The organism is Streptomyces kronopolitis (assembly GCF_050953795.1).
In the GTDB taxonomy this organism is placed as follows: Bacteria; Actinomycetota; Actinomycetes; order Streptomycetales; family Streptomycetaceae; genus Streptomyces; species Streptomyces kronopolitis_A.
On sequence record NZ_CP191850.1, the window covers coordinates 6,557,772 to 6,671,939 of the forward strand.

A 114,168-nucleotide genomic window follows, 5' to 3' on the forward strand; every position below is an offset into this window, starting at 1 on the left:
CCAGCCGGCGGCCAGGCCCACCGCGAGGGCCACGGCCGCGGTGGTCAGGAGCTGCAGGGTGTCGTCCATGGCCGGGGAGCGTAGCGGCAGTCCGGGTGGGTGTTCGAGGGCGGGAGGGCCGCCGGGGCGGCTTGTCCCGGTCCGTGCGGGCCTACCGGGATCCGTACGCAAACGGGCAGCCGAGGCGTACGTCATCGTGGCGGCCGGGCCGTACGGCCATGGGCGTACCGCCCCCGCCGCACCCCTGTCGGGGCGGGGTGCGCACGAGTAGGCTCCGGCCGCTTGCCGCCCCTCACAGGCCCCTGGAGGAACCCGGTATGACCAGAGTCCGACGCCTGACCGTCCTGGGAGCGGCCGCCGCGCTGGCCGGCTCCCTGGTGGCGATACCGGCCGCGGCCGGGTCAGCAGCGGCCCCGCACCCCGGCCGCGCGGCCCCGGACCCCGCCACCGCACCGCGGAAGGCCCCGGTCGCCGTCGGCTACGGCGGCGCCGTCTCCAGCGTCGACGCGGACGCCTCCGCCGCCGGCATCGCGGTGCTCAGGGCGGGCGGCAACGCCGTGGACGCCGCGGTCGCCACCGCCGCCGCCCTCGGGGTCACCGAGCCCTACTCCGCCGGCATCGGTGGCGGCGGCTACCTCGTGTCCTACGACGCCCGGTCGCACGCGATACGCACCCTCGACGGCCGCGAGAGGGCCCCGCGCTCGGCCGGCCCGGACCTCTTCCTGGAGAACGGCGCACCGCTCCCCTTCGACCAGGCCGTCACCAGCGGGCTGGGCGTCGGCACCCCGGGCACCCCCGCCACCTGGGCCACCGCCCTGCGCGCCTGGGGCACCCGGTCCCTGGGCCAGGTGCTGGGCCCGGCCCGCAAGCTGGCCACCGACGGGTTCACCGTCGATGCGACCTTCCGCCGGCAGACCGCCGACAACGAGGCGCGCTTCCGGGACTTCCCGGCGACCGCCCGCCTCTTCCTGCCCGGCGGCAAGCTGCCGGCCGTGGGCTCGACCCTGAAGAACCCGGATCTGGCGCGCACCTACGGGGAGTTGGCGGCCAAGGGCGTCGGCGCGCTCTACGACGGTGCACTGGGCCGCGACCTCGTCCGGACCGTACGGACACCGCCGGTCCGCCCCGGCTCCACCCGCAGGGTGCGGCCCGGCCGGCTGACCACCGCCGATCTGCGCGCCTACCGGGCCCTGCAGCAGGCGCCGACCCACACCCGCTACCGCGGCCTCGACGTCTACGGCATGGCGCCGTCCTCCTCCGGCGGCACCACCGTCGCCGAGGCGCTCAACATCCTGGAGCGGAGCGACCTCTCCCACCTGAGCGAGCGGCAGTTTCTGCACCGGTACCTGGAGGCGAGCCGGATCGCCTTCGCCGACCGCGGCCGCTGGGTCGGCGACCCGGCGCAGGTGGACGTACCGACCAGGGGCCTCACCTCGCAGCGGTTCGCCGACTCCCGGGCCTGCCTGATCCGCGACGACAAGGCCCTGACCAGCCCGCTGGCGCCCGGCGACCCGCGCCACCCGACGCCCTGCGGCAGCGCGGGCCAGGCCGCCCCGACGACGTACGAGGGGCAGAACACCACCCATCTGACCGTCGCCGACAAGTGGGGCGATGTCGTCGCCTACACCCTGACCATCGAACAGACCGGCGGCAGCGGCATCGTCGTCCCCGGCCGCGGCTTCCTGCTCAACAACGAACTCACCGATTTCTCCTTCGCGCCCGCCGACCCGGCGGTCCGTGACCCCAACCTTCCCGGCCCCGGCAAGCGGCCGCGCTCGTCCATCTCGCCGACGATCGTGCTGCGGCACGGCCGGCCGGTGGTGGCGCTCGGCTCGCCCGGCGGCGCGACCATCATCACCACCGTGCTGCAGACCCTGGTCAACCACTTCGACCGGGGGATGCCCCTGGCCGAGGCCATCGCCGCGCCGCGCGCCAGCCAGCGCAACGCGGCACGCACCGACCTCGAACCCGCCCTGTGGAACAGCCCGCTGCGCACCCAACTCGAAGCGCTCGGCCACGCCTTCACGCAGAACCCGGAGATCGGGGCGGCCACCGGCGTCCAGCGGCTGCCGGACGGCCGCTGGCTGGCCGCGGCCGAGAAGGTACGGCGCGGCGGCGGGGCGGCCATGGTCGTCGACCCGCGGTGACGGCGCCGGCGTCCGGTCCACGGTCCCGAGCGGCGTATTCCGGACGACACACCGCAGGTACAGCCGGCCGCTGTGTGCCGTCCGTGTGTCGTCGATGTGCCGCCCCGCGCGGCACCGTTGATGGTGATCGAGGTGGCGATTAGCCTCCTGGGACCGTTCGTTCGAATGAGCGGTCCCAGGGAGGGCACGCAGCGTGAGCGTTGACGAGAGCCAGGACAGCGAGACCGGGACGGCCCCGGCCCGGCACACCGGCGCACCGGCCGGGGAGTTGGAGGGCCTCGCCGAACAGGCGCGGGCGCTGGCCGAGGGGCGGGTGACCTCGACCGCGCTGGTCCGGCGCGCGCTGGAGCGCATCGCGGCCACCCAGGGCACGGTCAACGCCTTCCGGCGGGTGCGCGGGGAGGCGGCGCAGGCCGAGGCCGCGGAGGCCGACCGCAGGCTGGCGGCCGGGGAGCGGCTGCCGCTGCTCGGGGTGCCGGTCGCGGTCAAGGACGACACCGATGTGGCGGGCGAGCCGACCGCCTTCGGCTGCGCCGGTGAGTTCCCGCCCAAGGAGCAGGACGCCGAGGTCGTCCGGCGGCTGCGCGCGGCCGGCGCGATCATCGTCGGCAAGACCAACGCCTGCGAACTGGGGCAGTGGCCGTTCACCGAGGGCCCGGCCTTCGGCAACACCTGCAACCCCTGGAACCTCGCCCACACCCCGGGCGGCTCGTCGGGCGGCTCGGCCGCGGCGGTCGCGGCCGGGCTGGTGCCCGCGGCCCTCGGCACCGACGGCGCCGGCTCGGTCCGCATCCCCGCCGCCTGGTCCCATCTGGTCGGCATCAAACCCCAGCGCGGCCGCATCTCCACCTGGCCCGACCCCGAGTCCTTCCAGGGCATCACCGGCATCGGACCGCTGGCCCGTACGGTCGGGGACGCGGCGCTGCTGCTGGACGTGGCCAGCGGCAACCACGAGGGCGATCTGCACCGGCCGCCCGCCATCGCGGCCCGTGAGGCGGCCGGCCGCGACCCGGGCCGGCTGCGGATCGCACTGTCCTGGAAGGCGCCCCTCACCTTCACCCGCAAGCCGCTGCACCCCGACGTGCGGGCCGCGGTCACCGGGCTCGCCCACACCCTGTCGGGCCTGGGGCACCTCGTCGAGGAGGCCGAACCGGACTACGGGCTGGTCGGGCTCGCCTTCGTGCCGCGCGCCACGGCCGGTGTGGGGGAGTGGGCGGACCGGGTCCCCGACCGCGCCCTGCTGGACCGCCGGACGCGGGGGGCGGCGCGGATGGGCCGGCTGCTGGGCGGCCCCGTGCTGCGCCGGGCGCGCGCCGCCGAACGGCGCCAACAGACCCGCATCGGCGCGCTGTTCGGCCCCTACGACGTCCTGCTGACGCCGACCACCGCCACTCCGCCCCCGCGCATCGGCACCCTCGCCAAGCTCAGCGGCTGGCGTACGGATCAGGCCATGATCGCTGCCTGCCCGTACGCCTGGCCGTGGAACGTCCTGGGCTGGCCCGGTGTGAGCGTGCCCGCGGGATTCAGCGCCGGCGGTCTGCCGCTGGGGGCCCAGCTGCTCGGCCCGGCCCACGCGGAGCCCCTGCTGATCTCGCTGGCCGCCCAGCTGGAGGACGCGCTGCGCTGGCACGAGCGGCGCCCGCCCGGCCACCCGGCGCCGCTCGACGGCCTGCCGCGCTGAGCCTCAGCCGAGCAGCGCCCGGATCGCCTCGGCCGTGTCGGTCTCGCCGAGCCGCGGGAAGATCCGCTCCAGGCTGTTGCGGTGCGCCTCGGGGTCCAGGTCGGTCACCGCGTCGGTGGCGATGGTGACGTGGTAGCCGTGCTCGTGCGCGGCCCGGGCGGTGGACTCGACGCCGATGCTGGTCGCGATGCCGGCGAGCACGACGTGGGTGACCCCGCGCCGGCGCAGCTCCAGGTCCAGGTTCGTGCCGTGGAAGGCGCCCCACTGCTGCTTGGTGACGAGGATGTCGCCGTCCTGCCGGTCGAGTTCGGGGACCAGCTCGGCCCAGTCGGCGGGCGGCGTGCCGCCCGGCCGCGGGGACTGGGTGCGGCCCGGCGCCCCGCCGGTGACGTTCACCAGGACGACGGGCAGCCGGCGGGCCCGGAAGGCGGCGGCCAGCCGGGCGCCGCGCCCGATGACCTCGGCGGCGGGCACCGGGACGCAGGGCAGGCCGGCGATGCCCCGCTGGAGGTCGACCAGTATCAGGGCGGACGTGGCATCGAGGGTGGTGGCGGGCACGGGTGCTCCTTGGGTGGTGACGGATGGTGACGCTATGACGTGTTTGGCGGAGGTGGTTGTGGTGGCCGTTGTGGCCGGGGGACCGATGGCCGGATTCAGCCGCCGGTCCCGGTCCGGGAGGTGCCGGGCCGCAGGCCGCGGTCGGCGAGGGTCAGGGCGAGCAGCAGCAGGCCGAGCACGACGCCGATCAGGGCGATCTCGTGCAGTCCGGAGTCCGTCGCACGCTGCCCGTACAGCACCCCGATGAGGCCGGACGCGGTGATCGCGCCGATGTACTGGGCGGTGCGCTGGAGCCCGGCGGCCGCACCCACGCCGTCGGCCGGTGCCTGGGCGTAGACGGCGGCCTGGTTGCCCGTCGAGGACAGGCCCTGCGGTATGCCGAAGAGCACCCCGGCGCCGAGCAGGACGATCAGCGGGCTGGCGCCGTGCAGCAGGAGCAGGACCCCGCCGCCCAGGGCGAGGGAGAGCGCGGCGAAGGCCAGCGGGCCGCGGATGCCCCGCGTCCGGGCGCCCACGAGGGAGAAGGCCGCGGCGGCCAGCGACAGCGGCAGCATGATCAGCCCGGCCTGGAAGGACGACGCGCCGTGCGCCTGCTCCAGCCACTGGCTGAAGCCGTACAGCACGCTGTACATGACGAGGTAGGCCAGGCCGTGGCGCAGATAGGTGCGCACCAGCGCGCCGTTGCGGGCGAGCATCCGCAGGTCGATGAAGGGCGCCGGATGGCGCAGCTGCCACCACACCAGGACGCCCGAGAGCAGCCCGGCCGGCGCCAGCAGCAGCCACTGCGGGTCCTGCAGCCGCAGCAGGAAGACCATGGCGCAGGTCAGCGCCGCGGCGAACAGGAGCATGCCCAGCGGGTCGAGGGAGGAGGAGCCGGCCCGGCCGCCTCCCGGCCGGGCCTCCTTCCGGTCGGCCGGGAGCCAGCGGAGGGCGCCGAGCAGGGCGAGCAGCGCGAGCGGCACGTTCACCGCGAACACCGCGCGCCACCCCGCCGTCGCGGCCAGCAGTCCGCCCAGGGTGGGGCCGATGGCCGCGCTGCTCATCGCGGCGAGGGAGAGCCGGCCGAGCACCCGGCGGGGGGTGGGCAGGCCGGTCCGCGCCGACTCGGCGCGCAGCACCGCCATCGCGGCGGGGTAGGCCGCCGCGGTACCGATCCCGAGCACCACCCGTGAGACGACCAGCAGCGCGAAGCCGGGCGCGCACGCCCCGATGACGCCCCCCACGCAGACGGTCACCGCACCGGCCAGGAACACCCGGCGCGGCCCGACGCGGTCGGCGAGCCGCCCCATCCACGGCTGTCCCACCGCGCTGGCGAGGTACATCGCGGAGATCAGCCAGGCGGTGTCGGCGGCGCCGACGTGGAAGTCCCGGCCGATGGCCACCAGCGCGGTGGCGATCATCGTCGAGTTGATGGGGTTCAGCAGCGAGCCGAGCAGCAGGGGCGCCAGCAGCCGGGCGCCGAAGGCGGGACCGGAGCCGGCGGGCGGCGCGCCGGTCTCCCGGGGCGGGGCGACGCGCGCGGACGGCAGGGCCGCTCCCGCTGCCACGCCGCTCCGTGCGGGGGCGGGGACCTCGTTCATTCCGGCATCAGCCGCCGCATCAGCACGGTGGCCGTCGCCAGGGTCCGCTGTTCCTCGGGCGTCAGCCGGTCGGCGATGGCCACCGCCAGCCAGTTGTGCTTGGCCTGCCGGACGAGGGCGAGAATCCGGCGGCCCTCCTCGGTGAGCGAGAAGACGACCTGGCGGCCGTCCGTCGGATGGGGGCGGCGGGCGAGGATCCCGCGTTCCTCCAGTGATCCGACGGTCAGCCGCATGGACTGCGGACGGACCCGCTCGGCACGGGCCAGGGCGGCGATGGTGGTCTCGCCGTCGGCATCGATGCGGCCGATCGCCGCGCGCTGGGTGGGGCTGAGCTCGCCGTGCGGCGAGGCGATGCGCATCTGCCGCATGAGCAGGGCGACGGCGGCGCCCAGCTCCGTCGCGAGGTGTTCGTGGTCCTTTTCCGGCATGCCTCCACCGTAGGATATCGACAGCCAAACTTGCAAGCTTGCCTGTCGATATTCCGGGGAGGCGCACGGGCGCGCCACAGGGGAGATGGTCTTGCCACGGTGCGTGACGGGGCTTACGGTCGCCTCCACACGCGTAGATCCCCGCGCGGGCTGCAGGCTGACGCATCGACAAAGGAGCAGCTCATGGCCGATGTTGTGCGTGCCGCACTGGTCCAGGCCACCTGGACCGGCGACACCGAATCGATGATCGCGAAGCATGAGGAGTACGCCAGGGCGGCGGCCGCGCAGGGCGCGAAGGTGATCGGCTTCCAGGAGGTCTTCAACGCTCCGTACTTCTGCCAGGTGCAGGAGCCCGAGCACTACCGCTGGGCCGAGCCGGTGCCCGACGGCCCGACCGTCCGGCGGATGCAGGACCTGGCCCGCGAGACCGGCATGGTCGTCGTCGTCCCCGTCTTCGAGGTCGAACAGTCCGGCTTCTACTACAACACCGCCGCCGTCATCGACGCCGACGGCACCTTCCTGGGCGCCTATCGCAAGCACCACATCCCGCAGGTCAAGGGCTTCTGGGAGAAGTACTACTTCAAGCCGGGCAACATCGGCTGGCCGGTCTTCGACACCGCCGTCGGCAAGGTCGGCGTCTACATCTGCTACGACCGCCACTTCCCGGAGGGCTGGCGGCAGCTGGGCCTCAACGGCGCCCAGCTGGTGTACAACCCCTCCGCCACATCCCGCGGCCTGTCCGCCTACCTGTGGCAGCTGGAACAGCCCGCGGCGGCGGTCGCCAACGAGTACTTCATCGCGGCCATCAACCGGGTCGGCGTCGAGGAGTACGGCGACAACGACTTCTACGGCACCAGCTACTTCGTCGACCCCCGGGGACAGTTCGTCGGTGAACCCGCCAGCGACACCAAGGAGGAACTGGTCGTCCGCGACCTCGACTTCTCCCTGATCGACGAGGTCCGCCAGCAGTGGGCCTTCTACCGCGACCGCCGCCCCGACGCCTATGACGGGCTGGTGCAGCCGTGACCCGGCAGCCCCACGAGCCGGCCGGCCTGCACGCCCGCCACCAGGCCGTCCTGCCCTCTTGGCTCAGCCTCTACTACGAGCGGCCGCTCGAACTCACCCACGGCGAGGGCCGGCACGTCTGGGACGCCGACGGCAACCGCTACCTCGATTTCTTCGGCGGCATCCTCACCACGATGACGGCCCATGCGCTGCCCGAGGTGACCAAGGCCGTCAGCGAGCAGGCCGGCCGCATCATCCACACCTCGACGCTCTACCTCTCGCGCCCCATGGTCGATCTGGCCGAGCGGATCGTGGCGCTGTCCGGCATCCCCGACGCCCGGGTCTTCTTCACCACCTCCGGCACCGAGGCCAACGACGCGGCGCTGCTGCTGGCCACCACGCACCGCCGCTCCAACCAGATCCTGGCGATGCGCAACAGTTACCACGGCCGCTCCTTCTCCACCGTCGGCATCACCGGCAACCAGAGCTGGTCGCCGACCAGCCTCTCGCCGCTCCAGGCCCTCTATGTGCACGGCGGGGTGCGCAGCCGCGGCCCGTACGCCGCGCTGAGCGACACCGAGTACACCGCGGCCTGCGTCGCCGACCTGGAGGACATGCTCCAGCAGACCGCGGGCGGCGTCGCCGCACTGATCGCCGAACCGGTCCAGGGCGTCGGCGGGTTCACCATGCCGCCGGACGGCCTCTACGCCGCCTTCCGCGAGGTGCTCGCCCGGCACGGAATCCTCTGGATCAGCGACGAGGTGCAGACCGGCTGGGGCCGCACCGGCGACCACTTCTGGGGCTGGCAGGCGCACGCCGAGAACGGCCCGCCGGACCTGCTCACCTTCGCCAAGGGCATCGGCAACGGCATGGCCATCGGCGGCGTGGTGGCCCGGGCCGAGGTGATGAACTCGCTCGGCGCGAACTCCATCTCCACCTTCGGCGGCAGCCCCGTCACCATGGCCGCGGGCCTCGCCAACCTCAACTACCTCCTCGAACACGACCTCCAGGGCAACGCGCGGCGGGTCGGCGGGCTGCTCATCGAACGGCTGCGGGCGGTGACCGCGGGCCTCGGCGTCGTACGGGAGGTGCGCGGTCGCGGCCTGATGATCGGCATCGAACTCGTCCGCCCCGGCACCGACGAGCGCGCGCCCGAGGCCGCGTCACTCGTCGTCGAGGCCGCCCGGGAGCGCGGTCTGCTGGTCGGCAAGGGCGGCCAGGGCGGCGCCTCGCTGCGCATCGCGCCCCCGATGACGCTGACCGTCGCCGAGGCGGAAGAGGGCGCGGCACTGCTCGCGGACGCCCTCCAGGCGGCGCAGGGGATGCTGACGCCGTCCTAGGGCGTGCTTCCGGCGGACGCGGCCGGGGCGGGACTCCCCGCTCCGGCGCCGGCCGTCGAGCCGGGGCGCGGCAGCTGCCACCGCCGTGCGCGCGGCCGCGCGCACGGACTATGCCCGGGTCGCCGCCTCCCGGACCGTCTCGGCCACCAGGGTGAAGAAGCGGGTGTGCGCCCGCCGGCTGCACGGGGCCTCCGGGTTCCACGGCAGCAGCCGGGCCCGGGCCTCGATCGCGCGCCAGTGCTCGTCGGTCCGCAGCTCCCCGGGCCGGGCCGCGTTGCCCCGCACGTCCATCAGCACGACGTCCGGCGCCATCGCCGCGGCGTCCGCCCACCCGACCGTGGACCAGTTCAGCCCGGGCCCGGCCGCCGGCTCCAGCAGCCCCACACCGTGTTCGGCCAGCGCCCGCAGCTCCGGCCACGAGCCGGGCCGCGCCAGATGCACCCGCTCGGGTCCGGCGGGCGACAGCGCCAGCACCCGCGGCCGTACCGCGCCGCCGGCCGCCTGCCGCAGGGCGTCCTCCGCCGCGTCCAACTCGCGTGCCGCGCCCAGGGGTTCGCCCCGTCCGAGCGAGCCGGCGAGCGCCGCGAACCGTGCGCGCACCTCGGCAAGGCTGCGGCCGGGGCCCACCGCGACCGTGGCGAGCGGGACCTGCGCCTCCAGCTCCAGCGCCGTCTTCTGCTCCAGCCCGTAGACCTGCTCGCCGTCGTAGGTCACCGCCACCACCAGATCCGGCTCGGCCGCCAGCAGGGCGTCCGGGTGCAGTGCGTCGCCCGCGCCGAGGTAGTCGATCTCGCCGAGCGGCAGCTCCCCGCTCTTGGCGGGGTCGGGGGCGGCGCCGTCGTGCGGGGACCCGAACAGCCCCACGGGCCGTATCCCGTGGTCCCACAGCGTCGCCCCCGCCTGTATGTACGCCACGATCCGGTACGGACGCTCCCCGGCCACCGCGAGGCGCCCCCGGTCGTCGGAGAACTCCCACGGTGTGCTCCGGTCCATGACCTGCCGCCTTCCGCGTCGTCCGCCGGGTGCCGCAGCGCCCGCCCGCGAGGGTCCCCGCCCGCGTCGGCGGATATCTGCCCACCGGGCCACCCCCGCACCCCTCCGGCCCCGCCGTGCGCACCCCCGCCCCGGCCCGCGTTCAACCGTCCAGCTGATCGTGGGCGCAACACGACGGGTCTCCACTGATTCACGGTCACGGTATTGCCACCGTGGGTGACATGCTTCTACGGTCTCCCTCTCGGCCGGAATCTACGGGTGTAGACCGGTGGTGACGTGGCGTCAGCGGAGCGGACCTGCCGAGGGGACGGTGCGCGTCGGGCTCCGCCTTCCGGTGCCACACGGATGTCGCTGATGCGAAGGGAGCAGGGATGGTGGGACGTACGCTCATCCGGGGCGGTCTGGTGATCACCGCCGCCGATGAGATCCACGCCGATGTCCTGGTGGAGGAGGGCCGGATCGCGGCCCTCGCCGCACACGGCTGCCCCGGCGCGGAGAGCTGGGCGGGGGCGGCGGACCGGGTCCTCGACGCCACCGGCAAATATGTCATTCCGGGCGGCGTCGACGCCCACACCCACCTGGACTTCCCCTTCGGCGGGACCTTCTCCTCCGACACCTTCGAGACCGGCACCCGCGCCGCGGCCTGGGGCGGCACCACCACCCTCATCGACTTCGCGGTGCAGTCGCGCGGCAAGTCCCTGCGCGACGGCCTGGACACCTGGCACGCCAAGTCCGACGCACAATGCGCCATCGACTACGCGTTCCACATGATCCTCTCGGACGTCAACGAGCACACCCTCAAGGAGCTGGACCTCCTGGTCGCGGAGGGCGTCACCTCCTTCAAGCTGTTCACCGCCTACCCCGGTGTCTTCTACAGCGACGACGGGCAGATCCTGCGGGCCATGCAGCGCTCGGCCGACAACGGCGGGCTGGTGATGATGCACGCCGAGAACGGCATCGCCATCGACGTCCTGGTCGAACAGGCGCTGGCCGAGGGGAAGACCGACCCGCGCTACCACGGCGAGGTCCGCCGGGTCCTCCTGGAGGCCGAGGCCACCCACCGCACCATCCAGCTGGCGCGGGTGGCCGGCGCCCCGCTCTATGTCGTCCACGTCTCCGCCGAGGAGGCCCTCGCCGAGATCGCCCAGGCCCGCGACAAGGGGCTGAACGTCTTCGGCGAGACCTGCCCGCAGTATCTGTTCCTGTCCACCGACAACCTCGCCGAGCCGGACTTCGAGGGCGCCAAATACGTCTGCTCCACGCCCCTGCGGCCCCGTGAGCACCAGGCGGCGCTGTGGCGCGGGCTGCGCACCAACGACCTCCAGGTGGTCTCCACCGACCACTGCCCCTTCTGCTTCCAGGGGCAGAAGGAGCTGGGCCGCGGCGACTTCTCCAAGATCCCCAACGGGATGCCCGGGGTGGAGAACCGGATGGACCTCCTCCACCAGGGTGTCGTGGAGGGCCGGATCAGCCGCCGGCGCTGGATCGAGATCGCCTGCGCCACCCCGGCGCGGATGTTCGGCCTGTACCCGAAGAAGGGCACCATCGCCCCCGGCGCCGACGCCGACATCGTCCTCTACGACCCCACCGCCGAGCAGACCCTCTCCGCCGAGACCCACCACATGAACGTCGACTACTCGCCGTACGAGGGCAAGCGGCTCACCGGCCGTGTCGAGACGGTCCTCTCCCGGGGCGAACTCGTCATCGAACGCCGCGAGTTCACCGGGCACGCGGGGCACGGCCAGTACATCCCGCGCGGCACCTGCCAGTACCTCATCTAAGGAGCCCGCCGTGGATTTCGGACTCGTTCTGCAGGCCGACCCGCCCGCTTCCGCCGTCGTCTCCCTGATGCGCCGGGCCGAGCGCAACGGCTTCCGCTACGGCTGGACCTTCGACTCCGCCGTCCTGTGGCAGGAGCCGTTCGTCATCTACAGCCGCATCCTGGACCACACCGAGCGGCTGATCGTCGGCCCGATGGTCACCAACCCCTCCACCCGCACCCCCGAGGTCACCGCCTCCACCTTCGCCACCCTCAACGAGATGTACGGCAACCGCACCGTCTGCGGCATCGGCCGCGGCGACTCCGCGATGCGGGTGGCCGGGCGGCCGCCCAACACCCTGGCCCGGCTGGGCGAGGCGATCGGCGTCATCCGCGATCTCGCCGAGGGCCGGGCGGCGGACGTCGGCGGCCACCGGGTCCAGATCCCCTGGGTCCGCGACGGCAAGCTGCCGGTCTGGATGGGCGCCTACGGCCCCAAGGCCCTGGCGATGGCGGGCGAACTGGCCGACGGCTTCATCCTCCAGCTCGCCGACCCCTTCCTCACCGAGTGGATGGTCAAGGCCGTCCGGCAGGCCGCGGCGGACGCCGGACGCGACCCGGCCGAGGTCACCATCTGCGTCGCCGCCCCCGCCTACGTGGGCGACGACCTCGACCACGCCCGCGCGCAGTGCCGCTGGTTCGGCGGCATGGTCGGCAACCACGTCGCCGACCTCGTCGCACGCTACGGCGACCGCTCCGGCCTGGTCCCGGAGGAGCTGACCGAGTACATCAAGGCCCGTGAGGGCTACGACTACGCCCAGCACGGCCGGGCCGGCAGCCCACACGCCGACTTCGTCCCGGACGCCGTCATCGACCGCTTCTGCCTGCTCGGCCCGGTCGCCGCGCACCGTGAGCGGCTGGAGCAGCTCAAGGCGCTGGGCGTCGACCAGTTCGCGCTCTACGCCATGCACGACGCCAAGGAATCCACCATCGACGCCTACGGAACAGAGCTGATCCCCGCGTTCGCCTGAACGGGCGCCGGGGCGCGGCATCGTGCGGCGGGGCCGGGGCCCGCGGGACCATCCCCCGCGGGCCGCCGCCCCGTCCCACCGCCCGGCAGCCGGCGGCCCGTACCCGGACGAAAGGCCCCCGTATGCCCGCGACCCCCGCACCCGTGCCGCCGGACCTCCCCCTGGCGCCGCCCGGGCAGCGCACCGCCCCGGACGGCCGGGTCGAACCGGCACCGGGCGCCATCGCCCCGCACGGCCGCTACGTCAACGACGACCTGCGGCCCGTCCCCCTGGCCGAACGCCGCTGGACCACCTACAACTTCACCGCCCTGTGGGTCGGCATGGCCCACAACATCCCCTCCTGGACGCTCGCCTCCGGTCTGGTCGCACTCGGCATGGACTGGCTCCAGGCGGTCCTGACCATCGCCCTGGCCAATGTCGTCGTCCTGGTCCCGATGCTGCTCACCGGGCACGCGGGACCCAAGTACGGCATCCCGTTCCCCGTCCTGGCCCGGGCCTCGTTCGGGCTGCGCGGCGCCAACCTGCCCGCGCTGGTGCGCGCCGCCGTGGCCTGCTGCTGGTTCGGCATCCAGACCTGGATCGGCGGCCAGGGCATCTACGTCCTGCTGGGCAAGATCTTCGGCGGCGGCTGGGCGGAGGCGGCCACCATCGGCGGCTACCCCTGGACCCTGTGGCTCTGCTTCCTGGCCTTCTGGGCCGTCGAACTCGCCATCATCCACCGGGGCATGGAGACCCTGCGCCGCTTCGAGAACTGGGCCGCGCCCTTCGTCCTCGTCGGCGCGCTGGCACTGCTGGGCTGGGTGGCGTACCAGGCGGGCGGCTTCGGTCCGCTCCTGGACCAGCCGAGCGCACTGGGCTGGGGCCACGACTTCTGGAAGGTCTTCTTCCCCGCCCTCATGGGCATGATCGGTTTCTGGGCCACCCTGTCCCTCAACATCCCCGACTTCACCCGCTTCGGCGCCGGCCAGCGGGCCCAGGTCTGGGGACAGTCCCTGGGCCTGCCGACCACGATGACGGCGTTCGCCCTGCTCTCCGTCCTGGTCACCTCCGGCTCACAGGCGGTGTACGGGGCGCCGATCTGGGACCCGGTCGCCCTGGCCGGGAAGTCCGACAGCGTCTTCGGCCTGCTCTTCGCGCTGGTCACGGTCCTGATCGCGACGATCTCCGTCAACATCGCCGCCAACGTGGTCTCGCCCGCCTACGACCTGGCTCATCTGGCGCCGAAGCTCATCACCTTCCGCCGGGGCGCGCTGATCACCGGCGTGGTCGGCGTGGTCATCCTGCCGTGGAAGCTCACCGCCACGCCCGAGCTGTACATCTTCACCTGGCTCGGCGTGGTCGGCGGACTGCTCGGCACGGTCGCCGGCATCCTCATCGCCGACTACTGGATCATCCGCCGCACCGTCCTCGACCTCACCGACCTCTACCGCCCCGGCGGCCGCTACTGGTACGCCGCCGGCTGGAACTGGCGCGCCGTCCTCGCCTTCACCGCCGGCGGCCTGCTCGCCATCGGCGGCTCCTACTCCCACCCCGGCAAGGGCCCTTTCCCCACCGACGGCCTGATCCCCCTCCTCAAACCCCTGGCCGACTACGGCTGGGCGGTCGGCCTGTGCACCGCCTTGGCCCTCTACACGCTGCTCATGACTACGGCGTCCGGGCGCGGGGGCCGGGCGCTCTGACCCTGTCCCACCGGGCGCACGGAGGCCTCCTCCTGGGCATCCAGGAGGAGGCCGTTCCCATGTCGGCGTACGCGCCTACGCGGTGAAGTTCCCCGCCCGTACGTCAGTGATGAACGCTGACCATGCGTTCGGCTGGAAGGTCAGGGCCGGTCCGTTGGGGTCCTTGCTGTCCCGGATGGGAACGGTGCCGTGGGCGTCTGCGTGCGCCGGGGACCACTCCACGCAGTTACCGCCGTCTTGGCTGCTGTAGCTGGACTTGACCCACGGGTGTAGCAGGGGGGTCACGATGCCTCCATAGCTGTCGGATCATCCAGGTACGCGCCTACGCGGTGAAGTTCCCCGCCCGTACGTCAGTGATGAACGCTGACCATGCGTTCGGCTGGAAGGTCAGGGCCGGTCCGTTGGGGTCCTTGCTGTCCCGGATGGGAACGGTGCCGTGGGCGTCTGCGTGCGCCGGGGACCACTCCACGCAGTCGCCGCCGTCTTGGCTGCTGTGGCTGGACTTGACCCACGGGTGTATCAGGGGGGTCACGATGCCTCCATAAGCTGTCGGATCATCCGGGCTGACGCGTCACGCGAGAGGGCTGAAGCGGTGAGTACATCGTAAGACCGGGAGAGCAGCCGCACCGTGGAGGGATCATCGATGATCGTTCCTGATCTGACGCCCTCGGTGTAGATCACGGGCGGGTCGTCCGGGGTGGTCAGAATGGACATGGAACCGTCCATGAGCCCGTGGGTCTCCCCAGATAAAGGCATCACCTGTAGCACGGTGGTCCGCCGGGTGCCGTGGGCGAGCAACGCGGAGAGCTGTTCCCGCATCACGTTCGGGCCGCCGACGTTCCGTCGAAGCACCGACTCGCAGATGACCACGGAGAAGTCCGGCGGGGAAGTGCCCTTCAGTACTTCCTGTCTCGCCATTCGCGCTCGGACCAGAGTGGCCACCTCGTCGTCACTGGCGCGCGGGTCGCCCTCCCGGAGAAGAGCCCGCGCGTATGGCGCCGTTTGAAGGAGTCCCGGCACCACCGTGGGTGACCATGCGGAGATGCTGACCGCCTTTGGCTCCAGCTCGATTCGCCTTCGGGAATGCACCGGGAACGACTGGGCGGTGATTTCCTCGTACAGCCGCTTGAACAATCCGTCTGTCGAGAAGACCTGGTCCAGCCGGGCCGGGAGGTCCGGAGGGATCGGCCCCAGGCATGTTTCCACGCGGCTGATGGTGCTCTTCGACGTGCGGACCAGTTTCGCCAGTTGTGTCTGGTTCAGCGGCCCGTCCGGGTGCAACTCCCTCGCGCTCCGGCACTCCTCGGCGAACTGTCGACGTGGGTCGTATGCGCCTCCGGCGTCTCCTGGTTCCTCTCCATTGGAGCCCATAACTCCCCCTGACCATTGACGTGGTCACTCGTGGTGGCGCCGGCATCCAAGCCGGTCAACGGCATGCGCATGTGCCAGCCTGCCCAATGCCCAGGTTGGGCGCTGGTTCTCTCCCACCGTAGCGATTTTTACCCCACTCTGGTCACCAACCAGACGCACAGAGTGAGGAGTTCGGATGGCTGAGCGAACAGTTGGGGCTTCGCCCGGTGACCTGGCGGAGGGTGTGCGATGAGTGCCCGTGAGCGCGGGGAACCGGCCGCCGTGTGGGCCGGCTCGGCGCTGGAGCCCGTGCCGGTTCCCGGGTGCACCGTGTGCGAGTCCTGCGGCCGGCAGCGGGAGGTGGCCCGGCGGGCGGGCCGTTCGCTGGAGGTCCGGAGCCTTGACGGGGTGATCGCGGGTCACCCGCACGGCAGGGGGGTGAGGTGAGCTGCCCGAAGTGCCATGCCCTGGAACAGGAGTTGGCGGCGGCCGAGGAGACCGGGGACCGGAGCCGTGCCGTGGACTGTCGCGTGCTGCTCCGGCGCCACCCCCGACACGACGGCGTACCCGTGGAGGCGGGCGCGCGGTCCCCAGCACGGACAACCATCGATGAGAGCACACCGGAGGAATCGTGAACATGGTCCTTTCGCACGACGGTGGCGACAAGCTCCCGGGGGAGCCGTACCCGGGCCCGCATCAGCCGCCGTCCCCCGACGGCGGACCCGGCGCCCCCAACCCGCCGAAGGCCGCCTGAACCGATGACCACCAACGCACCGAAGGAGCGCCCCGCCCTTGACGGGCCGGGGCGTGCCCTCATGTCTTCCGGGGCTCTTTCCTCCGACTGGGCTCCCTCGTACGCGGCCGTGCCGCGTTCCACCGTCCTGCCGGAACTCATGTGGCCGTTCGACATGGCGGCGGGCCGGAGCGTGGCCGTTTCCAGAGCGGACGACCCCGCCAAGTGGCAGGAGTTCGCGGACTCCGACGTGCCGATCGTCACGCAGTGGGACGACGGCAAGCACACCGGCACCGCACCGGGCCGCGTTCCGACCAGCTCCGCGTCCATGCCGTCGGTCGTGTTCCGGATGCTCCAGGACCTGGCCCTTCAGCCCGGCCACAAGGTGCTGGAAATCGGTACCGCCACGGCCTGGAACGCGTTGCTCATGGCCCACCGTGCGGGGCCGGGCTACGTGACCACGATGGAGGTGGACCGGGCGGTGGCCACGTCCGCGACGGCGACCGTCGAGCGCTGGGGAGTACCCCTGCGCGTCGTCCACGGTGACGGGTTCCAGGGGCATCCGGACGGGGCGCCGTATGACCGGGTCATCGCCACGTGCGGGCTCCGTTCCCTCCCGTTCGCGTGGGTGGAGCAGTGCCGGCCGGGCGGCGTCCTCGTCGCCCCCTGGGGGACGCATTACAGCAACGCCGACGCGGTGGCCCGGCTGGTGGTCGCGCCCGACGGCGCCAGTGCGTCCGGCAGGTTCACCGGCCCCGTGGAGTTCATGAAGCTCCGGTCCCAACGGTTCGTCCCCCGGCCCCACTCCGAGTACGTCACGGGGAGCGTGGCGGACGGCGTCGAGTCCGCCACGACGCTCACCGAAGCGGACTTCGTCGGGGCACAATTCGGGCCGGAGCGGTTCGCCATGGGCCTCCGCATCCGCCGGTGCTCGTACCTCGTGGCGACCAAGCGCGAGGGCGCGCTGCCGGTCTGGTTCTACAGCCTCAGTGACCGGTCCTGGGCATGCTGCATGTTCCGCGACGGGGACAGCGCGCGCGTCTGGCAGTCCGGCCCCCGCCGGCTGTGGGATGAAGCGGAGGCGGCGTTCCGGTGGTGGGACAGTCATGGCCGTCCGGGCCATTCGCGGTTCGGTCTGACCGTGACCGCCGACGGCGAAAGGGTGTGGCTGGACGATCCGGCCGACTCCTGGGCCCTGTGAGACCGCAGGGGCCTCAACGGCCCGCCGTCAGCCCCGCCAGCAGTCTCGGCAGGGCCGTGCCGATCGGTTCCCGGACGACCTCGTCGGCGCGGTCGTCGTAGGGGGTCGGCTCGGCGTTGACGATGATCAGCCGGGCGCCGTGGTCGGCCGCCACCCCGGCGAGCGCGGCGGCGGGCTGGACCTGGAGCGTGCTGCCGACGGCGAGGAAGACGTCGGCCGCCTTCGCCACGCTCAGGGCCGTACCGAGCACCTGCGGATCCAGCCGCTGGCCGAACATCACCGTCGCCGACTTCAGGATCCCGCCGCACACCCGACACGCCGGATCGGGCTCACCCGCGGCCACCCGGTCCAGGGCCTCCGCCATGGACGACCGCGCATCGCAGCCGGTGCAGACCACCGCCCGTACGGTGCCGTGCAGTTCGAGGACCTTGCGCGCGGGCACGCCCGCGAGCTGGTGCAGGCCGTCCACGTTCTGCGTGATCACCCGCACCGGCGTCCCGGACCGCTCCAGCCGGGCCACCGCCTCGTGCCCGGCGTTCGGCCGCGCCCGGAACGCCGGGCTCTCCTGCCGCATCCGCCACGACCGCCGCCGGATCTCCGGATCGCCCATGTACGCGTCGTAGGTGACGAGCTTCTCCGCCTCCGGGTCCCGCCGCCACAGCCCGTTCGGCCCGCGGTAGTCGGGGATCCCGGAGTCGGTCGAGATCCCCGCCCCGGTGAGGAGGGCGACGAGGGGGCGGCGGGGCGACTGGTCGGGGGACACATCGGTGCCGGTCATGGGGCCGAGGGTACGCAGCGGGTGCGGGTGGGGCGAGTGGGTTCGCAGGAGGTGGGCGAGGCGTTCTGGAAGCCCGGGGCGGCAGGGCCGGTGCGCAGTGCTGCCGTGTCGCCGTACGGTGATGGCGTCCCACCCACACCGGAGGAGTCACCGTGTTCACCACCCGTCCGACCCTCCAAGGCACCTTCGGGATGGCCTCCACCACGCACTGGCTGGCGTCGCAGTCCGCGATGGCCGTTCTGGAGGACGGCGGCAACGCGTTCGACGCGGCGGTGGCCGCGGGGTTCGTGCTGCACGTCGTGGAGCCGCATCTGAACGGGCCGGCGGGCGAGGTGCCGATCCTCCTGGCGCCCGCCGGCGGGCCGGTGCGGGTGCTGTGCGGGCAGGGCCCGGCGCCGGCCGGTGCGAGCGTGGCGCACTACACCGCCCTCGGCCTCGACCTGGTCCCCGGCACCGGGCCGCTGGCCGCCGCGGTCCCCGGCGCCTTCGACGCGTGGATGCTGCTGCTGCGCGACCACGGCACCAAGTCCCTCGCCGAGGTGCTGCGGTACGCCATCGGGTACGCCGAACACGGCCATCCCGCCGTCGAGCGGATCGGCGCGGCCGTGGAGACGGTCCGTGCGCTCTTCGAGACGGAGTGGACCTCCTCCGCCGAGATCTACCTCCCCGGTGGGAGGTCCGTCGCACCCGGCCGGCTGCTCAGGAACCGTCCGCTGGCGGCCACCTGGCGGCGGCTGATCGCGGAGGCGGAGGCCGCGTCGGCCGGCCGCGAGGCGCAGCTCGACGCCGCCCGCCGCATCTGGCGTGAGGGGTTCATCGGCGAGGCACTCGCCGGCTTCGCGGCCCACCCGGCCATGGACACCTCCGGGGAACGCCACGCGGGCACCCTCACCGGCGACGACCTGGCCGCCTTCGCCGCCACCTACGAAGCACCGGTCACCCACGACTGGAACGGCTGGACCGTCGCCAAGGCGGGCGGCTGGTCCCAGGGCCCCGTCTTCCTCCAGCAACTCGCGCTGCTGCCACCGGAGTTGCCCGCCTACGGCAGCCCCGAGTACGTCCATCTGCTCATCGAGGGCGGCAAGCTGGCGATGGCCGACCGCGAGGCCTGGTACGGCGATGCCCACGACGTGCCGCTCGACACCCTCCTCGGCGAGGACTACAACGCCGCGCGCCGGGCCCTCGTCGGCGAGCGGGCCTCGTACGAGCTGCGGCCCGGCAGTCCGGACGGCCGCACCCCGCGGCTGAGCCGGCACGCGGTGGCGGCCGCGGCGGGCACGGACGGCCTCGGCGCGGCGCACGGCGGCAGCGGAGCGGGCGAGCCGACCGTCGGGGGCGACGGGACCGGCGGGGGGTCCACGGGGGCCGCGGCCGGCCCGGTGCCCGCGGATGGCGCCCCGGAGATCGACCGGAACGGCGCCACGCGCGGCGACACCTGCCACCTCGACGTCGTCGACCGCTGGGGCAACCTCGTCTCCGCCACCCCCTCCGGCGGCTGGCTCCAGTCCAACCCCGTCGTCCCGGGGCTCGGCTTCCCGCTCGGCACCCGGCTCCAGATGGCCTGGCTGGAGGAGGGCCTGCCGAACTCCCTCACCCCCGGCCGCCGCCCCCGCACCACCCTCACCCCGTCCCTGGCGCTGCGCGACGGGGTCCCGGTGATGGCGTTCGGGACGCCCGGGGGCGATCAGCAGGACCAGTGGCAGGTCCACTTCTTCCTGGCGGTGGCGTTGCGCGGGGCGGTCCGCGGCGGCCTCGATCTGCAGGGCGCCATCGACGCCCCGAACTGGCACCAGGACTCCTTCCCCGGCTCCTTCTTCCCCCGCGGGATGCGGCCGGGGAGCGTGACCGTGGAGTCCCGGATCGGCCGGGAGACCCTCGACGAGCTGCGGCGGCGCGGTCACCGCGTCACGGTGGGTGACGACTGGTCCGAGGGGCGGCTGTGCGCCGTGGCCCGGGATCCGGAGAGCGGGGTGCTGTCCGCGGGGGCGAATCCGCGGGGGATGCAGGGGTACGCGGCCGGGCGCTGAGGCGGCCCGCGGCCGCGGCCGGGCGCTGAGGCGGCCGGCGGGGAGCGGGGGCAGGGGCGGAGTCCGGGGCCCGATGCCTGGACGTGCCCTCCACGGCATCCGGAGTTCACCTGCAGTCCGGCGGCTGTGTCAGTGGGCCGTGGTTCGATGGACGCATGATCGAGCAAATTCGTACTCATGATGCGGGAGCTGCCACGGATATCACCGACGCCGCTGCCGTGACCCTGTCGCCGGACCTCTCGGGGCTGGACCTGGCCGCCGTCGAGGCCGCCGTCCGCCGTGCCGCCGCCGACGAGATCATGCCGCGCTTCCGGCAGCTCGCCGCCGAGGACATCGTCGAGAAGAACGGCCCGCACGACCTCGTCACGGTCGCCGACCGACGCGCCGAGGAGCAGCTCACCGCCGCCCTGACCGAGCTGCTGCCCGGCTCCCGGGTGGTCGGCGAGGAGGCGGTGCACGCCGACCCCACCGTGCTCGACGCGCTGCACGGCGAGGCCCCCGTCTGGATCGTCGACCCGGTCGACGGCACCCGCCAATTCGTGCACGGCGACCCCGGCTTCGCCACGCTCGTCGCGCTCGCCCACCGCGGCGAGGTGCTCGCGTCGTGGACGTATGCCCCGGCCCTCGGCCTGCTGGCCGTCGCCCGCCGCGGCGCCGGCGCCGAGCTGAACGGCGTACCGCTGCACACCGGCAGCCCCGCGCCGGACGCCGTCCTCGATGTCGCCACCTCCCACTACGACTTCACCGACGACGACCAGAAGCGCGTCCTCGCCACCCTGGACACCGCCGGTATCGCCCCGCGGCCCTGCGGCTCGGCGGGCCTGGAGTATCTGTACATAGCCCGCGGCGACCTCGACGCCATCGCCTTCAGCTGGGAGAACGCCTGGGATCACGCCGCCGGACTGCTGCTGGTCCAGGAGGCGGGCGGCACCAGCGGCACGGTCGCCGGCCGGCCCTTCCGGATCGAGGGCGGCAACGCACTGCCCTTCACCGCGGCGCGGGACGCCGAAACGGCGCGGCGTATCCTCGGACTGCTGGCAGCCGCCAACTGATCCTCGCCGAGGATCGGACGTGAGGGGAGTGGCGCAGGTGCCGAGGATGCTTGATGCCGTGGTGATCGGAGCGGGCCCCAACGGCCTGACGGCCGCGGCCGAACTCGCCCGCCGGGGCATGTCGGTGGAGGTCTTCGAGGCCCGCGACACCATCGGCGGCGGCGCCCGCACCGAGGAGCTGACCCTCCCCGGCTTCCGCCACGACCCCTGCTCGGCGGTGCACCCCACGGGCGCGGGCTCACCCGCCTTCGCCGCCATGCCGCTGGCCCGCCACGGCCTGGAGTGGCTGCACCCCGACATCCCCATGGCGCACCCCTTCCCGGACGGCACCGCCGCCGTGCTCGCCCACTCCGTCGGCGAGACCGCCATGTCCTTCGGACCGCGCGACGCCGGCACCTACCGCAGGCTCGTCGCGCCGTTCACCGGCAAATGGGCCGCCATGGCCCACGACTTCCTGCGCACCCAGTGGCTGGGCCTGCCCCAGGACCCGGTGACGTACGCCCGCTTCGGCCTGGTCGCGATGCAGCCGGTCACCCTGCTCAACCGCCGTTTCCAGGACCCGAAGGCCCGCGCGCTGCTGGCCGGCCTCGCGGCGCACGCCAACGCCCCGCTCAGCGGCTTCGGGACCTCCGGCATGGCCCTGATGTTCGCCCTCGCCGCGCACGCCCACGGCTGGCCGGTGGCCCGCGGCGGCTCCCAGGCCATCTCCGACGCCCTCGCCGGGCTGCTGCGCGCCCACGGCGGGGCGGTGCACACCGACTTCGAGGTCAAACGGCTGGACGACCTGCCGCCGGCCCGGGCGTACGTCTTCGACACCTCCCCGACCGCGCTCGCCCGCATCGCCGGCCTGGGCAACGCCTACCGCGATGTGAAGTACGGCCCCAGCGTCTTCAAGGTCGACTACGCCCTCTCCGGCCCGGTGCCGTGGACGGCCGCCGTGGCCCGCTGCGCCGGCACCGTCCACATCGGCCCCACCAGCGAGGACATCGTCACTGCGCTGAACGCCGCCACCCACGGCCGGGACCCCTCCCGCCCCTTCCTGATCACCGCTCAGCCCAGCCTGATCGACCCCACCCGAGCCCCCGAGGGCAAGCACACGTTCTGGGCGTACGGCCATGTCCCCCACGGCTGGGAGGGCGACGCCACCGAGGTCGTCGAGCGGCAGATCGAGCGCTTCGCCCCCGGCTTCCGCGATCTGGTCCTGGCGCGCGCGGTGGCCGGCCCGCCTCAACTCGCCGCGCGCAACGCCAATTACGTGGGCGGCGACACCGCCACCGGCTCCGCGGCCGGCCTGCGGCTGCTCATCCGCCCCAAGCTCGCCCGCGTCCCGTACGAGACCGCGCACCCCGCCGTCTACCTCTGCTCGCAGGCCACCCCGCCCGGCCCCGGCGTCCACGGCATGTCCGGCCACTACGCCGCGAAGGCGGTCTGGCGGCGGCTGCGCGGATACCGCCGCTGACCGCCCCCACGCACCGGCGGACACCGCCGCTGACCGGCCGCGCATAACCGCCCGCCCACCGTGGCCACACCGTAGGGTCGTACGCCATGAGCGCTTCCCGCACCCACCTCACCGTCGTCCAGGGCGACCTCACCGAACAGGCCGTGGACGCCGTGGTCAACGCGGCCAACTCCTCGCTCCTCGGGGGCGGGGGAGTGGACGGCGCGATCCACCGGCGCGGCGGCCCCGAGATCCTGGCCGGGTGCCGCGTCCTGCGTAACGGCCACTACGGCCGCGGGCTGCCCACCGGCCAGGCCGTCGCCACCACCGCCGGCCGGCTGCCGGCGCGCTGGGTCATCCACACGGTCGGCCCGGTGCACTCGGCCGGCACGGACCGCGGCGACCTGCTCGCCTCCTGCTACCGCGAGTCCCTGCGGGTGGCCGGTGAGCTGGGCGCGCGGACGGTCGCCTTCCCGGCGATCTCCACCGGCGCCTACGGCTGGCCGCTCGCCGACGGCGCACGCACCGCCTTCACCACCGTGCGCGCCGCGCTCGCCGAGGCCCCCGACGCCTTCGACGAGATCCGCTTCGTGGTGTTCGACGACCGGGCGCGGGAGGTCTACGAGGCGGCCCTGACGGAGAACGGCGGCTGACCCGCGGTGCGCACCGCGGGCCCGGGCGCCGACCTCGATGTCGGATTCTCGCCAGCCGAAGGGCGCCGGCTGCGGAATCCTTGAGGGCATGCACACCGACACCGAGCGCTGCGTGCGCGCCGTGCAGTCCAAGGACGCCCGCTTCGACGGGTGGTTCTACACGGCGGTGCTCACCACCCGTATCTACTGCCGCCCCAGCTGTCCGGTGGTGCCGCCCAAGCCGGAGAACATGCGCTTCTACCCCAGCGCGGCCGCCGCCCAGCAGGCCGGATTCCGGGCCTGCAAGCGGTGCCGGCCGGATGCCAGCCCGGGGTCCCCGCAGTGGGACGAGCGGGCCGACCTGGTCGCCCGCGCCATGCGGCTGATCGCCGACGGCATCGTCGACCGTGAGGGTGTCCCCGGCCTCGCCGCCCGGCTCGGCTACAGCACCCGGCAGATCGAGCGCCAGCTGCTCGCCGAGCTGGGCGCCGGACCGCTGGCCCTGGCCCGCGCCCAGCGCGCGCAGACCGCCCGGCTGCTGGTGGAGACCACCGCGCTGCCGATGGCCGAGGCCGCCTTCGCCGCCGGATTCGCCAGCATCCGCACCTTCAACGAGACCGTGCGCGAGGTCTTCGCGCTGTCCCCGAGCGAGCTCCGGCAGCGCGCGCGGCCCGGCCCCCGTGCGGCGGCGCCCGGCACCCTGGCGCTGCGGCTGCCCTTCCGGCAGCCGCTGAACCCCGACAACCTCTTCGGGCACCTCGCGGCCACCGCAGTCCCCGGCGTCGAGGAGTGGCGGGACGGTGCCTACCGCCGCACCCTGCGCCTGCCCTACGGACACGGCATCGTGGCCCTTGCGCCCCGCCCCGACCACATCGACTGCCGGCTGTCCCTCACCGACCTGCGCGATCTGGCCGGGGCCATCGCCCGCTGCCGCCGGATGCTCGACCTCGACGCGGACCCGGAGGCCGTCGACGGGCTGCTGCACGAGGACCCGCGACTGGCGCCGCTCGTCGACAAGGCGCCCGGCCGCAGGGTCCCGCGCACCGTCGACGCCGACGAGTTCGCCCTCCGCGCGGTCCTGGGCCAGCAGGTCTCCACCGCGGCCGCCCGCACCCACGCCGGACGGCTGGTCCGGGCGCACGGCGAGCGCGTCGACGACCCGGGCGGCGGCCTCAGCCACCTCTTCCCGTCGCCCGCCGAACTCGCCGCACTGGACCCGGAGTCGCTGGCCATGCCCCGCACCCGCCGGGCCACCCTCACCGGCCTCATCGCCGCCCTCGGCTCCGGCACCCTGCAACTGGACGTCGGCAGCGACCGCGACGCGGCCCGCGCGCAGCTCGCGGCGCTCCCGGGCATCGGCCCCTGGACCGTCGAATGCATCGCCATGCGGGCGCTCGGCGACCCCGACGCCTTCACCCCCACCGACCTCGGGCTGCGCCGCGCGGCCGCCGGCCTCGGCCTGCCGGCCACCCCCGCGGCCCTGGTGCGGCACGCCGCGCGCTGGCGCCCCTGGCGCGCCTACGCCGTCCAGTACCTCTGGGCGACCGACGACCACCCCATCAACCGCCTCCCCGCGAACTGAGTTACCCGCCCCCGCCCCGCGCCCCACCGAGCCCACCGCTCCCGACGATCCGAGTCCCGCCATGACCGTGCACCCCGCCGACCCCGGCACCCCCGTCACCCACACCGTCCTGGACGACACCCCGGTGGGTCCGCTCACCCTGGTCGCCGCCGGGACCGCCCTCACCGGCCTCTACATGACCGACCAGCGCCACCGCCCGCCCCAGGAGAGCTTCGGCGGTCCGGCGGACCCCGGTGCGGCGCCGTTCGCCGCCGTCATCGCCCAGCTACAGGCCTATTTCCGGGGCGAGTCGACCACCTTCGAGCTGCCGCTCGCGCTGCGCGGCACCCCCTTCCAGCGCCGCGTCTGGGCGGCGCTGTGCACCATCCCGTACGGCGAGACCCGCTCCTACGGGCAACTCGCCGAGTCCCTCGGCATCCCCACGGCGGCCCGCGCGGTCGGCCTGGCCAACGGGCGCAACCCGGTCGGCATCATCGTCCCCTGCCATCGCGTCGTCGGCGCCGACGGCAGCCTCACCGGCTACGGCGGCGGCCTGGACCGCAAGCGCCGGCTGCTCGCCTTCGAGCGCACGGACGAGGCCCTGTTCCCGGCCACGCTCTAGGGAACCGCCCGGACGGTGACCCGTCCCCCCGCTCCCCGTCCGATCCGGCGGCCGGCACCTCGGCGGGCCCCGCCGCCCCCACGGCCTCCCGCACCTCGGCCACCAGCCGCTCCGCCTCCCGCAGGGAATGCGCCAGCTCCTCCTCGGTGCCGCCGAGGCGGGCCAGCAGGCCGGTGGCGCGGGCGCCGAAGCCGGGCGGTGTGCACGGCAGCGCCGCGGCCGCCGCGAGGGCGCCCTTCTCGTTCAGGCACCGGACGCCGTGGTGGGCGTGCAGGGCCTGAACGAGGCCGCCGACGGCACGGGAGAGGCACAGCGCGGCATGCAGCACGTCCCCGGCCGGGGACGACTTGGCCGCCATCGCCGCGGAGAAGCCCGCGTCCCAGACGGCGGCGCCGGTCAGCGCCGTGCGCAGGGCGTCCGGATACTGCCGGGTCTCCCGCCGCAGCCGGGCCGGCTCGCCGCCGGTGTCGGCGAGGACCCGGCCCAGCGCGGCCTCACCCGCATCCAGGAACCGGGCGGGTGGATCTCGACGGGACCGCCGGTCAGCTCCGCGGCCGGCGCCGCCGGCGCGGACAAGTCCGGCGCGCCGCGGTAGTGGACGCCCAGATCCCAGTCGGAGTCCGCCCGGTGGGTGCCGCGGGCCCGGCTTCCCCCGAGCATCACCCCGACGACCCCCGGCACCTGCGCGAGCCCGGCGGCGATCTCGTCCATGGCGGCACGGTACGGGCACCACGGGCCCGGCTTCACCTCATTTCGCGGGGCCGCCGATCACGGCCGGCGGCACCCCGTCCTCCAGTTCCGCCGGGCCGCGGCCGTCCGCCAGCGCCTTCAGGGCGGCGCCGATGCGCAGCGCCAGCTCCCGGTTCACCAGCGTCTGGGCCTCGTCCCAGTGCACCAGGCGCCAGGACAGCAGCTCCTCCTGCTGCAGCCGGATCGCGGAGAGGCGGCGGGCGTCCAGCACCCCGCCGTCGTAGAGGTACGACACCAGCGGCGGCCGGCCCGTGCCGCGCACCCAGTCGACGGCGAGCAGCGCGCCCGGCTCGACGTCCAGGCCGATCTCCTCGGCGGTCTCCCGGCGGGCGGCTTGGCGGGGGGATTCGCCCCGGTCCGACTCGACGGTGCCGCCCGGCAGGATCCAGGTGTCGCGGTAGTTGGGCTCCACCAGCAGGAGGCGGTCCTCCGCGTCACGGAAGATGACGGCCGCGCCCGCGAGGACACGGGGCAGGCCGGCGAGGTAGGAGGCGTAGTCCATGGTCGTCACGGCGTGAGCCTACGGCCTGGCCGGCGCTCCCCGGAGACCGTGGGGCCGAGCGCGTGCGGCACCGTGATCGGCGGACCCTGTTCGCCGGACGGCCCGGCGGATAAGGTCACAGCGGCGCGACTGCCGGCTCGAATGCAAGGGGAAACACGGTGGCGGACGCAGCAAGGACAGGATCGGCACGGGTGCTGATCGCCGCGGACAAATTCAAGGGCTCGCTCACGGCCGTCGAGGTCGCCGCCCACGTCACGGCCGGTCTCCGGCGCGTGCTCCCCGGCCTGGACGTGGTCGCCGTCCCGGTCGCGGACGGCGGCGACGGCACGGTGGCGGCCGCCCTCGCGGCCGGCTTCACCCGGCACGAGGCCCGGGTCACCGGTCCGACCGGCAGCCCGGTGACGGCCACCTTCGCGCTGCGGGCGGGGGCATCCCCGGCAGCCGGGGGAGGCACCGCCGTGGTGGAGATGGCCGAGGCCTCCGGGCTCCAGCACCTCCCCGACGGCGTCTTCGCGCCCCTGACGGCGAGCACGTACGGCACCGGCGAGCTGCTGCGCGCGGCGCTCGACGCGGGCGCGACCACGCTCGTCTTCGGCGTCGGCGGCAGCGCCACGACCGATGGCGGCGCGGGGATGCTCACGGCGCTGGGCGCCCGCCTGCTGGACGCGGACGGCGCGCCGCTCGCCCCCGGCGGCGGCCCGCTGCGCGAGCTGGCCACCGTCGATCTGTCCGGTCTGGACCCCCGGCTGGCCGCCACCCGGATCGTGCTGGCCGGCGACGTCGACAACCCGCTCACCGGTCCGAAGGGCGCCTCGGCGGTCTACGGCCCGCAGAAGGGAGCGAGCGAGGCCGACGTCGCCGCGCTGGACGCCGCGCTGGCGCACTATGCCGAGGTGCTGGGCCGCTCGGTCGGCCCGAGCGCCGCGGAAGCGGCCCTGGCACCGGGCGCGGGCGCCGCGGGCGGGCTCGGCTACGGGGCGCTGGTCGGTCTGGGCGCCGAGTTCCGGCCGGGCATCGAGGTGATGTTCGACGTCCTGGGCTTCGCCCCGGCGCTGGCCGGCGCCGACTTCGTGATCACGGGCGAGGGCTCGCTCGACGCCCAGACGCTGCACGGCAAGGCGCCGGCCGGGGTCGCCGCGGCGGCCCGTGCGGCGGGTGTGGACGTGGCCGCGGTCTGCGGCCGGCTCCGGCTGCCGCCCGAGGACCTGCGGGCGGCCGGCATCCTGCGGGCCTACGCGCTGACGGACCTGGAGCCCGATCCGGCCCGCTGCATGGCCGGGGCGGGACCGCTGCTGGAGCGGGCTGCCGAGTGCCTGGCGCGCGACTTCCTGGTCTGAGACGGCCGCCGCACACGACGGGAGCCCCGGGCGATTCCTTCGCCCGGGGCTCCCGTGTGTCGTTCGGTGCTCCGTTACGGGAGCTGTGCGGCGCGCGACTCGGCGCGCGACTCGCGGCGGTTGTCGCGGAAGGTGTTCACCCTCCGGGCCGTCGCGAACAGCGGGATCATCGCGCCCATGACCACCTGGAGGGCGCAGCCGGTCTGCAGCAGCAGCTGGCCGCCGGGGGCGTCCAGCGCCCACGCCGCGAGCATGCCCATGCTGAGCACGATCCAGCTGAGCATCGCCACCGCGAGCCGGCCCTGCGGCTTGGGGTACTCCACCCGGCTCACCATCAGCCAGGCCACCCCGATGATCGCCAGCAGCGTCGGCACGAACGGCAGCTCCAGCAGCACGATGGCGACGACGGTCAGGGCGCCGAACGGGCTCGGCATGCCCTGGAAGATGCCGTCCCGCAGCGTCACGCAGGAGAACCGCGCAAGCCGGAGCACCACCGCCAGCAGCACCACGACCGCGGCCACCACCGACACCCGCTGGTGCGCGTCCTGGGCGACCATGCCCCAGGTCACGACGAAGTACGCGGGTGCCAGCCCGAAGCTGATCAGGTCGGAGAGGTTGTCGAGCTCGGCCCCCATCGCCGAGGCCCGCAGCTTGCGCGCCACCAGCCCGTCGAAGAGGTCGAAGACCGAGGCGAACAGCATCAGGATCACGGCCATCGCCGCGCTGTGCCGGGCCATCCCGCCGTCCTCGGTGCCCGTCAGGTGCGGGATGAGGACGCCGGTGGTCGTGAAGTACACGGCCATGAAGCCGCAGATGGCGTTGCCGAGGGTGAGCGTGTCCGCTATCGACAGCCGCGTGGACAGCGGCATGTCGTCGGTCTCGTCGGTCTCGGGCGCCCAGCCCGCCTGTGTCTCGGGATCAATCACGGTCAAGGCGAGTCACCCCCGCGGTGGTGGCCTGGCCGACCTCGACCGCGGCCTCGACGCCTTCCGGGAGGTAGACGTCGACGCGCGAGCCGAAGCGGATCAGGCCGATCCGCTCACCCTGCTCGACCTTGGTGCCCTCGGGCACGTACGGGACGATGCGGCGGGCCACCGCGCCGGCGATCTGCACCATCTCGATGTCGCCGAGCTCGGTGTCGAAGTGCCAGACGACCCGCTCGTTGTTCTCGCTCTCCTTGTTGAACGCCGGGACGAACCCGCCGGGGATGTGCTCCACGGACGTCACCGTGCCGGCCAGCGGCGCGCGGTTGACGTGGACGTTCAGCGGGCTCATGAAGATCGCGACACGGGTGCGCCCGTCCTTCCACGGCATGATGCTCTGCACCACGCCGTCGGCCGGGGAGATGACACGTCCCTGAGCGATCTCCCGCTCGGGGTCGCGGAAGAACCACAGCATGCCCGCCGCCAGCGCGGTGGTGGGCACGGCAACAGCGGCCCAGCGACCCGACCGGCGGGACCGGGCGAGGCTGACCGCTGCCGTGGCAACGGTCGGCAGGAGCCACGGCGACGCTCCGCGCGCGAGGCGGACGCGACCGCGTGGTGCAGAGGATTGGCTGTGGGGCATGGATGACCTTCGTAGCGGAGGATGCCGCGTAGGGATACGGGGGACGGCGGCTTTCCGGGGATGCTATCGGTTACGAGCGGCAACTGGCCAAGAGCCAGAGCCAATCCGTGGCCGAAGAACGATGACGGGGTGTGATCTTCGTCTAGGCCAAAGCGCTCCAAACGGGACGTTCACCCCTGGATCCGGTACTCCTCGAGTAGCCGTCGGCCAATGATCATTTTCTGGATCTCGGCGGTACCTTCACCGATCAGGAGCATCGGGGCCTCGCGGTAGAGGCGCTCGATCTCGTACTCCTTCGAGAAGCCGTAGCCGCCGTGGATACGGAACGCGTCTTCCACCACCTCCTTGCAGTACTCGGAGGCCAGGTACTTCGCCATGCCCGCCTCGAGGTCGTTTCGCTGCCCCGAGTCCTTTTTGCGAGCGGCATTCACCATCATTGCATGGGCCGCTTCGACCTTTGTTGCCATTTCCGCCAGTTTGAACTGAATGGCCTGGTGCTGGGCGATCGGCTTGCCGAAGGTGTGTCGCTGCTGGGCGTAGGAGACACCCAGTTCGAACGCGCGCTGGGCGACGCCGCATCCGCGGGCGGCCACATTGACCCGGCCGACCTCGACGCCGTCCATCATGTGATAGAAGCCACGTCCGGTCTCGCCGCCGAGCACCCGATCGGCCGGGATCCGCAGCCCGTCCATGATCAGCTCGGTGGTGTCGACGCCCTTGTAGCCCATCTTGTCGATCTTGCCCGGGATGGTCAGGCCCGGCCGCACCTCGCCGAAGCCGGCCTCCTTCTCCACGAGGAAGGTCGTCATCGACTTGTGCGGGGCGGTGCCCTCCGGGTGGCCCTCGTCCGTCCGGCACAGCACCGCGACCAGCGTCGAGGAACCGCCGTTGGTGAGCCACATCTTCTGGCCGTTGAGGACGTACTCGTCGCCCTCCCGGGTGCCCTTGGAGGAAATGGCCGAAACGTCGGACCCCAGCGCCGGCTCGGACATCGAGAAGGCGCCCCGGATTTCACCGGCCGCCATCTTCGGCAGGAAGTAGTCCTTCTGCTCCTGCGTGCCGTGCTGCTTGAGCATGTACGCCACGATGAAGTGCGTGTTGATGATGCCCGAGACGCTCATCCAGCCGCGGGCGATTTCCTCGACGGTCAGCGCGTAGCTGAGCAGGGACTCGCCCAGCCCGCCGTACTCCTCGGGAATCATCAGGCCGAACACGCCGAGTTCCTTCAGGCCCTCGACGATCTGCGTCGGGTATTCGTCGCGGTGTTCCAGCTCGGTGGCGACCGGAATGATCTCCTTGTCCACGAAGTCGCGGACGGTGGAGAGGATTTCCCGCTGGATGTCGGTCAGGCCCTCGGTCTGCGCGAGACGGGTCATGGCTACTTCTCCTTCTTGGCCGTCGGGGCCTGCAGCTCCGGGCGGCCGGGCTGCTCGCCGCCGCGCTCCTCGATGTAGGTCGCCGTGGGGACCATGACCTTGCGCCGGAAGACGCAGACCAGGGTGCCGTCCTGCTTGTAGCCCTTGGTCTCGACGTGCACGATGCCGCGGTCGGACTTGGACTTCGACGGGGTCTTGTCGAGCACCGTCGTCTCGCCGTAGAGCGTGTCGCCGTGGAAGGTGGGCGCCACGTGCTTCAGCGACTCGATCTCCAGGTTGGCGATGGCCTTTCCGGAGACATCGGGCACCGACATGCCCAGCAGCAGGGAGTAGATGTAGTTGCCGACGACGACGTTCTTGCCGAAGTCGGTCGTCCGCTCCGCATAGTTGCTGTCCATGTGCAGCGGGTGGTGATTCATGGTGAGCAGACAGAAGAGGTGGTCGTCGTATTCGGTGACGGTTTTTCCGGGCCAGTGCTTGTACACATCGCCGACGGTGAACTCTTCATAGGTACGGCCGAACTGCATGGTGCTTATGCCTCCGGGGCCTCGAACTTGGACGTGCGGATCATGCCGGCGGCCCGGCCCTTGCCGGAGACGACCAGCGCCATCTTCCGGCTCGCCTCGTCGATCATCTCGTCGCCGAGCATCGCGGAGCCCTTGGCTCCGCCCGCCTCCGATGTGTGCCACTCGTAGGCGTCCAGGATCAGCTCGGCGTGGTCGTAGTCCTCCTGCGACGGGGAGAACACCTCGTTGGCGGCCTCGACCTGACCGGGGTGCAGCACCCACTTGCCGTCGAACCCGAGGGCTGCGGCCCGGCCGGCGACCTCGCGATACCCGTCAACATTCTTGATCTGAAGGTACGGCCCGTCGATCGCCTGGAGATCGTAGGTGCGAGCCGCCATCAGAATGCGCATCAGAATGTAGTGATAGGCGTCCGCCCCATAGCCGGGCGGCTGCTCGCCGACCACCAGCGACTTCATGTTGATGGATGCCATGAAGTCGGCCGGGCCGAAGATGATGGTCTCCAGCCGGGGCGAGGCGCCGGCGATGGCGTCGACGTTCACCAGGCCCTTGGCGTTCTCGATCTGGGCCTCGATGCCGATCCGGCCGACCTCGAAGCCCATGGTCTTCTCGATCTGCGTCAGCAGCAGGTCCAGCGCCACGATCTGCTGGGCGTCCTGGACCTTCGGCAGCATGATGCAGTCGAGATTCCGGCCCGCGCCCTCGACGACCGTGATGACGTCCCGGTACGTCCAGTGGGTGGTCCAGTCGTTGACCCGTACGACCCGTGTCTTGCCGGTCCAGTCGCCCTCGTTCAGCGCCTCGACGATGTGGTGCCGGGCGCCCTCCTTGGCCAGCGGCGCGCAGGCGTCCTCCAGGTCCAGGAAGACCTGGTCGGCCGGGAGCCCCTGGGCCTTCTCCAGGAAGCGCGGGTTGCTGCCGGGCACCGCCAGGCAGGAGCGGCGCGGCCGGCCGCCGGGCGGGCGGTTCGCCAGGGTCATGCGGGGACCTCCAGTGGGTCGAGCCGGTTCGCTTTCCGGATCTCGTCGACGATACGGCCGATGATCTCCGTAATACCGAAGTCCTTGGGGGTGAAGACCGCCGCCACTCCGGCCTCCCGCAGCGCGGTTGCGTCGGCGGAGGGAATGATGCCGCCGACGATGACCGGTATGGGAGGGCCGCCGGGCCCGGGAGTGGTGTCGACGCCGGTGCGGCGCAGCCGGGCCAGCACGTCCGGCACCAGCTCGGCGTGCGAGCCGGACAGGATCGACAGGCCGACGCAGTGCACGTCCTCGGCGACCGCGGCCGCGACGATCTGCTCCGGGGTGAGCCGGATGCCCTGGTAGATCACCTCGAAGCCGGCGTCCCGGGCCCGTACGGCGATCTGCTCGGCGCCGTTGCTGTGCCCGTCCAGGCCGGGCTTGCCGACCAGCAGCCGCAGCTTGCCGCTGCCGAGTTCGGCGGCGGTCTTGGCGACCTTCTCGCGGACCGTCGCGAGCGGGCTGCCCTCCTCGGCGGCGACCGCCAGCGGGGCGCTGGAGACGCCCGTGGGGGCCCGGAACTCGCCGAAGACGTCCCGCAGGGCCCAGGCCCACTCGCCGGTCGTCACCCCGGCGCGGGCGCACTCCAGGGTGGCCGCGAAGAGGTTGCCGTCACCGGCCGCGGTCTTCTTCAGGACCGACAGCGACTCCTGGGCGCGCCCCTCGTCGCGGTTGTCCCGCCAGTCGTGCAGGGCCTGGACGACCCGTGCCTCGTTGGCCGGGTCGACGGTCATGATGGCCGTGTCGAGATCGGCGGTGAGCGGGTTGGGCTCGGTGCCCTCGTAGCAGTTGACGCCGACGATCTTCTCCTCGCCGGCCTCGATCCGGGCCCGCCGCTCGGCGTGCGCGGAGACCAGCTGCGACTTGAGGTAGCCGGACTCCACGGCGGCCATCGCGCCGCCCATCTCCTGGATCCGCTCGATCTCCGCGAGACAGTCGGCGACCAGGGCGTCCACCTTGGCCTCGATGACGTGCGAGCCGGCGAAGATGTCCTCGTACTCCAGCAGATCGCTCTCGTGCGCGAGGACCTGCTGGATGCGCAGCGACCACTGCTGGTCCCAGGGCCGCGGCAGCCCCAGCGCCTCGTTCCAGGCCGGGAGCTGGACGGCCCGGGCGCGGGCGTCCTTGGAGAGCGTGACGGCCAGCATCTCCAGCACGATCCGCTGGACGTTGTTCTCCGGCTGCGCCTCGGTCAGTCCCAGCGAGTTGACCTGGACGCCGTAGCGGAACCGGCGCTGCTTGTCGTTCTCGATGCCGTAGCGCTCACGGGTGATCTTGTCCCAGATACGGCCGAAGGCGCGCATCTTGCACATCTCCTCGACGAACCGGACGCCGGCGTTCACGAAGAACGAGATACGGGCCACGACCTCGCCGAACCGCTCCGGCGGCACCTGCCCGGAGTCGCGCACCGCGTCCAGCACCGCGATGGCGGTGGACATCGCGTAGGCGATCTCCTGGACCGGCGTGGCGCCCGCTTCCTGCAGGTGGTAGCTGCAGATGTTGATCGGGTTCCACTTGGGGAGGTGCGCCACCGTGTACGTGATCATGTCGGTGGTCAGCCGCAGGGAGGGCCCCGGCGGGAAGACGTGCGTCCCGCGCGAGAGGTACTCCTTGACGATGTCGTTCTGCGTCGTCCCCGACAGCTTGGCGATGCCCTCTTTGTCAAGGCCTTGCTCCTCGGCGACCACTTCGTACAGCGCCAGCAGCCACATGGCCGTGGCGTTGATGGTCATCGAGGTGTTCATCTGGTCCAGGGGGATGTCCTGGAACAGTCGGCGCATGTCACCGAGGTGGGACACCGGGACCCCGACCCGGCCGACCTCGCCGCGGGCGAGGATGTGGTCGGGGTCGTATCCGGTCTGCGTCGGGAGGTCGAACGCGACCGACAGGCCGGTCTGGCCCTTGGCCAGGTTGCGCCGGTACAGCTCGTTGGACGCCTCGGCGGTGGAGTGGCCGGCGTAGGTCCGCATCAGCCACGGACGATCCTTCTGACGCTCAGTCATATCAGGCCCGTATCCTCGTGGTTCCGGTAATCCGAGCGGTCTCAGATGTTCCGGAACCGGTTGATGGCGTCGAGGTGCTTGGCGCGCATCTCCTCATCGCGCACGCCCATGCCCTCCTCGGGGGCCAGCGCCAGCACGCCGACCTTGCCCTGGTGGAGGTTGCGGTGCACGTCGTACGCCGCCTGGCCGGTCTCTTCGAGGGTGTACGTCTTGGACAGGGTCGGGTGGATCTTGCCCTTGGCGATCAGGCGGTTGGCCTCCCACGCCTCGCGGTAGTTGGCGAAGTGCGAGCCGACGATCCGCTTCAGCGACATCCACAGGTAGCGGTTGTCGTACTGGTGGTTGTAGCCGGAGGTCGAGGCGCAGGTGACGATGGTGCCGCCCTTGCGCGTCACGTAGACGGAGGCGCCGAAGGTCTCGCGGCCGGGGTGCTCGAAGACGATGTCCACGTCCTCACCGCCGGTCAGCTCGCGGATGCGCTTGCCGAAGCGCTTCCACTCCTTGGGGTCCTGGGTGTGCTCGTCCTTCCAGAACCGGTAGTCCTCGGCGTTGCGGTCGATGATCGCCTCGGCGCCCATGGCGCGGCAGATCTCGGCCTTCTTGTCGCTGGAGACCACGCAGATCGGGTTGGCGCCGCCGGCCAGCGCGAACTGGGTGGCGTAGCTGCCCAGGCCGCCGCTGGCGCCCCAGATCAGGACGTTGTCGCCCTGCTTCATGCCGGCGCCGTTCTGCGAGACGAGCTGGCGGTAGGCGGTCGAGTTGACCAGACCGGGCGCCGCCGCCTCCTCCCAGCTCAGGTGCTTCGGCTTGGGCATCAGCTGGTTGGACTTGACCAGCGCGATCTCCGCCAGGCCACCGAAGTTGGTCTCGAAGCCCCAGATGCGCTGCTCGGGGTCGAGCATGGTGTCGTTGTGGCCGTCGGAGGACTCCAGCTCCACGGACAGGCAGTGCGCGACGACCTCGTCACCGGGGCCCCAGGCGTTGACGCCGGGGCCGGTGCGCAGGACCACACCGGCCAGGTCCGAGCCGATGACGTGGTACGGCAGGTCGTGCCGCTTGGTGAGCGGGGAGAGCCGGCCGTAGCGCTCCAGGAAGCCGAACGTCGACACCGGCTCGAAGATCGAGGTCCACACGGAGTTGTAGTTGACGGAGGAGGCCATCACGGCCACCAGCGCCTCACCGGGGCCCAGTTCGGGCGCGGCCACGTCCTCGACGTGCAGGGACTTGCGGGGGTCCTTCTCCTTGGTGCTCAGACCGGCGAACATCTCCGCCTCGTCCTTGTGCACGGTCACCGCGCGGTAGGACTCGGGGATCTTCAGCGCGGCGAAGTCGGCGCTGGTGGTGTCAGGCGCGAGGATTGCGTCCAGGATTTCGTTCACGGGGTGCCTCCGGCGGTTGGGCCTCCCCTGCTCGCACCGGAGTGGAGAGCCTGGGGAACCGTTGAGGGAACGGTTTTTTGGGGAACGTCGGGGTGATGCGGAGGTGGTGCCGTCGGTTCGGCCGGGTCGGCGCCGCTTCCGCCGTCTCTGCTGAGGTCGCAGAGCCGTCGGGCGCGGTGCCTGGCAGCGCTGTGGTGAGCGCGGTTCCCAGTGGTGCTGGGGGTGCCTGTGACGCAGGCGTCCGGGCGGGCAGCCACGTAGGGCTGGTGGGACAGCCGGCGTGCGAGGGTTCGCTGCACGCCGGCCGCCCGGACAACCTCAACGTATGACACCGCGTGCCAGTCGACAAGACACTGAGTGCCAAGAATTTCTCTCAGATGTCATCCGGACGGCACGCATGAGCGAAAGAGGGCCGATGGGAGGCCTGGGAGTGACACGGAGAAAGCAAAAAACTGCGCAGAGTGCGCAGCTGAGGGGTTAGGCCATCCGGGTCGCGGCCCGGCCGGGCCAAGGCCGCCGCCGGACCGCCCTCCGCCCGCGCGCCGCTCGCGCCGGGCGGAGAACCGTTGCCGCTGTTACTTCCGCTCGGTCAGTGCCTTGCGGATGGTGCGCATGACCTCGTCCAGCGGGGCGTCCGTGCGCGCCACCGCCACCAGCACCTCGCCCTCGCGCGAGACGGCCGCCGGGGGCTGCTCGGTGCCATTGCGCCCGGCGCCGATGCCGGCGCCGAAGGTCTCCCGGACGATCGCGAAGGCGTGGTCCAGCTGGGCCTCGACATCGCCCTGGGCGTCGGCCCGCAGCCAGCGCCGCAGTACGTGGTTGTGCGCGGTGACCACGGCGGACGCGGCGACCTCGGCGAGCAGCGGGTCGTCGTCGCCCTCGCGGTGGGCGCCCTCGTCGAAGTGGCCCAGCAGGTAGCGGGTGAACAGCCGCTCGTAGCGGGCCACCGAGGCGATCTCCGCCTCCCGCAGGGTGGGTACCTCGCGGGTCAGGTGGTAGCGAGCCACCGACACGGCCGGGGAGGCCGCGTACATCCGCATGACCTCCTTGATGCCACGGCAGACCGTGTCGAGGGGGTTCTCGTGCGGGGGAGCGGCGTCGAGGACGGCCTCCGCGCGGACGAGGGTGACGTCGTGGTCGGGGAAGATCGCCTCTTCCTTGGAGCGGAAGTGGCGGAAGAAGGTGCGCCGGGCGACGCCCGCGGCGGCCGCGATCTCGTCGACCGTCGTCGCCTCGTAGCCCTTGGTCGCGAACAGCTCCATCGCCGCCGCCGACAATTCACGGCGCATCTTGAGCCGTTGTGCCGCTGCGCGGCGGGTGCCGGGAGCGACGGTCTCGGGCGTGTCGGACTGCTGCGGGCGAGCGGGCTGGGACATGTGGGGACGGTACTGCATATTTACGCGGCCTGCGGCATGAGGTGGTGCCTTCGCCCCGGTGAGCGGGGGTGGACCGCCGTCCGGTTCCAGCAGTCCACCCCACCCTCCCCCGGCGTCGCCGGGGTGCCGCCAGGCGTCAGCGCCGGGCGTACTCACGAAAGCCGCGGCCGGTCTTGCGGCCGAGGCAGCCGGCCGCGACGAGGTGCTCCAGCAGCGGCGACGGGGCCAGCCCCGGGTCGCGGAACTCGGCGTGCAGCACCTTCTCGATGGCCAGGGACACGTCCAGGCCGACCACGTCGAGGAGTTCGAAGGGACCCATCGGGTAGCCGCCGCCGAGCTTCATGGCGGCGTCGATGTCGTCCAGCGACGCGTAGTGCTCCTCGACCATCTTGATCGCGTTGTTCAGGTACGGGAACAGCAGCGCGTTCACGATGAATCCGGCCCGGTCGCCGCAGTCCACGGGGTGCTTGCGGACCTTGGCGCAGACCGCCCGCACGGTGGCGTGGACGTCGTCGGCCGTCAGGACCGTACGGACCACCTCCACCAGCTTCATGGCCGGCGCCGGGTTGAAGAAGTGCATCCCGATGACGTCCTCGGGGCGCGAGGTGGCGCGGGCGCAGGCCACGACCGGAAGCGAGGAGGTGGTGGTCGCCAGGACGGCACCCGGCTTGCAGACCTTGTCCAGCGTCCGGAACAGCTCCTGCTTGACCGCCAGGTCCTCGGCCACCGCCTCGACCGCCAGATCGACGTCCGCGAACGCGTCGAGCGACCCGGCCGGGGTGATCGCGGCCAGGGTGGTGTCCCGGGCCTCGGCGCTCATCCGGCCCTTGTCCACGGAACGGCCCAGGGACTTGGCGATCCTGGCCTTCGCCGTCTCCGCCTTCGCCAGGCTGCGGGCGGCCAGCACGACCTTGAAGCCCGCCTTGGCGAAGACCTCGGCGATACCGCTGGCCATCGTCCCGGATCCGGCCACGCCGACGCTGCTGACCGTGCGTCCGGCGGACTGCTCGTCGGCGGACGAGGGGCTCTCCGCGTCCGGCACGACGGTGGCGCTGCCCGGGGCCTCGTACGTGTAGAACCCGCGGCCCGCCTTGCGGCCGGTCAGCCCCGCCTCGGCCAGCTGGCCCAGGATGGGCGCCGGGGCGTGCAGCCGGTCCCGGGAGTCGGCGTACATCGCCTCCAGGACCGTGCGGGCGGTGTCCACGCCGATGAGGTCGAGCAGGGCCAGCGGGCCCATGGGCAGGCCGCAGCCCAGCCGCATCGCGGCGTCGATGTCCTCGCGGGTGGCGTAGCGGGCCTCGTACATCGCCGCGGCCTGGTTCAGATAGCCGAACAGCAGGCCGTCGGCGACGAAGCCGGGGCGGTCGCCCACCGCGATCGGGTCCTTGCCCAGGTCGTGGGCGAGTGCGGTGACGGCCGCGACCGCGGTCGGCGCGGTGAGGACCGAGGAGACCACCTCGACCAGCTTCATGGCCGGCGCGGGGTTGAAGAAGTGCACACCGAGCACCCGCTCGGGGCGCTGCGAGTCGGCGGCCAGCCGGGTCACCGAGAGTGCGTTGGTGCCGGTGGCCAGGATGGTGTCGGCGCGCACCACGGCGTCCAGCCCGGCGAAGACCTGCCGCTTGAGCTCGTAGTCCTCGGGCACGACCTCGATGACGAGATCGGCGTCCGCGGCGGCCTGCAGATCGGTGAAGGTGCGGAAGCGGGCCAGGATGTCCTGGCGCTCCCGCTCCGTGATCCGCTCACGGGCCACCGCGCGGGCGGTGGTGCCTTCGAGGGTGGCCACGGCCTGCCGGGCGGCGGCCTCGTCGGTGTCGATCCCGATGACCTCGCGGCCGGCGCGGGCCAGGACCTCGGCGATGCCGGTGCCCATGGTGCCCAGACCGACGACGGCGACGGTGGAAAGGGGCAGGGAGGAGGCGGGAGTTGAGAGATCAGGGGTGGACTGAGGGTCCATCGCGAGACTCCTGATGAGGGTGTTCCCCTGAGCGCAGGGGAGAAGTGACGACTGAGGGTTTTCCGCGCGGCCCCGCTGCCTGGCGGTGCGCGGCGGCAGAAGGCGGCGGTGAGCCGCGAGGAGCCGCAGCGCTGCGGGCAGCGCCGGCGGTGTGGGAGAGCGGCGGACCCTGTCCCGGGGCCGTGCCGTGTTCTCCGTGCTGTTGTCGTGCTGTGCCGAACCGACTTCACTCTGTGGCGGCTGCGTCACCAGGCCGCCCGAGCAGGGGTACTGCTCGTTCCAGCAGGTTAACCCGTGAGTAACCAGAGCGCCAGGGCTGGCGCGGGTCATTAGTCTGTGGTCCAGGTCACGCCGCGAGAACCGGGGCGGACCGGCGGGAGGGGAGCGGCAAATGGAAGACGAATTCCACGAGTTGACGGACCGGGTGCGGGCCGAACTCCGCTCCCCGCAGGATCTGGTCGCCTATGAACGGCTGCTGGGGCTGGCCCGCAAGAACACCCCGGCCGGCCGCGAGGAACTGGCCCGGATGCTGGTCGCCGTCGAACGTCCGCTGTGGGCCAGGGAGATCGCCGCCTTCCTCCTGGGCTGCGCCGGCGACAGGCGGGCCTTCGAGACGCTCGTGCTGTTGCTGAACTACCGCGACCCGGTGCGCTGCGCCACCGCCGCCCACGCACTGGCCCGGCTCGGCGACCCCCGTACCGCCCGCGCCGCGGCCGCGCTGGCGACCAACCCGCTGCGCACCGCCTACGCCCTGCACCCGGTCCGGCTGCTCGCCGAACTCCGCGCGCCGCAGTCCGTGCCGGCGCTGATCGCGACCCTGGAGCGGCTGCTGACCCCGCACAACCCCTACTGGCGGGTGGCGCTCGCCTGTGTCGAGGGCCTCGGCGCGCTCGGCGACCGGCGCGCCGTCCCCGCCCTCACCGCCGCCGTCGGCCACCCGCGACTGGCGGCCGCCGCCGCGGCGTCACTGGCGCGGCTGGGGGTGCACGAGGACCCGGCGGGCCGGGCCGGGCCGGACGGCGGGCCCGACGGGGGTGCGGACGGCGGGCCGGACCGGGGTCAGGAGCCGGGGCGGGCGGACGGGCCGGGCGCCGGCCGCGCGGAATCGGGCCGGGTGGACTCCGGCGGCACGGAGGCGGGCCGGGCGGACCCCGGTGCCGAGGGGAGCGGCGCGGACTCCGGGGTGAGCGGGCGCCGGTAGCGCAGCTCCGGGACGCTGCGGCCGCCCACCTCGTCGGCTCCCTCCGCGCCGTCCGGCACGAAATCGGCCCGCTCGTAGAAGCGGCGGGCGAGGGTGTTGCCGCGCACCACCCACAGGTACAGCGCGGGAGCGCCCTTCGCCCGCGCGTCGGCGATGCCGGCGGCCAGCAGGGCGCGCCCGACGCCGGTGCCGATCAGCTCCGGCGTCACGTAGAGCGCGAGCAACTCCCCGGCGCCCGGGGTGACATCGGGATCGCGGGCCGGACCGACCGAGGCCCAGCCGATGACCTCGCCGGCGCGCTCTGCCACCAGATCCGACACCTCCGGTGCCCTGCGGCCGCACCACGCCCGGCGCCGCTCGGCATCCGCCGCCACGCTCATCGCGTCCAGATACGCCTGCGGCATCAGGCCCCGGTACGCGTGCTGCCAGCCGCGGACCCGCACCGCCGAGACCGCCTCGACGTCGGCCGCGGTCATCTCGCGTATCCGCACGGCCCTCCGCGCGCCGTTGCCGAGCGGATCCGCCGTCGCCTCACCAGACCTGTCCATGCCGACAGACCCTAGAAGCCCCGTCAAGAACTTTTCCGGCGCACCGCGCCGCGGCCCGCCCGGCCGCTCACAGCAGCGTCAGCTGGGTCGGCTCCGGCGGGGTGTCGGCGTCCGGCGCCGGTCCGGGGTCCGGAGGCTGGGGCGGGCGGCGGGTCCGGCCGGGGCCGATGCCGTACTCCGTGGCGAGGTCGTGGACCTGACGGGTGATCCGGCGCTGGTACCACGTCGGGGCGTAGGCGCCGTCGGCGTACATCGCCTCGTAGCGCCGTACGAGATGCGGGTGGTGCCGGGCCAGCCAGGCCATGAACCACTCGCGGGCGCCGGGCCGCAGATGCAGCACGAGGGGGGTCACGGAGCCGGCGCCGGCCTCCGCGACGGCGCGCACCGTGGCCCGCAGCTGGTCCGGCGCGTCCCCGAGGAACGGGATCACCGGCGCCATCAGCACCCCGCAGGGGATGCCGTGCGCGGTGAGGGTCCGCACCACCTCCAGGCGGCGCTCCGGGGCGGGGGTGCCCGGCTCGACCGTGCGCCACAGCTCGCGGTCGAGGAAGCCGACGGAGACGGAGATGCCGATGTCGGTGACCGCGGCGGCCTGCTGGAGCAGCGCCAGATCGCGGAGGATGAGCGTGCCCTTGGTGAGGATCGAGAACGGGTTGGCGCGGTCGCGCAACGCCTCGAGGATGCCGGGCATCAGGGCGTAGCGGCCCTCCGCACGCTGGTAGCAGTCGACGTTGGTGCCCATCGCTATGTGCTCGCCGCGCCAGCGGCGGGCGGCCAGCTCGCGCCGCAGCAGCGCGGGCGCGTTGACCTTCACCACGATCTGGGAGTCGAAGCCCTGCCCGGTGTCCAGGTCGAGGTAGCTGTGCGTCTTGCGCGCGAAGCAGTAGACACACGCGTGGCTGCAGCCGCGGTAGGGATTCACGGTCCATTCGAACGGCATCCGGGAGGCGCCCGGGACGCGGTTCACCAGCGAGCGGGCGTGTACCTCGTGGAAGGTGATCCCGCGGAATTCGGGGGTGTCGACGGTTCGGCTCACGACCTCCGTGCCGAACAGCGCGGACGGGCTGTCGCCGAGGTTCTCCCAGCGCATCGGGCCTCCTTCTGGATCCTGCCGAACCCCCCGGGGCAATAATAGAACAAACGTTCCCACGCCGAGGGTCAACCCTGGATTTGGGCGGGTCACCCGGGGGTGGTTGGCTTGGCGGTGCACCGCAGGGCGGGCAGCCGACTACCGGAGGGAAACGCACATGGGGCAGGTCGAGGCCACGACGCAGCGCGAGATCGCGGCGGACCCGGAGAGCGTGTTCGACGCGCTCGCCGACTACAGCGGCACGCGCCAGAAGCTGCTGCCCGAGCACTTCAGCGAGTACGAGGTCCGCGAGGGCGGCGACGGCAAGGGCACCCTCGTCCACTGGAAGCTCCAGGCCACGAGCAAGCGGGTGCGTGACTGCCTGCTGGAGGTCGACGAGCCGACCGAGGGCCAGCTCGTGGAGAAGGACCGCAATTCCTCGATGGTGACCACCTGGGTCGTCACCCCGGCGGGCGAGAAGCGCACCAAGGTCGTCGTCACCACCACCTGGACGGGCGCCGGCGGCATCGGCGGCTTCTTCGAGAAGACCTTCGCCCCCAAGGGGCTCGGCCGGATCTACGACGCGCTCCTGGACAACCTCGCCCGCGAGACGGAGAAGTGATCGGTCCGGTCGCCGCGTCACCCCGCGGGCCCGCCGTCACACTCACCGGTTCGGGTGGTTTCCCGTGAGCCGAAGTGTGCGGCCCGCCGGCTCGCCTCCTCGCGGAAAGCCCTGATGGGAGCCCAAGAGGCCCGCTGCGCACCGCACTTGACGTCCGTTCCCGCCCCGCACGCCCCCATTCGCCGCGCTTGATCGGTGTTGTCGCCCAATGCGAGAAATTGGGCGGCAACAGGCGTGACGAGGGGAGCAGCACGTGGGCGGGACCACCCTGGGCGAACGGGTCGAGCGAACCGGTCCGCCCGCAGCGGACACCCCGGCATCTGTGGCGCGGCCGGCCGTCCCCCACCGGCCCGGCGGCCCGGACCCCGGCCCCGCCACGGTGGAGCTGCCCGGCCCCGGCCGGGTGCGCCTGGTCTTCGCCGGGCTGATGGCGGCGCTGCTGCTCGCCGCCCTCGACCAGACCATCGTGGCCACCGCGCTCCCGAAGATCGTCGGCGAGCTGCACGGTGTGGACTCGATGTCCTGGGCGATCACGTCCTACCTTCTGGCCTCCACCATCGGGCTGCCGCTCTACGGCAAGCTCGGTGACCTCTTCGGCCGCAAGCCCGTCTTCCTCTTCGCGCTCCTCGTCTTCACCGCGGGCTCGGCGCTGGCGGGCTGGTCGCGGACGATGGACGAACTCATCGCCTTCCGCGCCGTCCAGGGCGCCGGCGGCGGCGGGCTCATGATCGGCGTCCAGGCGATCATCGCCGACCTCGTACCGCCCCGGGCCCGCGGCCGCTACATGGGCGTGATCGGCGCCGCCTTCGGGCTCGCCTCGGTGGCCGGCCCGCTGATCGGCGGCTTCTGCACCGACCACGCCTCCTGGCGCTGGTGCTTCTCCCTCAACGTCCCCCTCGGGGTGTTGACGCTGCTGCTCATCGCCTGTGTGCTGAAACTGCCCCGGCCGGCCCGCCGCGCGCGGCTGGACCTGCCCGGCGCCCTGCTGCTCGCCGCGTTCTCCACCTGCGTGATCCTGCTGACCAGTTGGGGCGGCACCACGTACGCCTGGGACTCCCGGGTCGTGCTCGGTCTCGGCGCCGGGGCGCTGGGCACCGCCCTGCTGTTCGTCGCCGTCGAGTACTTCGCCGCCGAACCGCTGATCCCGCTGCGGCTGTTCCGCGACTCGGTCTTCAATCTCACCGGGCTGATCGGCGCCGCCGTCGGCATCGCGCTCTTCGGGGCCGCCAGCTATCTGCCGACTTTCCTCCAGATGGTCGACGGCGCCACCGCCACCGCCACCGCGTCCGGGCTGCTGATGCTGCCGATGATGGGCGGCATCGTCCTCGCCTCCCTGGTCTCCGGCCGGCTCATCAGCCGCACCGGGCGCTACCGCGTCTTCCCCCTCCTGGGCTGCGCGACGGCCGCGGTGGGGATGTGGCTGCTGTCGCGCTGGCAGCAGGACACCCCGCGCGAGGTCTACAGCGTCTGGATGGGGGTCCTCGGCCTCGGCATCGGCCTCGTCCTGCCGGTGCTGGTGCTCGCCGTGCAGAACTCCGTACGCCCCGCCGACCTCGGCACGGCCACCAGCGCCACCCACTACTTCCGGCAGATCGGCGGCAGCGCCGGTGCGGCCCTCTTCGGCACCCTCTTCGCCGACCGGCTGGCCCGCCGGCTCGGCGGCCGGCTGCCGCGGTCGGCGAAGCTGCCCGATCCGGAGTCGATCACCCCGCAACTGGTGCGGGCGCTGCCCGCCCCGCTGCGCGACAGCTATGTCGCCGCGTACGCGCACGCCATGCCGGGGATCTTCTTCTACTTCGTGCCGGTCCTCCTCCTGGGCTTCCTGCTCGCCTTCTTCCTGAAAGAGAAACCCCTGGTGTCCCACGCCCCGCAGACCTCCACGACCCCGCAGACGCCCTACGGCGAACCGGCCGACCCCGCCGCCGTCCCGCAGGCCCGTACCGCCACGGCCGCCGACGCCGTCAACTCCCCTGACGCCGGGCCGGCTTACCCCCGCACCCACCGGCATCCCGGCGGGCCGCGCCCGGCCCCGGCCGGCGTCCCGGTGTGCGGCACCGTCCAGCACCACGACGGCAGCATCGTGCCGCGTGCCGCACTGACCCTGATCGATGTCTCCGGCCGGCAGATCGGTCGCGGCGCCACCGGCGAGGACGGCCGGTACGCGCTGAGCACGCCGGGTGCCGGGTCCTATGTGCTGATCGCGGCGGCGGGCGGGCACCAGCCGCAGGCGGTCACCGTCACCGTCGGCGAGCGGCCGGTCGATCTGGACGTGGTGCTCGGCGGCGCGGGACGCCTGGCCGGCACCGTCACCACCGCCGACGGCACCCCCGTGCGCGATGCCATGGTCACCCTCACCGACGTCCGCGGCGAGGTGGTCGCCACCACCCGCAGCGGGCGCGAAGGCGGCTATGTCATCGGGGACTTGGTGGCCGGCGAGTACACCCTCGCCTCCAGCGCCCCCGCGTTCCGGCCGGCCGCGCTGCCGGTGAGCGTCCAGGCGTCCCGGGAGACCCGCCAGGACATCGAGCTGGCCGGCGGCGCGGTGCTGCGCGGGACCGTACGGGCCGGTGGCGGCCGGACCGTCGAGGACGCCCGGGTCACGCTGCTCGACGCCGCGGGCAATGTCGTCGACACCGCGATCACCGGCGCCGACGGGCTGTTCCGCTTCGTCGACCTGTCGGCCGGTGAGTACACCGTCATCGCCGCCGGATATCCGCCGGTGGCCACCGTCCTCCAGGTGGCGGGCGGCGGCCGCACCGAACGCGACCTCCAGCTGGGGCACGAGGACTGAGCCGGCCGCGGCGGGCGGCTCGTGCGCGGGTGCGCGGGCCGCCCGCCACGCTCAGCCGGACCGCCGGGACTGGCCCGGTACGGTGGCGGGCGCCGGATCGAAGCGCAGCCGGGTGAGCAGCGGGCAGTCGTTGCGCACCACCGGCACGGCCGTGAGGCGGGGCGCGAGACGGCCGAGGAGGCCGCGGCCCGCCGGGAGCGCGAGGGCCGCCACCTCGCCGATGGCCGGATGGATCTCGCGCAGCTGCGGCCGCTCTGCGGCGTCCATGCCCCAGGGCATCGGGGGCATCCGGCGGCCGACGAGCCCCTTCGCGCCGCGCCGGGTGCGGGCGCTGAACCGGCGCGAGACGGTGTCGAAGACCATGGTGCCGCCGGGGAACGCCGCGGCGCAGACGCCGATGAGCCGGGTCGCCGCCGCCGGCTCCAGATACATCAGCAGGCCCTGGGCGGTCACCAGCACGCCGCGCGCGGTGTCGATCCCCGCCGTCCAGCGGCTGTCGCGCGCGTCGCAGGCGACCAGACGCTGCCGGGCGCCGTGCGGCAGCACCCGGCCGCGCAGCGCCAGCGGCTCGGGGAGGTCGACGGTCACCCAGCGGACCCGGCCGTTGTCCACCCGCCAGAACTGGGTCTCCAGGCCCTCGCCGAGCGCGACCACGGTGCCGTCCGGGTGGTCGGCGAGAAACCCGCGCACCACCTCGTCGAAGGCCAGGGCGCGCAGGGCGATGCCCTGTGCCAGCCAGGGCCGTACGGGGCCCTGGTCGGGGAAGTCGAGTGCGGCCGCCAGCCGGACGGCGCGGGGATCGGACAGCACCGTGTCCGGGCGGGCGGCCTCGGCGGCCCGGTGCCGAAGCGTCCACAGCGCCGTCTCGGGCACCCCCGTGAGGTCCGCCGTGACCCGCCGTGGCGCGGGGCTCTCCCCGTCGGGGGCCGCGGGGCGGGGGACGGACGGAGCGGTCGGTTCGTGGCCCGTGGTGCGCGCTGCCTCGATCATGTGGCGTTGATATCGCCGGGCGTGCCCCCGCCGGGGCCGATCGGGGCGGCGGTCACCCGGGGGAGTGCAAAGTCGTACCGCACGGGCCGCCTCGCGGCGTGCACCAAGGGCCCGGGCAGCGGTGCCGCCCGGGCCCTGCACGTGTGAACTGCGGCCGGTGGCGGGCGGGTTCAGCCGCGCCCGGTCCCGCCGGTGCGGTCAGCGCGCCAGATCGCGGTGGACGACCCGGGCGGCGTTCTCGATGGTGTCGACGCCGTAGTCCATGGTGTGGCTGCCGGTGGACAGCACGGCCATGCCGTAGTCGCGGCCGCTGCCGGTGAAGGCGCCGACGCTGTGCACCCGCCAGCCGCCCTTGTCGCGCGGCAGCCAGCCGTTCTTGACGTGCACGTCGGTGCCGGCCGGGGCACCGGCGGGCGCTCCCCACCGCTGGTCGGCCTCGACCCGGTGCATCAGGTCGAGCGCGTAGCCCCGGGAGTGCGCGCTGAGCACCGCGGTGTCCGTGGTGAGCAGCCGCATCAGCGTCAGCTGGTCGTGGGCGGTGATCTGGGTCAGGCCCCAGGCGCCGTCCTTGCCGGGGACGGTGTCCCGCATGGCGGCCAGCGACAGGAAGTGCTGGATGCCGGAGGGGTGGATCTGGCGCCAGAGCGCGGTGGTGGCGTCGTTGTCCGACTTGGTGATCATGTCGGTGGTCAGATCGACCTCGTGCGGCGTGAGCCTGCGGTGCGCCTCCTCGGCCTGCCGCAGCAGGGCGCCGAGCACGGTGACCTTCACCACACTCGCCGAGTCGAAGTGGGTGCCGCCCTTGAATTCGCAGCGGGTCGCGGAGGGCCGGTCGTAGACCGCCAGGGCGGAGGCGCCCCGCCGTCCGTCGAGGGCGCCGGCGAGGTCCCGGGACAGCGCCGGGGCCAGGCCCGGCTTCTTCGATGTGCAGACGACCTTGGAGCCGCCCACCGGAGCGTCGGCGGTGGCGGCGGTGGCAGGGGTCGCCGTGGTGAGCACCGTGAGCAGTGACCCGGCGGCCACGACGGCGGCCAGCCCGCGCCGTGTGCAGGTCGATATGCGTGATCCGTGCATGGAGGTGATGTTCCGCTCCCGCTGTGTATCGAAGGCGCAGCTCTCGGGCGGCCGGCCTCGCGCATCCGGCTCCGCTGCGGGTCGGTGCCGCCGCGCGCCGGCCGGCCTCCCGGGCATGGGTCACGGTGACGATACGTGGCGGGCGTCCGGACGCATTAGGGGATTGGGGCGGATTGTCCGTATTCGGCTGGGGTGCCGGGGTGTGACGTTCGCCAAATCGTGGGGATATGCGGGGGTGGGGCTCCTAGGGGCGTGGCAGCGGGGTACGGGGGCGGGGGATGGCGCGCGGGCGGCGGCGGTTGACCGCGGCGCGGCGCCGGCGGGCCCCGGCGATCAGCTGGCGGCTGCGCAGGGCCAGCTCGATCTCGAAACGGGTGTGCGGATCGCGCAGGCGGGCGCCGAACAGCTTCTCCAGCTGGCGCATCCGGTAGCGCACCGTCTGCGGGTGGATGCTCAGCGCCTTGGCCACCTCGGGGGCACCCATGCCGCTGAGCCAGGCCAGCAGGGTCGCCTCCAGCCGCTCGCACCGCTCCGGCGTCAGCCCGGCGAGCGGGCTGAGACGGCGGGCGATCAGCGCGTGGGCCAGCGACTCGTCCTGGAGCAGCAGCAGGGAGGAGAGGTGGTCGTCGACGAACACCACGCCGGCCTCCGGACCGTCGTACGCGCAGGCCAGATCCAGCAGCCGGGACGCGGCGCGCACGGAGGCGGTCGCCTCCTGCGGCGTCACCGCATGGCCGACGACGGCCGCGCGGTGGCGCAGCACGCCCTTCAGCCGGGCCCGCCCCTCCTTGCCGTCGGCGAGCGCGGCGGGTATCAGCAGACCCGGCGCCTCGCCCGGCGCGCTGACGAGGCAGTCGCCGAGCGCGGACGCCACGAGGTGGATGTCCGTGTCGCTGCGCAGCATGACCGCGCGCACCTTGTCGGGCAACGGGTCGCCGTTCCGGAGCACGTTCTCGATCAGCCGGGTGACCTGCTGGTGACCGCCGCGCTCCAGGACTTCCTTGAAGTCAGGGTTGCGATCGCAAAGGTTTTGCGCGATCAGTTCGGTCAGGATCGCGAGTTGGTCGTCCTCGCTGTCGGCCCGGCCGTCACCGCGTTGCGGTAAACGGATGCCGTTCAGTACTTCGCTCACCGTTCTGCCTCTGTCTCATCGCCTGGGAAGCTGGTCCGGCCTTTTTCTACCCCACCTGGCACGTGCCGTCGGCAGTTGACAGGACTCGTTCAGAAGTCCTTTCGGATTCCGTTCGAAGTCCTTGCACTTTGCGACAGGAACTGTTTGAGATGCGGCGCGACATGAGCGTACCTCCACATCCGCTTCACAGGAATCCCTTCTTCCGCTACGCCGGGATCACGCTGCGTGGCCAACGGGCCGCCTCCGGAGGGGGCCGGACGGGGCGTCAGCGCCCAACGGCCCTGGCCGCACTGGCAAATCCGTGCGGCGGCTTCGACACTGTGGGGGGATCGTGCGTACCGACTCATGGCTGCGATAGGACTGGTGACTGTGAAGATCCTCATCTCCGCGGACATGGAGGGCGCCACCGGCGTGACCTGGCCCGCCGATGTGCTGCCCGGAACGCCTCAGTGGGAGCGCTGCCGCGCCATGTTCACCTCCGACGTCAACGCGGCGATCGCCGGCTTCTTCGACGGCGGCGCCGACGAGGTGCTCGTCAACGAGGCGCACTGGACGATGCGCAACCTGCTGCTGGAACGGCTCGACGAGCGCGCCGAGATGCTCACCGGCCGGCACAAGTCGCTGAGCATGGTCGAAGGGGTGCAGCACGGCGATGTCGACGGGATCGCCTTCGTCGGCTACCACACCGGTGCCGGCACCGAGGGCGTCCTCGCGCACACCTACCTCGCCAACACCCTCACCGGTGTCTGGGTCGACGGCGTCCGGGCCAGCGAGGGGTACCTCAACTCCCTCGTGGTCGCGGAGTACGGCGTGCCGGTGGTGCTGGTGACCGGCGACGACCGCACCTGCCAGGACGCGCTGGGGTACGCGGCGCAGGCCCCCGCGGTGGCGGTCAAGGACTATGTGTCGCGCTACGCGGCGGTCTGCCGGCCGCCGGCCCGCACCGCGGCCGACATCCGGTCCGCGGCCGCCAAGGGCGCCTCGCTGGCGGTGCGCCATGAACGCGTCCACAACGGGCCGTTCCGCTTCGAGCTGGAATTCGACGCCGAGCACCTGGTGGGCGCGGCCACCTGTGTGCCCGGGGTGGAGCGCGCGGGGGAGCGCCGGGTCGCGTACACCGGGCAGGACATGTACGAGGCCATCCGGTGCTTCAAGGCGGTCACCACCGTCGTCTCGTCCGCGGTGGAGGAGCAGTATGGCTGAGCGGCACGAGGGGGCGGGGCGGCCGGCGGCCGGCCACGCCTCCGGTGTGGACCTGCGGGCGCTCGACGAGGTCGTGGAGTTCACCTCCGAGCTGATCCGGATCGACACCGGCAATGCCGGGGACGGCAGCTGCCGGGAGCGGCCGGCCGCCGAGTACGCGGCCGAGCGGCTGGCCGGGGCCGGGCTGACGCCGACCCTGCTGGAGCGCAGTCCGGGGCGGACGAACGTGGTCGCCCGGATCGAGGGCACCGACCCGGCGGCCGACGCGCTGCTGGTGCACGGTCATCTGGACGTGGTGCCCGCCGAGCCCGCCGACTGGCAGGTGCACCCCTTCTCCGGGGAGGTCCGCGACGGAGTCGTCTGGGGCCGCGGGGCCATCGACATGAAGAACATGAACGCGATGATGCTGGCCGTGGTCCGCCGGTGGGCCCGCAGCGGGGTGCGGCCGCGGCGGGACATCGTGCTGGCCTTCACCGCCGACGAGGAGGCCAGCGCCGAGGACGGCTCGGGCTTCCTCGCCGACCGGCACCCCGCGCTCTTCGAGGGCTGCACCGAGGGCATCAGCGAGTCCGGGGCCTTCACCTTCCACGCGGGCGGCGGCAGGCAGCTGTATCCGGTCGCGGCGGGGGAGCGCGGCACGGCCTGGTTGAAGCTGACCGCGCACGGCCGGGCGGGACACGGCTCGAAGGTCAACCGCGAGAACGCCGTCAGCCGGCTGGCCGCGGCCGTGACCCGCATCGGCGCGCACGAGTGGCCCGTCCGGCTCACCCCGACCGTACGGGCCGCGCTGCGCGAACTCGCCGCGCTGTACGGCGTCGACACCGACACCGAGGCGGCCGGCCTGGACGTCGACGGGCTGCTGGACGCGCTCGGGCCGGCCGCCCGGCTGGTCGAGTCGACCGTGCGCAACAGCGCCAACCCGACGATGCTGGCGGCCGGTTACAAGGTCAATGTGATCCCGGGATCCGCCGTGGCACATGTCGACGGGCGGGTGGTGCCCGGCGGCGAGGCGGAGTTCGAGACCACCATGGACGCGCTGACCGGGCTGGACGTCGACTGGGAGTACCACCACCGCGAGGTCGCGCTGCAGGCCCCCGTCGACTCGCCGACGTTCACCGCGATGCGCGCCGCGATCGAGCGCTTCGACCCCGAGGGCCGGGTCGTGCCGTACTGCATGTCCGGCGGCACGGACGCCAAGCAGTTCTCCCGGCTGGGCATCACCGGCTACGGCTTCTCACCGCTGAAACTGCCCGAGGGCTTCGACTATCAGGCACTCTTCCACGGGGTGGACGAGCGGGTGCCGGTCGAGGGGCTGCACTTCGGCGTCCGGGTGCTCGATCATTTCCTGCGCACGGTCTGACCCCCGGCCGCGCGCTGCCCGACGGTGGAGAGGAACCCCAGCATGGTGACGACGGCTCCGTACGGCTCCTGGACGTCCCCGGTGGACGCCCGGACGGTCGCCGCGCACGACGGCCGGCCGGCGTTCGTCGGCGTGGTCGGCGACGAGGTGTGGTGGACGGAGCCGCGGCCCGCCGAGGGCGGCCGCCGCACGCTGGTGCGCCGGCGCCCGGGGGGCGAGGAGGAAACGGTGCTGCCCGCGCCCTGGAACGTCCGCAGCCGGGTGCTGGAGTACGGCGGCCAGCCCTGGACCGGCACGGACACCGCGGACGGCCCGCTGCTCGTCTTCAGCAACTTCGACGACCAGCGGCTCTACGCCTGTACCCCGGACGGCGACGCCGTCCCGCGCCCGCTCACCCCGCACTCCGCGGTCGGCGGCGGACTGCGCTGGGTCGACCCGGTGCTGCGCCCCGGACTCGGCGAGGTGTGGTGCGTCCTGGAGGAGTTCACCGGCGAGCGGCCGACCGACGTGCGCCGGGTGCTCGCCGCGGTGCCGCTGGACGGCTCGGCGGCCCAGGACCGCTCCCGGGTAAGGGAGTTGACCGATGACCGGCACCGCTTCGTGACCGGTCCGCGGCTCTCGCCCGACGGCCGGCGGGCCGCCTGGATCGCCTGGGACCACCCCCGCATGCCCTGGGACGGCACCCTGGTCATGGTGGCCACGGTCGGCGACACGGGCACCTTCACCGACGTCCGGGCGGTCGCCGGCGACCTGGGGTCCGTCGGGCCCGGCGGCGCGGGCGGGGACGGGGAGTCCGTCGCGCAGATCGAGTGGGCGCCCGACGGCTCGCTGCTGATCGTCTCGGACCCCGACGGCTGGTGGGAACTCCAGCGCCTCGACCTCGACGCGGCACCCGGCGATCCGGCGGCGCGCCGGGCGCTGTGCCCCGCCCGGCAGGAGGAGTTCGGCGGCCCGCTGTGGAACGTGGGACAGCGCTGGTTCCTGCCGCTGGAGGACGGCACCCTCGCGGTGATCCACGGCCGCGGCGCCGCCGCCCTGGGCATCCTCGACCCGGTGACCGGCGAACTCGTCGACGCCGCCGGGCCGTGGACGGAATGGGCGCCCACCCTCGCCGTGCACGGCAGCCGCGTGCTGGGGATCGCCGCCGGCCCGCACAGCTCCTACGAACTCGTCGAGCTGGACACCCGCACCGGCCGCGCCCGGGTCCTGGCCTGCCCGCACGTCGATGTGCTCGACCCCGCCTACCACTCCCGGCCGCGGAGCCGCACCTTCACCGGGCCCGGCGGCCGGGACGTCCACGCGCACATCCATCCGCCGCACCACCCCGACCACGTCGCCCCGGACGGCGAACTGCCGCCCTTCGTGGTGTGGGCGCACGGCGGCCCCACCGGCCGCGCCCCGCTGGTGCTCGACCTGGAGATCGCCTACTTCACCTCCCGCGGCATCGGCGTCGCCGAGGTCAACTACGGCGGCTCGACCGGCTACGGCCGCGAGTACCGCGAGCGGCTGCGCGGCCGCTGGGGGGTGGTCGACGTCGAGGACTGCGCGGCCGTCGCCCGGGCCCTGGCCGACGAGGGCAGCGCCGACCGCGACCGGCTGGCCATCCGCGGCGGCAGCGCCGGCGGCTGGACCGCCGCCGCCTCGCTGACCGGCACCGACCTCTACGCCTGCGGCACCATCAGCTATCCGGTCCTGGACCTGGCCGGCTGGGCGACCGGCGGCACCCACGACTTCGAGTCGCAGTATCTGGAGTCGCTGGTCGGGCCGTTCGCCGAGGTGCCCGACCGCTACCGCGAGCGCTCGCCGCTGCACCGCGCCGACAAGATCGCCGCGCCGTTCCTGCTGCTCCAGGGCCTGGACGACGTGATCTGCCCGCCCGCGCAGTGCGAGCGGTTCCTCGCCGAGGTCGCCGGGCGCGGGGTGCCGCACGCCTATCTGCCGTTCGCCGGCGAGGGGCACGGCTTCCGCCGGGCCGAGACCATCGTGCGCGCCGTGGAGGCCGAACTCGCCCTCTACGTCACGACCTTCGGCCTCACCCGCAGCGATGTCCCGGCGCTGGAGCTGCGCGGATGACGGGGGCACCGCTCCTGCGCCCGCCGCGGCTGCGGCCCGGCGACCGGGTGGCCGTGGTGGCGCCCAGCGGCCCCCTCTCGCCGGAGCGGCTGGACCGCGGGCTGGACGTGCTGCGCGGCTGGGACCTCGATCCGGTGCCCGCACCCCACGTCCGCGGCACCCACGCCACCCTGGGCTACCTCGCCGCGACCGACGAGGAGCGGGCCCACGACCTCCAGAGGGCATGGTGCGACCCGTCGGTCAAGGCGGTGTTCGCGGCGCGCGGCGGCTACGGCGCCCAGCGGATGGTCGACCTGCTGGACTGGGACGCCGTCCGGGCCGCCGCCCCCAAGCCGCTGGTCGGCTTCAGCGATGTGACGGTGCTGCACGAGGCGTTCGCGGTGCGCGCCGGGGTGTCCACGCTGCACGGACCGGCCGTGGCCGGCGAGGTCTTCCTGAAGGACGAGGCCACCCGCGCGCATCTGTGGCGCACGCTCTTCGCGCCGGAGACCGTCCGCACCCTGGCCGCGCCGGCCGCCCGGCCGCTGGTGCCCGGGCGGGCCCACGGGGTCACCCTCGGCGGCTGTCTGACCCTGCTCGCCACCGAGTTGGGCGCGCCGCACGCCCGGCCCGGCGCGGCGGGCGGGCTGTTGCTGCTGGAGGACGTGGGGGAGCCGCCGTACCGCATCGACCGGGCGCTCACCCAACTCCTGCGGGCCGGCTGGCTGGCGGGGGTGGCCGGGATCGCCCTCGGCTCCTGGGCCCGCTGCGGCCCCTACGACCGGGTGCGGGAGGTGCTGGCGGACCGGCTGGGCGGACTGGGGGTGCCGGTGGCCGAGGAGTGCGGTTTCGGGCACGGCGACACGGCGCTGACCGTGCCGCTGGGCGTGCCCGCCGTCCTGGACGCGACGGCCGGCACGCTCGTCCTGGACGCCCCGGCGACCGTGTGACCGCCGAGGGGTCCGGTGGCGCGGCGGGCCCGCCCCGCACCGGCGCGGGCGGGGCTGAACTGACGTCCTAGCGGCGACGCGGGCCGGGTGCCTTGCCTCGCCCCCGGCCGTGCCCCAGCATGAGCGCGCCCGCCGCCGACCGGTCGGCGGCGGCGTGTGGAGGTCCTCGTGCCCAGCGTGTCCCCGGCGGTGGTCCGCCCCGTGCGGCGCATGTCCCTCGCCCTGCTGGCCGGCTGTGCGCTGCTCACGCCGTTCGCGCTGTCGCCGCCCGCGCCGGTGGCCGCCGCCGGCCCGTACACCGTCACCGCGCTCAAGGTCACCGTCCGGGCCGGCGACCGCACCTGCGCCCTGGACACCGACCTCTACCGCCCGGCCGGTGCCGACGCCGCCCATCCGGCGCCCGCCGTGCTGACCACCAACGGCTTCGGCGGCAGCAAGTCGGACGGCTCCACCGCCGGCCTGGCCAAGGCCCTCGCCGCCCGCGGCTATGTGACGCTGGCCTACTCCGGCCTCGGCTTCGGCCGGTCCGGCTGCCCGATCTCCCTCGACGACCCGGCGATCGACGGCCGGGCGGCGAGCGGACTGGTGGACCTGCTGGCCGGCACCCGCACGGCCGACAACGGGACCCGGCTCGACTACGTCACCCGGGACGGCGCCGGCGATCCGCGGGTCGGCATGATCGGCGCGTCCTACGGCGGGGCGGTCCAGCTCGCCACCGCCGCCGTCGACCGCCGCGTCGACGCGCTGGTCCCGCTCATCACCTGGAACGACCTCTCCTACTCCCTCGCGCCCAACAACGCGGGCCGCGGCGGTGCGCTGCCCGGTGCGTACAAGTGGCAGTGGACGAACGGGTTCTTCCTGATCGGCGAGGCGCAGGGGCTGCTCCATCCGGACCTCGACCCGTCGCGCACCGGCGGCGCCGGCTGTCTGCACTTCGCCGCCCGGGCCTGTGACACCAAGCGGCTGCTGGACTCCGGCAGTTATCCGGCCGCGCGGACCCGGGCAGCGCTCCGCTTTACCCGCAGCGTCTCCCCGGTGTCCTACCTGGCGGCGGTCACGGCACCGACACTGCTGGTCCAGGGCCAGGCCGACACCCTGTTCAACCTCAACGAGGCCGCCGCCACCTACCGGACGCTGCGCTCCCACGGCACCCCGGCCCGGATGATCTGGCAGGCCTGGGGCCACAGCGGCGGGATGCGGAAGCCGGCGGACGGGGAACTCGACCTCGCCCGCGGCAACCTGGACACCAGCTATGTCGGGCGGCGGATCCTGGCCTGGTTCGACCGCTATCTGCACCACCGCACGGCGGCCGCCACCGGCCCGGCGTTCGCGTACCACCGGGACTGGGCGGGCGACGGGCCCGCCTACGGGACCGCACGCTCCTTCCCGGCCGGCGCCGTCCGCCGCCTCTACCTCTCCGGCGACGGCCGGCTCGTCGGCCGCCGCGGCGCGGTGGTGCCCGGCAGCCGGACGTACCGCAACCTGCGCGCCCCCACCAGCCATTCGGAGAGCTCGCTGGCCGGTCTGCTCGGGCTGCCGGACGTGCCGCCGTACGACGCCCGCGGCACCTTCGCCGACTGGACGTCGCCGCCGGTCACCGGCGGGCCGCTGGACGTGGTGGGCGCGCCCGCGGTCACGCTGCGGGTCCTCGCGCCGCAGGCCGCGCGGCAGCAGGGCACCCCGGACGGTGCGGACCGGCTGGTGCTGTTCGCCAAGCTCTACGACGTCGCGCCCGATGGCGGGGCGACGCTCGTGCACCGCCTGGTGGCCCCGGCCCGGGTGGCCGATGCGACCCGGCGGTTCACCGTGGAACTGCCGGGCATCGTGCACCGTTTCGCGCCGGGGCACCGACTGCGCCTGGTCATCGCCGCGAGCGACGACGCCTATACGGGCAATCGAGGGGTGCGGCCGGTGACCGTCAAGGCCGCGCCCGGGAACACCGGAATCCTCGAACTGCCCGTCGTGCGAGGGGTGTTGCCGTAGTGGGCGGATCGGTGTCGTGGGGAGAAGATCGTAGGGACAAGGAGGGTGGAGCCGGACGCGGCGGGTGCGCCGCGGGGCCCGGACGGCAGGGGCCGCGCGCCTGCGCCGGTCGTCCGCGAGGCCGCCGGCTCAGTCGTCCGCGAGCGTGATGGCCTGCACCGGGCAGGCACGGACGGCCTCCCGCAGCAGCGGGTCGCCCGCGCCGTCCTCACGGCCGGGCAGCAGCTCGCTGAAGCCGTCGTCGTCCTGGGTGAACACCCCGGGCGCGGTCAGCGCGCACTGGCCGGCGCCGACGCAGACGTCGGTGTCGATGGTGATCCGCATTCCAAAACCCTTCGTTCGGCTGCGTGCGCCGCGGCTACCAGGCCAGCGGCAGTTCGATCATTCCTTGCAGAGTGTCCCCCGCCTTGAAGGGGATCTCGGCAGCCGGCACGGCGAGTCGCAGATCCGGGATCCTGGCGAACAGCGAGCGCAGCGCGATCTCCATTTCCGCCCGGGCGAGGTTCTGCCCCAGGCACTGGTGGATGCCGAACCCGAACGCCACGTGATGACGGGCGGACCGGCCCACGTCCAGCTCGTCCGGTGCCGGGTAGGTGCTGTCGTCCCGGTTGATCAGCGAGACGGGGAACAGCACGCCGTCGTCGGCACGGATCACCTGCCCGCCGATCTCGATGTCCGCAGACGCCACCCGCAGCAGGCCGTCCGCGATGGACAGGAACCGCAGCAGCTCCTCGACGGCGGCCGGCAACAGCCCCTCCTCGGCCTTCAGCCGGGCCAGCTGTCCGGGGTGCTCCAGCAGGGTGAAGGTGCCGAGCGAGATCATGTTGGCGGTGGTCTCGTGGCCGGCCACCAGCAGGATCATGGCGAGCCGGACCAGATCCTCGCGGTCCAGGGCGCCGGTGCGCAGCTCGTCGTGGACCAGCTCGTCGAGCAGGCCCTCGCCCGGGGCCTTCTCCTTGTGGGCGACCAGGTGGTCGAAGTAGTCCTCCAGCCCGAGCCGGGCGGCCTCCGCCTCCTCGGCCGTACGGCTGCGCAGGAGCCGGCGGGACTCCTCCTCGAAGAACTCGTGGTCGGTGTACGGGACGCCGAGCAGCGAGCAGATCACCATCGAGGGCACCGGCAGCGCGAACGCGGAGACCAGCTCGGCGGGCGGCCCCTGCGCCAGCATCCGGTCGAGCAGCCCGTCGACGATCTGCTGGATCTGCGGCCGCAGCGCCGCGATCCGCTTGACGCTGAAGCTGGGGATCAGCATCCGGCGCTGGGTGTTGTGCTCGGGGTCGTCCACCCCGATCAGCGGCGACCTGACCTGCTGGATCGCCGCGAAGCGCGCGAACGGCGCAGGGAAGGCCGGGTTCTGCCGGTCGGAGGACAGCCGCGGGTCGCTCAGCAGCGCCCGCGCCTCGGTGTGGCCGGTCACCGCCCACACCTTGCGGCCGTCGTAGAGGGTGACATGGCCCAGCGGGCCGGCGTCGCGCAGCGGCTGATAGCCGGCCGGCGGGTGGTAGGGACAGGTGCGGTCCTGGAAATAGGCGATGCCTTCGGTCACGCGTTCCTCCCGTACGAGCGGCTCGGGCCCGCTCGCCCTGTGAGATGTGCCTGCGGAAGCGCGCCGTGGCGGCCGCGCCGATCTCACCTCATGCCTCGGACGGCGGGCACGTCTACGCGCAGACCGGCCAACTTCGTGTGCCGTCGTGCGCCGGAGTCACCCCGTCAGGGCCCCACGAGGGTGCGTCACACCGCCCCTCGACCGGCACTCGCCGCGCCGCGCGGGGGAGGGAAGGCGGCCACCCGGGCGACCCCGCCCGGCCACTGCGCCGCGGACGCGCCGGTGTGGCGCTGAGACCCGCACCACGTGCCGCGCGGACACCCGCACCATGCGCTGGCCCACCACCACCGCCCCTTCGTACGATCTGCCGATGACGACGAACGACCGCTACCTGGCGCGCGCCCGCCGGGTGGGCATCCGGCCCTTCACCGCCGCCGACCGGGACGAGTTCACCGCGCGGGCGCGGGAGAGCGCGGAGCTGCACCACCCGTGGCTCGCCCCGCCGGTCACGGGCCCCGCCTACGACGCCTATCTGGGCCGGCTGCAGGAGCCGCTGCGCGAGGGGTTCTTGATCTGCGAACGCACCGGCGGCGGGATCGCCGGCTACCTCACGATCAACAACATCGTGCACGGCGCGTTCCGCTCCGGGGCGATCGGCTACGGCGCCTTCGCGCACGCCGCCGGGCGCGGGCTGATGAGCGAGGGGCTGCGGCTGGTGCTCACCCACGCCTTCGGGCCGATGGGGCTGCACCGCCTGGAGGCCAACGTCCAGCCGGCCAACCACCCCTCGATCGGCCTGGTGCGCCGCGCCGGTTTCCGGCTGGAGGGCTTCTCGCCGGACTTCCTCTTCCTCGACGGGGCCTGGCGTGACCACGAACGCTGGGCGATCACCGCCGAGATGGTCCCGCAGGAGCCGGTGTGATGTCCTGCCGGACATGGACATCGTCTTCCACCGCACCGTCCCGGTCTTCCGGATCTTCGACGTCGCCAAGGCCCATGAGTTCTACCTCGGCTACCTCGGCTGCACCGTCGACTGGGAGCACCGCTTCGAGCCCGGCATGCCGCTCTACACCCAGGTCTCCCGCGGCGCCCTCGTCCTGCATCTGTCCGAACACCACGGCGACGCGACGCCCGGCTCCACCGTCTGCACCGAGCTGACCGGGGTGCACGCGCTGCACGCCGAGCTGGCCGGCAAGGGCTATCCGTACCTGCGGCCCGGCCTGGAGCGGGACGGACGGGGCACCACCCTCACGCTGACCGACCCCTTCGGCAACCGGCTGCGGCTGACCGAGCCGGACGCCCCCGACCGGCCGGGCGAGGGCGTGGCCGCCGGGTGAGCGGTGGCCGGGCCGCGGCTCCGTTGCCCGGTGCGCGCACGCAGCCGAAGTCCGTTCCCACGCACGGGAGTTCGCCGGGACCGGCCCCTCTCCCGCCGACCTGTGGAACGATCACGTCATGCGCCGTACCGTACTGATCGATGCGCCCTCCAACCTGGGTCTGCGCCCGCCCGCGTCCGGCGTCGTCCCCGGCTGCTACAAGCTGGCGGGCGCGCTGCGCGACCAGGGGCTGCCGCGGCGGCTCGGTGCGCGGGAGGGCGGCGTGGTGGTGCCGCCGCGGTACGACCTGGGGGAGTGGAAGGAGGGCGACGGCGACTTCCACGCCGGGCCCCTCGCCGCCTACACCCGCACGCTCGCGGCCCGCGTCGAGGGGCACGTCCGCGGCGGTGACTTCCCGGTGGTGCTGGGCGGCGACTGCAGCATCCTGCTCGGGGCGGTGCTGGCACTGCGGCGGCTGGGGCGCTACGGCGTCGTCCACCTCGACGGGCACAGCGACTTCCGGCACCCGGGCAACACCGAGGTCTGCGGTCCCCTCGGTGCCGCCGCCGGGGAGGGCCTGGCGCAGATCACCGGACGCGGACAGCCCGACCTCACCGACCTCGACGGCCTGGGCCCCTACGTCCGCGACGAGGACCTGAGCGTACTGGGCCTGCGCGAAGCGGACCAGAGTCAAACCGAGTTGACCGGCCTGGGCATCGCCCACACCCCGGTCGGCGGGATCCGGCGGCGCGGCCCGGAGCGGGTGGCCCGCGACGTCCTCACCCGTTTCCACCGCGCCCCGCTCGACGGCTTCTGGATCCACCTCGACGCGGACGTCCTCGACCCGTCCGTGATGCCGGCCGTCGACAGCCCCGACCCCGGTGGTCTGCTCCCCGGCGAACTCCGCGCGCTGCTCCGCCCGCTGGCCGCCTCGCCCCGCTGCGCCGGCGTCGACGTCACCGTCTACGACCCGGACCGCGACCCGGAAGGGGCCGGCGCGGTGCTGCTCGCCGGTCTCCTTGAGGACGTCTTTGCGCAACCCTGACCCGCCCCGGCCGCGAGTAGCCCTGTGCGCACCGGCGAGGACGCGGTTCGATGGTCAACAAGAGGCCGCCGCAACCGGGGTGGCCCGGTCCAGCATTGCGAGGCAGTCGTGGCCACGAGTGTGCGACACACCACCCTGACCCTTCCCGCCGCCCCCCTCGGCCCGGACAACCCCCTCCCCGCCCTGCACGCCACCGACGACCCGCACCGCATCGCCCTCGGGCCGGACACCCGGCTGCCCGCCGGCATGGCACGCCGGATCGGCTACGCACCGCTGCGCTCGATCCTGCCGACCCGGATGCGCGACGGCTACGGCCGCGACCTGCGCAGCGCGGACGTCGAGGCGCTGGTCCTGGAGAACGACCGGCTGCGCGCCACCGTCCTGCCCGGCCTCGGCGGCCGGGTGTACTCCCTGCACCACAAGCCCACCGATCGTGAACTGCTCTACCGCAACCCGGTGTTGCAGCCCGCGGCCTTCGCGCTCAACGGCGCCTGGTTCTCCGGCGGCATCGAATGGAACATCGGCGCCACCGGACACACCACCCTTTCCTGCGCCCCGCTGCACGCCGCCCGTGTCCCGGCGCCCGACGGCGGGGAGATGCTGCGGCTGTGGGAGTGGGAGCGGCTGCGCGACCTGCCCTTCCAGGTGGACCTGTGGCTGCCGGACGGCTCCGACTTCCTGCACGTCGGCGTGCGGATCCGCAATCCGCACCCGCGCACCGTGCCCGTCTATTGGTGGTCCAACACCGCCGTGCCCGAGGACGAGGGCACCCGCGTCCTGGCGCCCGCCGACGAGGCCTGGCACCTCGGCTACGCACGGACCCTGCGCCGCGTCCCGGTGCCCGACTCCGAGGGCTGCGACCGCAGTTACCCGCTGCGCAGCGAGTACCCCGCCGACTACTTCTACGAGGTGCCCGACGGCGCCCGCGGCTGGATCACCTCCCTCGGCGCGGACGGCCACGGCCTGGTGCAGACCTCCACCGGCGCACTGCGCGGCCGCAAGCTCTTCCTGTGGGGCGCGGGCCGGGCCGGGCGCCGCTGGCAGGAGTGGCTCACCGCGCCGGGCACCGGCGGCTACGCCGAGATCCAGGCGGGTCTGGCCCGCACCCAGCTGGAGCACGTACCGCTGGAAGCGGGCGCCGAGTTCGCCTGGCTGGAGGCGTACGGACCGCTGGCGGCCGACGCCGCGACGGTGCACGGCGCGGACTGGGGCGCGGCCCGCACCGAGGTCGAGACCCGGCTGGAGGCCGCCCTGCCGCGGGCGGACGTCGATGCCGCCTTCGCCGCCTGGCGCCCGTACGCCGACCACGAGCCGAAGGAGTCGCTGGCCACCGGCTCCGGCTGGGGCGCGCTGGAGGTGTCCCGCGCCGGGCTGACCCTGCCGGGGACGCCGTTCGAGGCGGACACGCTGGGCGCGGAGCAGCAGCCCTGGCTGACCCTGCTCACCACCGGGGAATTGCCGGCCGCCGGCCCGCTGCCCGGCCCCGCGCTGGTCGCGCCGGCCTGGCGGGAGCTGCTGGAGTCCGCGGCGCCGGGGCAGGCCACCGACTACCACCTGGGCCTCGCGCAGTGGCACGCCGGCGACCGGGCCCAGGCCGTCCGCAGCTGGGAGCGGGCGCTCGCGCGGGGAGCCGGCTGTCTGCCGCTGTACTGCCTGGCCGTCGCCGAGTCCGTGGCGGGCGAGCCGGCCCGCGCCGCCGACCGCTACGCCCAGGCCTGCGAGGAGGCGGCCCGAGCGGCCTCGCAGGAGGGGCCGCCGGCCCGTGCCTGGCAGGCGGTGCTGCCCGCGCTCGCCCGGGAGGCGGTGCCCGCGCTGCTCGCGGCCGGCCGGACGGAGGCGGCCGCGCAGCTGCTGGCGGGCCTGCGGCGGACCGGCCCGGCCGACGGCCGCCTCCAGCTGCTGACCGCCCGGGTGCTGCTGGCCCAGGGGCAGCCGGCCGCGGCACGGGAGATCTTCGACGCCGGATTCGAGATCGCCGCGCTGCGGGAGGGCGACGAGTCGCTCGGCGACACCTGGTACGCCATCGCCGAGCGGCTGGTCGCGGCCGGCGGACCGGTCACCGAGGACGTCCGCGCCACGGCCCGCGCCGGGCACCCGCTCCCGGAGCGGTACGACTACCGCATGCGGCCGTAGTCCGCCCCCGACGCCCTCGCGGTCCGTACGCCCGCCGTGGAATGATCCCGCGCCGTCGCGTGTTGTGACGGATCATGAAGGCAATCAGCACGCAGCGCTATGGCGACCCCGAAGTCCTCACCTACGCCGACCTGCCCGACCCCAAGGTGGCGCCGGACTCGGTCCTGATCCGGGTCCGGGCGGCCGGGGTCAATCCGGTGGACTGGAAGATCCTCGCCGGCTATCTCGACCCGATGATGGACACGCACTTCCCGCTCATCCCCGGATGGGACGTGTCGGGCGTGGTGGAGGCCGTCGGCGCGGACGCCACCGAGTACGCGATCGGTGACGAGGTCATCGGCTATGTCCGCAAGGACGCCGTGCAGCAGGGGACCTACGCCGAGCTGGTCGCCGCGCCGGTGCGGACCCTGGCGCGCAAGCCCGCCTCGCTCGACTGGCAGCAGGCCGCCGGGCTGCCGCTGGCCGGCCTGACGGCCTATCAGTCGCTGGCGCGGGTGGACGCGAAGAAGGGCGAGACGGTCCTGGTGCACGCCGCCGCGGGCGGTGTCGGCTCGCTCGCCGTCCAGATCGCGGTGGCCCGGGGCGCCCGGGTCATCGGCACGGCCAGCGAGGGCAACCACGACTTCCTGCGGTCCCTGGGCGCCGAGCCGGTCACCTACGGCGAGGGGCTCGCCGACCGGGTGCGGGCGCTGGCCCCCGAGGGCATCGACGCGGCCGTGGACTTCGTCGGCGGGGGCGCCGTGGACGTCTCGCAGGAGCTGCTGAAGGACCGCGGCCGGGTGGCCTCCGTCGCTGACGGCGAGGCCGTGGGCAAGGGCGGCCACACGGTGTGGGTGCGCCCGGACGCCGCCGATCTGACCGCGCTCGGCGCGCTCGCGGACGCCGGGAGGCTGACCGTGCCGGTCGCCGCCGTCTTCCCGCTGTCCCGGGCTGCCGAGGCGCTGCGGCAGAGCATGGCCGGGCGGACCCGCGGCAAGATCGTCCTTGAGGTGTCCTGACGGCGGACCGTCGTTCGCCCGCCGCCGGGAGGCCGGGGCCGCTCAGGCCCCGGCGTCCTGCTTGCGGTCGACGTACTCGAAGATCGAACCGTCCGGGTGGCGGGCGACCAGGTTGCGCCCGATCGGCGTCGGCAGCGGACCGGCGATGATGTCGGCGCCGACCGCGGTGAGGTCGGCGACCGCGTCGTCCACGTCCTTGACGGCGAGGGTCGCGGTGATCTTCCGCAGGACCGACAACTCCGCCTCGGGGCCGCTCATCAGGAAGAAGCACCCGACGGCCGCGACCGCCACCCCGCCGCGCCGGAAGCGGATCGCCTCGGCGCCGGTCAGCCGTTCGTAGACGCCGATCGAGGCATCGAGATCGCTGACGCACACCCGCAATGAGGTCCCCAGAATGTCCATGGGGCAACCCTAGTTGGGACCCCCGCGGGTCCGCGATCACTTGCCCATGATCAGACCGTTCCGGGCGGCGCCGCGGGACAGCACGATCGTGCGTATGGCGTCCCGGGCCCGGAGGTAGTCGCCGCGACCGGGCTGCCGGGCGAGCGCCGCGTTGAGGTTCACCACCCGGAACCCGTCGGATATGTCGGTGAGTTGGGGGAGGAACTCCGCCTTGCGGACCGTCCAGCGCCCGCCGGGTGCGGACGGCCCGGCGAAGGTGAAGCGGGCCATCGAACTCTGGTTGCCGCGGCCGTCCTGCTGATCGCTGTGGTTGAACATCCGGCCCGCCAGCTGATCACCCATCCCGTAGACGACCCAGGTGCCGTTGACCTTCTCGTAGGCCTGCGGGACGTGCGCGTGGGTGCCCAGGATCAGGTCGACGTCGGGCCGTCCCGCCGTGCGCGAGGCGGTCAGCGTACGGGCCAGGGTGCGCTGTTGCTCATCCGGCTCCGGCTGCCATTCGGTGCCCCAGTGGATGCTGACGACGACCACGTCCGCGCCCGCCCGCCGGGCCGCGCGGGCATCGGCGATGATCTTTTCGGAGTTGATGAGGTTGACCGTCCAGGGCGCCTTGCCGGGCAGCGGGATGCCGTTGGTGCCGTAGGTGTACGAGAGTTGGGCGACCTTCGCGGGGCCGGCGCGCAGCAGCGCGGGCCGGCCGGCCTCGGCGGCGGAGCGGGCCGAGCCGGCGTGGCGCAGGCCCACCGTGTCCATGGCCCCCAGGGTGCGCCGCACGCCGTCGGCGCCGTCGTCGAGGGTGTGGTTGGAGGCCGTGGAGCAGGAGTCGTATCCGGCGTCCTTCAGGGCGGCGGCGACCTCGGGCGGGGACTTGAAGCTGGGGTAGCCGGTGAACGGCCCGCCGTCCCTGCCGTAGATGGTCTCCATGTGGCAGATCGCCAGGTCCGCGCCGGAGACCACCGGCTTGACCCCGGCGAACATGGCGCGGAAGTCGTGGCCGTGGCCGTGGGCGTCGCCGCCGGACCGCTGGATGATCTCGTTGTGCGGCAGGACGTCGCCGGTGGCGAGCAGGGTGAAGGTGGCGGCGGAGGCCCGGGCGGCGCCCGGCGTGGCGGGCGCCGGGGGGCGGGCGGGGCCGGCGGAGTGCGGGGTGCCGCAGCCCGCCGCCAGGACGGCGAGCGTGGCGAGGGCGGCCAGGCGCTGTATTCGGGTCACGCTCCCATCCCTACCGGCACCGGGAGGATTTCTCCGCCGGAGGAGGGGTGCGGCTGGGCCGTCGGGGGCAATCACGGGGCCATCCGCGTCAGCGCCGGGCCCAGGGGGTGTCGTTCACCCGGACCGGCGCCGACGTGGTCACACGCGGCACAGCAGTTCGCCGTGCAGGACGGCGAACCAGCCGTCCTCCTCGGCGCCCCAGGCCCGCCAGGTCCGGGCGACGCGGTCCAGCTCCGACGCCGTGGCGTGCCCGCCGTCCACCGCGGTCCGCGCGAACGAGGAGCTGACCGTGCGCTCCGCCCACAGCTCGCTCCACCAGGAGCGCTCCTCGGGGGTGCGGTAGCACCAGGTGCCGGCGGTGGCGGTGAGCGCGTCCGGGGCGAAGCCGGCCTGTCGTGCCCAGGCGTGCAGTCGCCGTCCGGCGTCCGGTTCGCCGCCGTTGGCGCGGGCCACCCGCCGGTAGAGCCGCAGCCAGTCGTCCATCCCCTCGGTCTGCGGGTACCAGGCCATGGCCGCGAAGTCCGCGTCGCGGACGGCGACGATCCCGCCGGGCGCGGCGACCCGGCGCATCTCGCGCAGCGCCTGGACGGGGTCGCCCACGTGCTGGAGGACCTGATGGGCGTGCACGACGTCGAAGCTGTCGTCGGGGAAGTCCAGTGCGTGGACGTCGCCGACCGTGAAGCCGACGTTGGTCAGGCCGCGTCCGGCGGCCGTGGCGCGTGCCCGGTCCAGCACCTCCGGGGCCCGCTCCAGGCCGGTGACGTGGCCGTCCGGCACCAGGGCGGCCAGATCGGCGGTGATGGTGCCCGGGCCGCAGCCGATGTCGAGGATCCGCAGGTGCGGCCGCAGCGCCTCCAGCAGGTAGCCGGCCGAGTTGGCGGCGGTGCGCCAGGTGTGGGAGCGCAGTACGGACTCGTGGTGGCCGTGGGTGTAGACGGCGGATTCGTGCGGCATGGTCGGCTCCTTGCGCGGGCGGGGTGGGTGACCGCCGGCGCGCGGGCGCCGCCGGTCACCGCCCGGGCGGCCCGCACCACGGCGCGGCCGCCCTGCGGCGTGGTGCACCCACCGTACGCCGCCATCTCGCATCGCGAGAGTGCCATCTCATCATTCGGGCAGCAGTCGGTAGACCCGCAGCGCCTCGTTCTGCTTCTCCAGCGTCAACTCACTCGACGCGGGCGCCACTTCACCGTCGAAGGCCAGCCGGGTGTTCTGCGGGATCTCACTGATCTGCAGCCGCGACAGACGCGCCTCACCGAGCACCGGAGAGCTGCTCGGGGTCCCCATCAGCGCCGCGACGAGCAGCCGGGTACGGGCCAGCCGGCCACCGTGCACCACCCGGACGTCGAGCACCCCGTCCGCCAGATCGTGCCGCCGCACCGGCGCGAACCCCAGCCCCCGGTACTGGCAGTTGCCGACGAACAGCAGCCACACCGCCCGCCGCTCCCCGTTGATCCGCAGGGACAGCGGCTCGGCCGTGCGCAGCACCTCCCACGCCGCCAGGATCCCGGCCGGCCAGGCGCCGATCCGGCCCGCCCACCGCTCGCGGATCCGCACCAGCTCCGGATAGGCGCCGATGGAGAAGGTGTTGAGGAACTGGTGCCCCTCCAGATGCGGCCCGGCCCGGAAGCGCGCCACGTCCACCGCCACGGCCTCACCGCTCTCCACCGCGCGCGCCGCCTCCGCGTAGGTCTCGATCCCCAGGTCGTAGGCGAAGTGGTTCAGGGTGCCGCCGGGCAGCACCGCGAGCGGCAGCCCGTGCCGTGCCGCGACCGCCGCCGCCGCGTTGACGGTGCCGTCGCCGCCGACCACCCCCAGCGCCCCGCCGAGCGCGAGGGCCCGCTCGGCGGCGTCCTCCAGGGCCTTGTCCAGAGGCTCCCCGTCCTCCCCGCCGCACTCGATGACCTCGGCCTCCGGCAGCACACCGTGCACCTCGGCGGCGCGGTCGGGCACCGGGCCGCCGCGCTGGCCCGAACTCCGGTTGGCCACCACGACCAGTCCGCGGCCGGCCGGCAGCGCCGGGGCCTCCGCACGCGGTCTGGCGGGCGGCGCGAGCTGGGCGCGGGTCGGTGCGAGACCGCGGACCGCGAACGCCGCCCCCGCCCCCAGCGCGGCCCCCGCCAGCACATCACCCGGATAGTGCACGCCCGTATAGACGCGGGAGAACGCGACCGAGGCGGCGACCGGCGCCAGCGCCAGCCCCCACCACTTGTTCTCGAAGGCGACACCGGTCGCGAACGCCACCGCCGAGGCCGCGTGCCCGGAGGGGAAGGAGGAGGTGACCGGCTGGCGCTGCAACTGCCGTATGACCGGCACCGTGTCCAGCATCGGGCGGGCCCGCCGCACGGAGCCCTTGCCGAGGGTGTTCACCGTCGCCGACGCCACCGCCAGCGAGGCCACGCCGCGCAGCGCGGCCCGGCGCACCGGTCTCCCGCCCAGCGCGGCCGCGCCCGCCGCCAGTCCCAGCCACAGCAGCCCGTGGTTGGCGCTTCGGGTCAGCCGGGGCAGCACCCGCTGGGCGCCCGGCCAGTCGCGCGTGGCAATCAGGTCGAAGGTCCGGCGGTCGAGGTGGCTCAGGAGCGATCGCATGGGCCACCTTGTACCCCGAAGCGGGCAGAACAGGCACGGACCCGGGGCATGTGCCCACGACGTCACGGCGGCCCCGCGGGCTTCCCGGCCTGCACGGATCGTGGTTCCATGCCCGGATGATCAGGCCACGGCACGACACCGACCTCGGCGCCTGCGCGGCCGTCCTGGCCGCCGTGCACACCCACAGCGGCTACCCGCACCACTGGCCGGACAACCCCACGCGCTGGCTGACCCCCGACGGACTGAGCGCCGCCTGGGTCGCCGAGGCGGACGGCGGCATCGTCGGTCATGCCGCGCTGTGCGGGCCGGAGATCAGCCGGCTCTACGTCGCCCCCGCCGCCCGCGGCGCGGGTCTCGGCCGGCGCCTGCTGCACACCGCCGCGGCCGCGGCGACCGCCCGCGGGCTGCGGCCCGTACTGGAGGTGAAGACCACCGACACCGCGGCCGTCGCCCTCTACGAGCGGCTGGGCTGGCTCCGCCACCGCACCGAGCGGCAGGAATGGGGAGCGGGCGAGGTGGTGTGGGTGCACCACTACGCGGCCCCGGCACGGGACACGCCCCCCTCCTGAACGCCGGTCCTCCCCGCTGCCGTGTCGCCCCGCCGCCACCCCCGTGATCTGCCAAGGTGGACGCGCCGCCCGTCGGGTGACGGGCCCACGATCGACCCGCCGTCGCGGAGTGGAGGCAGGGATGCAGCGGACCGCCCCGGATCCGCGGCCGGAACCGGAACCGGACCCACCGGTGGGCCTGCCCGTCCTCCCGGACCTCGTCGCCCACCTCTCCGCGGCCGCCGACCGCACCGAGGCCGACCCCCCGGGCGGCGCCGCACCCCTGCGCGCCGCCGCCTGCGGCTACTGGGCACGCCGCGGCCTGCCCACCGCCCCCGACCGGGTCCTCGCCGCGCCCGGCGGGCCCGCCCTGCTGCTCGCGCTGTACGCCGCGGCCGACGGCGCGGTGGTGCTGCCGCGGCCCTGCGCCGAGTGGTACGCGCCGCCCGCCCGGCTGCTCGGACGGCCGGTGCACCTCGCGCCCGCACCGGCCGAGTCGGGCGGGGTGCCCGACCCGTTCGCGCTGCTGGAGACCGTGCGCCGGGCCCGTATGCACGGTGACTCCCCGCGCGTGCTGGTGCTGTCCGTCGCCGACGATCCGACCGGTACCTGCCCCGCCCCCGAGCAGCTCCACGAGGTCTGTGAGGCGGCGGCGGAGGAGGGCCTGTGGATCATCAGCGACGAGACCCGCCGCGATCTGCTGCACGATCCGCACGACACCGTGCTGCTCAGCCCCGCCGAGATGCTGCCCGGCGCGGTCGTCGTCCTCACCGACCTGCGCGCCACACTGGTGCCGGCCTCCTGGCCCGCCGCGCTCGCCCGCTTCCCCGACACCGACCGGGGCACCGTCCTGCGGGCCGCCGCCCTGGATGCGCTCGGCGCGGTCGGGGCCCCGCTGCCGGGGCCGGTCGGCTGCGCCGTCACCCACGCCCTCGGCGAACCCGACGCGCTGCGCGCAAGGACGGCCACCGTCGCCCGGGTGTACGGGGTGCTCGCCGCGGCGCTGCACCACCTCGTCACCGCGGCCGGAGCGGTCTGCCGCCCGCCGCACTCCGGCAGCCATCTCTACGCCGACCTCGAACCCCTGCGCCGCCCGCTGGCCGCCCGCGGCATCGTGGAATCCCGCGCGCTGGAACGGGAACTGACGCCGTGGCGGGCGCGCGGCGGGCACCGTTTCGGCGACGCCCCCGGTGCCCTGCGGGTCCGTCTGGGCGCCGAGGCCCTGCTCGGCGACGACCGGGACCTGCGGCAACGCACCCTGGACGCACCCGATCCGCTGGAACTCGCGCATGTCACCGAGGCGTTGACGGCGCTGTCCCGCGCGCTGACCGGCCTCACTTCCGCCCCGGACGGCTGACCGTCGCCGCCCGGTCCGCGACGGAACGAGCGCGGCCTGCGGGTGCGGCCCGCGGCCACCTCGCACCCGTTAGCGGGGTGTTGGCGGAGCGGCAGCCTCGCGATAGCGGGCCCGAACAGAGTGGTGACGTACCGAGAAGCGACACCGCCTGACCCCGGGGGACCCGACATGCGCGCCCACACCACCGCCCGCACCGCCCGTCGCCGCACTCTGCGCGTGGCCGCCGCGGCGCTGACCGCGGCCGCCGCCCTCAGCCTGACCGCCTGCTCCGGCGCCAAGGCCGACGCCAAGAACGACGCCAAGAACGACACCGAGGCGGGTGCCACCGGCCGGCAGTCGGGTGGGCGGTCGGGCGGTGCGCCGGCCGCCGGCGGTGCCAAGGCGTCGTCGGCCGTCCGTAGCCGGCGTCTGGCGGACGGTGTGAGCACGGCCGAGGTCACCAAGCTCGGCGAGCTGCGCTACCGCGCGCAGATCATCGGCCACGACGGCGTCGCCGCCACCCTGGAGACCCACCAGCACGACGCCGGCCTCGACGCCAACGGCATCTACCTCGTCCTCAGCACCAGCGGCATCATCAGCGCCCACGCATAACAGCCCACCCGACCACGACAGCGGAGCCACCACCGGACGGACGGCTCCACCGTCGCCGTGCCCGAAGCGTCCGGCGGCCTCAGAGCGGGGAGCCGCCGTCCGTCCCGTTCCGCCAAAGACGCCGCCTCAGCGCCGGTGCCGCGCTGATCAGCAGCGTCAGGGCGATCGCCAGCAGCACGCCCTGCCACGGCTCGCCGAACAGCGAGCCGCTCAGCAGCCCGATGAGCTGGTACGCCGCCGCCCAGGCCAGGCACGCCGGGATGTCACCGCGGACGAACCGCCGCAGCGGCATCGCGGAGAGCAGACACGCCAGCATGACCGGGATCCGCCCGGCCGGCACCAGCCGCGACAGCACCAGCACCAACACCCCGTGCTCCCGCAGCCCGGCCTGCGCCCGCGCCAGCCGCTCCGGCGCGGCACGGGCCCGCAGCCGCGCCAGCCAGCGCGAGCCGCCCGGCGAGGTGGTGCCGCGCCGGCCGAGCCAGTACAGGCCGACATCGCCGAGGAACGCGGCCAGCGACGCCACCGCGAACACCAGCAGCAGGGCGAACGGCGAGGAGTGGTGGAAGGCCACCACCGCCGCCGAGCTGACCAGCGCCCCCGTCGGCACCACGGGCACCAGCGACCCGAGCACCACCAGCAGGAACAGCGACGGATACCCGACCGCCTGCTGCGTCGACTCCGGCGGCACGCTCTGCGCGAGCGCAGCCAGCGGCGTCATCGCTCGACCCTCGGCCGGACCGACTCGCCGTGCCCGAGCCGGTGCACGGTGACGCCCGGCGCCACCGTCGCCATCTGCCGTGCGAACTCCTGGCCCGGCGCATGGAATTCGTGCGGCCGCACCGCGTCCATGCCGATCGGCCAGTACGTGCCGTAGTGCACCGGGACCGCGCTGCACGGGGCCAGCCGCGCCGCCGCCTGCGCCGCCCGCCGCGCGTCGAGATGCCCGTGCCCGAGGAACGGCCCCCAGCCGCCCACCGGCAGCAGCGCCACCTCGCACGGGCCGACCGCGTCCGCCATCTCCTCGAACAGCCCGGTGTCGCCCGCGAAGTACGTGCGGGCCGCGCCCTGCACGACATAGCCCAGCGCCGGCACCCGGTGCGGCCCGCAGGGCAACCGCCGCCCGTCGTGCGCCGCCGGTACCGCCCGCACCGTCACCGCGCCCGCCCGGCACTCCTCGCCCGCCCGCAGCTCGGTGATCCGCAGCGCCCGGGCCGCCGCCACCCGGCGCAGCCCCGGCACCGCCGCCGTCGCCCCGCGCGGCACCACCAGCCGGGTCCCCGGCGCGAGACGGGCCAGCGAGGCGGGGTGCAGATGGTCGGCGTGCAGATGGGAGACCAGGACGAGATCGGCCCGCGCGGCCTCCGGCGGCGGCAGCGCGCCCCGCCGGCGCCGCAGATGCGCCAGCCGACGCACGAACAGCGGATCCGTCAGCACCCGCACCCCGGAGTCCTCGACCGTCACGGTGGCATGCCCCCACCAGGTGACCTTGACCGACACCGCGCACCTCCCGTCCCGACTCGCCGCACCACCCGCCCTCGGGTGCGCCGCTTCCGATCGTCCACCATCCGGCCGCAAAAGCGGGTGCCGGGGACGGAACCGACGGGTGCGGGACCGGGCGTGGCCGGGTGTGCCAGGCTGGTCGGCACGCCCGCGCGGCCGGCGCGGGCCACAGGGTGAGGCGGGACGGCGTGCGGATTCCACGGTGGAAATCCCTCAGCGGCGCCCTCTTCCGGGTGCTCGCGGTCTGGCTGGTCTCCAGCGTCACCCTGCTCGTCCTCGCAGCCCTGCTGCCCGACTTCCGGCTCCAGTCGGCCAACGGCGACAGCTTCACCCGCACCGCCGTCACCGCGGCCCTGGGCGCCGGGGTGTTCGGCCTGCTCGGCGCCGTGGTGTGGCCGCTGCTGGTCCGGGCCCTGCTGCTGGTGCCGGCGCTCGTCCTCGGCCTGCTGGTCTTCTTCCTCAACGGCTCGCTGCTGCTGCTCGCCCTCGATCTGATCCCCGAGGGCCGCGGACAGGCCGCACCCCAGACGGCAGTGATCGTCGCGGCCGTGATGTCCGCGGCCTCCTCGGCCACCTCCGCCTTCCTCGCCGTGCGCAACGACGAGGCCTACCACCGCCGGCTCGTCCGCCTCGCCGGGCGCCGCCACGGGCGCGCCGCCCACCGCCCGGCCACCCCCGGCACCGTCTTCCTCCAGCTCGACGGGCTCGGCCACGACCTGCTGTGCGAGGCCACCGCAGGGGAGCGGCCGCTGATGCCGACCGTGGCCCGCTGGCGGGAGGACAGCCACCGCCTCACCCCCTGGCGTACCGACTGGTCCAGCCAGACCGGCGCCAGCCAGCTCGCCCTCCTGCACGGCAGCAACGAGGACGTGCCGGCCTTCCGCTGGTACGAGAAGGAGACCCGCACCCTCGTCGTCAGCAACCGGCCCAGCAGCGCCGCCGCCCTCCAGCGCCGTGCCATCGCGCGCACCGGCGACGGCGGGCTGCTCGCCTACGACGGCGCCAGCCGCGGCAACCTCTTCAGCGGCGGCGCCGACCAGGTCGCCCTGGTGATGTCGGTGGCGGCCCGCCGCGGCCGGTACAACCGCTCCCGCGCCGGCTACTTCGCCTACTTCTCCGACCCGGCCAACGCCACCCGCACCGCCGTCTCCTTCGTCGCCGAGGTCGTCCGGGAGATCGTCCAGTCACTGCGCACCCGTTTCCGCCGGGAGCTGCCGCGGGTCAAGCGGGGCGGCCTCTACCCCGTCATCCGGGCCTTCGCCACCGTCGTCGAACGCGATGTGGTGGTCGCCGCGGTCATCGGCGACATGCTCGCCGGCCGCACCGCCGTCTACGCCGACCTCGTCGCCTACGACGAGGTGGCCCACCACTCCGGGCCCGCCCACCGCGACGCGCTCCAGGTGCTGCGCGGCCTCGACCGGGCCCTCGCACTGATCGCCCGGGCCGCCGGGCACGCCCCGCGCCCGTACCGCATCGTGCTGCTCTCCGACCACGGCCAGAGCCACGGCCCGACGTTCCTGGAGCGCTACGGGCTGAGCCTGCAGAACCTGGTGCGCGCCGGGTGCGGGCTGCCGGTGCCACGGCGCGCGGGGCGCAGCCCGAGCGGCGCCGAGGCCAGGGAGGCGGCGCGGGCCGCGCTGCACCGCCCCGAGGAGGCGGACGGGCCGGGCCCCGCGGAACGCCCGGAGCCGGGGTCCTCCCACCCGGTCGTGCTGGCGTCGGGAAACCTCGGCCTGGTGTCGTTCCCCGACGTGCCCGGCCGGATCACCCGCGAGGAACTCGACCGCCGCCACCCCGCCCTGCTGGCCACCCTCGCCAACCACCCCGGTATCGGCTTCGTCCTGGTGCGCTCCGCCACGCACGGCCCCGTGGTGCTCGGCCCGGCCGGCGCCGAGCACCACCTCGCCACCGGACACGTCCTCGGGGCCGACCCCCTCGCCCCGTTCGGGGCCGGCGCCGCGGACGCCGTACGCCGCACCGATCGCTTCCCGCACACCGCCGACCTCATGATCAACTCCGCCTGTGACACGGCGACCGGCGAGGTGCACGCCTTCGAGGAACAGATCGGCTCCCACGGCGGGCTGGGCGGTGCCCAGAGCCGTCCCTTCCTGCTGTGGCCCGCCGAGTTGAGCCCGCCCGTTCCCGACGGCGGGCCGCTGACCGGCGCGGAACAGGTCCACCAGGTGCTGCGCCGCTGGCTGGCGGAGGCCGACGGCCCGCAGCTGCCCCTGGGACCGGCCGTGGACGACCTGCGGTCCGAGGCGCCCGGGCCCGAAGATTTTTCACCGCCGGGAGGGCCCCCGCGGGACAAAGACCGCTGATTTTGGCGGGCGCCACCGATCGCGGACGATGAACGCCGCCCGGTGACCCCGGGTGCACAGCGCACGACGAGAGGCCCGCCACGACATGAACGACCGGCACACCCGCCGCTTCGGTCTGGGAACCGCCACCTGCCTGGTGATGGGCAACATCATCGGCGGTGGCATCTTTCTGCTGCCGGCGTCGGTGGCCCCGTTCGGCACCGTCAGCCTGGTCGCCTTCGGCGTCCTGACCGTCGGCGCCGTCGCCCTCGCCCTGGTCTTCGGCCGGCTCGCCGAGCGCCACCCGGACACCGGCGGCCCCTACGTCTACGCGCGCGAGGCGTTCGGCGACTTCGCCGGCTTCCTCTCCGCCTGGTCGTACTGGACCATGACCTGGGTCAGCAACGCGGCCCTCGCGGTCGCCGCCGTCGGCTACGTCCACGTCCTGCTGCCCGGCCACCCCTCGAAGGACACCGACCTCGCGGTCGCGCTGATCGCCCTGTGGCTGCCGGCCCTCGCCAACTTCGCCGGCACCCGCTACGTCGGCCTGGTCCAGATGGTCTCCACGGTCCTGAAGTTCGTCCCGCTGCTGTTCATCGCGGTCGTCGGGCTGTTCTTCTTCGACCCGCACAACCTCGGCGCCTTCCACGAGGGCGGCGGCAGCACGCTCGGCGGGATGTCCGCGGCCGCCGCGATCCTCCTTTACTCGTACGTGGGCGTGGAGTCCGCCGCGATGAGCGCGGGCGAGGTCCGCGACCCGGAGCGGAACGTCGGCCGGGCCACCGTCCTCGGCACCGTCGGCTCCGCCGTCGTCTACCTCCTGGGCACCGTCGCCGTCTTCGGCACCGTCGCCCACGACAAGCTGGTGGCGTCCAAGGCGCCGTTCTCCGACGCGGTCGACGCGATGTTCGGCGGCCACTGGGGCGGCACCGTCGTCGCCCTCGCCGCGGTCGTCTCGATCATCGGTGCCCTCAACGGCTGGACCCTGATGAGCGCCCAGTCCCCGTACGCCGCCGCCAAGGACGGGCTGTTCCCCGCCCCGTTCCTGACCAAGCGGCGCGGTGTGCCGACCTTCGGCGTGCTGGCCGCCGCGGTGCTCGCCAGCGCCCTGACGGTGCTCAACTACCTGACCGGCTCCGGCGGCGTCTTCGAGATCCTGGTCCTGATCACCACCTTCTCGGCGACCGTGCCCTACCTGCTCGCCGCCGGCGCCCAGGTCTACTTCCTGCTCACCGGCCGCCGCGACAAGGTCCGCCCGGCCCGCTTCGCCCGCGACCTCACCCTCGCCCTCACGGCCTTCGCCTTCACCTTCTGGCTCGTCGCCGGCGCCGGCTACGCCGCGATCTACCAGGGCGTGCTGTTCCTCTTCGCCGGCATCCTCGTCTACGCCGTCATGGCCGCCCGCCGCACGACCCGCCAGGAGGAGCACCGCGCCGCGACACCGGGCGCTCCTGCCGGGCACCCCGCAGAGGTTCCCCCACTTGCCGCAGCTGACGCAGCGCTTCCGCGTACGACCTGAGCAGCCCCGTCTCGTGGTACGGGACGCCGATCTCGGAGCAGTACGCCCGCACGATCACCTGCGCCCGGCGCAGATGCGGCGTCGGCATGCCCGGGAAGAGATGGTGCTCGATCTGGTAGTTGAGCCCACCGAGCAGTGCATCGGTCAGCCGCCCGCCCCGGACATTGCGTGAGGTCAGCACCTGCCGCCGCAGGAAGTCCGGCCGGGCGTCCCCGGTCAGCGTCGGCATCCCCTTGTGGTTCGGCGCGAACGTACAGCCCAGATACACGCCGAAGGCGGCCTGGTGGAGGAGCAGGAAGGCCAGCGCCTTGCCGGGGGACAGCACCAGGAACAGCGCGCTCAGATAGAGCACCACATGCGCCAGCAACAGCGCCGCCTCGCTTCCCCAGTGCTTCATCGTGGGGGACCGCAGCGCCCGGATGCTCGCCACCCGCAGATTGAACCCCTCCAGCGTGAGCAGCGGGAAGAACAGCTGCGCCTGATAGCGGCCGAGGAACCGGGGCAGTCCCGTGGCGGCCCGCGCCTGCTCCCGTGACCACAGCAGGATGTCCGGCGCCACATCCGGATCCAGCTCCTCATGATTGGGATTCGCGTGATGCCGGGTGTGCTTGTGCATCCACCACCCGTACGACATCCCCACCCCGAGGTTGCCGCACAGCCGCCCGCCGACCCCGCTCGCCCGCCGCCCGCGGAACACCTGCATATGGGCCACGTCGTGGGTGACCAGCGCCACCTGCCCGGACACCAGGGCCAGGAACAGCGCCACCGCCAACTGCCACCAACTGTCCCCGACCACGAAGAACGCCCCCCACCCGCAGGCGAACGCGGCACCCACCAAGGACAGTCGTGCGGCGTAATACCCCGGCCGCCGCCTCAACAGCCCTGCCGCCGCCACCCGCCGCGCCAACCGCGCAAAGTCACTCCCGGAGCCCGCCCCCTCCGGCAGCGGAACGCCCTTGCCTCTTTCAAGACCCTCAACTCGCGTCGTCGTCATACGCCCGAGTCTCGTAACCGAGCCCGCCCCACGACAGCCGGTGCACACCCGGGGGAGGCGGGGGACAGCTGGAGGGCGGGGGTGGTGACTCCACCCCTCGGCGTCACTCACGAGATGCCGCAATCCGCACAGAGACGGAACTCCGCCGTGCCACGATGACCGTCTGCGCCCGGCCCCCTGTGCCCAATGCGGAGAAGCAGTCCAGTCAGCCGCCGGGAGGGCCCGTGACCCTGAAGATCCCGTCCGCGCTGTGGGACCGCGAGTACGCCGCTGACCTGCTGCGACGCTACTGGTCCACCCACCCCGACGGGGCACCCGCATACACCGGCTCACACTTCGAACGCCTCGGTGGAGGCGGTGACCGCCGTGAGGTGCGGAACCACTTCACCGCCGAGGACGTCCTCGCCGTCGCCACACTGAGCGTCACCCTCCCCGCACGCGCGGCCCTCCAGGTCCTGGCCCCCCACGCCCCCCACCACTTCACCCTCCTGCTGTCCGCCATTCGCCCGCCCGGCAGCAGACCTGACCTTCTGGTCCGACATGCGCACCGAACTCCGCGGCGGCAAAAGGGCACTCGTGTCCCACCTCGAAGAACTCCGGGACCTGGCGGGGATCGGAAGAGACATCAGCGTGCTGCGGGTCCTGGACGTGACAGCGTGGATGCATGGCAAGGGAGCCGGCTACCAAGACCTCTCAAGGGGCGACCCCCGTAGGCCCGGAACTTCCCTCCTCGCCCCCGAGTTCATCCAGCCGGGTTTCCATCCAGCGGCCCCGCCGCACCCCCTCCGTCGCCGTCCTCGCCGTTGCGGCGGTTGAAGACGGGGAGTGCGCGCACCAGGTCCGGGGGGAGGACGAGGCCCTGTTCGGTGGACGGGTTGACCGCCAGCCACAGGTCGTCCGCCGGCCAGTTCGCGGCCAGTTCCACGACGGGCAGGCGGAGTGCGGCACCGGGATCGCCCCCGGCAGCCACGAGTGCGTCCTCGGTGGTGAAGACGGGGACGTAGCGGTTCCCTTCCTGTTCGATCACCGGCAGGGAGATGGTGCCCTCGGGGCGCTCCTCCTCGCCCTCGGCCGGCGGCGACTGCGGCAGCAGCGCCACGCTGGTCGCCAGCTCGATCAGGGCGGCCTGGGTCTCCTCCGCCTCCTGCGCGGACGGGCCTTCCGCGGCGTCCTCCGCCGGGGGCCCGTGGTCGTCGGGGCTGGAGTTGCTCATGGGGTGTCCTCTCGTCGGCCTTGCTCACCGGCACCCGCGCGACACGGGCCGGACGGGGCCACAGCCACCGCCGGACGCCGCCCAGCGGCACAGACCCGGGGCACACACGCCCCTCCCCCCAGGCTAGGCGGCCCCACGCTCTCCGCAACGTTCCCGGTGAGGGCGCTGGTGGGGAGCACGACGGTCGCCTGCGTGGGTGCGCGTCGGCCGTCGGAAGGGGGCGGCTCGGGATCTTCGGGACCGGACTGGGCGTTGTCCCTACACTTGATCAGATGACCAAGGACACCTCGCTCGCTCCGCTCGTGGTCGACCATGACCCTTCCTGGCAGGCGCGAGGGTTCGCTCTCGCCGAGGAACTGCGCTCCGTGCTCGCCCCCCTCGCGCTGCACGTCGAGCACATCGGCAGCACGGCGATCCCCGGCATGGCGGCCAAGCCGGTCATTGATCTCCAGGCCGGCGTCGATGATCTCCTGGAGGCCGAGCACGCCTTCGAGCAGCCCTTGACCGACCGGGGTTTCCATCGGTCCGTCCACCGGCACGATCACGTCCCCGCCGGCTGCGACGATGCCCCGGAGGGCTGGGCGAAGAGACTGTGGTCGCGGCGCGGGCACTCGGGCGAGGACGTCAACCTGCACGTTCGCATCCTGGGCGCGCCCAACGAGCGCCTGGCCCTGCTCTTCCGTGACTGGTTCCGGTCGCACCCCGAGGCGGTTCCGGCCTATGCCTGCTTCAAGCGCACCCTCGCGGATGCCGTCGACGAGGTCGGTGTCTATTCCGACGTCAAGGACCCTGTCGTCGATCTGGTCAGCACGGTCGCCGAGACCTGGGCCGGCGAGACGGGTTGGACGCCTCACGCCGGCTCGCACACCCGAGTCTGACCCCCCGGCCATGACCTGGCGGCAGTCCTTCGCCCGGCCTCCCGCCATTACCTTCCGAGTAATCGCCCCCGTCCGGCGGCGGTTGCGCCACTCGCGCAGCAGTGTGCCCACACCCGGTGGTGTCTTCGGCGTGAATGCCGCAGCAGTCGTCATGGCGGGGTCGGTGGTCCACCACCGTGCCGAAGGGGCGCGGCGCGGTTGCGGGCGTGCCACGCTGGAAGCCTGACGCCCGCCGGTCAGCAGCGCGGCCCGGCCGGCACGGACACACAGCGGAGCCGGCGCACCCGCGGACGGCTCACGGCGAGAGGCGGCGCACATGAACGCTCAGCTGGAACCGCTCAGCGACAAGGACATCGAGGAGCGCCTCGCGGAGCTGCCCGGATGGACCGTCGAGGGGGACCTGCTGTGTCGCGGCTACCGGTTCCACGGGCACTTCCCGGCGGCTGCCATGGTCATCCACATCGCGCAGATCCAGGAGGAGTTGGGGCATCACGCCGAGCTGACCCTCGGCTACAACCAGCTCGGCGTGGCGGTGAACACGCACAGCGCCGGGGGGCGGATCACCCACCTCGACTTCGGGCTCGCCCGCCGTATCGAGGAGATCGCGGCGGTGCACGGCGTGCGGTGAGGCGGGGGCGGGTCAGCTGCCGGAGCGCGGGCGCACCACCCGCCCGGCCCGCGCCAGTTCCACGTTGAACTGCGCGCCGGACAGCAGGGACAGATGGGAGAACCACAGCCAGATCAGGAAGACCACCGGCCCGGCGAGCGAGCCGTAGAGCCGGTTGAAGGTGCCCACGTACGAGGTGTAGAGGGCGAAGGCGGCCGAGGAGACCAGCCACAGCAGCACGGCGACCACCCCGCCGGGCGCCGCGCGCCGCACCCCGCGGGAACTGGGTGGCCCGGACCGGAACAGCACCATCGCCAGCACCGTGGCCAGCATCAGCAGCAGCGGCCACTTCAGCAGGTTCCAGGTCGCCTCGCCCGCCTCGCCGAGCCCGATCGTGCGGCCCAGGGCGGTCGCGATCGGCCCGCTCACCAGCAGCGCCACCGCGCTGCTGATCAGCAGCGCCATCAGCAGCAGCGCCGTCATGAGGATGCGCGGCGCCTTGCGCCACGGCGGCCGGTCGTCCCGGGTGCGGTGCATGGCGTGCAGCGCCCGGCGGAACACCGCCAGATAGCTGCAGGACGACCACAGGGCGCTGACCATGGCGCCGCCGACCACCACCCACACGGCGGTGCTCTGATGCGCCATGCTCAGCAGCGCACGGTGCACGGTCGGGCCCGACTGGGCCGGGGCGATCGAGCTGATCTGGTTGATGAGCTGCTCGGTGGCCGCCGGATCGGCGAGACCGATCAGCGACACCGTCACGATCAGCGACGGCAGCAGCGCCAGCACCGAGTAGTACGTCAGGCTCGCCGCCCAGTCCGTCACGTCGTCGTGCCACACGGACAGCGGCGTATGGCGCAGCGCGGTCCGGCACTGGCCCCAGGTCGGCAGCGCGGCCGGCTGCCTGGGTCCCGCCGCCCCGAGCGCACGGTCCAGCAGCGTCCGGTCCATCCCGCGGCGCATACTGCTCCCGCCCATGTCGTCTCCGTCCTCTCCGTCGATCCGTCCTGCATCATCCCCCGCCGGCGGGCCGGCCGGGACACACCGGCCGCGCCCCGCCGCGGCTACTCCAGTCCGCGTGCCTGCCGGAACCGCACCAGCGCGTCCGCCAGATCCACCACCGGATCCGGGTAGTCGTACGCGGCGCGCTCCGCCCCGGTCAGCTTCCACGGCCGGTGGACGGCCGCGCCCGGCAGGCCGGCCAGCTCCGGCACCCAGCGCCGTACGTAGTCGCCCTGCGGGTCGAAGCGCCGGGCCTGGACCAGCGGATTGAGCACCCGGTTGGGGCGGGTGTCGGTGCCGGTACCGGCCATCCACTGCCAGTTGAGCTGGTTGTTCGCCACGTCGCCGTCCACCAGCAGATCCAGGAAGTGCCGCGCGCCCACCCGCCAGTCCGCATAGAGCGTCTTGGTCAGAAAGCTCGCCACCAGCATCCGGGCCCGGTTGTGCAGCCACCCCTCGTGCAGCAGCTGCCGCATTCCCGCATCGACGACCGGATACCCCGTGCGGCCCCCTTTCCACGCCCGCAGCTCGTCCTCGTCGTGGCGCCAGCGGTCGTCCCTGGGGCGGTAGTCGGTGTGTGCCGCGCCGGGGCGGGCCGCCAGCACCTGATGGTGGAAGTCCCGCCAGGCCAGCTGCCGGACGAACGCCGCGGCGCCGGCGTCCGGGCGGGCGGACGCCTTGTGCACCAGCTCGGCCGCCGAAAGACAGCCGAAGTGCAGATACGGCGACAGCCGGGAGGTCGCGTCGCCCGGCAGATCGTCCTGCCGGTCCTGGTAGTCGGCCAGGCCCGACCGCTGCCAGGCCGCGAACCGGCGGCGCCCCGCCCGCTCACCGCCCTCCGGCAGCGCCGGCGACGCCTTCCCGCCCGGGCACAGGTCCTGCGCCGACGGCAGCTTCCCGGCGCGCACCCCCTCCGGGACGGGCACCGACCGCGGCGCGGACAGCACCGGCCGCACCCCCTCCGCCTGCCAGCGCCGGAAGTACGGGGTGAAGACCGCGAAGTGGTCCCGGCCCGCCCCGGACGGCAGTACCGCGCCCGGCGGCAGCGCCGTGATCACCGCGTCGTGCACCACCAGCGTCCGTCCGGCCTCCGCCAGCTCCGTGCGCAGCCGCCGCTCCCGGCGCAGCGCGTAGCCGCTGACCCCGGCCGCGAGATGGACCTGTCCGGCGCCGGTCTCCGCCGCCACCCGGCAGGTCTCGGTGACCACGTCCCCCGTACGGATGACCAGCCGACCGCCGCGTTCCCGCAGTCCCGCGTCGAGATCCGCCAGCGCACCGGCCAGGAACGCCGCCCGGTTGGGCACCGTGAAACCGGCGTCGGCCACCCCGGAGTCCACCACGAACAGGGGTACCACCCTGGTCGCGGAGCGCAGCGCGGCACGCAGCACCGGCTGGTCGTGCAACCGCAGATCGGAACTGAACAGGCAAACCGCTACGTCCATGCCCTACGTCTACACCGAACGCGTGCCGCACGAGCCCGCCGCCGCGGACACTCCGGCCGTCAGGCGAAGGGCAGACCGCGCCACGGCGAGGACGGGTCCTGGGTCAGGACCCGGTGCAGGTGCAGGGCCCGGTCGTACTCCGGGCCGAAGGTGCCGTTGTCGAACGCCGGCATCCGGCCGAGCGCGTCGCCCGCGGCGAACTCCTCCCACGAGCCGTACGCCTCGCGGGCCCTGGCGCCGGCCTGCCGGACGGCCTGCTCGGCCTGGTGCGGCCCGCACAGCCGGGCGCCCAGGCCCCGGCGGACGAGGCCGACGGCGTGCGCGTGGTCCAGCGCGACGAGGCAGGCGACCCGGCGGTGGCCGGCGTCCCGGCATCGGCGTCCGCGGGCTGGGTGACGAGCAGCCCGCCGGGCCGTACCCCGGCCCGGGCGCGGTGCTGCAGCCGGCCGGTGCGGTGCGCGGGCGAGGCGTCCGGATACGCGGCGCACGGGGTCCCGGGGTTGACCGCCGGACGCCATGTGTCGTGCGGCCAGTCCTGGGCCAGCTCCTCCACCGACACCCGGTCGAAGAGCTGCTGCGGGTGCCACGGCGGGAGCATGCCGCGGGTCAGTACGGGGATGCAGCGGTCGCCCACGGCCGGGTCGTCGTGGACGGGCAGCGGGTCCTGCCCCTGCTGAGGTACCGCCAGATACAGGTCCTCGCCGGCGATCGCCGCGAGCTGACCGTCCCGGTCGCCCCGCGCCGCGGCGTCGTACAGCAGCCGTTCGGTGTCCGTCGGCGGTATCCATCCCGGAGTGGTCACCGCAGGACCGTACGAGCCGTCCGGCCGTCCGCCGGAGCCGGGGGTTGCCGGAACGGCAAGGAAGATTGCACCGGCGCCGGTGGTGCCGCAGGCTCGCCGGCATGAGTCCTCACGAACACCCCACCGGGCATCACCACGCGTCCCACCACGGCACCGACGCGGACTGGGCCACGCTCGCCTCGCACCTCGAACAGGAAGCCGAGCTGTACGCGCCGCTGCACGAACAGGCCGCGGCCTGGCTGAGGGAGCTGCTCACCGACGGGACCGGCGCCGGGCCCGACGGGGTACGCCGGGTGCTCGACATCGGCAGCGGGCCGGGTGTCATCAGCTGCGTGCTGGCCCGCGCCTTCCCGGCCGCCGAGGTGGTCGCGGTGGACGGCAGCGCGGAGCTGCTGGAGCGGGCCCGCGACCGGGCCGCCGCCCTCGGCCTCGGCGAACGGTTCCGCACCCACCTCGCCGACCTCCCCGACGGGCTCGACGCGCTGGGCGGCGGCGACGTCATCTGGTCGAGCAAGGCCCTGCACCACCTCGGTGACCAGCGCGGGGCGATCGCCGACCTCGCCGGCCATCTGCGACCCGGCGGGCTGCTCGCCGTCTGCGAGGGCGGCCTGCCCGCGCGCTGCCTCCCGCGGGACCTCGGCCTCGGCCGCCCCGGGCTGCAGTCGCGGATCGACGCGGCCGCCGACGAATGGTTCAGCACGATGCGCGAGGCGCTGCCCGGCTTCGTCCACGAGACCGAGGACTGGCAGGCGTTCCTCGCCGACGCCGGCCTGCGCACCCCCGCCACCCGCAGCTTCCTGCTCGACCTGCCGGCCCCGCTGTCCGACGGTGCCCGCGCCTTCCTCGTCGCGAACCTGAGCCGCGGCGCCGAGCGGTGGGCCGACCAGTTCGACGAGGAGGACCGCACCACCCTCGCCCGCCTCACCGACCCCGAGGACGCCGCCGGAATCGGCCGCCGCCCCGACGCCTTCCTGCTGTCCGCGCAGACCGTCCACACCGCCCGCGCCCAGTAGACGGCCGGACGGGCCGGATCCGCGCGGACCCGGCCGCCGCCCGCCGCCCAGGCAATACGCTGGGCGGCGGACCGCGACGGGGGCACCTCCCGCGCCCCCGGGGCGCGGTGACGGCATGGAGGGAGATCGGGTGGACAGCGACAGGAGCGACGGCGCCGGGGAATCGGTCCGTAATGCCGTCTCGGGTGACACGGTCGTGGCCGGCCCGGTGGTGCAGGCGGGCCGGATCGAGTCCCTGACCTTCGCCGCCGCGCCGGCACCCGCGCCCCTGACGCCACGTCAAGTACCGCCGCCCCGGCCGGGCTTCGTCAACCGCACCGCCGAGTTCGCCGCCCTGGGCGCGGCGCTCGCCTCCTACGGCCCGGACAGCCCGCCGGCCACCATCGTGATCACCGGCCTGGGCGGCGTGGGCAAGACGGAACTGGTCTCCCAGTGGGTCTGGCGCGAGCTGGCCGAGCGCTTCCCCGACGGACAGCTCTACGTCGACCTCGGCGAGGTGCGCCGCGACGGCGGCATCGACGTCGGCGGCGTCATCGGCACCCTGCTGCGCTCCCTCGGCGTCCACGAGAGCCTCATCCCCGCGGGCACCACGGACCGGTCCGCGCTGTTCCGCTCGGCGACCGCCGGCCGCCGGCTCCTGGTGGTCCTCGACAACGCCCAGCACGCCGCGGAGGTGCGGCCGGTGCTGCCCGGCCACGGGCTCGCCGTCGTCCTGAGCCGCAAACGGCTGGCCTCCCTGGAGGTGGACGGCGCGATGCCGCTGACGGTGGCCCCGCTCGACGCCGGTGCCGGCCTGCAACTGGTGCGGCGCTGGCAGCACTCGGCCGCCGAGCCGGGCACGGCGCCCGGGGATGAGCCCGGGGCCGCGGCCCGGCTCGTGGCGGCCTGCGGCGGCCTCCCGCTGGCGCTGCGCGCGGCCGGCGAATGGCTCATCGAACGGCCGCACATGAGCCTGGAGGCCGTGGTCGACGCACTGGCCGACGAGCAGGACACCGGCCGTTCGGTCGCGGCCGTCTTCGACGCGGTCACCGCCACCTTCTGCGCCCACACCCTGGCCCTCTACCGGTTCCTGGGCGCCTTCCCGGGCACCACCTTCACCGCGGACGTCGCCGGGGCCGCGGGCGTGCCCCGGTTCGAGGACGGGCTGCGTGATCTGCGCACCGCCCACATGGCCGTCGGGGCGGGCGCGCCGGGCCGCTTCCGGCTGCACGACGTGGTGGCGGCGCACGCCCGCGCGCGGACCGGCCCCGAGGAGGACGTACGGGAGGTGCGGCGACGGGTGACGGACTTCTATCTCACCGCCGCGGCCCGCGCCGACCGGCTCGTCCTGGGAGAACGCCTGCGCCTCCAGGAGGCCCCGCCGGCCCCCGGCGCGGCGACCGACGGCAGCCGGGGACTCGTCGGCACCGGCGCCGAGGCACTGGAGTGGCTGGACGCCGAGCGCGCCAATCTGCTGGCCGTGCTGCGGATGGCCGCCGACGAGGGGCGGCACGACGCGGTCTGGCGGCTGTGCGAATCGCTCTGGGCGCTTTACCACAGCCGCAAGCACTACGCCGACTGGATCGAGTCCCACCGGCTGGGCATCGAGGCGGCACGCTGGGAGGGCCGGATCGACGCCGAGGTCCGCATGCGCAATCAACTCGCCCGCGCCCACCACTCGTTGGGCGAGTACGATCTCGCCGACGCCGAGCTGCGCGGCGCCGAAGACCTCCTGGACGCGGTGGCCGACGCCCGGCTGCCCGGCATGATCCGCGAGACCCAGGGACTGCTGTGCCTCGCCCGCCGCCGCCCCGAAGAGGCCATCGCCCTCTTCACCCGCGCCCTGCGCGCCAACGAGGGGGACACCCACGGCATCGTGGTGCAGACCTACAACCTCGGACAGGCGGTCCTCGCCGCCGGCCGCCCGCAGGAGGCCCTGGACCTGCTCGACGGCGCGATGGCCACGGCCCGGGCCGAGGGCGACGACGCCATGGCGCTGCGGATCGGCATCGTGCGCGCCCGCGCCTACCGGGCGGGCGGACGCCTGGAGCACGCGCTGGAAGCGGTCACCGATGCCGCGCTGCTGGCCGAGCGGCTCGGCCAGGTGGTCAAGCTGAAGGAGGCGCTGGAACTCGCCGTGGAACTCGGCGACCGCATCCAGAACCCCCAGGTCCAGCGCGCCGGCCGCCGCATGATGAGCGAGCTGCGCCAACGCACCGGAATCGGCGAGCCGGTGGGCTGACGGCCACCTGCCGGGCCCTCAGCTCCCTTCCCCGGCGTGCGCGGTACGGACGCTACGATCGCCCCGGCCCCGCCGCCACCTCACCGTCCCGCCGCCCCGAGAGTGGATCTCCCGTGTCCCTGCTGCCCAGCCGCCGTTCCCGCCGCCGGCGGTCGCGCTGGGACACCGTGCCGGAGGACGCCCAGGTGCTCGGCGTGGCACGCACCCTCACCTCGGCGACCCGGCTGCTGGACGTGATGCGCCTGCTGCGCCCGGAGGACGGCATCGCGGTGTCCTACACCGTCAACCCGGGCTCGGTCTTCGCCGACGGACTCGCGGACTACTTCGACGGCCTGGGCGCCCGGGTGCTCAGCTGGCGCGAGGCGACCCGGCGGCGCTTCGACCTGGCCGTGGCCTGCGCGGTGCACCCCTCCATGCGGCAGCTGGACGCCCCGCTGCTGGTCATGCCGCACGGCGCCGGGTACAACCGGCTGGTCACCGAGTCCACCGGCGAGCCCGGCGCGCCCGCGGGGCTCTCCCGGCGGGAGCTGATGCGCGGGCGGCGGGTGCTGCCCGCCGCGATCGGCGTCTCGCACGAGGAGCAGATCGACCGGCTCGCCCGGACCTGCCCCCAGGCCGTCCCGGTCGCCCGGCTGGTCGGCGACTACTGCTGGGACCGGATCGAGCAGAGCCGCCCCCGCCGCGACCTCTACCGTGCCCGGCTGGGCGTCGGACGGGGCCGGCGGCTGGTCGTCGTCAACAGCACCTGGAGCGAGCACTCCCTGCTCGGGCGGCATCCGGACCTGCCCGCGAAGCTGGTCGCCGCCCTGCCGGCGGACGAGTTCGCGGTCGCCCTCGTCCTGCACCCCAACGTCTGGGCCCGGCACAGCAGGCACCGGGTCCACCAGCGGCTGGCCCGGGCGATGGATGCCGGGCTGCTCGTCCTGCCGCCGCAGGAGGGCTGGCGTGCCGCGCTGATCGCCAGCGACTGGGTGGTGGGGGACCACGGCAGCACCACCTTCTACTCCGCCGCCCTGCACCGCGTCCTGCTGCTCGCCGCCACCGGCCTCGACGAACTGGACCCGGCCTCGCCCACGGCCGCCTTCAGCCGCACGGCGCCCCGCCTCGACCCCGACGGCGACCTCCTGGCCCAGCTGCTGGCCGCCGCCGAGCAGCACCGGCCGCAGCTGCTCCAGGCGCCGGTGGACGGGCAGTTGGCGGCACGGGGCGAGGCCGGGCGGCGTCTCCAGGAGGTGATGTATCCGTTCCTCGCCCACCGGAACATCACGCTGCCCGCGGACCCTCCCGTGCCGGACCCCGTCCCGGAGCCGAACCCCGAGCGGCGGGTGGGGCCGACGGCCTTCGATGTGACGGGTGAGGTGCTGCCCGACGGCTCGGTGGCCGTGCGGCGCCGGCCGGTCCTCGCGGGCGAGGCCCACGAGGACCACGATGCCCACGACAACGACGAGTCCCGCGGCTTCCTGGCGGTCACCGAGCAGGAGACCCACCGGCTGTGGCGGTCCTCGGCGGAGGTCATGGCCCGTACCGTCATCGACGGCGAACTCGCCCCCGCCGACTGGCTGCGGGCCCGCATCGACAGCCCCCGGGCGAGCCTCGACGTCGCCGTCGCCGCCCTGGCCGAGGACCGCTGTCTGCTGTTGCTGCGGCGCTGCGGCACCCTGCTCGAAGCCCATGCCCGGCGGGCCTACGGCGACCCCGGGCCGCGCCTCGACCCGCTGCTGCTCGGCGCCGCCGTACAGGTGTGGCTGAACGCGCGGCGCACCGCCGCGGACCTCTCCGGCGGGCTGCTCGTGCGCACCGGACCGCGCACCCTCGACGTGGCCTTCACCTGGCCGCCGTGAGGGGGCGGGCGGCGACAACGGCGCCGCCGCCCGCCCCGGCCACCGGACCCGCTAGCCCTGCTGCATCGGCTTCGGGTGGATCACGGCGAAGGTCGCGCCCTGCGGGTCGGTCACCACGGCCATCCGCCCGGCGACCATGTCGAAGGGCTCCTGCAGCACGGCGCCGCCGGCCGCGGTCACCTTCGCGACCGTGGCATCGGTGTCGTCCACCGCGAAGTACGCCAGCCAGTGCGAGGGGGTGTCGGCCGGCATCTGCGCGGACATCGGCTGCATGCCGCCCACCGGGCGGTCGTTCACCGTCAGGCCGTAGTAGTGCTCGGCCCCCTCCATCGGAGAGCTGTCGATGCCGAAGGCCGCCTGGTAGAAGGTCCCGGCCGCGGAGGGCTCGGTGGTGTTCAACTCGTTCCAGATCAGCGCGCCCGCCTCGTTGACGACGCCGGCGCCGGGGAAGTCCCTGGCCTGCCAGATGCCGAACACCGCTCCCGTGGGGTCGGCCACGACACCCATCCGGCCGAGCGTCATCACGTCCATGACGGGCATCAGGACCGTGCCGCCGGCCGTGCTCACCGCCTGGGAGGCGGCCTCCGCGTCGGCGGCCGCGAGATAGGTGGTCCATACCGTCGGCGGCGCGGGCTGACCGCCCATCGGGACCGCGGCCATGATGCCGGCCACCGGCTTCCCGTGCAGCTCGCACACGGCGTAGCCACCGGTCTCCGCCGGCCCGATCTTTCCGGTCCAGCCGAGGACCTGGGAGTAGAAGTCGATGGCGGCTTGCTGGTCAGGGGCCGCGAGATCGACCCAGCAAGGCGTCCCGGGCTGGTAGGGGTCGGTGACTTCGGACATCGTGGCCTCCTCGACGGGGGCACCTCCCCCGGCGCGGGGCACGGGGGAGGAGCAGGGCGAAGCGGAGGGGTACCGGCCCCGTTCGGCACGCCACGGGGCCGCCCCGCACTCACCCTCCACACTTCCTGGCGTCCGCCGCCCCCGCCACTCGGGTACGCCGCGGCGCCGCCCGGTCGGGCCGGGCGGCGCCGTCGGGAATCCGGGTCAGCCGGCGTCGAAGGTGGCCGGGTCCGGGCCGAGGCGGTTGCCGGAGTCCAGCGCGGCGAGGGTCGCCAGATCCGTGTCGTCCAGCTCGAAGTCGAAGACGTCGATGTTCTCGGCGATGCGCGAGGGCGTGACGGACTTCGGGATGACGACGTTGCCCAGCTGGAGGTGCCAGCGCAGCACCACCTGGGCCGGCGTCTTGCCGTGCTTGGCGGCGAGCTCGGCGAGCGTCGCGTGCTCCAGGAGGCCCTTGCCCTGACCCAGCGGCGACCAGGCCTCGGTGACCACGTTGTGTCGGGCGTGGAAGGCGCGGGACTCGGCCTGCTGGAACTGCGGGTGCAGCTCGATCTGGTTGACGGCCGGGACGACGGAGGTCTCGCCCAGCAGCCGCTCCAGATGCCCGGGCAGGAAGTTGGAGACGCCGATCGCCCTGGCGCGCCCGCCCGCCTGGATCTTCTCCAGGGCCCTGTACGTGTCGACGTACGTGTCCCGGGACGGCAGCGGCCAGTGGATCAGATAGAGGTCCACGTACTCCAGGCCGAGCTTGCTCAGGGAGGTGTCGAAGGCCCGCAGTGTGGCGTCGTGGCCCTGGTCGCCGTTCCAGAGCTTGGTGGTGACGAACAGCTCCTCACGGGGGAGCCCGGACGCCGCGAGGGCCTTGCCCGTGCCCTCTTCGTTGCCGTAGATCGCCGCGGTGTCGATGCTGCGGTACCCGGCCTCCAGGGCCTGGCCGACGGCGGTGAACGCCTGGTCGTCCTCGATCTGCCAGACGCCGTAGCCGAGCTGGGGCATCTCGATGCCGTTGTTGAGCGTGATGGACGGAACCTTGCTCACGGGTGAATCGGTCCTTCGGTCGACTGCTGCGTTCACGGGCGTCAACGAGCATCCGCGGTCCCGCATTCCCGCGCCGGTCCACGAGATGCGTCCGGCCGGCGGCGGAAGGCGGCCGGGGGCCGGACGCGGCGCCGGGCGCGGCGCCGGGTTCGCCGAGGGTGAACGCGCCGGGGCGGAACACCGCACCACGAGGCCGGCGCCCGGGTCCGGCCCGGCCACCCGTCCGGCGGACCGGACCCGCCGCCCGCCCGGGCGGCGCGCCCCTCACGTCCCGTAGAGCGCGTCCACCTCGACCGAGTACGCCGTCTCGATCGCCTTGCGCTTCAGCTTCAGCGACGGGGTCAGCAGCCCGTGCTCCTCGCTGAACTGGTGGGCCAGTATCCGGAACGTGCGGATCGACTCGGCCTGGGAGACCAGCGTGTTGGCGGCGACGACGGCGCGCCGGATCTCGGTCTCCAGGTCCGGGTCGCGCACCAGGTCGGTCGGCGGCATCTCCGGCTTGTCGCGCATCGCCAGCCAGTGGGTGACCGCCTCCGGGTCCAGGGTCACCAGCGCGGCGATGAAGGGGCGGTCGTTGCCCACCACGATGCACTGGGCGACCAGCGGATGCGCCCGCACCCGCTCCTCCAGGCCCACCGGCGAGACCGTCTTGCCGCCGGAGGTGACCAGGATTTCCTTCTTCCGGCCGGTGATCGTCAGATAGCCGTCCTCGTCGAGCGCCCCGAGGTCACCGGTGGAGAACCAGCCGTCGTGCAGCACGGCGTCGGTGGCCTTCGGGTCGTTGTGGTAGCCGTGGAAGACCTGCCCGCCGTAGAGCCAGACCTCGCCGTCCTCCGCGATGTGCACGGTGGTGCCCGGCACGGGGGTGCCGACGGTGCCGAAGCGGGTGCGCTCGGGCGGATTGGCGGTGGCGGCGGCGGTGCTCTCCGTCAGGCCGTAGCCCTCGAAGATGCGCACGCCGGCGCCGGCGAAGAACAGTCCGAGGCGGCGTTCCATCGCCGAGCCGCCCGACATCGCGTGCCGCACCCGGCCGCCCATCGCCGCCCTGACCTTGCTGTAGACCAGCTTGTCGAACAGCTGGTGCTGCATCCGCAGCGAGGCGCTGGGGCCGGACCCGATGCCGAAGGCCTTGTTCTCCTGCGCCTCGGCGTAGCGGACCGCGATCTCGACGGCCTTGTCGAACGGTCCGACCTTGCCCTCCGCCTCGGCCCGCCGCCGGGCCGCGGCGAAGACCTTCTCGAAGATGTACGGCACCGCGAGGATGAACGTCGGCTGGAGGGACTGCAGATCGGGCAGCAGGGCACGGGCCGCCAGTTCGGGCTGGTGGCCCAGCTTGACCCCGCCGCGGAGCGCGGCGACCTGCACCATCCGGCCGAAGACGTGCGCCAGCGGCAGGAAGAGCAGGGTGGCCGCCTCGTCACCCGGCTTGGAGTGGAAGACCTTTTCGTAGCGGAGCACCATGTTGTCGGACTCGGCCATGAAATTGGCGTGCGTGATCAGGCAGCCCTTGGGGCGTCCGGTGGTGCCGGAGGTGTAGATGATCGTCGCCGTGGCGTCCGGGGTGACGGCCATGCGGTGCCGGTGGACCACGTCGTCGTCGATGTGCGCGCCGGCCGCGGTCAGTTCGGCCACCGGGTCGGCGTCCAGCTGCCACAGCTTGCGCAGATGGGGCAGCCGGTCGATGACCGAGCCGACGGTCATCGCATGGTCCTCGTGCTCGACCAGACAGGCCGTGACGTCCGCGTTGTGCAGCATCCAGAAGACCTGCTCGGCCGAGGACGTCGGGTACAGCGGCACGGACTGGACGCCGATCGACCACAGCGCGAAGTCGAACAGGGTCCACTCGTAGCATGTACGGGCCATGATGCCGATCCGGTCCCCGAACCGGACGCCCTGCGCGAGCAGGCCCTTGGCCAGCGCGAGGACCTCGTCCCGGAATTGCCCGGTGGTGACGTTCTGCCAGTTTCCCTCGTCGTCCTTACGCGCCAGCGCGACGCGTCCGGGATCGGCTTCGGCGTGCTCGTAGACGATGTCCGCCAGCCCGCCGACCCGGGGCGCGGTCGCCAGTGGCGGGACGGTGAACTCGCGCAATGACCCAGCTCCTCGTGGTGCTCCTCACAAGGCCGCGACCGTACCCCACGGTGACCGCATCCGGCAGAGCCGTACCACGTCACGAAAGTGGCTGCACGGGAACTGGCCAACCGGCGAAAACGGGCTACTTCGGAGAAGCGGGGACACGTTCCCGCTGGTTCAACGTCGGACGATCACGACGCAGGGACCATATCTGCACCGAATCTCTGCACGTGAGAAATGGTGCTCTCGGTGCAGGTGAGACGCCGCCGCGGACGGCTCGGCCGGCGGCCCGGAGGGCGGGCGGGGGCCGGTGGACCGGTCACCGCCCGGTCAGGGGAGCTGGAGCCGGTCGCCGCCGGCGAGGATCGCGTCGGCGAGTGCCTCGGCCGGTCCACGGGCCGCCCGGTCACGGTCTCCATGAAGAAGAGCGAAGTCCACCCCGCCCAGTTCCGGCAGACCGGCGCGTGGCGAGATCTCATCCAAACCTGGCGGGATCATGCCCCTTGTATGTGCCATAACGCCCAGTCCTGCCCGGGTTGCGGCGATCAGTCCGTTGAGGCTCCCGCTGGTGCAGACGATCCGCCACTCCCGGCCCGCGCGCTCCAGCGCCTCCAGGGCCCGGGCGCGGGTCAGCGCCGGCGAGGGGAAGACGACCAGCGGGACCGGCCGCCGCGGATCCAGCCGCAGCCGCCCGGCCCCGACCCACACCAGGCGGTCGCGCCACACCAGCCGTCCGTGGGACGCCTCCGGACGCCGCTTGGCGAGGACGAGGTCGAGCCGCCCGGCCGCCAGCAGCTCGTGCAGGGTCCCCGACAACTCGACCCGCAGCTCCAGATCGACCTCGGGGTGGTCGCGCCGGAACCCTTCGAGGACCTCCGGCAGCCGGGTCAGCACGAAGTCCTCCGAGGCGCCGAAGCGCAGCCGGCCGCGCAGCCGGGTCCCCGTGAAGAAGCTCGTGGCCCGCTCGTTGGCCTCCAGGATCGTCCGGGCGAAGCCGAGCATCGCCTCGCCGTCCTCGGTCAGCTCCACGCCGTGGGTGTCCCGGGCGAACAGCCGGCGCCCGGCCGTCTCCTCCAGTTTCCGTACGTGCTGGCTCACGGTCGACTGCCGCAGTCCCAGCCGGTGCGCGGCCTGCGTGAAGCTCAGGGTCTGCGCCACGGCGAGAAAGGTGCGCAGCTGCACGGGTTCGAACACGGACCCTCCGTCCCGGCCTCTCCGCCACCGGGCGCCGTTCCTCGCCGACCGTTCACGGGGGACCGTTCATCGTGAAGCGTGATAGCAGTGACCATGGTAAACAGGGTTCCCGATCGTCGCAGGTCGCGTCAGTCTGGACCGGGGCCGCAGCGGCACCGCGCCGGCGGCCCCGCCCGAGAGCCGCCGAACGACCGAAGCGAGATCCATGCACCGCCCTGCGCCCAAGCTGCCCTCCTGGCTGCCCGTGGACGGATTCATCCTGGCGCTGCTGGGGACCGTCGCACTGGCCGCGCTGCTGCCCGCCCGCGGATCGGGCGCCACCGTCGCCGAGGGCGCCTCGACCGCAGCCGTGGCACTGCTCTTCTTCCTCTACGGTGCCCGGCTCTCCACCCGCGAGGCGCTCGACGGGCTGCGCCACTGGCGGCTCCATCTCACCGTCCTGGCCTGCACCTTCGTGCTGTTCCCCGCGCTCGGTCTGGCCGCCCGCCTGCTGGTCCCCGAGGTGCTGCCGACCACCCTCTACACGGGGCTGCTGTTCCTGTGCCTGGTGCCGTCCACGGTCCAGTCCTCGATCGCCTTCACCGCCCTGGCCCGCGGCAATGTCGCGGCGGCGATCTGCGCCGGCTCGTTCTCCAGCCTCGCCGGGATCGTCCTCACCCCGCTGCTGGCCGGCCTCGTCCTGCCCGGCGACGGCGGTGGCTTCCGCGCCGCATCGCTGCTGCCGATCGTCTGTCAGCTGCTGCTGCCGTTCCTCGCCGGGCAGCTCCTGCGGCGGTGGATCGGTGGCTTCCTCACCCGTCACCGGAGGGTGCTGGGCCGGGTGGACCGCGGCTCGATCCTGCTCGTCGTCTACGCCGCGTTCAGCGCGGGTGTCGTCCGGGGCATCTGGCACCAGGTCTCCGCGCCGCGGCTGCTGTGCCTGCTGGGGGTCGAGGCGGTGCTGCTCGCGGTGATGCTGACGGTCACCTCGTACGGTGCCGGGAGGCTCGGCTTCCGCCGCGAGGACCGGATCGCGATCACCTTCGCCGGCTCGAAGAAGAGCCTGGCGGCCGGTCTGCCGATGGCCAGCGTCCTCTTCGGCGCGCAGGCCGGGCTCATGGTGCTGCCGCTGATGCTGTTCCACCAGATGCAGTTGATGGTGTGCGCGTTCCTGGCGAAGCGGATGGCGGCCCGCGCCGTGCCGGAGCCGCGGCGGGCGGCGGCCCCGGCCGGTCCCGGTGGTGCGGTCCCGGCACAGGCCGTGGCGGCAGCCGGGCAGCGTCCGCCGGGACCGCGCGGCTGACGCCCTAACGCCCCGCGCCCCGCACCCGGTCCAGGGGGAGCCCGAGGACCAGCGGGCCGGGCGCGGCGGCGTTCTCGGTGCGCAGGGCGGCCAGTTCGGTATCGCTCAGGGCGCGCCCGTAGACGCGGACCTCGTCCAGCGCGCCGGTGAACTGCACCCGGCCGTCGGGCTTCTGGCCCAGGTGCACCCCGAACACCGAGCCCCGGCTGACCGACCCGGGGACGTCGGGCACCACGGTGGTCTCGCCGCCGTCCACGGTGAGCAGCAGCCGGCCGCCGGTGCGGCGCAGCGCCAGGTGGTGCCAGCCGCCGTCGTTGTAGGCGCCGTGGGTCGCGGCCTGGGCGGTGGCGGGCGGTGCGGCGCCGTTGACGGCGGTCAGATGGCCGACGAGCCGGCCGTGGGTGGGGTCGCCCTCCACCGCGACCTGCGGGGCCCGGGCGCCCACGCCGCCCATCCACAGCAGCGGCTGCTCGCCGGTCGTGGCGTCGTAGCGGAACCACAGGCTGCACGTGAAGTCGCGGGTGCCCAGGGGCAGGGAGGAGCGGAAGGGGAGGCGGACCGCGTCGTCGGTGCCGTCGAAGGACAGCGCCCGGCCGAAGCGGCCGTCGGTGGCGCGGGGGCCGCCGAGCACGAGCGCGGGCCGGGCACCCGGGGCGGTGTCGCGGGTCGTGGGGTCCGGCCCCCGGCGCGGGCCGAGCCAGGCCTCGGTGAAGCGCGCGAAGCGGATCTCGTCCCGGGCGTCGACCGCGCCGCCCTCGTACATCAGGCCGGTGACCTCGGGGGAGAGGGCCACCAGGTCCGAGTAGCCGGACCAGTCGGTGGTGACCCGGGCGCCCCGCTCCACGTCCTCCCAGGTGCGCCCCTCGTCCCAGGAGGAGCGGATGGTCATGGTGCGGCGCCGGTCGGGGTCGGCGGGCGCCGCGAGGAGGGTGCGGCTGCGGCCGCCCGCGGCGGACGAGTGCGGCAGCAGCAGCGCGGAGCCCTGCACCATCGGCGCGTAGAGGTCGGGCAGGGCACGGAACGGCGCGCTGAACGACGCCCCGCCGTCGCGGCTGACGGCCGCGGTGCGATGCCCCGGATCGGTGCCGTCCTGCTCGCGGCCGTTGACGTAGACCGAGCCGTCGGAGCGTTCCAGGAGGGCCATCTCGGAGGGCTTCTGCCGGAAGGTGCCGTCGGCGGCGACCGGCCAGGTGTCCAGCGCGCCGACCTTCCAGGTGGTGCCGCCGTCGTCGCTGTGCACCAGCGCGGCGTGGTTGGCGGTGACCCGGTGGTCCGCGTAGCTCTCGGAGTTGATGCCGATGACCAGCCGGCCGCGGTGCCGTCCGCGGGTGAGCTGGATGCCGTGCAGGGGGCCGGTGGCGTACCAGGAATTCCACTGCGGGGGACGGATGGCGGGGGTCAGGTCCCGGGGCGCGGACCAGGACGCGCCGTCGTCGTCGCTGTACTGGAGGTGCGGGGTGCGGTCACAGGGGACGTCGCAGCTGAGGCCGTCGGCGCGGCCCTTGTTGTAGGTCTCGGCCAGCACGATGCGGCCGGTGCGGCGGTCCACCACGGGCGCCGGGTTGCCGTGGGTGTCGCCGCCTCCGTGGTTGACGACCTGGAGCGGGCCCCAGGTGCGGCCGCCGTCGGTGGACCGCTTGAGCACCAGGTCGATGTCGCCGGCGTCCCCGCAGTCGTGCCGCCGTCCCTCGGCGAACGCGAGGAGGGTTCCCCGGGCGGACTTCACCACGGCCGGTATACGGAAGCAGAAGTAGCCCTGTTCCCGGGACGCCTTGAAGAGGACCTGCTGGTCGAATCCGCCGGCCGGGGCGGGCGCTGCGGCAGCCGTGGCGCCGGGCACACCGCCGGGCGCGGCCTGGGCGGGGCCGGTGGGCAGGAGGGCGAGGGCGGTGGCGGCCAGCGCGGCGAGCAGGGCAGCGGCACGGCGGTGCCGGGGTCTGCTGCGGTGGCTGGGGTGTGCGCGGAGAACTGACGTCATGGTCCGGCCTGCCCTTCGAGGCATCGGCGTCGGGTCATCAGGACATCCCACGTCCTATGTGCATCGCGACGGAAGCTACTGCCGCGTGGGGACCGCGACAAGGAGCGTGCGCCGGTTCTCCGCGCCGCAGCCGGAATTCACCCGCCCGGCCCGCAAGTGCTGCGCCGGGTGTGCCGGACGGGGCGCGGGAGAGGCGAGTGCCGAGTGCGCCGGATGCCCCTCACGACACCGCGTCCCGCCGCCTCACGGCCGCAGCACGACCTTGCCGAGGTTGGCCCGGGCCTCGATGATCTCGTGCGCCTTCGCCGCCTCGGCCAGCGGCAGTTCGGCATGGACGGCGGCCCGCAGCCGGCCGGATCCGGCCAGCTCCCACAGGAGTTCCCCGTCGCGTGCGTAGCGTTCCCCGTGCACGGCGGCGAAGCGGCGCATCGTCAGCCCGGTGAGGGTCCGGTCACCGGCCAGCAGCGCGTACGCCGGGACCGTCCCGCCACCGGAGTTGAAGAAGACCAGCCGCCCGCCGGGGGCCGTCGCGGCCAGGGCCCGCGGCAGCACCTCGCCCCCGACACCGTCCAGCACGATGTCGGCCGGCGCGCCCCAGGACTCCTGGTCGTAGGTGACCACCTCGTCGGCCCCCAGCCCGAGGACGAACTCCGCCTTGGCGGCCGATCCGACGGCGGCCACCACCCGCGATACGCCCCGGAGCTTGGCGAGTTGCACGGCGAGCTGCCCGACGCCGCCGGCCGCGCCGGTGATCAGCACGGACTCGGCGTCCCGCGGTGCCGCGGTGTGCAGCACGGCGAGCGCGACATGGCCGCCGCGCACCAGCGCCACCGCCTCCACGGCGCTCGCGCCCTCCGGTATCCGGCTCGCCAGGAAGGCGGGGGCGAGGACGAGTTCGGCGTAGGAGCCGGTGAGGGTGAGCGAGGTGACGCGGTCCCCGACGGCGAAGCCGGTGACGTCCGCCCCGAGCGCGACGACCACCCCGGCGATTTCCCCGCCGGGCACGGCGGGCAGCGGATCGCCGCCCCCGTTGCCGTCGCCGCGCACCCGTCGCACGCACGGCAGCGTGACGCCGATCGCCTCGGTGCGGACGAGGAGTTCACCGGGCCCGGGCTCCGGCGCCTCGGCTTCCTCGACGCGCAGCACCTCGGGACCGCCGTAGGCATGGAAACGGACTCGGCGCACGGGCCACCTCCTGGACGATGTCTCCGGTCGGCACACACACCGCCGGAGGTCATGGGGTGCCCCAACGATAACCGGAAACCCGTTGGTGTCACCCATGTTATTTCGTGGGGCCTCCCCATGACTTCCGGGTACGGTGGTCCCATGTCCGACCTCCCCTACGCCCCCAGCCGCATCCGCGCGCTCCCCAGCTGGCTGCTCGGCCGCGCCGCCGCCCGGGGGCACCGGCTCGTCGCCGACGCCCTCGCCGCCGAGGGCATGCGGATGATGCACCACGCCGTGCTGTCGGCGGTCGCCGAACTCGGCCCGGTCTCCCAGGCGGAGCTCGGCCGGACGCTGGGCATCGACCCCAAGGACATGGTCGCGCTCGTCAACGACCTGCAACGGGACGGGCTGGTGACCCGCACCCCCGACCCGGGGGACCGGCGCAAGAACGCCGTCGAGATCTCCGCCGACGGCCGGCGGCGGCTGCGCCGCACCCAGCGGCTCGGCGACCGGGCCAACGCGGAACTGACCGCCGCCCTGACCCCCGCCGAACGCGAGCAGCTGATCGCCCTGCTCACCCGGATCGCGCTGCCCGGGGAGTGACGCCCGGCCGCCGGGCGCCGTACGTCACCCGCTGCCGGGCCCGGCCCGCCGCGGGGTCAGCCGGCCGCTCCCGGCACCGCCACCCGGTGCTCGCCCGCGTACACGTTCATCGACGAGCCGCGCAGAAACCCGATCAGGGTCAGCCCGGCCCCGTCGGCCAGATCGACGGCGAGCGAGGACGGCGCCGAGACCGCGGCCAGCACCGGAATGCCCGCCATCACGGCCTTCTGCGCCAGCTCGAACGAGGCCCGCCCGGAGACCATCAGCACACCCGAGGACAGCGGCAGCCGCCCCTCCTGCAGCGCCCGCCCGATGATCTTGTCGACGGCGTTGTGCCGCCCCACGTCCTCCCGGATGTCCAGCAGGTCACCGTCCACCGTGAACAGCGCCGCGGCGTGCAGACCCCCGGTCCGCTCGAACACCCGCTGGGCGGCCCGCAGCCGGTCGGGCAGCGCGGCCAGCGTCTCCGGCGCGATCCGCACCGGGGTGGCGGGGTCGGTGTCCAGCGGCCAGCGGGTGCGGGTGCGCACCGCGTCCAGGCTGGCCTTGCCGCACAGCCCGCATGACGACGTCGTATAGACGTTGCGCTCCAGGGTGATGTCCGGGACCGGCACCCCGTCCGCGAGCCGCACGTCCACCACGTTGTAGGAGTTCATCCCCTCCCCGCTCCCGGCCCCGCCCGCGGGGGAGGGGTCCGGGGTGGTCGCCCCCGCGCAGTAGACGATGTTCGCCAGCTCGTCGGCGTGCGCCAGGACGCCCTCGCTGACGAGGAATCCGGCGGCGAGCGCGAAGTCGTCGCCCGGTGTGCGCATCGTGATCGCCAGCGGCTTGCCACCGAGCCGGATCTCCATCGGCTCCTCGGCGACGAGGGTGTCCGGACGGGTGCTCGCGACACCGTCGCGGATGCGGATGACGCGGCGTCGCTCGGTGACCCGTCCCATGTCTGATCAGTCCCGTCCTCACCGGCCCTGGACCCGGTGGCGTAGCGGCGGACAGCCGAAGCGGCCCGGAATGCGGCGGCTGCCGTGCGGCGCTGGCGCGTGGTGTCCCACGTCGGCCCCGGCCGGCCCGGCCTCCCCATTCTCCCGCACGGCTCCCGGCTTGCTGCCCCGGCCTCAGCGCCCCGGCCCGCCGGGCGCCGCCTCCTTCGCCGCCTGATTCAGCTCCCGGCCGCCGAAGGCGCCCGAACCGTCGGCCGCGGCCCAGGCCGCCTCCAGCCCGGCCTGGTCCAGCGTCCGCCAGTCCGGGGTGTCCTGGACGAAGGCCCGTCCCAGCCGCCGCCCCAGCTCGACCATGCTCCGGCCGGTCCTGCCCCGCTCGGTGCCGTACGCCTCCAGGGCGTCCGGCCGCTCCGGCAGGGCCCGCAGCGCGGTCTCCAGCGCGGCGGCGTCCTGGAGCGCCTTGACCGCGCCGCCGCCGGTGTGCGGCCGGGCGACGGTGGCGGCATCGCCGGCGAGCAGCAGCCGACCGGCCGTGTACCGCGGCGCCGTGAAGTCGTACATGGGCTGGAGGAAAAGTTCCTGACGAGTCGTCAATCTCATCAGTCCGCCCCAGTACGGCGGCAGCAACTCGCCCGTGACGTACTGGAGATGGTCGTGCAGCGCGTCGGTGAGGGCGCCCGGCGGCAGCCCTGCGGGGGCGTCGGGCCCCAGGTCGAGGCCCTCGGGCGGCGCGGTGTACAGCACCCAGTTGGCGCGCAGTCCGCCGCGGCCGTCGGGGATGCGGTAGATGATCACGTGACCGCCGGGGAAGACGCCGTAGACACAGTCCTCCTCCGCCCACGGCTCGGACGGCAGGCCGGGGAGGTCCAGCGCCGCCATCCGGTCCGCCGGGACGGTGCCCCGCCAGGCCGGATAACCGGCGTAGTCGGCCCGGACGCCGGGGAACGCGGCCTCGCGGACCACCGAGCGGTAGCCGTCCGCCCCGATGACCAGATCGAACCGCTCCGCACGACCGCCGGGTGCGGCACGGCCGTCCGACCCGCCGACGCCCGAGGCCGTGTCACCGCCGCCGCCACCGTCGCCGTCCCCGCCCCCGAAACGCAGCACCGCGCCGTCCGCGTCGCCGTCCACCCCCGTCACCCGGGTCCCCGTCCGGAACACCGTGTCCTGGGGCAGCCGTTGACGTAACTCCCGCCAGAGCGGCCCCCAGCAGTACGAGCGGAACGGGAAGGGCTGGACGGCGATCTGGCGGCCGAGCGGGGCGGCGCCGTCCCGCACGTACCAGCGGCGGGTGGTCAGCTGCGCCCACGGCATCGCGGTGTCCAGATACCCGGCCGCCGCGAGTTCGGCGTACCGGGCGTCGTGCACCACGAGGCCGACGCCCCGGTCCGCGAGCGGACCCGCGGTGCGTTCGTGGAGGGTGATCCGGCCGGCGCCGGCGCGATGGGCGGCCAGTGCCGCGGCGCATCCGGCGATACTGCCGCCCACGACGGCGACATCGGCCCCTGCGATCGTCATACGGTGCGTGCTCATACGGCGCCCCCTGCGCTGTCCCGCAGCCGAGGGTCGGTCGGCCGCCCGGTTCGATCGGGCGCATTGTGGCAGGTGTTCCACTCCGGCGCCCGGAGTTCGGGAAAGACCACAGGAATTACGTACATGCGGCGCAGGAGGGATGGCCGGGCGACAGCCTGGGTATATGCCTGAGCCGGGGCCGGACGAGTGAATCGGCCCCGCGGCAAAGCGGCCCGGTGGCGGGATCTGTGGGGGGTCCCGCCATCGGGCGTTCGCCGTGTCGGTCCCGCGCACGCGCCCGCGCCGATCGCACGACACCCTCGAAGCGCCCGCGCACGCTCCCGCCCGCGCCGCCCCGGGCCCCACCCGGCCGCCGCGCCCCTGCTCGGAGCGGCTCTCCACGCGTGACCTCCGAACAGGACTCCCGCCGTTCCGCTCCGTGAGATCACCCCCGGTCAAGCCCCCTCATCCGGGTAATGTGCCGGTGGATCACTCTGATCATCCAGATCACCCCGGCGTACCGGCAGCAGCACACCGCACCGGGCACCGACCGACCACGAATGGCGAGACGCACATGAGCGAAGGGACAGCACCGGCGGCCGGCGACGCGGCCTCCGTCGCTGACGAGGCGGCCCGCGAGCAGCTGCGCTACCTGCGCGGCAGCATCGACAACCTCGACGCCGCCCTGGTGCATCTGCTCGCCGAGCGCTTCAAGTGCACCCAGCAGGTCGGCGAACTCAAGGCCCGCCACCACCTGCCGCCCGCCGATCCGGCCCGTGAGGCCGCGCAGATCGAACGGCTGCGGCGGCTGGCCGAGGACGCGAGGCTGGACCCGGCCTTCGCCGAGAAGTTCCTCAACTTCATCATCGGCGAAGTGGTCCGCCACCACCGGGCGATCGCCGACCGCACCCAGGAAGGCGCGGAGGAGCGCACCGAGCCGGCTGCGGGCTGAGCACGGGGCTGTCGTCATGAAGAGGGGTGAGCGATGAGGGCCGCTCGCCCCTTCTCGCGCATCAACTCCCTTTCTTTGTGAGCCACGTGGCGGTCCTTCGCGTACCTCGCCACCCACCGGCCACTTCACCCACCGGCCGTCCCGCGTGGCCCCCTCGACCCCTCACCCACCTGCCGTCCCGCGCCGTCACGTCCCCCTCGGCCACCCCGCCCGCGGTCGCTGATCCCTCGCGCACCACACACCCCGACCGCCTCACCCGGGTGGCCCCGTCGCGCGGGCCGAGTGACACTCGCCATACCTGACGCCGGACCGTCCCGCGGTGCCCGCATGCCCACTACCGTCCAGTAGCGCGGTTCCCCGGGACCGCCGAGCGCCACCACCCTGCCCCTCCGGCCGTGCACCGAGAGCGGAGACAACGATGGCCCCCACCTCCCCGTCCACCCCGAACGTGCAGCGGGACGCGCACCCCGCCCCCGCCCCGACGCTCGTTCTCAAGCCCGGCACGTCCTGGCAGGACGCCTGGCAGCGCAGTCTGGCGGCGGCCCCCGAGGCGTTCCGCGACGACCGGGCCCTGAACCTCTGGGCCGGCGCCTGGCACCCGGACGGCGATCCGCTGCCCGCCACCAGCCCCGTCGACGGCACGCCCATCGCGGGCCCGCCCCGCCTGGACGCGGACGCCGCCCTGCACGCCGTACGGGCCTCCCTCGACCAGCACCGGGCCTGGCGCGAGGTCCCGTTGACCGAGCGCAAGGCCAGGATCTCCGCCGCCCTCGACGCGCTGACCGAGCACCGTGAACTGCTCGCCCTGCTCCTGGTCTGGGAGATCGGCAAGCCCTGGAAGCTCGCCCAGGCCGATGTCGACCGTGCCATCGACGGCGTCCGCTGGTACGTCACCGAGATCGAGCGGATGCTCGCCGACCGCACCCCGCTGCCCGGCCCGGTCAGCAACATCGCCAGCTGGAACTATCCGATGTCGGTGCTGATCCACGCGATGCTGGTGCAGGCACTGGCCGGCAACGCGGTGATGGCCAAGACCCCGACCGACGGCGGCCTGGTGTGTCTGACCCTGGCCTGCGCCCTGGCCGCCCGCGAGGGGGTGCCGGTCACCCTGGTCAGCGGCAGCGGCAAGGAGCTGTCGCCCGCCCTGGTCCGCTCGCCCGAGATCGGCTGTGTCTCCTTCGTCGGCGGGCGGGACACCGGCGCCCGGGTCGCCACCGCCGTAGCCGACCTCGGCAAGCGCCACATCCTCGAACAGGAGGGCCTCAACACCTGGGGCATCTGGAACTTCAGCGACTGGCAGACCCTGACCCCGCTGCTGCGCAAGACCTTCGACTACGCCAAGCAGCGCTGCACCGCCTACCCCCGCTTCGTCGTCCAGCGCGAGGCCTTCGCCGACTTCCTCACCGCCTATCTCCCGGCGGTCCGCAGCGTGCGCTTCGGACACCCGCTGGCCGTCGCCGATCCCGCCGACCCGCTCCCGGAACTCGACTTCGGCCCGCTGATCAACGCCGGCAAGGCCAAGGAGCTGGCCGACCTCACCGCCGAGGCGATCACCCGGGGTGCCGTCCCCCTGCACCGGGGCAGCCTCGCCGACGGCCACTTCCTGCCCTCCCAGGACACTTCGGCCTACTTCCCGCCCACCACGCTGCTGGCCCCGCCCTCCTCCTCCCCGCTGCACCACGCCGAGCCCTTCGGCCCGGTCGACACGATCGTGCCCGTCGACACCGAGGCCGAGCTGCTCACCGCCATGAACGCCAGCAACGGCGCGCTGGTCGCCAGCCTGTCCTGCGACGACAAGGACACCTACGACCGCCTCGCCCCGCAGATCCGCGCCTTCAAGGTCGGCCACGGCAAGCCCCGCTCCCGCGGCGACCGCGACGAGCTGTTCGGCGGCTTCGGCAACTCCTGGAGCGGCGCGTTCGTGGGCGGCGAACTCCTGGTCCGCGCGGTGACCGAGGGCCCGTCCGCCGAACGCCTGCCGGGCAACTTCCCGGACTACCACCTGATGCCGTAGCGGGCCGCCCGGGCCGCCCGGGCCGGCACTCCGGGTCCGGGCGGCACGGGCCCCGCCCCGTGCCGCCCAACCCGTGTCAGCCGATCCCCTGCCGGTCCGGATGCGAGGCGAACCGCCGGTCCGCCGCCGAGGGCACCGCACTCTCGATCGCCTGGAGGAGCAGCGTGCGGTGCCGTACCAGCGGCTGCCGCCGTTCCCGCGGTACGAGCAGCAGCAGATCCTCGGTCCCGGCCAGCAGCCGCCGGCTGATCTGCGGGCCGGTCACCGCGGCCGCCCGGATCTCGGTCAGTCCCAGATCCACCAGATCCGTCCAGCCCGGAATGCTCTGCGTCAGCCGCACCGCGCCCCGGCGGTCCCGGTGCTGGACCGTCCCGAGCGGCAGCGGCGCCACCGCCGCCAGAATCTGCACGATCCGGTCCAGGCACTGCACGGCGGTGGTCGGGTCGTTCACCGCCGGCGACAGGGCCCGCAGCGCGATGTCCGACAACTGTCGCAGCCCCAGCCCGAGATCCTGGTGGAAGGTGCGCTCCACCCCCACCGACACCGTGTACCGCAGCGCCCGCCGCGGTGGCGCCGCCCCGCCGTGCACCGCGAGCACCGGCGTCCCCGGCAGGACGAAGTCCCCGGTCCGCGGGATCAGCCGCAGCACCACGCCGTGCCGCCGCGCCACCCGCACCAGCCGGGCCACATGCACGTCCTTCAGCACACCGGCCCGCCCGTCATGCGCCACACACGCCGTCTCGGGCCCCTCCGGCACCCCGGCTCCCGCGCCCTCCGCCCCCGTCCCCTGCCGCTCCAGCATCCGCAGCGCCTCCCGGGCGATGCGGTCGACCACCGGCCCCACCTGCATCAGCCGCAGCGTGCCGGACACGTAGACGACGAACAGCACCAGGCTGAGCCCCACCAGCAGCAGCGTGAGCAGCGTCTGCGCCAGGGGCACCGAGGTCACCTGCCGCGCGGTGCGCTCACTCTCGAAGGAGGTGAGCACCAGCAGCGAGAACAGAAAGGTCGCGAGGAAGACCGTGAAGGTGAGCTTGCTGATCCGGCTGCGGATGAAGATCCGCACCACCCGCGGGGTGCGCTGACCGCTCGCCATCTGCAGCGCGACCAGCGAAATGCTGAAGACCACCCCGATGAAGGTCAGCATCGCCGAGCTGATCGTCGTCACGATGACCTTGGCGTCCTCGGTGATCGAGACCAGCTCACGGATCTCCGCGTAGGCCTCGATCCGGTGCAGATGCGCGAGGATCGCCTCATCGAGCGCCGCGACCGCCCACCACAGCAGGACCGCACACACCAGCCCCGCCATGGGGGCGAACCAGAAGGTGTCCCGCAGATGCTCCCGCAACGGAGAAAGCGCTTTTGGCCTGCGTGGACCATCGAGATGCGCGATGTGTACCTTATTGCCCATAAATCGAGGTTATGCGGCACCCGGATACGCAGGTGAAGGGCACTCCGAAACCTTGGTATTGTTATCCATGTCGCCGCGGGGAACGCCCCGTGACGATCACACCTAGTCCGGGTGGCGGAATGGCAGACGCGCTAGCTTGAGGTGCTAGTGCCCTTTATCGGGCGTGGGGGTTCAAGTCCCCCCTCGGACACAGAAGAAGTACACAATCGGCGGGCTGCGACCACACGGTCGTAGCCCGCCGATTGCGTGTGCGCGCCTCCCCGTCGACGGTGCGCGACGCTCCCCTTCCGGGATGCCGGATTGCTGGCGATACGCCCCTTCCGTCCCCGGAATTCCGGAGTATCCTTGGTGAAGGCCTACGGGGCGAGCGAGGGAGTTCGACCGGACGGGCCTCGGAGAAGGGAGTTCTGGCTCTCGCCGAGGACATGAAGAAAGGTCGGGCTGAGAGGCCGGAAGGTCGGGAGACCGGAAGGCGACCCCTAGCACCTGATCCGGACAATGCCGGCGAAGGGAGCCCACCTCGTAGGTCTTCAGTGCGCCTTGATCAGCTGCTGCGCAGCAGGTCGGCGCACTTTTCGCCGATCATCATCGTGGTGATGCAGGGGTTCACGGCGGGCAGGAACGGCATGACCGAACCGTCAGCCACGCGCAGGCCGGTGACGCCCTTGACGCGCAGTTGGGGGTCGAGGGGGGTCGCCTGGTCGTCGGCGGCGCCCATGCGGACGGTGCAGGCCGGGTGGTAGACGGTGTTGTGGGTCGTGCGGATGTAGTCGAGCAGTTCGGCGTCGGAGCGGGCGGAGGGGCCGGGGGCGAGTTCGGTGCCGGCCCAGTCGGCCATGGGGGGCTGGGACACGATCTCGCGGGCCAGGCGGAGTCCCGCGGTCATGACGCGGATATCGTGTTCGTCGGTGAAGTAGCGCGGGTCGACCATGGGCTTGTCGCGGAAGTCGCGGGTGCGCAGGCGTACGGTGCCCAGGGAGCGGGCGCGGGTGACGTTCGGGGTGAGGCAGAACGCGTTCTCCGAGGTCGGATAGCCGCGGCGGTAGGTGTTCATGTCGAACGGCATCGACCCGTAGTGGAACATCAGGTCCGGGCGGTCGAGGCCCGGTTCGGTGTCGGCGAAGATGCCGATCTCCCACCACTGGGTGGACGAGGTGACCATGGGCCGCCGGGCGTCCCACATGATCACGCCCTCCGGGTGGTCCTGGAGGGAGGAGCCGACGCCGGGGGAGTCGACCAGCGGGTCGATACCGGTGGCGCGCAGATGGGTGGCCGGGCCGATGCCGGAGAGCATCAGCAGCTTCGGGGTGTCGATGGCGCCGCAGGAGACGACGGTCTCGCGCCGGGCGTTGACGGTGCGGGTGTGCACCAGGTCGGGGTCGAGGTAGTCCACGCCGGTGCAGCGCCGGGCGGAGTCGAAGTTCAGGCGCCGGGCCTGGAGTCCGGTGCGTACCTCGAGGTTCTTGCGGGTGCCCATGACGGGGTGGAGGTAGGAGACCGACGCCGAGGAACGGGTGCCGTCGGGGCGGCAGTTGATCTGGAACCAGTTCGCGCCGCGGATGACGGTCCGGCCGGTGTTGAACGGCGTCGTCGGGATGCCGGCCGCCGCGCAGGCCTCCAGGAGGGCCACCCCGCACGGGTCGTCGGGCGGCACGGTGCGCAGGGTCACCGGGCCGCTGCGGCCGTGGTGGTCGCCGGGGGCGTCGTTGTTCTCCAGCCGCTGGTAGAGCGGGAAGCAGTCGGCCGCGCTCCAGCCCGTGCAGCCCATGGCGGCCCACTCGTCGAGGTCCTCGGCCGGGGCCCAGAAGGCGATGCAGGAGTTGTGCGAGGAGCAGCCGCCGAGCACTTTGGCGCGGGCGTGCCGCATGAAGCTGTTGCCGTTCTCCTGGGGTTCGACCGGGTAGTCCCAGTCGTAGCCGGACTCCAGCAGCCCCATCCAGCGGTCCAGCCGCAGGACGTTGTCGTCGCCGACGTCGGAGGGGCCGGCCTCCAGGAGGCAGACGCTGACCGCCGGGTCCTCGCTGAGCCGGGCCGCGACGACGGATCCGGCCGTGCCGCCGCCGACCACCACGTAGTCGAACTCGTCCACAGGCGCTTCTTGGGACATCGTGCCGCTCCAGGTCAGGGGGTGGGGGCGCCGCTGTCGCCCGGGGTGCCGGGGTCGGAGGCGACGGCGGCGTGCATGGCCAGCACGCCCGTCTTCTTGCGCTGGACGAACCAGTAGTAGGCGAATCCGCCGAGCGCCACGACTCCGATGAACAGGAAGGCGCCCCAGCGCAGGTACCAGTGCTGGGGGCCGGTCGCGTTGTAGACCGCGGCGCGCGGCCAGGCGAGGTTGAGGGACATCGCCAGGCCCCAGAGCACGGCGAGGATGTTCACCGGCAGACCGAACTTTCCGAGGGTGAACTTCCCCTTGGCCGGGGTCCAGTTGCCGCGTAGCCGCTGGACGAGCATCGGCAGGGTGACCGCCAGATACGCCAGGTAGATCATGATGATCGCGATGCTGGTGATCACCGAGAAGATCTGCGGCTGATTGACGTTGATGAGCAGGATGCCGATGCCCACCAGCCCGATGACGACGGCCGGCAGCACCGGTGTCTGGAAGCGGGGGCTGACCTTGGCGAGCAGGGAGGCGGCCGGGAGGTTGTTGTCCCGGGCCATCGCGAACGCCAGTCGGATGCCGGCGGTGTGCACGGCCAGATCGCACACGGTGATCGCGATGACCACGCACCAGAGCACGATCTGCCCCACGGTCGACCCGAGCGTGGAGAGCACCACGTACTGCAGGCCGTCCACGGAGAGCTGCTTGGCGTGCAGATCGGGCACGGCCAGCAGGGCGAACAGCAGGATCAGGCCGCCGATGAGGAAGGACGCGACCAGGGCCCGCAGGATCGCGCGGGGGGCGTTGCGGCCGGGGTCCTTGGACTCCTCACCGAGCGAGGAGGCCGTGTCGAAGCCGTACATCACGTAGGCCGAGGCCAGCGAGGCGGTGAGGAAGGCGCCGAAGTAGCCCAGGCTCTGGCCCTTGCCCAGGCCGAAGGTGTCGGTCACCGTGCCGGGCCCGCGGGTGATGTGCGCGGCCAGCAGCAGGACCAGGACGATGGCGGCGATCAGCTCGATCGCCACGCCCGCCGAGTTGATCCGCGCCATCAGCTTCACACCGAAGGCGTTCACCAGGGTGGTGAAGGCGATCAGGACGGTGCCCAGCAGCACGGCGTTCTCGGCGGCGGACTTGCCGGTGCCGTCGCCGATGAACTGGAACCACGACGAGATCTGCGGCAGCGTCACCTGGTAGGCCAGCGCCACCGCGGACAGCGAGACCATGGAGGCGGTCAGCATCATCCAGCCGCCGAGCCAGCCGACGTGCGGGCCGCCGAGCTTCTTGGCCCAGTTGTAGATGGACCCGGCCACCGGATAGCGGGCGGCCAGTTCGCAGAAGCACAACGCCACCATCAGCTGCCCGAGGAAGACCATCGGCCAGGACCACCAGTACGCCGGGCCGCCGTGGGCGACACCGAAGTAGAACAGCTGGAAGGTGCCGGTGAGGATCGAGATGTAGCTGATGCCGGCGGCGAAGGTGTGGAAGTTGCCCAGGGTGCGCTTCAGCTCGGGCTTGTAGCCGAGTTCGGCGATGGCCTCGTCGTCGTGCCCATGGTCGGCCGCGGTGTCGGGCCGGGAAGCTGCGGGATCGGTCACTCGAACCACCTCTGCGGACGCGGCGCGGTGTTGCGCCAGACGTGCTTGGCCTCCTGGTACTCGGCCAGCCCCGCGGGCCCCAGCTCCCGTCCGACGCCCGACTGCTTCATCCCGCCCCATTCCGCCTGCGGCACGTACGGATGGAAGTCGTTGATCCACACCGTTCCCGCGCGCAGCCGGGCGGCCACCCGGTGGGCCCGTTCGCCGTTCTGTGTCCACACCGCGCCGGCCAGCCCGTACACCGTGTCGTTGGCCAGCGAGACCGCCTCGTCCTCGTCCCGGAACCGTTCGACGGTCAGCACCGGGCCGAAGCTCTCGTCGCGGACGACGGACATGTCCGGGGTGCACTCGTCGAGCACGGTCGGCAGGTAGTAGAAGCCGTGGGACAGCGAGGGGTCGTCGGGCGCCGAGCCGCCGCAGAGGAGGACGGCGCCCTCGTCCAGCCCGGCCGCCACGTACGCCTCCACCTTCGCGCGGTGCGCGGCAGAGATCAGCGGGCCGGTGCGGGCGTACTCGTCGAACGGTCCGCCGAGCCGGATCCGCTGGGCGCGGGAGACCAGCTCGTCCACGAACGCGTCGTGCAGCTCCTCCTGGACGAGCAGCCGGGCGCCGGCCGAGCAGACCTGGCCCGAGTGCAGGAAGACCGCCATCAGGGCGTAGTCGACGGCGGTGTCGAAATCGGCGTCGGCGAACACGATGTTGGGGTTCTTGCCGCCCAGCTCCAGCGCGATCTTCTTCACGGTGGGCGCCGCCGCGGCCATGATGCGCCGGCCGGTGACCAGCCCGCCGGTGAACGACACCATGTCCACCCGCGGGTCCTCGGTCAGCGGTGCGCCGACGTGCTGTCCGGTGCCCAGTACCAGGTTGGCGGCGCCGTCCGGCACCCCGGCCTCGGCCAGCAGCCGCATCAGGTGGAGGGCGGTGTGCGGGGTCAGCTCGCTGGGCTTGAGGACGAAGGTGTTGCCCGTGACCAGGCAGGGGGCGACCTTCCAGGCGGTCTGCAGCAGGGGGTAGTTCCACGGGGTGATCAGCGCGCAGACCCCGACCGGTTCGTGGCGCACCGTGCTGTCGACTTCCGGGGCCCCCGCGTCCACCACCCGGTCGGGCGCCCCGGCCGCGCCGAGGTGGGCGAAGTAGCGGAAGCAGTTGGCGATGTCGTCCATGTCGTAGGCGCTCTCGACCAGCCGCTTGCCGGTGTCCAGCGACTCGGCCCGGGCCAGTGTGTCCTTGTCGCGCTCCAGCAGCTCGGCGACCCGCAGCACGACCTCGGCGCGTTCGGCCGCCGGGGTGCGCGGCCAGGATCCGTCGTCGAAGGCGGTACGGGCGGCGAAGACCGCCGCCGCCGCGTCCTTCGGCCCGCCCTCGTCGACCGTCGCGACCAGCGTGCCGTCCGCGGGGCAGCGGATCTCCCGCAGCTGCCCGTCGGCCGCCGCGGTCCACTGGCCGCCGATGAACAGATCCGGCATGTGCTGCCTCCGGTCCTAGGGCTCGTACGGGGCGGCAGCGGCGGGCGCGGCGCCCCGGCCGGCGGTGTGGCGCGCCGGCTGGCCCGCGGTGCGGACCTCGGTGACGATCACTGCACCGAGAGTAGGACGGGCGCCGCGGCTCCGCACGGCACGAGGGGCCGGAGGAGCGGGGGCCGACCGGGTGGGGCCGGCGCAGTGACGGGGCGGGCGGCCGGGAGAATGGGGGCATGGGCAGCGAGCGGGACCGGGGGCAGTGGCGGGAGCCGGAGTCGGAGAGGTGCGCCGGTCCGGATGGGGGCCCCGGGGCCGACCGCCCGTATCCGGTGCCGGACGTCGCCGCCTTTCTGGCCGGCCGCTGGGACGTCGAGCGCACCGTCCGCGACCTGCGGACCGGCGCCGAGGGGCACTTCCGGGGCACCGCGGAGTTCCGGCCCGAGGGCACCGGCGACGTTCTGCTGCACGCCGAGGAGGGGCGGCTGACCTGGGACGGCACGGTGTATCCGGCGAGCCGCACGCTGCTGCTGCGGCCCCGCCCGGACGGCACCGCCGGGGTCGGGTTCGCCGATGGCCGGCCCTTCCACGACCTCGATCTGCGCACCGGCCGGTGGACCGCGCGCCACCCCTGCGCCGAGGACCGCTACGAGGGGTCCTTCACGGCCGTCACGGCGGACGAGTGGCGGCTGCGCTGGCGGGTCGGCGGGCCGGCGAAGGACCAGCTGCTGTGTTCGGTCTACCGGCGCCGGGGCTGAGCGCGGCGGGCCGCCGGTGACGGACGCGAAGGCGCCCCCGGGGGCAGGAGTTCCCCCGGGGGCGCGGTCTTGCGTCCGGCCGTGGCCGGTCAGGCGGCGGGCAGCTTGCCCCGGCCGAAGAGCTTGCGCTCGTCATGCAGGGCGAACGGCGTGGTCCGCAGATCGGCGATCTGGATGCCGAAGATCTTCAGTTGCAGCATCAGCTCGGTCTTGAGGTCGTAGCCCGCGCTGAGCGCCCACGCCGGGGCGCCGCCGCCGTGCGCGGCCGCGGCCTGTCCCGTCAGGTGGACGGACAGCTCGCCGCCGACACCGACCGTGTCGTAGAGGAACACCTGGGCGTGCGCCCCGATGCGGGCGGTCGCCGTGGCGGCGCCCTCGACCCGGGGAGTGGAGCCCTTGGTCTGCTGGTCCGCCGTGTGCAGCGGCTGCCAGCCGTTCGTGCGGTCGTACTTCGCGCCCACCGCGAACGCGCCGGAGGTGCGCTGGTCGGCGTCGAGCACGATGCGGCCACCGGCCGTGAAGCGGTAGGTGAAGGTGACCTCGGTGCTCACCACGACCGGGACCGGGCCCACCCAGAAGGTGTGCCGGCCGGTGACCGCCGCCAGCGGCACCGAGACCTGCCCGGTGTCGGCGGTGCCGCGCACCTTGCCGTGCACCTGCCAGCCGTAGGCGTAGGAGCCGCCGAGGCCGACCGCCGCGCGCTGGGGCAGCAGATTCAGCCCGCCGCGCTTCTCGTACTGGAAGATCAGCTCGGGCCGGAAGGACACCTCACCGGACAGCCGGGCCGGCGACCGGTCGGTGGCCTGGATGTCCTTGGGCAGCGGCACGTTGACGCCGAGGCGCAGGGTGGTGAGCGCCTTGCGCGCCTCGGGCGGCAGCGCGTCCTCGGAGGAGGCGCCGGCCGCACCCGCGGAGGGCCGCGCGAGCGGTGCGCGCTTCTCCGGGGCGTGCGACGAGTCGCTCGCCGAGGGGCTGGGAGAGGTGCTGGGCGAGGCGTCCGGGCCTTCGCCGGCGGGCGCGCTCGACTCGCCGGACGGGGTGGACGGGGCGTCGCCGCCCTGACCGGTGCCGGGCTTTTGGACGGAGACACCGGACGACAGCGGCTTGACGGACAGCTCGCCCGCCCGCAACGCCGTGCGCTGGTCCACCTTCTGATCGCCGAGCAGCTCGGAGAGCGTGGCGGGGGCGGTGGTCACCCGGACCTCGCCGCCCTGCGAGCCGGTGACCTTGCGCACCTTGAACAGCGCGCCCGAGGGGGCGTGCCGGTTCGGTGCGGCGGCGATCACATCGCCGGTGCGCACGGACTTGCCGGCGGACGGCTTGAGCACCGCCTGCTTGCGGTGCGCGTCATACGAGGAGAGCTTCACGGCGACCGAACGGCCTTGTCCGGTGGGCGCGTTGGAGGGCGTCGCGGCCACGGCGGCGCTCCCGGAGTCGTTCGCACCGCCGGCGCCGTCCGGAGCCGAGTTCGGGTCCGGGGAGCCGGCGGCGCGGATCGCGGCCGGGGACGAGCCGGAGTCGTCGTGCGACAGCAGTGCATGGGTGCCGAGAGCGGCGGGGACGAGTACGCCGACCGCGGCGGCGGGGACCGCTATCCGGCGCCAGGAAACAGCCAATGGAATTCCTTGGGGTGCGGGGGGTGGCAAGGAGGTACGAGGCCGCGATCCGACCCCGGAACGATCCGGGCGACGGGGGAAAAGTCATCCAACATCGAACATCTGTAGGGGTTCGGGCGGCTTCCTCGTAGCATGGCGACGAATGATCGCTTTCGCCATGGGGAAAGACACCGAGTCGGGAGGGGACGCGTGGAGAATTCCACAACGGTGCCGGAGGCCGTCGCCGCGCTGCACACCGCCATCGACGCCCTCACCGACGAGGTCGTCGACGGGCTCCGGGCCCAACTCCCCTCCTACGCCGCGGTCTCCTCCGACCAGCTCCGCCCACGGGTGCAGGCGTCCCTGCGCAACGGCCTGTCGCTGGTCCAGCGCTGGTCCGGGGAGCGCCGCGGCCCGCTGGGCTCGGTGCCCGGCGAGAGCGGCACCCACGGCGTCCCGGAGACCCATCTCGACGAGGTCACGGAGCTGGCCCGCGCGCTGCCCGTCGAGGACATCATCTCGGCCTACCGGATCGGCACCGACGTCGTCTGGCGGCGGTTCGGCGAGGAGATGGCGGCCCGCCGCGGCACCGCCGAGGACCTGCTGCCGATCGCCGAGACCCTGCGCGCCTGGGCCGACGCCAACACCCTGCGCGTGGTCCGCAGCTGCCGCATCGGGATCCAGGAGGACGCGATGACGGACCGCCGGCGCGCCGCGCTGGTCCGCGCCCTGCTGCTCGGCCAGGCACAGTGGGACGAGTCCCTGGCCGGGGACGGCACGATCGCCGGCGAGTCCGGGGACGGGGAGCTGACGGACGGGGCGTACGACCGCAGCGCGCTCCGCCTCCCCTTCCGCGCCTGCCTGCCCGGTGCCGCCCCGCCCGACGGCCCCGCGGCCCCCGCCGCGTACACCCCCGGTCACCCCGGCCCGGGCGACCGCGCCTTCCACCGGATCGTCGCCGCGCTGCGTCCCTGGCTCGCGCTGGACAAGGCGGGCAAGCCCCTGGTCACGACCGTGGACGGGGAGGTGGCCGGGCTGCTGGCCGGGCGCCCGGGCGGGCTGTGCCGCAGCCTGGTCCTCGGGCTGGGCGCCCCGGTGGCGCCCGCCGTGCTGGCCGCGGAGTTCACCCGGGCCACCCAGGCGCTGCGCGCCGCCCTCGGGTTCGGGCTCGTCGGCGCGTTCACCCGCGAGGAACTCGGGCTGCGGGCCACGGTCGTGGCGCTCCCGGCCGTGGGCGAGGGGCTGGTGCGGCTGCGGCTGGCGCCGCTGGCCGAGCGCGGCGAGGACGGCGCCCAGCTGGAGGAGGCGGTGGCCGCCTATCTGCGGCAGGGGCTGCGCCTGGACGCGGCCGCGCGGACCCTCTACGTGCACCCCAACACCTTGCGCAACCGGCTCCGGCGCTTCGAGGAGATCACCGGCACCAGCCTGCGCGACCCGGCCGACCTGGCGGAGATCTGGTGGGCGCTGACGCACCGCCGCCTGCACGGCCCGGAGGGCTGAGGCGCCCGCCCCGCGCCGTGGAAGCGCAAGGACTCAAGCCTTCACCGCCCGCAGCGCGTACAGCAGCGGAACGACCGGCTCCGAGGGCGGCAGGCGCCACCAGCCGTTCTCGGCGGGCACCATGGCGTCGAACCGCTTCCAGGGCAGCAACTCGGTCTCCCGCACCAGCTGGACGGTCAGCCCCGCGCCGATCACCGCGGAGAGGACCTCCCCGAGGCCGTGCCGCCACTCGTAGCTGGTCGTGGCGCCGGTCACCGGCGGACCGTCGGTGTAGGTGCAGGGGGTGTCGCTCCGGAGCGGCCCGCGGCCCGCCAAGTAGTCGTGGCGCAGCAGCAGTTGCTGCCGTTCGGGGCTCGGCGTCGGCCCCAGCGCGTCGAGCAGGGGGTGGAACTCGACCAGGTAGAGCGTCCCGCCGGGCCGCAGCAGCGAGCTGACGACCTCCGCCCAGGCCGTCAGGTCCGGCAGGTAGCACAGTGCCCCCTTGCCGGTGTAGACGACGTCGAACCGCCGCCCGCCGAGCGCCTCCGCGGCCCGGTGCACATCCGACCGGACGAACTCCACGGACCGGCCGGCCTCCCCGGCGAGCCGCCGCGCCTCGGCCACGGCCGCCGCGGAGAAGTCCAGCCCCACCGTGTGCGCGGCGCCCCGCTCGGCGAACGCGGCGGTCTCGGTGCCCAGATGGCACTGGAGGTGCAACACCTCCCGTCCCGCCAGATCCCCCAGGTC

General features: G+C 73.6%; 93 protein-coding genes, 1 tRNA gene and 5 pseudogenes (2 of these 99 running past the window's edge). 47 read left to right on the forward strand and 52 right to left on the reverse strand.

Going from position 1 to position 114,168, the window contains the following annotated elements:
• Positions 1 to 69, reverse strand: partial view of a hypothetical protein gene (locus ACQP17_RS28945; RefSeq protein ID WP_433858912.1) — the 5' portion only. The gene continues 675 nt to the left of window position 1, outside the view; the window shows 69 of its 744 coding nt (coding positions 1–69); its start codon is at positions 67 to 69; its stop codon lies off the left edge, out of view.
• 248 nt (positions 70 to 317) lie between these two features.
• Between ACQP17_RS28945 and ggt the strand changes: the two genes are divergently transcribed.
• Together ggt and ACQP17_RS28955 are read left to right on the forward strand one after the other, a co-directional pair.
• Entirely contained in the window at positions 318 to 2,147 is a 1,830-nt protein-coding gene (ggt, locus tag ACQP17_RS28950) for a gamma-glutamyltransferase (RefSeq protein ID WP_433858913.1), read from the forward strand.
• 193 nt (positions 2,148 to 2,340) lie between these two features.
• Entirely contained in the window at positions 2,341 to 3,828 is a 1,488-nt protein-coding gene (locus ACQP17_RS28955) for an amidase (RefSeq protein WP_433858914.1), read from the forward strand.
• A 3-nt stretch (positions 3,829 to 3,831) separates the two neighbouring features.
• Here the strand turns inward: ACQP17_RS28955 and ACQP17_RS28960 are convergent, their stop codons facing one another.
• The 3 genes from ACQP17_RS28960 to ACQP17_RS28970 all read right to left on the reverse strand — a co-directional run bounded on the left by ACQP17_RS28960 (position 3,832) and on the right by ACQP17_RS28970 (position 6,394).
• The gene (locus tag ACQP17_RS28960; protein ID WP_433858915.1) at positions 3,832 to 4,386 is read right to left on the reverse strand and encodes an isochorismatase family protein; all 555 of its coding nucleotides are present in this window, start codon (positions 4,384 to 4,386) and stop codon (positions 3,832 to 3,834) included.
• A 95-nt stretch (positions 4,387 to 4,481) separates the two neighbouring features.
• Positions 4,482 to 5,966, reverse strand: a complete 1,485-nt coding sequence (locus tag ACQP17_RS28965) for an MFS transporter (RefSeq protein ID WP_433858916.1) — start codon at positions 5,964 to 5,966, stop codon at positions 4,482 to 4,484.
• On the reverse strand, positions 5,963 to 6,394 hold the full coding sequence (locus ACQP17_RS28970) for a MarR family winged helix-turn-helix transcriptional regulator (RefSeq protein WP_433858917.1): 432 nt from the start codon (positions 6,392 to 6,394) through the stop codon (positions 5,963 to 5,965). Before ACQP17_RS28970 ends, ACQP17_RS28965 begins: the two co-directional genes overlap by 4 nt.
• Before the next feature lie 183 nt (positions 6,395 to 6,577).
• Here ACQP17_RS28970 and ACQP17_RS28975 point away from each other — a divergent pair, with 183 nt between their 5' ends.
• Both ACQP17_RS28975 and ACQP17_RS28980 read left to right on the forward strand, forming a co-directional pair.
• The gene (locus ACQP17_RS28975; protein ID WP_364879793.1) at positions 6,578 to 7,420 is read left to right on the forward strand and encodes a nitrilase-related carbon-nitrogen hydrolase; all 843 of its coding nucleotides are present in this window, start codon (positions 6,578 to 6,580) and stop codon (positions 7,418 to 7,420) included.
• Complete coding sequence (locus tag ACQP17_RS28980) at positions 7,417 to 8,739, forward strand: aspartate aminotransferase family protein (protein WP_433858918.1); 1,323 nt, start codon at positions 7,417 to 7,419, stop codon at positions 8,737 to 8,739. Before ACQP17_RS28975 ends, ACQP17_RS28980 begins: the two co-directional genes overlap by 4 nt.
• A 108-nt stretch (positions 8,740 to 8,847) precedes the next feature.
• Here ACQP17_RS28980 and ACQP17_RS28985 read toward each other — a convergent pair whose 3' ends face one another.
• Positions 8,848 to 9,732 (reverse strand): ABC transporter substrate-binding protein, encoded by an 885-nt coding sequence (locus tag ACQP17_RS28985; RefSeq protein ID WP_433858919.1) that lies wholly within the window; start codon positions 9,730 to 9,732, stop codon positions 8,848 to 8,850.
• A 371-nt stretch (positions 9,733 to 10,103) separates the two neighbouring features.
• Here ACQP17_RS28985 and hydA point away from each other — a divergent pair, with 371 nt between their 5' ends.
• From hydA to ACQP17_RS29000, 3 genes are all read left to right on the forward strand, one after another.
• A complete protein-coding gene (gene hydA, locus ACQP17_RS28990; protein WP_433858920.1) occupies positions 10,104 to 11,513 on the forward strand; it encodes a dihydropyrimidinase in 1,410 nt (469 codons plus the stop codon).
• 10 nt (positions 11,514 to 11,523) lie between these two features.
• Positions 11,524 to 12,522 (forward strand): TIGR03842 family LLM class F420-dependent oxidoreductase, encoded by a 999-nt coding sequence (locus ACQP17_RS28995; protein ID WP_433858921.1) that lies wholly within the window; start codon positions 11,524 to 11,526, stop codon positions 12,520 to 12,522.
• Positions 12,523 to 12,644: 122 nt separating this feature from the next.
• Positions 12,645 to 14,201 (forward strand): NCS1 family nucleobase:cation symporter-1, encoded by a 1,557-nt coding sequence (locus ACQP17_RS29000; protein ID WP_433858922.1) that lies wholly within the window; start codon positions 12,645 to 12,647, stop codon positions 14,199 to 14,201.
• 75 nt (positions 14,202 to 14,276) lie between these two features.
• Here the strand turns inward: ACQP17_RS29000 and ACQP17_RS29005 are convergent, their stop codons facing one another.
• Genes ACQP17_RS29005 through ACQP17_RS29015 form a run of 3 tightly spaced genes read right to left on the reverse strand, consistent with a single transcriptional unit; the run spans position 14,277 to position 15,572 of the window.
• Positions 14,277 to 14,486 (reverse strand): DUF397 domain-containing protein, encoded by a 210-nt coding sequence (locus ACQP17_RS29005; RefSeq protein WP_433858923.1) that lies wholly within the window; start codon positions 14,484 to 14,486, stop codon positions 14,277 to 14,279.
• Positions 14,487 to 14,523: 37 nt separating this feature from the next.
• On the reverse strand, positions 14,524 to 14,733 hold the full coding sequence (locus ACQP17_RS29010) for a DUF397 domain-containing protein (protein WP_433858924.1): 210 nt from the start codon (positions 14,731 to 14,733) through the stop codon (positions 14,524 to 14,526).
• The gene (locus ACQP17_RS29015) at positions 14,730 to 15,572 is read right to left on the reverse strand and encodes a Scr1 family TA system antitoxin-like transcriptional regulator (RefSeq protein ID WP_433858925.1); all 843 of its coding nucleotides are present in this window, start codon (positions 15,570 to 15,572) and stop codon (positions 14,730 to 14,732) included. The genes ACQP17_RS29010 and ACQP17_RS29015 overlap by 4 nt, the downstream gene beginning before the upstream one ends.
• 737 nt (positions 15,573 to 16,309) lie before the next feature.
• Here ACQP17_RS29015 and ACQP17_RS29020 point away from each other — a divergent pair.
• Entirely contained in the window at positions 16,310 to 17,485 is a 1,176-nt protein-coding gene (locus ACQP17_RS29020; RefSeq protein ID WP_433858926.1) for a protein-L-isoaspartate(D-aspartate) O-methyltransferase, read from the forward strand.
• Between the two features lie 13 nt (positions 17,486 to 17,498).
• Here ACQP17_RS29020 and ACQP17_RS29025 read toward each other — a convergent pair whose 3' ends face one another.
• The gene (locus ACQP17_RS29025) at positions 17,499 to 18,263 is read right to left on the reverse strand and encodes an SIR2 family NAD-dependent protein deacylase (protein ID WP_433858927.1); all 765 of its coding nucleotides are present in this window, start codon (positions 18,261 to 18,263) and stop codon (positions 17,499 to 17,501) included.
• Positions 18,264 to 18,415: 152 nt separating this feature from the next.
• Here ACQP17_RS29025 and ACQP17_RS29030 point away from each other — a divergent pair, with 152 nt between their 5' ends.
• The 6 genes from ACQP17_RS29030 (at position 18,416) to ACQP17_RS29055 (ending at position 25,595) form a co-directional block, all read left to right on the forward strand.
• Entirely contained in the window at positions 18,416 to 20,290 is a 1,875-nt protein-coding gene (locus ACQP17_RS29030; RefSeq protein WP_433858928.1) for a gamma-glutamyltransferase family protein, read from the forward strand.
• Positions 20,291 to 20,445: 155 nt separating this feature from the next.
• A complete protein-coding gene (locus ACQP17_RS29035) occupies positions 20,446 to 21,342 on the forward strand; it encodes an inositol monophosphatase family protein (protein WP_433858929.1) in 897 nt (298 codons plus the stop codon).
• Between the two features lie 37 nt (positions 21,343 to 21,379).
• The gene (locus ACQP17_RS29040; RefSeq protein ID WP_433858930.1) at positions 21,380 to 22,801 is read left to right on the forward strand and encodes a phytoene desaturase family protein; all 1,422 of its coding nucleotides are present in this window, start codon (positions 21,380 to 21,382) and stop codon (positions 22,799 to 22,801) included.
• A gap of 86 nt (positions 22,802 to 22,887) precedes the next feature.
• Positions 22,888 to 23,433, forward strand: coding sequence for an O-acetyl-ADP-ribose deacetylase (locus ACQP17_RS29045; protein WP_433858931.1), 546 nt, complete (start codon positions 22,888 to 22,890; stop codon positions 23,431 to 23,433).
• An 88-nt stretch (positions 23,434 to 23,521) separates the two neighbouring features.
• Complete coding sequence (locus ACQP17_RS29050; protein WP_433858932.1) at positions 23,522 to 24,994, forward strand: AlkA N-terminal domain-containing protein; 1,473 nt, start codon at positions 23,522 to 23,524, stop codon at positions 24,992 to 24,994.
• Positions 24,995 to 25,055: 61 nt separating this feature from the next.
• Entirely contained in the window at positions 25,056 to 25,595 is a 540-nt protein-coding gene (locus tag ACQP17_RS29055; protein WP_433858933.1) for a methylated-DNA--[protein]-cysteine S-methyltransferase, read from the forward strand.
• A gap of 70 nt (positions 25,596 to 25,665) precedes the next feature.
• On the opposite strand, the pseudogene ACQP17_RS29060 reads toward ACQP17_RS29055, so the two are convergent.
• Both ACQP17_RS29060 and ACQP17_RS29065 read right to left on the reverse strand, forming a co-directional pair.
• A pseudogene (locus tag ACQP17_RS29060) lies at positions 25,666 to 26,306 on the reverse strand (nucleotidyltransferase domain-containing protein); the annotation flags it as partial.
• A gap of 37 nt (positions 26,307 to 26,343) precedes the next feature.
• On the reverse strand, positions 26,344 to 26,847 hold the full coding sequence (locus ACQP17_RS29065; RefSeq protein WP_433860034.1) for an NUDIX domain-containing protein: 504 nt from the start codon (positions 26,845 to 26,847) through the stop codon (positions 26,344 to 26,346).
• A gap of 191 nt (positions 26,848 to 27,038) precedes the next feature.
• On the opposite strand from ACQP17_RS29065, the gene ACQP17_RS29070 reads away from it, so the two are divergent.
• Positions 27,039 to 28,184: a glycerate kinase gene (locus ACQP17_RS29070; protein WP_433860035.1), complete on the forward strand. Its 1,146-nt coding sequence runs from the start codon at positions 27,039 to 27,041 to the stop codon at positions 28,182 to 28,184.
• A gap of 74 nt (positions 28,185 to 28,258) precedes the next feature.
• On the opposite strand, the gene pssA is transcribed toward ACQP17_RS29070, so the two are convergent.
• The 9 genes from pssA to ACQP17_RS29115 all read right to left on the reverse strand — a co-directional run bounded on the left by pssA (position 28,259) and on the right by ACQP17_RS29115 (position 39,384).
• Positions 28,259 to 29,116 carry a CDP-diacylglycerol--serine O-phosphatidyltransferase gene (gene pssA / locus ACQP17_RS29075; protein ID WP_189097663.1) on the reverse strand — a complete coding sequence of 286 codons (858 nt, stop codon included), beginning with the start codon at positions 29,114 to 29,116 and terminating at the stop codon, positions 28,259 to 28,261.
• Entirely contained in the window at positions 29,103 to 29,750 is a 648-nt protein-coding gene (locus tag ACQP17_RS29080; RefSeq protein WP_189097662.1) for a phosphatidylserine decarboxylase, read from the reverse strand. The genes pssA and ACQP17_RS29080 overlap by 14 nt, the downstream gene beginning before the upstream one ends.
• A 170-nt stretch (positions 29,751 to 29,920) precedes the next feature.
• A complete protein-coding gene (locus tag ACQP17_RS29085; protein WP_433858934.1) occupies positions 29,921 to 31,126 on the reverse strand; it encodes an acyl-CoA dehydrogenase family protein in 1,206 nt (401 codons plus the stop codon).
• Positions 31,127 to 31,128: 2 nt separating this feature from the next.
• Positions 31,129 to 31,653: a MaoC family dehydratase gene (locus ACQP17_RS29090; RefSeq protein ID WP_189097660.1), complete on the reverse strand. Its 525-nt coding sequence runs from the start codon at positions 31,651 to 31,653 to the stop codon at positions 31,129 to 31,131.
• A gap of 5 nt (positions 31,654 to 31,658) precedes the next feature.
• The gene (locus tag ACQP17_RS29095) at positions 31,659 to 32,630 is read right to left on the reverse strand and encodes an HpcH/HpaI aldolase/citrate lyase family protein (RefSeq protein ID WP_433858935.1); all 972 of its coding nucleotides are present in this window, start codon (positions 32,628 to 32,630) and stop codon (positions 31,659 to 31,661) included.
• Complete coding sequence (locus ACQP17_RS29100) at positions 32,627 to 34,672, reverse strand: methylmalonyl-CoA mutase family protein (protein ID WP_433858936.1); 2,046 nt, start codon at positions 34,670 to 34,672, stop codon at positions 32,627 to 32,629. The genes ACQP17_RS29095 and ACQP17_RS29100 overlap by 4 nt, the downstream gene beginning before the upstream one ends.
• A 41-nt stretch (positions 34,673 to 34,713) precedes the next feature.
• On the reverse strand, positions 34,714 to 36,051 hold the full coding sequence (ccrA, locus tag ACQP17_RS29105) for a crotonyl-CoA carboxylase/reductase (protein ID WP_364879816.1): 1,338 nt from the start codon (positions 36,049 to 36,051) through the stop codon (positions 34,714 to 34,716).
• Between the two features lie 575 nt (positions 36,052 to 36,626).
• Positions 36,627 to 37,427, reverse strand: a complete 801-nt coding sequence (locus tag ACQP17_RS29110; RefSeq protein ID WP_433858937.1) for a TetR family transcriptional regulator — start codon at positions 37,425 to 37,427, stop codon at positions 36,627 to 36,629.
• Positions 37,428 to 37,563: 136 nt separating this feature from the next.
• A complete protein-coding gene (locus tag ACQP17_RS29115) occupies positions 37,564 to 39,384 on the reverse strand; it encodes a 3-hydroxyacyl-CoA dehydrogenase family protein (protein ID WP_433858938.1) in 1,821 nt (606 codons plus the stop codon).
• A gap of 391 nt (positions 39,385 to 39,775) precedes the next feature.
• On the opposite strand from ACQP17_RS29115, the pseudogene ACQP17_RS29120 reads away from it, so the two are divergent.
• Positions 39,776 to 40,396, forward strand: a pseudogene (locus ACQP17_RS29120) (HEAT repeat domain-containing protein); the annotation flags it as partial.
• Positions 40,397 to 40,563: 167 nt separating this feature from the next.
• Here ACQP17_RS29120 and ACQP17_RS29125 read toward each other — a convergent pair.
• Positions 40,564 to 41,061, reverse strand: a pseudogene (locus tag ACQP17_RS29125) (N-acetyltransferase family protein); the annotation flags it as partial.
• 139 nt (positions 41,062 to 41,200) lie between these two features.
• Positions 41,201 to 42,223: an Rv2578c family radical SAM protein gene (locus ACQP17_RS29130; protein ID WP_433858939.1), complete on the reverse strand. Its 1,023-nt coding sequence runs from the start codon at positions 42,221 to 42,223 to the stop codon at positions 41,201 to 41,203.
• A gap of 157 nt (positions 42,224 to 42,380) precedes the next feature.
• On the opposite strand from ACQP17_RS29130, the gene ACQP17_RS29135 reads away from it, so the two are divergent.
• Both ACQP17_RS29135 and ACQP17_RS29140 read left to right on the forward strand, forming a co-directional pair.
• Complete coding sequence (locus ACQP17_RS29135) at positions 42,381 to 42,824, forward strand: SRPBCC family protein (RefSeq protein WP_433858940.1); 444 nt, start codon at positions 42,381 to 42,383, stop codon at positions 42,822 to 42,824.
• A 253-nt stretch (positions 42,825 to 43,077) separates the two neighbouring features.
• On the forward strand, positions 43,078 to 45,615 hold the full coding sequence (locus ACQP17_RS29140) for an MFS transporter (protein WP_433858941.1): 2,538 nt from the start codon (positions 43,078 to 43,080) through the stop codon (positions 45,613 to 45,615).
• A gap of 51 nt (positions 45,616 to 45,666) precedes the next feature.
• On the opposite strand, the gene ACQP17_RS29145 is transcribed toward ACQP17_RS29140, so the two are convergent.
• From ACQP17_RS29145 to ACQP17_RS29155, 3 genes are all read right to left on the reverse strand, one after another.
• Complete coding sequence (locus tag ACQP17_RS29145; protein WP_433858942.1) at positions 45,667 to 46,605, reverse strand: class I SAM-dependent methyltransferase; 939 nt, start codon at positions 46,603 to 46,605, stop codon at positions 45,667 to 45,669.
• Between the two features lie 198 nt (positions 46,606 to 46,803).
• Positions 46,804 to 47,679 carry a serine hydrolase gene (locus tag ACQP17_RS29150; RefSeq protein ID WP_433858943.1) on the reverse strand — a complete coding sequence of 292 codons (876 nt, stop codon included), beginning with the start codon at positions 47,677 to 47,679 and terminating at the stop codon, positions 46,804 to 46,806.
• Between the two features lie 244 nt (positions 47,680 to 47,923).
• Positions 47,924 to 48,811: a helix-turn-helix domain-containing protein gene (locus ACQP17_RS29155; RefSeq protein WP_433858944.1), complete on the reverse strand. Its 888-nt coding sequence runs from the start codon at positions 48,809 to 48,811 to the stop codon at positions 47,924 to 47,926.
• Positions 48,812 to 49,180: 369 nt separating this feature from the next.
• Between ACQP17_RS29155 and ACQP17_RS29160 the strand changes: the two genes are divergently transcribed.
• From ACQP17_RS29160 to ACQP17_RS29180, 5 genes are all read left to right on the forward strand, one after another.
• Positions 49,181 to 50,014 (forward strand): M55 family metallopeptidase, encoded by an 834-nt coding sequence (locus ACQP17_RS29160; RefSeq protein WP_433860036.1) that lies wholly within the window; start codon positions 49,181 to 49,183, stop codon positions 50,012 to 50,014.
• On the forward strand, positions 50,007 to 51,374 hold the full coding sequence (locus ACQP17_RS29165) for a M20/M25/M40 family metallo-hydrolase (protein ID WP_433858945.1): 1,368 nt from the start codon (positions 50,007 to 50,009) through the stop codon (positions 51,372 to 51,374). Before ACQP17_RS29160 ends, ACQP17_RS29165 begins: the two co-directional genes overlap by 8 nt.
• Positions 51,375 to 51,416: 42 nt before the next feature.
• Positions 51,417 to 53,447 carry a S9 family peptidase gene (locus tag ACQP17_RS29170; protein ID WP_433858946.1) on the forward strand — a complete coding sequence of 677 codons (2,031 nt, stop codon included), beginning with the start codon at positions 51,417 to 51,419 and terminating at the stop codon, positions 53,445 to 53,447.
• Positions 53,444 to 54,376, forward strand: a complete 933-nt coding sequence (locus ACQP17_RS29175; protein ID WP_433858947.1) for a S66 peptidase family protein — start codon at positions 53,444 to 53,446, stop codon at positions 54,374 to 54,376. The genes ACQP17_RS29170 and ACQP17_RS29175 overlap by 4 nt, the downstream gene beginning before the upstream one ends.
• Before the next feature lie 210 nt (positions 54,377 to 54,586).
• On the forward strand, positions 54,587 to 56,359 hold the full coding sequence (locus ACQP17_RS29180; RefSeq protein WP_433860037.1) for an alpha/beta fold hydrolase: 1,773 nt from the start codon (positions 54,587 to 54,589) through the stop codon (positions 56,357 to 56,359).
• Between the two features lie 129 nt (positions 56,360 to 56,488).
• On the opposite strand, the gene ACQP17_RS29185 is transcribed toward ACQP17_RS29180, so the two are convergent.
• On the reverse strand, positions 56,489 to 56,683 hold the full coding sequence (locus ACQP17_RS29185; protein WP_433858948.1) for a ferredoxin: 195 nt from the start codon (positions 56,681 to 56,683) through the stop codon (positions 56,489 to 56,491).
• A gap of 34 nt (positions 56,684 to 56,717) precedes the next feature.
• Entirely contained in the window at positions 56,718 to 57,905 is a 1,188-nt protein-coding gene (locus tag ACQP17_RS29190; protein ID WP_433858949.1) for a cytochrome P450, read from the reverse strand.
• A 370-nt stretch (positions 57,906 to 58,275) separates the two neighbouring features.
• Here ACQP17_RS29190 and ACQP17_RS29195 point away from each other — a divergent pair, with 370 nt between their 5' ends.
• From ACQP17_RS29195 to ACQP17_RS29215, 5 genes are all read left to right on the forward strand, one after another.
• Positions 58,276 to 58,827, forward strand: a complete 552-nt coding sequence (locus tag ACQP17_RS29195) for a GNAT family N-acetyltransferase (protein ID WP_433858950.1) — start codon at positions 58,276 to 58,278, stop codon at positions 58,825 to 58,827.
• Positions 58,828 to 58,840: 13 nt separating this feature from the next.
• Complete coding sequence (locus ACQP17_RS29200; RefSeq protein ID WP_433858951.1) at positions 58,841 to 59,242, forward strand: glyoxalase superfamily protein; 402 nt, start codon at positions 58,841 to 58,843, stop codon at positions 59,240 to 59,242.
• A 118-nt stretch (positions 59,243 to 59,360) separates the two neighbouring features.
• A complete protein-coding gene (locus ACQP17_RS29205) occupies positions 59,361 to 60,266 on the forward strand; it encodes an arginase family protein (protein ID WP_433858952.1) in 906 nt (301 codons plus the stop codon).
• Between the two features lie 108 nt (positions 60,267 to 60,374).
• On the forward strand, positions 60,375 to 62,399 hold the full coding sequence (locus tag ACQP17_RS29210) for a DUF5107 domain-containing protein (protein WP_433858953.1): 2,025 nt from the start codon (positions 60,375 to 60,377) through the stop codon (positions 62,397 to 62,399).
• Between the two features lie 74 nt (positions 62,400 to 62,473).
• Entirely contained in the window at positions 62,474 to 63,397 is a 924-nt protein-coding gene (locus ACQP17_RS29215; protein WP_433858954.1) for an NADP-dependent oxidoreductase, read from the forward strand.
• Positions 63,398 to 63,439: 42 nt separating this feature from the next.
• Here ACQP17_RS29215 and ACQP17_RS29220 read toward each other — a convergent pair whose 3' ends face one another.
• From ACQP17_RS29220 to ACQP17_RS29235, 4 genes are all read right to left on the reverse strand, one after another.
• Positions 63,440 to 63,799, reverse strand: coding sequence for a VOC family protein (locus tag ACQP17_RS29220; protein ID WP_433858955.1), 360 nt, complete (start codon positions 63,797 to 63,799; stop codon positions 63,440 to 63,442).
• A 36-nt stretch (positions 63,800 to 63,835) separates the two neighbouring features.
• Positions 63,836 to 65,011 (reverse strand): CapA family protein, encoded by a 1,176-nt coding sequence (locus tag ACQP17_RS29225; protein WP_433858956.1) that lies wholly within the window; start codon positions 65,009 to 65,011, stop codon positions 63,836 to 63,838.
• A gap of 138 nt (positions 65,012 to 65,149) precedes the next feature.
• The gene (locus ACQP17_RS29230) at positions 65,150 to 65,965 is read right to left on the reverse strand and encodes a class I SAM-dependent methyltransferase (protein WP_433858957.1); all 816 of its coding nucleotides are present in this window, start codon (positions 65,963 to 65,965) and stop codon (positions 65,150 to 65,152) included.
• A gap of 150 nt (positions 65,966 to 66,115) precedes the next feature.
• Positions 66,116 to 67,597 carry a bifunctional phosphatase PAP2/diacylglycerol kinase family protein gene (locus ACQP17_RS29235; protein WP_433858958.1) on the reverse strand — a complete coding sequence of 494 codons (1,482 nt, stop codon included), beginning with the start codon at positions 67,595 to 67,597 and terminating at the stop codon, positions 66,116 to 66,118.
• Between the two features lie 116 nt (positions 67,598 to 67,713).
• Between ACQP17_RS29235 and ACQP17_RS29240 the strand changes: the two genes are divergently transcribed.
• The 3 genes from ACQP17_RS29240 (at position 67,714) to ACQP17_RS29250 (ending at position 70,093) form a co-directional block, all read left to right on the forward strand.
• Positions 67,714 to 68,166: a GNAT family N-acetyltransferase gene (locus ACQP17_RS29240; protein ID WP_433858959.1), complete on the forward strand. Its 453-nt coding sequence runs from the start codon at positions 67,714 to 67,716 to the stop codon at positions 68,164 to 68,166.
• A gap of 121 nt (positions 68,167 to 68,287) precedes the next feature.
• Positions 68,288 to 69,502: an aminotransferase class I/II-fold pyridoxal phosphate-dependent enzyme gene (locus tag ACQP17_RS29245; RefSeq protein ID WP_433858960.1), complete on the forward strand. Its 1,215-nt coding sequence runs from the start codon at positions 68,288 to 68,290 to the stop codon at positions 69,500 to 69,502.
• A gap of 168 nt (positions 69,503 to 69,670) precedes the next feature.
• Complete coding sequence (locus ACQP17_RS29250) at positions 69,671 to 70,093, forward strand: hypothetical protein (RefSeq protein ID WP_433858961.1); 423 nt, start codon at positions 69,671 to 69,673, stop codon at positions 70,091 to 70,093.
• A 79-nt stretch (positions 70,094 to 70,172) separates the two neighbouring features.
• On the opposite strand, the gene ACQP17_RS29255 is transcribed toward ACQP17_RS29250, so the two are convergent.
• Positions 70,173 to 70,814, reverse strand: coding sequence for a DedA family protein (locus ACQP17_RS29255; RefSeq protein ID WP_433858962.1), 642 nt, complete (start codon positions 70,812 to 70,814; stop codon positions 70,173 to 70,175).
• The gene (locus ACQP17_RS29260; RefSeq protein ID WP_433858963.1) at positions 70,811 to 71,593 is read right to left on the reverse strand and encodes an MBL fold metallo-hydrolase; all 783 of its coding nucleotides are present in this window, start codon (positions 71,591 to 71,593) and stop codon (positions 70,811 to 70,813) included. Before ACQP17_RS29260 ends, ACQP17_RS29255 begins: the two co-directional genes overlap by 4 nt.
• A 191-nt stretch (positions 71,594 to 71,784) precedes the next feature.
• On the opposite strand from ACQP17_RS29260, the gene ACQP17_RS29265 reads away from it, so the two are divergent.
• A complete protein-coding gene (locus tag ACQP17_RS29265) occupies positions 71,785 to 73,917 on the forward strand; it encodes a phage holin family protein (RefSeq protein ID WP_433858964.1) in 2,133 nt (710 codons plus the stop codon).
• Between the two features lie 85 nt (positions 73,918 to 74,002).
• Positions 74,003 to 75,403: pseudogene (locus ACQP17_RS29270) on the forward strand (amino acid permease); the annotation flags it as partial.
• On the opposite strand, the gene ACQP17_RS29275 reads toward ACQP17_RS29270, so the two are convergent.
• A complete protein-coding gene (locus ACQP17_RS29275) occupies positions 75,288 to 76,409 on the reverse strand; it encodes a fatty acid desaturase family protein (RefSeq protein WP_433858965.1) in 1,122 nt (373 codons plus the stop codon). The pseudogene ACQP17_RS29270 and the gene ACQP17_RS29275 overlap by 116 nt on opposite strands.
• 155 nt (positions 76,410 to 76,564) lie before the next feature.
• Here ACQP17_RS29275 and ACQP17_RS29280 point away from each other — a divergent pair.
• Together ACQP17_RS29280 and ACQP17_RS29285 are read left to right on the forward strand one after the other, a co-directional pair.
• A pseudogene (locus tag ACQP17_RS29280) lies at positions 76,565 to 76,858 on the forward strand (DUF6308 family protein); the annotation flags it as partial.
• Between the two features lie 91 nt (positions 76,859 to 76,949).
• Entirely contained in the window at positions 76,950 to 77,225 is a 276-nt protein-coding gene (locus ACQP17_RS29285) for a DUF6308 family protein (protein WP_433858966.1), read from the forward strand.
• Here the strand turns inward: ACQP17_RS29285 and ACQP17_RS29290 are convergent.
• On the reverse strand, positions 77,152 to 77,622 hold the full coding sequence (locus ACQP17_RS29290; RefSeq protein WP_433858967.1) for an SseB family protein: 471 nt from the start codon (positions 77,620 to 77,622) through the stop codon (positions 77,152 to 77,154). The genes ACQP17_RS29285 and ACQP17_RS29290 overlap by 74 nt on opposite strands.
• A 272-nt stretch (positions 77,623 to 77,894) precedes the next feature.
• Here ACQP17_RS29290 and ACQP17_RS29295 point away from each other — a divergent pair, with 272 nt between their 5' ends.
• Positions 77,895 to 78,500, forward strand: a complete 606-nt coding sequence (locus tag ACQP17_RS29295; protein WP_433858968.1) for a GrpB family protein — start codon at positions 77,895 to 77,897, stop codon at positions 78,498 to 78,500.
• 316 nt (positions 78,501 to 78,816) lie between these two features.
• Positions 78,817 to 79,128 (forward strand): 4a-hydroxytetrahydrobiopterin dehydratase, encoded by a 312-nt coding sequence (locus ACQP17_RS29300; RefSeq protein WP_433858969.1) that lies wholly within the window; start codon positions 78,817 to 78,819, stop codon positions 79,126 to 79,128.
• Between the two features lie 12 nt (positions 79,129 to 79,140).
• Here the strand turns inward: ACQP17_RS29300 and ACQP17_RS29305 are convergent, their stop codons facing one another.
• The 3 genes from ACQP17_RS29305 to ACQP17_RS29315 form a co-directional block, all read right to left on the reverse strand.
• Positions 79,141 to 80,085 carry a YihY/virulence factor BrkB family protein gene (locus ACQP17_RS29305; protein WP_433858970.1) on the reverse strand — a complete coding sequence of 315 codons (945 nt, stop codon included), beginning with the start codon at positions 80,083 to 80,085 and terminating at the stop codon, positions 79,141 to 79,143.
• 86 nt (positions 80,086 to 80,171) lie between these two features.
• A complete protein-coding gene (locus tag ACQP17_RS29310) occupies positions 80,172 to 81,551 on the reverse strand; it encodes a cryptochrome/photolyase family protein (RefSeq protein ID WP_433858971.1) in 1,380 nt (459 codons plus the stop codon).
• A 59-nt stretch (positions 81,552 to 81,610) separates the two neighbouring features.
• A complete protein-coding gene (locus tag ACQP17_RS29315; RefSeq protein WP_433858972.1) occupies positions 81,611 to 82,039 on the reverse strand; it encodes a DUF1266 domain-containing protein in 429 nt (142 codons plus the stop codon).
• Between the two features lie 415 nt (positions 82,040 to 82,454).
• On the opposite strand from ACQP17_RS29315, the gene ACQP17_RS29320 reads away from it, so the two are divergent.
• The 3 genes from ACQP17_RS29320 (at position 82,455) to ACQP17_RS29330 (ending at position 87,428) form a co-directional block, all read left to right on the forward strand.
• Positions 82,455 to 83,366, forward strand: coding sequence for a class I SAM-dependent methyltransferase (locus tag ACQP17_RS29320; protein WP_433858973.1), 912 nt, complete (start codon positions 82,455 to 82,457; stop codon positions 83,364 to 83,366).
• Between the two features lie 130 nt (positions 83,367 to 83,496).
• Complete coding sequence (locus ACQP17_RS29325; RefSeq protein ID WP_433858974.1) at positions 83,497 to 85,587, forward strand: hypothetical protein; 2,091 nt, start codon at positions 83,497 to 83,499, stop codon at positions 85,585 to 85,587.
• A 113-nt stretch (positions 85,588 to 85,700) separates the two neighbouring features.
• Positions 85,701 to 87,428: a hypothetical protein gene (locus tag ACQP17_RS29330; protein ID WP_433858975.1), complete on the forward strand. Its 1,728-nt coding sequence runs from the start codon at positions 85,701 to 85,703 to the stop codon at positions 87,426 to 87,428.
• A 51-nt stretch (positions 87,429 to 87,479) separates the two neighbouring features.
• Here ACQP17_RS29330 and ACQP17_RS29335 read toward each other — a convergent pair whose 3' ends face one another.
• From ACQP17_RS29335 to ACQP17_RS29350, 4 genes are all read right to left on the reverse strand, one after another.
• The gene (locus tag ACQP17_RS29335; protein WP_433858976.1) at positions 87,480 to 88,271 is read right to left on the reverse strand and encodes a VOC family protein; all 792 of its coding nucleotides are present in this window, start codon (positions 88,269 to 88,271) and stop codon (positions 87,480 to 87,482) included.
• A gap of 204 nt (positions 88,272 to 88,475) precedes the next feature.
• Complete coding sequence (locus ACQP17_RS29340; protein WP_433858977.1) at positions 88,476 to 89,309, reverse strand: aldo/keto reductase; 834 nt, start codon at positions 89,307 to 89,309, stop codon at positions 88,476 to 88,478.
• Between the two features lie 264 nt (positions 89,310 to 89,573).
• The gene (locus ACQP17_RS29345; protein WP_433858978.1) at positions 89,574 to 91,400 is read right to left on the reverse strand and encodes an AMP-dependent synthetase/ligase; all 1,827 of its coding nucleotides are present in this window, start codon (positions 91,398 to 91,400) and stop codon (positions 89,574 to 89,576) included.
• A gap of 312 nt (positions 91,401 to 91,712) precedes the next feature.
• Positions 91,713 to 92,576, reverse strand: coding sequence for a LysR substrate-binding domain-containing protein (locus tag ACQP17_RS29350; RefSeq protein ID WP_364881542.1), 864 nt, complete (start codon positions 92,574 to 92,576; stop codon positions 91,713 to 91,715).
• A gap of 205 nt (positions 92,577 to 92,781) precedes the next feature.
• Between ACQP17_RS29350 and ACQP17_RS29355 the strand changes: the two genes are divergently transcribed.
• Positions 92,782 to 93,858 (forward strand): bile acid:sodium symporter family protein, encoded by a 1,077-nt coding sequence (locus ACQP17_RS29355; protein WP_433858979.1) that lies wholly within the window; start codon positions 92,782 to 92,784, stop codon positions 93,856 to 93,858.
• Positions 93,859 to 93,862: 4 nt separating this feature from the next.
• Here ACQP17_RS29355 and ACQP17_RS29360 read toward each other — a convergent pair whose 3' ends face one another.
• Together ACQP17_RS29360 and ACQP17_RS29365 are read right to left on the reverse strand one after the other, a co-directional pair.
• Entirely contained in the window at positions 93,863 to 95,836 is a 1,974-nt protein-coding gene (locus ACQP17_RS29360; RefSeq protein ID WP_433858980.1) for an exo-alpha-sialidase, read from the reverse strand.
• 243 nt (positions 95,837 to 96,079) lie between these two features.
• Entirely contained in the window at positions 96,080 to 97,021 is a 942-nt protein-coding gene (locus ACQP17_RS29365) for a quinone oxidoreductase family protein (protein ID WP_433858981.1), read from the reverse strand.
• A 141-nt stretch (positions 97,022 to 97,162) separates the two neighbouring features.
• On the opposite strand from ACQP17_RS29365, the gene ACQP17_RS29370 reads away from it, so the two are divergent.
• Positions 97,163 to 97,606 (forward strand): MarR family winged helix-turn-helix transcriptional regulator, encoded by a 444-nt coding sequence (locus ACQP17_RS29370; RefSeq protein WP_189097858.1) that lies wholly within the window; start codon positions 97,163 to 97,165, stop codon positions 97,604 to 97,606.
• A gap of 56 nt (positions 97,607 to 97,662) precedes the next feature.
• Here ACQP17_RS29370 and fdhD read toward each other — a convergent pair whose 3' ends face one another.
• On the reverse strand, positions 97,663 to 98,547 hold the full coding sequence (gene fdhD / locus ACQP17_RS29375) for a formate dehydrogenase accessory sulfurtransferase FdhD (protein ID WP_433858982.1): 885 nt from the start codon (positions 98,545 to 98,547) through the stop codon (positions 97,663 to 97,665).
• A 174-nt stretch (positions 98,548 to 98,721) separates the two neighbouring features.
• Entirely contained in the window at positions 98,722 to 100,080 is a 1,359-nt protein-coding gene (locus tag ACQP17_RS29380; RefSeq protein ID WP_433858983.1) for an FAD-dependent monooxygenase, read from the reverse strand.
• A 553-nt stretch (positions 100,081 to 100,633) separates the two neighbouring features.
• Here ACQP17_RS29380 and ACQP17_RS29385 point away from each other — a divergent pair.
• On the forward strand, positions 100,634 to 101,011 hold the full coding sequence (locus ACQP17_RS29385) for a chorismate mutase (protein ID WP_364881562.1): 378 nt from the start codon (positions 100,634 to 100,636) through the stop codon (positions 101,009 to 101,011).
• A gap of 418 nt (positions 101,012 to 101,429) precedes the next feature.
• Positions 101,430 to 103,025: an aldehyde dehydrogenase family protein gene (locus ACQP17_RS29390; RefSeq protein WP_433858984.1), complete on the forward strand. Its 1,596-nt coding sequence runs from the start codon at positions 101,430 to 101,432 to the stop codon at positions 103,023 to 103,025.
• A gap of 76 nt (positions 103,026 to 103,101) precedes the next feature.
• Here the strand turns inward: ACQP17_RS29390 and ACQP17_RS29395 are convergent, their stop codons facing one another.
• Positions 103,102 to 104,436, reverse strand: coding sequence for a DUF2254 domain-containing protein (locus ACQP17_RS29395; protein ID WP_433858985.1), 1,335 nt, complete (start codon positions 104,434 to 104,436; stop codon positions 103,102 to 103,104).
• A gap of 105 nt (positions 104,437 to 104,541) precedes the next feature.
• On the opposite strand from ACQP17_RS29395, the gene ACQP17_RS29400 reads away from it, so the two are divergent.
• A tRNA-Leu gene (locus ACQP17_RS29400) sits at positions 104,542 to 104,626 on the forward strand.
• A 354-nt stretch (positions 104,627 to 104,980) separates the two neighbouring features.
• Here the strand turns inward: ACQP17_RS29400 and ACQP17_RS29405 are convergent.
• The 3 genes from ACQP17_RS29405 to ACQP17_RS29415 are packed head-to-tail and all read right to left on the reverse strand — an operon-like array spanning position 104,981 to position 109,598.
• Entirely contained in the window at positions 104,981 to 106,543 is a 1,563-nt protein-coding gene (locus ACQP17_RS29405; protein WP_433858986.1) for a GMC family oxidoreductase, read from the reverse strand.
• A 14-nt stretch (positions 106,544 to 106,557) separates the two neighbouring features.
• Positions 106,558 to 108,132, reverse strand: coding sequence for an APC family permease (locus ACQP17_RS29410; protein ID WP_433858987.1), 1,575 nt, complete (start codon positions 108,130 to 108,132; stop codon positions 106,558 to 106,560).
• Positions 108,129 to 109,598: an aldehyde dehydrogenase family protein gene (locus ACQP17_RS29415; RefSeq protein ID WP_433858988.1), complete on the reverse strand. Its 1,470-nt coding sequence runs from the start codon at positions 109,596 to 109,598 to the stop codon at positions 108,129 to 108,131. The genes ACQP17_RS29410 and ACQP17_RS29415 overlap by 4 nt, the downstream gene beginning before the upstream one ends.
• Before the next feature lie 227 nt (positions 109,599 to 109,825).
• Between ACQP17_RS29415 and ACQP17_RS29420 the strand changes: the two genes are divergently transcribed.
• Positions 109,826 to 110,347: a DUF6314 family protein gene (locus ACQP17_RS29420; RefSeq protein ID WP_433858989.1), complete on the forward strand. Its 522-nt coding sequence runs from the start codon at positions 109,826 to 109,828 to the stop codon at positions 110,345 to 110,347.
• Positions 110,348 to 110,436: 89 nt separating this feature from the next.
• Here the strand turns inward: ACQP17_RS29420 and ACQP17_RS29425 are convergent, their stop codons facing one another.
• Positions 110,437 to 111,963, reverse strand: a complete 1,527-nt coding sequence (locus ACQP17_RS29425; protein ID WP_433858990.1) for a hypothetical protein — start codon at positions 111,961 to 111,963, stop codon at positions 110,437 to 110,439.
• Positions 111,964 to 112,152: 189 nt separating this feature from the next.
• Here ACQP17_RS29425 and ACQP17_RS29430 point away from each other — a divergent pair, with 189 nt between their 5' ends.
• Positions 112,153 to 113,442 carry a PucR family transcriptional regulator gene (locus ACQP17_RS29430; protein WP_433858991.1) on the forward strand — a complete coding sequence of 430 codons (1,290 nt, stop codon included), beginning with the start codon at positions 112,153 to 112,155 and terminating at the stop codon, positions 113,440 to 113,442.
• Between the two features lie 33 nt (positions 113,443 to 113,475).
• Here ACQP17_RS29430 and ACQP17_RS29435 read toward each other — a convergent pair whose 3' ends face one another.
• A protein-coding gene (locus ACQP17_RS29435) for a class I SAM-dependent methyltransferase (RefSeq protein ID WP_433858992.1) crosses the window boundary here: on the reverse strand, positions 113,476 to 114,168 show its 3' portion. It continues 180 nt past the right edge of the window; only the last 693 of its 873 coding nucleotides appear in the window; its start codon lies beyond the right edge, outside the window — the gene reads right to left on this strand; the stop codon is at positions 113,476 to 113,478.

Excerpts from the sequence above, each read along its gene's own strand:
- ggt (WP_433858913.1), top strand. The coding sequence starts at position 318 with ATGACCAGAGTCCGACGCCTGACCGTCCTGGGAGCGGCCGCCGCGCTG.
- ACQP17_RS28965 (WP_433858916.1), bottom strand. The coding sequence starts at position 5,966 with ATGAACGAGGTCCCCGCCCCCGCACGGAGCGGCGTGGCAGCGGGAGCG.
- ACQP17_RS28970 (WP_433858917.1), bottom strand. The coding sequence starts at position 6,394 with ATGCCGGAAAAGGACCACGAACACCTCGCGACGGAGCTGGGCGCCGCC.
- ACQP17_RS28975 (WP_364879793.1), top strand. The coding sequence starts at position 6,578 with ATGGCCGATGTTGTGCGTGCCGCACTGGTCCAGGCCACCTGGACCGGC.
- ACQP17_RS28985 (WP_433858919.1), bottom strand. The coding sequence starts at position 9,732 with ATGGACCGGAGCACACCGTGGGAGTTCTCCGACGACCGGGGGCGCCTC.
- hydA (WP_433858920.1), top strand. The coding sequence starts at position 10,104 with ATGGTGGGACGTACGCTCATCCGGGGCGGTCTGGTGATCACCGCCGCC.
- ACQP17_RS29000 (WP_433858922.1), top strand. The coding sequence starts at position 12,645 with ATGCCCGCGACCCCCGCACCCGTGCCGCCGGACCTCCCCCTGGCGCCG.
- ACQP17_RS29015 (WP_433858925.1), bottom strand. The coding sequence starts at position 15,572 with ATGGGCTCCAATGGAGAGGAACCAGGAGACGCCGGAGGCGCATACGAC.
- ACQP17_RS29020 (WP_433858926.1), top strand. The coding sequence starts at position 16,310 with ATGACCACCAACGCACCGAAGGAGCGCCCCGCCCTTGACGGGCCGGGG.
- ACQP17_RS29025 (WP_433858927.1), bottom strand. The coding sequence starts at position 18,263 with ATGACCGGCACCGATGTGTCCCCCGACCAGTCGCCCCGCCGCCCCCTC.
- ACQP17_RS29035 (WP_433858929.1), top strand. The coding sequence starts at position 20,446 with ATGATCGAGCAAATTCGTACTCATGATGCGGGAGCTGCCACGGATATC.
- ACQP17_RS29045 (WP_433858931.1), top strand. The coding sequence starts at position 22,888 with ATGAGCGCTTCCCGCACCCACCTCACCGTCGTCCAGGGCGACCTCACC.
- ACQP17_RS29050 (WP_433858932.1), top strand. The coding sequence starts at position 23,522 with ATGCACACCGACACCGAGCGCTGCGTGCGCGCCGTGCAGTCCAAGGAC.
- ACQP17_RS29055 (WP_433858933.1), top strand. The coding sequence starts at position 25,056 with ATGACCGTGCACCCCGCCGACCCCGGCACCCCCGTCACCCACACCGTC.
- ACQP17_RS29065 (WP_433860034.1), bottom strand. The coding sequence starts at position 26,847 with ATGGACTACGCCTCCTACCTCGCCGGCCTGCCCCGTGTCCTCGCGGGC.
- ACQP17_RS29080 (WP_189097662.1), bottom strand. The coding sequence starts at position 29,750 with ATGCCCCACAGCCAATCCTCTGCACCACGCGGTCGCGTCCGCCTCGCG.
- ACQP17_RS29085 (WP_433858934.1), bottom strand. The coding sequence starts at position 31,126 with ATGACCCGTCTCGCGCAGACCGAGGGCCTGACCGACATCCAGCGGGAA.
- ACQP17_RS29090 (WP_189097660.1), bottom strand. The coding sequence starts at position 31,653 with ATGCAGTTCGGCCGTACCTATGAAGAGTTCACCGTCGGCGATGTGTAC.
- ACQP17_RS29095 (WP_433858935.1), bottom strand. The coding sequence starts at position 32,630 with ATGACCCTGGCGAACCGCCCGCCCGGCGGCCGGCCGCGCCGCTCCTGC.
- ACQP17_RS29100 (WP_433858936.1), bottom strand. The coding sequence starts at position 34,672 with ATGACTGAGCGTCAGAAGGATCGTCCGTGGCTGATGCGGACCTACGCC.
- ACQP17_RS29110 (WP_433858937.1), bottom strand. The coding sequence starts at position 37,427 with ATGTCCCAGCCCGCTCGCCCGCAGCAGTCCGACACGCCCGAGACCGTC.
- ACQP17_RS29115 (WP_433858938.1), bottom strand. The coding sequence starts at position 39,384 with ATGGACCCTCAGTCCACCCCTGATCTCTCAACTCCCGCCTCCTCCCTG.
- ACQP17_RS29130 (WP_433858939.1), bottom strand. The coding sequence starts at position 42,223 with ATGCGCTGGGAGAACCTCGGCGACAGCCCGTCCGCGCTGTTCGGCACG.
- ACQP17_RS29135 (WP_433858940.1), top strand. The coding sequence starts at position 42,381 with ATGGGGCAGGTCGAGGCCACGACGCAGCGCGAGATCGCGGCGGACCCG.
- ACQP17_RS29145 (WP_433858942.1), bottom strand. The coding sequence starts at position 46,605 with ATGATCGAGGCAGCGCGCACCACGGGCCACGAACCGACCGCTCCGTCC.
- ACQP17_RS29150 (WP_433858943.1), bottom strand. The coding sequence starts at position 47,679 with ATGCACGGATCACGCATATCGACCTGCACACGGCGCGGGCTGGCCGCC.
- ACQP17_RS29165 (WP_433858945.1), top strand. The coding sequence starts at position 50,007 with ATGGCTGAGCGGCACGAGGGGGCGGGGCGGCCGGCGGCCGGCCACGCC.
- ACQP17_RS29170 (WP_433858946.1), top strand. The coding sequence starts at position 51,417 with ATGGTGACGACGGCTCCGTACGGCTCCTGGACGTCCCCGGTGGACGCC.
- ACQP17_RS29175 (WP_433858947.1), top strand. The coding sequence starts at position 53,444 with ATGACGGGGGCACCGCTCCTGCGCCCGCCGCGGCTGCGGCCCGGCGAC.
- ACQP17_RS29180 (WP_433860037.1), top strand. The coding sequence starts at position 54,587 with ATGTCCCTCGCCCTGCTGGCCGGCTGTGCGCTGCTCACGCCGTTCGCG.
- ACQP17_RS29185 (WP_433858948.1), bottom strand. The coding sequence starts at position 56,683 with ATGCGGATCACCATCGACACCGACGTCTGCGTCGGCGCCGGCCAGTGC.
- ACQP17_RS29195 (WP_433858950.1), top strand. The coding sequence starts at position 58,276 with ATGACGACGAACGACCGCTACCTGGCGCGCGCCCGCCGGGTGGGCATC.
- ACQP17_RS29200 (WP_433858951.1), top strand. The coding sequence starts at position 58,841 with ATGGACATCGTCTTCCACCGCACCGTCCCGGTCTTCCGGATCTTCGAC.
- ACQP17_RS29205 (WP_433858952.1), top strand. The coding sequence starts at position 59,361 with ATGCGCCGTACCGTACTGATCGATGCGCCCTCCAACCTGGGTCTGCGC.
- ACQP17_RS29215 (WP_433858954.1), top strand. The coding sequence starts at position 62,474 with ATGAAGGCAATCAGCACGCAGCGCTATGGCGACCCCGAAGTCCTCACC.
- ACQP17_RS29220 (WP_433858955.1), bottom strand. The coding sequence starts at position 63,799 with ATGGACATTCTGGGGACCTCATTGCGGGTGTGCGTCAGCGATCTCGAT.
- ACQP17_RS29230 (WP_433858957.1), bottom strand. The coding sequence starts at position 65,965 with ATGCCGCACGAATCCGCCGTCTACACCCACGGCCACCACGAGTCCGTA.
- ACQP17_RS29235 (WP_433858958.1), bottom strand. The coding sequence starts at position 67,597 with ATGCGATCGCTCCTGAGCCACCTCGACCGCCGGACCTTCGACCTGATT.
- ACQP17_RS29240 (WP_433858959.1), top strand. The coding sequence starts at position 67,714 with ATGATCAGGCCACGGCACGACACCGACCTCGGCGCCTGCGCGGCCGTC.
- ACQP17_RS29245 (WP_433858960.1), top strand. The coding sequence starts at position 68,288 with ATGCAGCGGACCGCCCCGGATCCGCGGCCGGAACCGGAACCGGACCCA.
- ACQP17_RS29250 (WP_433858961.1), top strand. The coding sequence starts at position 69,671 with ATGCGCGCCCACACCACCGCCCGCACCGCCCGTCGCCGCACTCTGCGC.
- ACQP17_RS29255 (WP_433858962.1), bottom strand. The coding sequence starts at position 70,814 with ATGACGCCGCTGGCTGCGCTCGCGCAGAGCGTGCCGCCGGAGTCGACG.
- ACQP17_RS29275 (WP_433858965.1), bottom strand. The coding sequence starts at position 76,409 with ATGACGACGACGCGAGTTGAGGGTCTTGAAAGAGGCAAGGGCGTTCCG.
- ACQP17_RS29285 (WP_433858966.1), top strand. The coding sequence starts at position 76,950 with ATGCGCACCGAACTCCGCGGCGGCAAAAGGGCACTCGTGTCCCACCTC.
- ACQP17_RS29290 (WP_433858967.1), bottom strand. The coding sequence starts at position 77,622 with ATGAGCAACTCCAGCCCCGACGACCACGGGCCCCCGGCGGAGGACGCC.
- ACQP17_RS29295 (WP_433858968.1), top strand. The coding sequence starts at position 77,895 with ATGACCAAGGACACCTCGCTCGCTCCGCTCGTGGTCGACCATGACCCT.
- ACQP17_RS29300 (WP_433858969.1), top strand. The coding sequence starts at position 78,817 with ATGAACGCTCAGCTGGAACCGCTCAGCGACAAGGACATCGAGGAGCGC.
- ACQP17_RS29305 (WP_433858970.1), bottom strand. The coding sequence starts at position 80,085 with ATGGGCGGGAGCAGTATGCGCCGCGGGATGGACCGGACGCTGCTGGAC.
- ACQP17_RS29310 (WP_433858971.1), bottom strand. The coding sequence starts at position 81,551 with ATGGACGTAGCGGTTTGCCTGTTCAGTTCCGATCTGCGGTTGCACGAC.
- ACQP17_RS29320 (WP_433858973.1), top strand. The coding sequence starts at position 82,455 with ATGAGTCCTCACGAACACCCCACCGGGCATCACCACGCGTCCCACCAC.
- ACQP17_RS29335 (WP_433858976.1), bottom strand. The coding sequence starts at position 88,271 with ATGTCCGAAGTCACCGACCCCTACCAGCCCGGGACGCCTTGCTGGGTC.
- ACQP17_RS29355 (WP_433858979.1), top strand. The coding sequence starts at position 92,782 with ATGCACCGCCCTGCGCCCAAGCTGCCCTCCTGGCTGCCCGTGGACGGA.
- ACQP17_RS29360 (WP_433858980.1), bottom strand. The coding sequence starts at position 95,836 with ATGACGTCAGTTCTCCGCGCACACCCCAGCCACCGCAGCAGACCCCGG.
- ACQP17_RS29370 (WP_189097858.1), top strand. The coding sequence starts at position 97,163 with ATGTCCGACCTCCCCTACGCCCCCAGCCGCATCCGCGCGCTCCCCAGC.
- fdhD (WP_433858982.1), bottom strand. The coding sequence starts at position 98,547 with ATGGGACGGGTCACCGAGCGACGCCGCGTCATCCGCATCCGCGACGGT.
- ACQP17_RS29380 (WP_433858983.1), bottom strand. The coding sequence starts at position 100,080 with ATGAGCACGCACCGTATGACGATCGCAGGGGCCGATGTCGCCGTCGTG.
- ACQP17_RS29385 (WP_364881562.1), top strand. The coding sequence starts at position 100,634 with ATGAGCGAAGGGACAGCACCGGCGGCCGGCGACGCGGCCTCCGTCGCT.
- ACQP17_RS29390 (WP_433858984.1), top strand. The coding sequence starts at position 101,430 with ATGGCCCCCACCTCCCCGTCCACCCCGAACGTGCAGCGGGACGCGCAC.
- ACQP17_RS29395 (WP_433858985.1), bottom strand. The coding sequence starts at position 104,436 with ATGGGCAATAAGGTACACATCGCGCATCTCGATGGTCCACGCAGGCCA.
- ACQP17_RS29405 (WP_433858986.1), bottom strand. The coding sequence starts at position 106,543 with ATGTCCCAAGAAGCGCCTGTGGACGAGTTCGACTACGTGGTGGTCGGC.
- ACQP17_RS29415 (WP_433858988.1), bottom strand. The coding sequence starts at position 109,598 with ATGCCGGATCTGTTCATCGGCGGCCAGTGGACCGCGGCGGCCGACGGG.
- ACQP17_RS29420 (WP_433858989.1), top strand. The coding sequence starts at position 109,826 with ATGGGCAGCGAGCGGGACCGGGGGCAGTGGCGGGAGCCGGAGTCGGAG.